The 114,126-nt window shown below is 51.2% G+C and carries 114 protein-coding genes (2 of these 114 only partly in view); 82 read left to right on the top strand and 32 right to left on the bottom strand.

The window, feature by feature from the left end; translation table 11 throughout:
* From ABC502_RS03040 to ABC502_RS02965, 16 genes are all read left to right on the top strand, one after another.
* A protein-coding gene (locus ABC502_RS03040) for an OsmC family protein (protein WP_330086778.1) crosses the window boundary here: on the top strand, window positions 1-131 show its 3' end. It extends 298 nt beyond the left edge of the window; 131 of the gene's 429 nt are visible here — the last part of the coding sequence; its start codon lies off the left edge, out of view; it ends in the stop codon at window positions 129-131.
* A gap of 56 nt (window positions 132-187) precedes the next feature.
* Window positions 188-994 carry an adenosylmethionine decarboxylase gene (gene speD, locus ABC502_RS03035; protein ID WP_345914847.1) on the top strand — a complete coding sequence of 269 codons (807 nt, stop codon included), beginning with the start codon at window positions 188-190 and terminating at the stop codon, window positions 992-994.
* 189 nt (window positions 995-1,183) lie between these two features.
* Window positions 1,184-1,528 (top strand): hypothetical protein, encoded by a 345-nt coding sequence (locus ABC502_RS03030; RefSeq protein WP_345914846.1) that lies wholly within the window; start codon window positions 1,184-1,186, stop codon window positions 1,526-1,528.
* A gap of 35 nt (window positions 1,529-1,563) precedes the next feature.
* Window positions 1,564-8,661: an FG-GAP-like repeat-containing protein gene (locus ABC502_RS03025; RefSeq protein ID WP_345914845.1), complete on the top strand. Its 7,098-nt coding sequence runs from the start codon at window positions 1,564-1,566 to the stop codon at window positions 8,659-8,661.
* Between the two features lie 61 nt (window positions 8,662-8,722).
* Window positions 8,723-9,040: a hypothetical protein gene (locus ABC502_RS03020; RefSeq protein WP_345914844.1), complete on the top strand. Its 318-nt coding sequence runs from the start codon at window positions 8,723-8,725 to the stop codon at window positions 9,038-9,040.
* Window positions 9,041-9,101: 61 nt separating this feature from the next.
* Window positions 9,102-10,028, top strand: a complete 927-nt coding sequence (locus ABC502_RS03015) for an RHS repeat-associated core domain-containing protein (protein ID WP_345914843.1) — start codon at window positions 9,102-9,104, stop codon at window positions 10,026-10,028.
* A 15-nt stretch (window positions 10,029-10,043) separates the two neighbouring features.
* Entirely contained in the window at window positions 10,044-10,466 is a 423-nt protein-coding gene (locus tag ABC502_RS03010; protein WP_345914842.1) for a hypothetical protein, read from the top strand.
* On the top strand, window positions 10,456-10,848 hold the full coding sequence (locus ABC502_RS03005; RefSeq protein ID WP_345914841.1) for a hypothetical protein: 393 nt from the start codon (window positions 10,456-10,458) through the stop codon (window positions 10,846-10,848). Before ABC502_RS03010 ends, ABC502_RS03005 begins: the two co-directional genes overlap by 11 nt.
* Window positions 10,845-11,306 carry a hypothetical protein gene (locus tag ABC502_RS03000; protein ID WP_345914840.1) on the top strand — a complete coding sequence of 154 codons (462 nt, stop codon included), beginning with the start codon at window positions 10,845-10,847 and terminating at the stop codon, window positions 11,304-11,306. The genes ABC502_RS03005 and ABC502_RS03000 overlap by 4 nt, the downstream gene beginning before the upstream one ends.
* 129 nt (window positions 11,307-11,435) lie before the next feature.
* Window positions 11,436-12,506 carry an RHS repeat-associated core domain-containing protein gene (locus ABC502_RS02995; RefSeq protein ID WP_345914839.1) on the top strand — a complete coding sequence of 357 codons (1,071 nt, stop codon included), beginning with the start codon at window positions 11,436-11,438 and terminating at the stop codon, window positions 12,504-12,506.
* Window positions 12,496-12,885 carry a hypothetical protein gene (locus ABC502_RS02990; RefSeq protein ID WP_345914838.1) on the top strand — a complete coding sequence of 130 codons (390 nt, stop codon included), beginning with the start codon at window positions 12,496-12,498 and terminating at the stop codon, window positions 12,883-12,885. Before ABC502_RS02995 ends, ABC502_RS02990 begins: the two co-directional genes overlap by 11 nt.
* Window positions 12,882-13,331 carry a hypothetical protein gene (locus ABC502_RS02985; RefSeq protein WP_345914837.1) on the top strand — a complete coding sequence of 150 codons (450 nt, stop codon included), beginning with the start codon at window positions 12,882-12,884 and terminating at the stop codon, window positions 13,329-13,331. The genes ABC502_RS02990 and ABC502_RS02985 overlap by 4 nt, the downstream gene beginning before the upstream one ends.
* 48 nt (window positions 13,332-13,379) lie before the next feature.
* Window positions 13,380-13,877, top strand: coding sequence for a hypothetical protein (locus ABC502_RS02980; RefSeq protein ID WP_345914836.1), 498 nt, complete (start codon window positions 13,380-13,382; stop codon window positions 13,875-13,877).
* 62 nt (window positions 13,878-13,939) lie between these two features.
* Entirely contained in the window at window positions 13,940-14,251 is a 312-nt protein-coding gene (locus ABC502_RS02975; RefSeq protein ID WP_345914835.1) for a hypothetical protein, read from the top strand.
* A gap of 31 nt (window positions 14,252-14,282) precedes the next feature.
* On the top strand, window positions 14,283-14,657 hold the full coding sequence (locus ABC502_RS02970) for a hypothetical protein (protein WP_345914834.1): 375 nt from the start codon (window positions 14,283-14,285) through the stop codon (window positions 14,655-14,657).
* 611 nt (window positions 14,658-15,268) lie between these two features.
* Window positions 15,269-15,604, top strand: a complete 336-nt coding sequence (locus ABC502_RS02965; RefSeq protein WP_345914833.1) for a hypothetical protein — start codon at window positions 15,269-15,271, stop codon at window positions 15,602-15,604.
* Window positions 15,605-15,621: 17 nt separating this feature from the next.
* Here the strand turns inward: ABC502_RS02965 and ABC502_RS02960 are convergent, their stop codons facing one another.
* Both ABC502_RS02960 and ABC502_RS02955 read right to left on the bottom strand, forming a co-directional pair.
* Window positions 15,622-16,518: a phosphoribulokinase gene (locus tag ABC502_RS02960; RefSeq protein WP_305944086.1), complete on the bottom strand. Its 897-nt coding sequence runs from the start codon at window positions 16,516-16,518 to the stop codon at window positions 15,622-15,624.
* A 70-nt stretch (window positions 16,519-16,588) separates the two neighbouring features.
* Window positions 16,589-17,518 carry an ion transporter gene (locus ABC502_RS02955; RefSeq protein WP_345914832.1) on the bottom strand — a complete coding sequence of 310 codons (930 nt, stop codon included), beginning with the start codon at window positions 17,516-17,518 and terminating at the stop codon, window positions 16,589-16,591.
* A gap of 37 nt (window positions 17,519-17,555) precedes the next feature.
* On the opposite strand from ABC502_RS02955, the gene ABC502_RS02950 reads away from it, so the two are divergent.
* The gene (locus ABC502_RS02950; RefSeq protein WP_330086781.1) at window positions 17,556-17,951 is read left to right on the top strand and encodes an MAPEG family protein; all 396 of its coding nucleotides are present in this window, start codon (window positions 17,556-17,558) and stop codon (window positions 17,949-17,951) included.
* A gap of 35 nt (window positions 17,952-17,986) precedes the next feature.
* Here the strand turns inward: ABC502_RS02950 and ABC502_RS02945 are convergent, their stop codons facing one another.
* The 3 genes from ABC502_RS02945 to ABC502_RS02935 form a co-directional block, all read right to left on the bottom strand.
* Entirely contained in the window at window positions 17,987-19,783 is a 1,797-nt protein-coding gene (locus tag ABC502_RS02945) for an ExeM/NucH family extracellular endonuclease (RefSeq protein WP_345914831.1), read from the bottom strand.
* A 66-nt stretch (window positions 19,784-19,849) separates the two neighbouring features.
* Window positions 19,850-21,145 (bottom strand): phosphoribosylamine--glycine ligase, encoded by a 1,296-nt coding sequence (purD, locus tag ABC502_RS02940; protein WP_345914830.1) that lies wholly within the window; start codon window positions 21,143-21,145, stop codon window positions 19,850-19,852.
* 12 nt (window positions 21,146-21,157) lie between these two features.
* Window positions 21,158-21,985, bottom strand: coding sequence for a methyltransferase domain-containing protein (locus tag ABC502_RS02935; RefSeq protein ID WP_345914829.1), 828 nt, complete (start codon window positions 21,983-21,985; stop codon window positions 21,158-21,160).
* Between the two features lie 271 nt (window positions 21,986-22,256).
* On the opposite strand from ABC502_RS02935, the gene trmJ reads away from it, so the two are divergent.
* The 18 genes from trmJ to ABC502_RS02845 all read left to right on the top strand — a co-directional run bounded on the left by trmJ (window position 22,257) and on the right by ABC502_RS02845 (window position 42,812).
* Window positions 22,257-22,997: a tRNA (cytosine(32)/uridine(32)-2'-O)-methyltransferase TrmJ gene (gene trmJ / locus ABC502_RS02930; protein WP_345914828.1), complete on the top strand. Its 741-nt coding sequence runs from the start codon at window positions 22,257-22,259 to the stop codon at window positions 22,995-22,997.
* 115 nt (window positions 22,998-23,112) lie between these two features.
* Window positions 23,113-23,595, top strand: a complete 483-nt coding sequence (gene iscR / locus ABC502_RS02925) for a Fe-S cluster assembly transcriptional regulator IscR (RefSeq protein ID WP_330086786.1) — start codon at window positions 23,113-23,115, stop codon at window positions 23,593-23,595.
* A 21-nt stretch (window positions 23,596-23,616) separates the two neighbouring features.
* The gene (locus ABC502_RS02920) at window positions 23,617-24,831 is read left to right on the top strand and encodes an IscS subfamily cysteine desulfurase (protein ID WP_345914827.1); all 1,215 of its coding nucleotides are present in this window, start codon (window positions 23,617-23,619) and stop codon (window positions 24,829-24,831) included.
* Window positions 24,832-24,974: 143 nt separating this feature from the next.
* Window positions 24,975-26,105, top strand: a complete 1,131-nt coding sequence (locus ABC502_RS02915) for a porin (RefSeq protein WP_345914826.1) — start codon at window positions 24,975-24,977, stop codon at window positions 26,103-26,105.
* A 10-nt stretch (window positions 26,106-26,115) separates the two neighbouring features.
* Window positions 26,116-26,538 (top strand): phosphate ABC transporter substrate-binding protein, encoded by a 423-nt coding sequence (locus ABC502_RS02910; protein ID WP_330086789.1) that lies wholly within the window; start codon window positions 26,116-26,118, stop codon window positions 26,536-26,538.
* Window positions 26,539-26,556: 18 nt separating this feature from the next.
* A complete protein-coding gene (locus ABC502_RS02905) occupies window positions 26,557-27,645 on the top strand; it encodes a porin (RefSeq protein ID WP_330086790.1) in 1,089 nt (362 codons plus the stop codon).
* 12 nt (window positions 27,646-27,657) lie between these two features.
* Complete coding sequence (locus ABC502_RS02900) at window positions 27,658-28,071, top strand: phosphate ABC transporter substrate-binding protein (protein WP_330086791.1); 414 nt, start codon at window positions 27,658-27,660, stop codon at window positions 28,069-28,071.
* Between the two features lie 151 nt (window positions 28,072-28,222).
* Window positions 28,223-28,654 (top strand): nucleoside-diphosphate kinase, encoded by a 432-nt coding sequence (gene ndk, locus ABC502_RS02895; protein WP_330086792.1) that lies wholly within the window; start codon window positions 28,223-28,225, stop codon window positions 28,652-28,654.
* A gap of 94 nt (window positions 28,655-28,748) precedes the next feature.
* Window positions 28,749-29,876, top strand: a complete 1,128-nt coding sequence (locus tag ABC502_RS02890) for a bifunctional tRNA (adenosine(37)-C2)-methyltransferase TrmG/ribosomal RNA large subunit methyltransferase RlmN (RefSeq protein WP_345914825.1) — start codon at window positions 28,749-28,751, stop codon at window positions 29,874-29,876.
* Window positions 29,877-29,899: 23 nt separating this feature from the next.
* Window positions 29,900-31,639, top strand: coding sequence for a type IV pilus biogenesis/stability protein PilW (gene pilW / locus ABC502_RS02885; protein ID WP_345914824.1), 1,740 nt, complete (start codon window positions 29,900-29,902; stop codon window positions 31,637-31,639).
* Window positions 31,629-32,513 carry a RodZ domain-containing protein gene (locus ABC502_RS02880; RefSeq protein ID WP_345914823.1) on the top strand — a complete coding sequence of 295 codons (885 nt, stop codon included), beginning with the start codon at window positions 31,629-31,631 and terminating at the stop codon, window positions 32,511-32,513. The genes pilW and ABC502_RS02880 overlap by 11 nt, the downstream gene beginning before the upstream one ends.
* 3 nt (window positions 32,514-32,516) lie before the next feature.
* Complete coding sequence (ispG, locus tag ABC502_RS02875) at window positions 32,517-33,632, top strand: flavodoxin-dependent (E)-4-hydroxy-3-methylbut-2-enyl-diphosphate synthase (RefSeq protein WP_330086796.1); 1,116 nt, start codon at window positions 32,517-32,519, stop codon at window positions 33,630-33,632.
* A gap of 81 nt (window positions 33,633-33,713) precedes the next feature.
* Window positions 33,714-34,985, top strand: a complete 1,272-nt coding sequence (gene hisS / locus ABC502_RS02870) for a histidine--tRNA ligase (protein WP_330086797.1) — start codon at window positions 33,714-33,716, stop codon at window positions 34,983-34,985.
* Between the two features lie 21 nt (window positions 34,986-35,006).
* Window positions 35,007-35,648, top strand: coding sequence for a tetratricopeptide repeat protein (locus ABC502_RS02865; RefSeq protein ID WP_330086798.1), 642 nt, complete (start codon window positions 35,007-35,009; stop codon window positions 35,646-35,648).
* 11 nt (window positions 35,649-35,659) lie between these two features.
* Window positions 35,660-36,838, top strand: coding sequence for an outer membrane protein assembly factor BamB (bamB, locus tag ABC502_RS02860; RefSeq protein ID WP_330086799.1), 1,179 nt, complete (start codon window positions 35,660-35,662; stop codon window positions 36,836-36,838).
* Between the two features lie 79 nt (window positions 36,839-36,917).
* A complete protein-coding gene (der, locus tag ABC502_RS02855; RefSeq protein WP_345914821.1) occupies window positions 36,918-38,387 on the top strand; it encodes a ribosome biogenesis GTPase Der in 1,470 nt (489 codons plus the stop codon).
* 147 nt (window positions 38,388-38,534) lie between these two features.
* Window positions 38,535-39,677, top strand: coding sequence for an efflux RND transporter periplasmic adaptor subunit (locus tag ABC502_RS02850; protein WP_330086801.1), 1,143 nt, complete (start codon window positions 38,535-38,537; stop codon window positions 39,675-39,677).
* A gap of 3 nt (window positions 39,678-39,680) precedes the next feature.
* Window positions 39,681-42,812: an efflux RND transporter permease subunit gene (locus ABC502_RS02845; protein WP_345914820.1), complete on the top strand. Its 3,132-nt coding sequence runs from the start codon at window positions 39,681-39,683 to the stop codon at window positions 42,810-42,812.
* A gap of 3 nt (window positions 42,813-42,815) precedes the next feature.
* On the opposite strand, the gene xseA is transcribed toward ABC502_RS02845, so the two are convergent.
* Window positions 42,816-44,150: an exodeoxyribonuclease VII large subunit gene (xseA, locus tag ABC502_RS02840; protein WP_345914819.1), complete on the bottom strand. Its 1,335-nt coding sequence runs from the start codon at window positions 44,148-44,150 to the stop codon at window positions 42,816-42,818.
* Window positions 44,151-44,287: 137 nt separating this feature from the next.
* Here xseA and guaB point away from each other — a divergent pair, with 137 nt between their 5' ends.
* From guaB to ABC502_RS02810, 6 genes are all read left to right on the top strand, one after another.
* Window positions 44,288-45,757: an IMP dehydrogenase gene (guaB, locus tag ABC502_RS02835; RefSeq protein ID WP_345914817.1), complete on the top strand. Its 1,470-nt coding sequence runs from the start codon at window positions 44,288-44,290 to the stop codon at window positions 45,755-45,757.
* Window positions 45,758-45,829: 72 nt separating this feature from the next.
* The gene (guaA, locus tag ABC502_RS02830; RefSeq protein ID WP_330086805.1) at window positions 45,830-47,407 is read left to right on the top strand and encodes a glutamine-hydrolyzing GMP synthase; all 1,578 of its coding nucleotides are present in this window, start codon (window positions 45,830-45,832) and stop codon (window positions 47,405-47,407) included.
* A 298-nt stretch (window positions 47,408-47,705) separates the two neighbouring features.
* Window positions 47,706-48,089, top strand: coding sequence for a cytochrome c oxidase assembly factor Coa1 family protein (locus ABC502_RS02825; RefSeq protein ID WP_330086806.1), 384 nt, complete (start codon window positions 47,706-47,708; stop codon window positions 48,087-48,089).
* Between the two features lie 129 nt (window positions 48,090-48,218).
* Window positions 48,219-48,665 carry a hypothetical protein gene (locus ABC502_RS02820; protein ID WP_345915130.1) on the top strand — a complete coding sequence of 149 codons (447 nt, stop codon included), beginning with the start codon at window positions 48,219-48,221 and terminating at the stop codon, window positions 48,663-48,665.
* Between the two features lie 92 nt (window positions 48,666-48,757).
* A complete protein-coding gene (locus ABC502_RS02815) occupies window positions 48,758-49,027 on the top strand; it encodes a hypothetical protein (protein ID WP_345914815.1) in 270 nt (89 codons plus the stop codon).
* Between the two features lie 124 nt (window positions 49,028-49,151).
* The gene (locus tag ABC502_RS02810) at window positions 49,152-49,370 is read left to right on the top strand and encodes a VF530 family protein (protein ID WP_330086808.1); all 219 of its coding nucleotides are present in this window, start codon (window positions 49,152-49,154) and stop codon (window positions 49,368-49,370) included.
* A gap of 17 nt (window positions 49,371-49,387) precedes the next feature.
* Here the strand turns inward: ABC502_RS02810 and ABC502_RS02805 are convergent, their stop codons facing one another.
* Window positions 49,388-49,894: a DUF3087 family protein gene (locus ABC502_RS02805; protein ID WP_330086809.1), complete on the bottom strand. Its 507-nt coding sequence runs from the start codon at window positions 49,892-49,894 to the stop codon at window positions 49,388-49,390.
* A gap of 62 nt (window positions 49,895-49,956) precedes the next feature.
* Complete coding sequence (locus tag ABC502_RS02800) at window positions 49,957-51,981, bottom strand: S9 family peptidase (RefSeq protein ID WP_345914814.1); 2,025 nt, start codon at window positions 51,979-51,981, stop codon at window positions 49,957-49,959.
* 144 nt (window positions 51,982-52,125) lie between these two features.
* Between ABC502_RS02800 and ABC502_RS02795 the strand changes: the two genes are divergently transcribed.
* The 5 genes from ABC502_RS02795 to ABC502_RS02775 all read left to right on the top strand — a co-directional run bounded on the left by ABC502_RS02795 (window position 52,126) and on the right by ABC502_RS02775 (window position 55,815).
* Entirely contained in the window at window positions 52,126-52,572 is a 447-nt protein-coding gene (locus ABC502_RS02795) for a DUF2784 domain-containing protein (protein ID WP_345914813.1), read from the top strand.
* 86 nt (window positions 52,573-52,658) lie between these two features.
* On the top strand, window positions 52,659-53,450 hold the full coding sequence (locus ABC502_RS02790) for a helix-turn-helix domain-containing protein (protein ID WP_345914812.1): 792 nt from the start codon (window positions 52,659-52,661) through the stop codon (window positions 53,448-53,450).
* Window positions 53,451-53,498: 48 nt separating this feature from the next.
* Window positions 53,499-53,960, top strand: coding sequence for a carboxymuconolactone decarboxylase family protein (locus ABC502_RS02785; RefSeq protein ID WP_345914811.1), 462 nt, complete (start codon window positions 53,499-53,501; stop codon window positions 53,958-53,960).
* Window positions 53,961-54,127: 167 nt separating this feature from the next.
* Window positions 54,128-55,057 (top strand): ABC transporter ATP-binding protein, encoded by a 930-nt coding sequence (locus tag ABC502_RS02780; protein WP_330086814.1) that lies wholly within the window; start codon window positions 54,128-54,130, stop codon window positions 55,055-55,057.
* The gene (locus tag ABC502_RS02775) at window positions 55,054-55,815 is read left to right on the top strand and encodes an ABC transporter permease (protein WP_345914810.1); all 762 of its coding nucleotides are present in this window, start codon (window positions 55,054-55,056) and stop codon (window positions 55,813-55,815) included. Before ABC502_RS02780 ends, ABC502_RS02775 begins: the two co-directional genes overlap by 4 nt.
* A gap of 73 nt (window positions 55,816-55,888) precedes the next feature.
* Here the strand turns inward: ABC502_RS02775 and ABC502_RS02770 are convergent, their stop codons facing one another.
* Entirely contained in the window at window positions 55,889-56,563 is a 675-nt protein-coding gene (locus tag ABC502_RS02770) for an NAD(P)H-dependent oxidoreductase (RefSeq protein WP_345914809.1), read from the bottom strand.
* A 141-nt stretch (window positions 56,564-56,704) separates the two neighbouring features.
* On the opposite strand from ABC502_RS02770, the gene ABC502_RS02765 reads away from it, so the two are divergent.
* Window positions 56,705-57,556: a LysR family transcriptional regulator gene (locus ABC502_RS02765; RefSeq protein WP_345914808.1), complete on the top strand. Its 852-nt coding sequence runs from the start codon at window positions 56,705-56,707 to the stop codon at window positions 57,554-57,556.
* 32 nt (window positions 57,557-57,588) lie between these two features.
* Here ABC502_RS02765 and ABC502_RS02760 read toward each other — a convergent pair whose 3' ends face one another.
* From ABC502_RS02760 to ABC502_RS02745, 4 genes are all read right to left on the bottom strand, one after another.
* On the bottom strand, window positions 57,589-57,942 hold the full coding sequence (locus ABC502_RS02760) for a DUF1428 domain-containing protein (RefSeq protein WP_330129634.1): 354 nt from the start codon (window positions 57,940-57,942) through the stop codon (window positions 57,589-57,591).
* Window positions 57,939-58,313: a YciI family protein gene (locus ABC502_RS02755; RefSeq protein ID WP_345914807.1), complete on the bottom strand. Its 375-nt coding sequence runs from the start codon at window positions 58,311-58,313 to the stop codon at window positions 57,939-57,941. The genes ABC502_RS02760 and ABC502_RS02755 overlap by 4 nt, the downstream gene beginning before the upstream one ends.
* Before the next feature lies 1 nt (window position 58,314).
* A complete protein-coding gene (locus tag ABC502_RS02750) occupies window positions 58,315-59,136 on the bottom strand; it encodes a YciI family protein (RefSeq protein WP_345914806.1) in 822 nt (273 codons plus the stop codon).
* An 82-nt stretch (window positions 59,137-59,218) separates the two neighbouring features.
* Window positions 59,219-60,451: an RNA polymerase sigma factor gene (locus ABC502_RS02745; protein WP_345915129.1), complete on the bottom strand. Its 1,233-nt coding sequence runs from the start codon at window positions 60,449-60,451 to the stop codon at window positions 59,219-59,221.
* 94 nt (window positions 60,452-60,545) lie between these two features.
* Between ABC502_RS02745 and ABC502_RS02740 the strand changes: the two genes are divergently transcribed.
* Complete coding sequence (locus tag ABC502_RS02740; RefSeq protein WP_345914805.1) at window positions 60,546-61,010, top strand: YaiI/YqxD family protein; 465 nt, start codon at window positions 60,546-60,548, stop codon at window positions 61,008-61,010.
* On the opposite strand, the gene ABC502_RS02735 is transcribed toward ABC502_RS02740, so the two are convergent.
* Window positions 61,005-61,223 (bottom strand): hypothetical protein, encoded by a 219-nt coding sequence (locus ABC502_RS02735; RefSeq protein ID WP_345914804.1) that lies wholly within the window; start codon window positions 61,221-61,223, stop codon window positions 61,005-61,007. The genes ABC502_RS02740 and ABC502_RS02735 overlap by 6 nt on opposite strands.
* A 195-nt stretch (window positions 61,224-61,418) precedes the next feature.
* Between ABC502_RS02735 and tadA the strand changes: the two genes are divergently transcribed.
* Window positions 61,419-61,931: a tRNA adenosine(34) deaminase TadA gene (tadA, locus tag ABC502_RS02730; RefSeq protein WP_345914803.1), complete on the top strand. Its 513-nt coding sequence runs from the start codon at window positions 61,419-61,421 to the stop codon at window positions 61,929-61,931.
* Here the strand turns inward: tadA and ABC502_RS02725 are convergent.
* Window positions 61,898-62,074: a hypothetical protein gene (locus ABC502_RS02725; RefSeq protein ID WP_330086822.1), complete on the bottom strand. Its 177-nt coding sequence runs from the start codon at window positions 62,072-62,074 to the stop codon at window positions 61,898-61,900. The two genes, tadA and ABC502_RS02725, sit on opposite strands and share 34 nt — an antisense overlap.
* Window positions 62,075-62,511: 437 nt before the next feature.
* On the opposite strand from ABC502_RS02725, the gene ABC502_RS02720 reads away from it, so the two are divergent.
* The gene (locus ABC502_RS02720; protein ID WP_330086823.1) at window positions 62,512-62,769 is read left to right on the top strand and encodes a hypothetical protein; all 258 of its coding nucleotides are present in this window, start codon (window positions 62,512-62,514) and stop codon (window positions 62,767-62,769) included.
* Window positions 62,770-62,995: 226 nt separating this feature from the next.
* Here ABC502_RS02720 and ABC502_RS02715 read toward each other — a convergent pair whose 3' ends face one another.
* The 4 genes from ABC502_RS02715 to ABC502_RS02700 form a co-directional block, all read right to left on the bottom strand.
* Window positions 62,996-63,430 carry a hypothetical protein gene (locus ABC502_RS02715; RefSeq protein WP_345914802.1) on the bottom strand — a complete coding sequence of 145 codons (435 nt, stop codon included), beginning with the start codon at window positions 63,428-63,430 and terminating at the stop codon, window positions 62,996-62,998.
* 517 nt (window positions 63,431-63,947) lie between these two features.
* Complete coding sequence (locus ABC502_RS02710) at window positions 63,948-64,715, bottom strand: DUF1883 domain-containing protein (protein ID WP_345914801.1); 768 nt, start codon at window positions 64,713-64,715, stop codon at window positions 63,948-63,950.
* A gap of 95 nt (window positions 64,716-64,810) precedes the next feature.
* The gene (locus tag ABC502_RS02705; protein ID WP_345914800.1) at window positions 64,811-65,125 is read right to left on the bottom strand and encodes a HigA family addiction module antitoxin; all 315 of its coding nucleotides are present in this window, start codon (window positions 65,123-65,125) and stop codon (window positions 64,811-64,813) included.
* A 14-nt stretch (window positions 65,126-65,139) separates the two neighbouring features.
* A complete protein-coding gene (locus ABC502_RS02700; RefSeq protein WP_345914799.1) occupies window positions 65,140-65,421 on the bottom strand; it encodes a type II toxin-antitoxin system RelE/ParE family toxin in 282 nt (93 codons plus the stop codon).
* A gap of 448 nt (window positions 65,422-65,869) precedes the next feature.
* Here ABC502_RS02700 and purL point away from each other — a divergent pair, with 448 nt between their 5' ends.
* The 3 genes from purL to ABC502_RS02685 all read left to right on the top strand — a co-directional run bounded on the left by purL (window position 65,870) and on the right by ABC502_RS02685 (window position 72,304).
* Window positions 65,870-69,763, top strand: coding sequence for a phosphoribosylformylglycinamidine synthase (gene purL, locus ABC502_RS02695; protein WP_345914798.1), 3,894 nt, complete (start codon window positions 65,870-65,872; stop codon window positions 69,761-69,763).
* A 58-nt stretch (window positions 69,764-69,821) separates the two neighbouring features.
* Window positions 69,822-70,178 carry a hypothetical protein gene (locus tag ABC502_RS02690; protein ID WP_345914797.1) on the top strand — a complete coding sequence of 119 codons (357 nt, stop codon included), beginning with the start codon at window positions 69,822-69,824 and terminating at the stop codon, window positions 70,176-70,178.
* 203 nt (window positions 70,179-70,381) lie between these two features.
* Complete coding sequence (locus ABC502_RS02685; protein WP_345914796.1) at window positions 70,382-72,304, top strand: Cache 3/Cache 2 fusion domain-containing protein; 1,923 nt, start codon at window positions 70,382-70,384, stop codon at window positions 72,302-72,304.
* Between the two features lie 93 nt (window positions 72,305-72,397).
* On the opposite strand, the gene ABC502_RS02680 is transcribed toward ABC502_RS02685, so the two are convergent.
* From ABC502_RS02680 to ABC502_RS02655, 6 genes are all read right to left on the bottom strand, one after another.
* Window positions 72,398-73,618 carry a lytic polysaccharide monooxygenase gene (locus tag ABC502_RS02680; protein WP_345914795.1) on the bottom strand — a complete coding sequence of 407 codons (1,221 nt, stop codon included), beginning with the start codon at window positions 73,616-73,618 and terminating at the stop codon, window positions 72,398-72,400.
* A gap of 60 nt (window positions 73,619-73,678) precedes the next feature.
* Window positions 73,679-76,357: a glycosyl hydrolase family 18 protein gene (locus tag ABC502_RS02675; protein WP_345914794.1), complete on the bottom strand. Its 2,679-nt coding sequence runs from the start codon at window positions 76,355-76,357 to the stop codon at window positions 73,679-73,681.
* A 65-nt stretch (window positions 76,358-76,422) separates the two neighbouring features.
* A complete protein-coding gene (locus tag ABC502_RS02670; protein WP_345914793.1) occupies window positions 76,423-78,567 on the bottom strand; it encodes a glycosyl hydrolase family 18 protein in 2,145 nt (714 codons plus the stop codon).
* Window positions 78,568-78,838: 271 nt separating this feature from the next.
* Window positions 78,839-80,458: a DUF3300 domain-containing protein gene (locus ABC502_RS02665; RefSeq protein ID WP_345914792.1), complete on the bottom strand. Its 1,620-nt coding sequence runs from the start codon at window positions 80,456-80,458 to the stop codon at window positions 78,839-78,841.
* A 151-nt stretch (window positions 80,459-80,609) separates the two neighbouring features.
* Complete coding sequence (locus ABC502_RS02660) at window positions 80,610-82,316, bottom strand: lysophospholipid acyltransferase family protein (RefSeq protein ID WP_345914791.1); 1,707 nt, start codon at window positions 82,314-82,316, stop codon at window positions 80,610-80,612.
* Window positions 82,317-82,401: 85 nt separating this feature from the next.
* The gene (locus ABC502_RS02655) at window positions 82,402-83,202 is read right to left on the bottom strand and encodes a UDP-2,3-diacylglucosamine diphosphatase (protein ID WP_330088001.1); all 801 of its coding nucleotides are present in this window, start codon (window positions 83,200-83,202) and stop codon (window positions 82,402-82,404) included.
* A 99-nt stretch (window positions 83,203-83,301) separates the two neighbouring features.
* Between ABC502_RS02655 and ABC502_RS02650 the strand changes: the two genes are divergently transcribed.
* Window positions 83,302-84,222, top strand: coding sequence for a glyoxylate/hydroxypyruvate reductase A (locus ABC502_RS02650; RefSeq protein WP_330088000.1), 921 nt, complete (start codon window positions 83,302-83,304; stop codon window positions 84,220-84,222).
* A gap of 314 nt (window positions 84,223-84,536) precedes the next feature.
* On the opposite strand, the gene smrA is transcribed toward ABC502_RS02650, so the two are convergent.
* Together smrA and ABC502_RS02640 are read right to left on the bottom strand one after the other, a co-directional pair.
* Window positions 84,537-85,118, bottom strand: a complete 582-nt coding sequence (gene smrA / locus ABC502_RS02645; protein ID WP_345914790.1) for a DNA endonuclease SmrA — start codon at window positions 85,116-85,118, stop codon at window positions 84,537-84,539.
* Between the two features lie 59 nt (window positions 85,119-85,177).
* Window positions 85,178-85,513, bottom strand: a complete 336-nt coding sequence (locus ABC502_RS02640) for a hypothetical protein (RefSeq protein ID WP_330087998.1) — start codon at window positions 85,511-85,513, stop codon at window positions 85,178-85,180.
* 195 nt (window positions 85,514-85,708) lie between these two features.
* Between ABC502_RS02640 and ABC502_RS02635 the strand changes: the two genes are divergently transcribed.
* The 3 genes from ABC502_RS02635 to ABC502_RS02625 all read left to right on the top strand — a co-directional run bounded on the left by ABC502_RS02635 (window position 85,709) and on the right by ABC502_RS02625 (window position 87,001).
* Window positions 85,709-86,092, top strand: a complete 384-nt coding sequence (locus ABC502_RS02635; RefSeq protein ID WP_330087997.1) for a hypothetical protein — start codon at window positions 85,709-85,711, stop codon at window positions 86,090-86,092.
* 117 nt (window positions 86,093-86,209) lie between these two features.
* Complete coding sequence (locus tag ABC502_RS02630; protein WP_330087996.1) at window positions 86,210-86,581, top strand: response regulator; 372 nt, start codon at window positions 86,210-86,212, stop codon at window positions 86,579-86,581.
* 126 nt (window positions 86,582-86,707) lie between these two features.
* Window positions 86,708-87,001 (top strand): metalloregulator ArsR/SmtB family transcription factor, encoded by a 294-nt coding sequence (locus ABC502_RS02625; RefSeq protein WP_330087995.1) that lies wholly within the window; start codon window positions 86,708-86,710, stop codon window positions 86,999-87,001.
* A 73-nt stretch (window positions 87,002-87,074) separates the two neighbouring features.
* Here ABC502_RS02625 and rpsT read toward each other — a convergent pair whose 3' ends face one another.
* Entirely contained in the window at window positions 87,075-87,344 is a 270-nt protein-coding gene (rpsT, locus tag ABC502_RS02620) for a 30S ribosomal protein S20 (RefSeq protein WP_091344958.1), read from the bottom strand.
* A gap of 211 nt (window positions 87,345-87,555) precedes the next feature.
* Here rpsT and murJ point away from each other — a divergent pair, with 211 nt between their 5' ends.
* The 24 genes from murJ (at window position 87,556) to ABC502_RS02500 (ending at window position 109,697) form a co-directional block, all read left to right on the top strand.
* Window positions 87,556-89,124: a murein biosynthesis integral membrane protein MurJ gene (gene murJ, locus ABC502_RS02615; RefSeq protein WP_345914789.1), complete on the top strand. Its 1,569-nt coding sequence runs from the start codon at window positions 87,556-87,558 to the stop codon at window positions 89,122-89,124.
* Between the two features lie 74 nt (window positions 89,125-89,198).
* Complete coding sequence (ribF, locus tag ABC502_RS02610; protein ID WP_330087993.1) at window positions 89,199-90,152, top strand: bifunctional riboflavin kinase/FAD synthetase; 954 nt, start codon at window positions 89,199-89,201, stop codon at window positions 90,150-90,152.
* A 20-nt stretch (window positions 90,153-90,172) separates the two neighbouring features.
* Window positions 90,173-93,004, top strand: coding sequence for an isoleucine--tRNA ligase (gene ileS / locus ABC502_RS02605; protein WP_345914788.1), 2,832 nt, complete (start codon window positions 90,173-90,175; stop codon window positions 93,002-93,004).
* Entirely contained in the window at window positions 93,001-93,510 is a 510-nt protein-coding gene (lspA, locus tag ABC502_RS02600; RefSeq protein ID WP_345915128.1) for a signal peptidase II, read from the top strand. The genes ileS and lspA overlap by 4 nt, the downstream gene beginning before the upstream one ends.
* Window positions 93,488-93,940 carry an FKBP-type peptidyl-prolyl cis-trans isomerase gene (gene fkpB / locus ABC502_RS02595; RefSeq protein WP_330087991.1) on the top strand — a complete coding sequence of 151 codons (453 nt, stop codon included), beginning with the start codon at window positions 93,488-93,490 and terminating at the stop codon, window positions 93,938-93,940. The genes lspA and fkpB overlap by 23 nt, the downstream gene beginning before the upstream one ends.
* Entirely contained in the window at window positions 93,940-94,869 is a 930-nt protein-coding gene (gene ispH, locus ABC502_RS02590; protein ID WP_330087990.1) for a 4-hydroxy-3-methylbut-2-enyl diphosphate reductase, read from the top strand. Before fkpB ends, ispH begins: the two co-directional genes overlap by 1 nt.
* 191 nt (window positions 94,870-95,060) lie before the next feature.
* Window positions 95,061-95,468, top strand: coding sequence for a type IV pilin protein (locus ABC502_RS02585; protein ID WP_345914787.1), 408 nt, complete (start codon window positions 95,061-95,063; stop codon window positions 95,466-95,468).
* On the top strand, window positions 95,443-95,907 hold the full coding sequence (locus tag ABC502_RS02580; RefSeq protein ID WP_330088014.1) for a GspH/FimT family pseudopilin: 465 nt from the start codon (window positions 95,443-95,445) through the stop codon (window positions 95,905-95,907). Before ABC502_RS02585 ends, ABC502_RS02580 begins: the two co-directional genes overlap by 26 nt.
* Window positions 95,908-95,915: 8 nt before the next feature.
* Entirely contained in the window at window positions 95,916-96,374 is a 459-nt protein-coding gene (locus ABC502_RS02575) for a prepilin-type cleavage/methylation domain-containing protein (protein ID WP_330087988.1), read from the top strand.
* The gene (locus tag ABC502_RS02570; protein WP_330087987.1) at window positions 96,371-96,919 is read left to right on the top strand and encodes a prepilin-type N-terminal cleavage/methylation domain-containing protein; all 549 of its coding nucleotides are present in this window, start codon (window positions 96,371-96,373) and stop codon (window positions 96,917-96,919) included. Before ABC502_RS02575 ends, ABC502_RS02570 begins: the two co-directional genes overlap by 4 nt.
* Before the next feature lie 11 nt (window positions 96,920-96,930).
* Window positions 96,931-98,676 carry a hypothetical protein gene (locus ABC502_RS02565; RefSeq protein ID WP_345914786.1) on the top strand — a complete coding sequence of 582 codons (1,746 nt, stop codon included), beginning with the start codon at window positions 96,931-96,933 and terminating at the stop codon, window positions 98,674-98,676.
* A 50-nt stretch (window positions 98,677-98,726) separates the two neighbouring features.
* Window positions 98,727-99,770, top strand: coding sequence for a histidine kinase (locus tag ABC502_RS02560; RefSeq protein WP_330087985.1), 1,044 nt, complete (start codon window positions 98,727-98,729; stop codon window positions 99,768-99,770).
* Window positions 99,767-100,477 (top strand): LytTR family DNA-binding domain-containing protein, encoded by a 711-nt coding sequence (locus ABC502_RS02555; protein ID WP_330087984.1) that lies wholly within the window; start codon window positions 99,767-99,769, stop codon window positions 100,475-100,477. The genes ABC502_RS02560 and ABC502_RS02555 overlap by 4 nt, the downstream gene beginning before the upstream one ends.
* A gap of 99 nt (window positions 100,478-100,576) precedes the next feature.
* Window positions 100,577-101,149, top strand: coding sequence for a GspH/FimT family pseudopilin (locus ABC502_RS02550; protein WP_330087983.1), 573 nt, complete (start codon window positions 100,577-100,579; stop codon window positions 101,147-101,149).
* A gap of 10 nt (window positions 101,150-101,159) precedes the next feature.
* Entirely contained in the window at window positions 101,160-101,570 is a 411-nt protein-coding gene (gene pilV, locus ABC502_RS02545) for a type IV pilus modification protein PilV (protein WP_330087982.1), read from the top strand.
* Window positions 101,567-102,487 (top strand): prepilin-type N-terminal cleavage/methylation domain-containing protein, encoded by a 921-nt coding sequence (locus ABC502_RS02540; RefSeq protein ID WP_345914785.1) that lies wholly within the window; start codon window positions 101,567-101,569, stop codon window positions 102,485-102,487. Before pilV ends, ABC502_RS02540 begins: the two co-directional genes overlap by 4 nt.
* A 4-nt stretch (window positions 102,488-102,491) precedes the next feature.
* Window positions 102,492-103,004: a PilX N-terminal domain-containing pilus assembly protein gene (locus ABC502_RS02535; protein ID WP_330087980.1), complete on the top strand. Its 513-nt coding sequence runs from the start codon at window positions 102,492-102,494 to the stop codon at window positions 103,002-103,004.
* Window positions 103,005-103,022: 18 nt separating this feature from the next.
* Window positions 103,023-106,157 (top strand): PilC/PilY family type IV pilus protein, encoded by a 3,135-nt coding sequence (locus ABC502_RS02530; RefSeq protein WP_345914784.1) that lies wholly within the window; start codon window positions 103,023-103,025, stop codon window positions 106,155-106,157.
* Complete coding sequence (locus ABC502_RS02525; RefSeq protein WP_330087978.1) at window positions 106,136-106,579, top strand: type IV pilin protein; 444 nt, start codon at window positions 106,136-106,138, stop codon at window positions 106,577-106,579. The genes ABC502_RS02530 and ABC502_RS02525 overlap by 22 nt, the downstream gene beginning before the upstream one ends.
* Window positions 106,580-106,659: 80 nt before the next feature.
* On the top strand, window positions 106,660-107,121 hold the full coding sequence (locus tag ABC502_RS02520) for a hypothetical protein (RefSeq protein WP_345914783.1): 462 nt from the start codon (window positions 106,660-106,662) through the stop codon (window positions 107,119-107,121).
* Entirely contained in the window at window positions 107,118-108,083 is a 966-nt protein-coding gene (locus ABC502_RS02515) for a PilW family protein (RefSeq protein ID WP_330087976.1), read from the top strand. Before ABC502_RS02520 ends, ABC502_RS02515 begins: the two co-directional genes overlap by 4 nt.
* A 3-nt stretch (window positions 108,084-108,086) precedes the next feature.
* Window positions 108,087-108,449: a hypothetical protein gene (locus ABC502_RS02510; protein WP_330087975.1), complete on the top strand. Its 363-nt coding sequence runs from the start codon at window positions 108,087-108,089 to the stop codon at window positions 108,447-108,449.
* Entirely contained in the window at window positions 108,442-109,293 is an 852-nt protein-coding gene (locus ABC502_RS02505) for a hypothetical protein (protein ID WP_345914782.1), read from the top strand. Before ABC502_RS02510 ends, ABC502_RS02505 begins: the two co-directional genes overlap by 8 nt.
* A complete protein-coding gene (locus tag ABC502_RS02500; protein ID WP_345914781.1) occupies window positions 109,293-109,697 on the top strand; it encodes a type IV pilin protein in 405 nt (134 codons plus the stop codon). Before ABC502_RS02505 ends, ABC502_RS02500 begins: the two co-directional genes overlap by 1 nt.
* Before the next feature lie 5 nt (window positions 109,698-109,702).
* On the opposite strand, the gene ABC502_RS02495 is transcribed toward ABC502_RS02500, so the two are convergent.
* The gene (locus ABC502_RS02495) at window positions 109,703-110,200 is read right to left on the bottom strand and encodes a GspH/FimT family pseudopilin (protein ID WP_330087972.1); all 498 of its coding nucleotides are present in this window, start codon (window positions 110,198-110,200) and stop codon (window positions 109,703-109,705) included.
* A 92-nt stretch (window positions 110,201-110,292) separates the two neighbouring features.
* Window positions 110,293-111,123 carry an ammonia-dependent NAD(+) synthetase gene (gene nadE, locus ABC502_RS02490; protein WP_330087971.1) on the bottom strand — a complete coding sequence of 277 codons (831 nt, stop codon included), beginning with the start codon at window positions 111,121-111,123 and terminating at the stop codon, window positions 110,293-110,295.
* 91 nt (window positions 111,124-111,214) lie between these two features.
* Here nadE and glnB point away from each other — a divergent pair, with 91 nt between their 5' ends.
* Window positions 111,215-111,553: a nitrogen regulatory protein P-II gene (gene glnB / locus ABC502_RS02485; RefSeq protein ID WP_330087970.1), complete on the top strand. Its 339-nt coding sequence runs from the start codon at window positions 111,215-111,217 to the stop codon at window positions 111,551-111,553.
* 2 nt (window positions 111,554-111,555) lie between these two features.
* Here the strand turns inward: glnB and ABC502_RS02480 are convergent, their stop codons facing one another.
* On the bottom strand, window positions 111,556-113,070 hold the full coding sequence (locus ABC502_RS02480; RefSeq protein WP_345914780.1) for a deoxyribodipyrimidine photo-lyase: 1,515 nt from the start codon (window positions 113,068-113,070) through the stop codon (window positions 111,556-111,558).
* On the bottom strand, window positions 113,067-114,126 hold the 3' portion of the coding sequence (locus ABC502_RS02475) for a cryptochrome/photolyase family protein (protein WP_345914779.1). 473 nt of this gene lie beyond the right edge of the window; only the last 1,060 of its 1,533 coding nucleotides appear in the window; the start codon falls outside the window, past its right edge — the gene reads right to left on this strand; its stop codon occupies window positions 113,067-113,069. The genes ABC502_RS02480 and ABC502_RS02475 overlap by 4 nt, the downstream gene beginning before the upstream one ends.

The raw sequence follows: 114,126 nt of genomic DNA, 5'->3' as shown, positions 1-114,126 counted from the left end.
AGCAGGTGGCCAGGGCGGTAGAGCTATCCGCCGATAAGTACTGTTCGGTGTCGCTGATGCTGGCTAAAAGTGTCCAGGTCTCGCACTCCTACAGTGTAAAAGCCGCGGAAGGGTTGGCCAGCGCCGACTAACTTCCTGTCATCAAACAACTGGTGCCGCAGAGCAACAGGAGTGGAGAGCACACTAAGTGATCAATCCGTTTGAGAAAATAAAGCTGCATGGCTTTAATAATTTGACCAAAAGCTTAAGCTTTAGCATCTACGATATCTGTTACGCCAAAACGGAACAGCACCGCCAAGAGTACATTGAGTACATCGACGAGCAGTACAATGCCGACCGTTTAACCGATATTCTGTGTGAAGTAGTAGATATCATCGGCGCCAATGTACTGAACATTGCCCGCCAGGATTACGATCCGCAAGGTGCCAGTGTGACTATACTGGTAAGTGAAGAGCCAGTGCTGGAAAACCCGGATAACTCGGAGAACCCGGGCCCCTTGCCGGAGACCGTGGTGGCGCACCTGGATAAAAGCCATATTTGTGTGCATACCTACCCGGAAGTGCATCCACACGATGGTATTTGCACCTTTCGTGCCGATATCGAGGTATCGACCTGTGGCATTATTTCGCCATTAAAAGCGCTGAACTTCCTGATCCACAGCTTTGAATCCGACGTGGTCACCATCGACTACCGGGTGCGTGGCTTTACCCGTGATGTCAGTGGTACCAAGCACTACATCGATCACCCGATCAGCTCCATCCAGAACTTTATGGATGAGGAAACCAAAAATGCGTTTCAAATGATTGATGTGAATGTGTACCAGGAAAACCTGTTCCACACCAAGATGATGCTAAAACAAGGTGACTTAGACAACTATCTGTTTGGTGTCGGCACCGATTCGATGAACAAAGAGCAGGTGAAAGAAATCAGCAGCAAGGTGTTTAAAGAAATCCGCGAAATCTTCTATGGCCGTAATTTGCCGGATGTGAAGTAAGCTTGGCCATCAGTCCAATAAAAAACCGCTCAGCTGAGCGGTTTTTTATTGGACTAGTTTTGATGAAAAGGTAGCTATCAAAGCTATTGCTAACAGCTTTCATTTGGGTTGTTTACATTTATTTATTTTTGTTGTTTTTTTTCTTGGCATGATTTATAAAAGCCACCTTTGTTAAATATGGAGGTGGATATGAAACGGCTTTTCGTCACAATGATGCTGGTGTTTTTTTCTGCGTTAGCAAATGCGGAGTGTTCTGCTTTGCAGTGTGCAGGTGTCACCAATACCTTTCTACAATCACTAAAAACTACGGCAACCGATGTACAGCTTGGTTTTCCTGCAGGCGTCAATGCAGCGCTTGACTGTGAACTTTATGCTGGTCGTTATGCAAAAATGGCGGCGAATTCCATGCTATTTAAAAGTCAGCATGCCATTGTGTTAACAGCTATCGCATCCAATACCCCACTAATGATTCGTTTTGAACCCAGTGAAACCTATTGCATTGTTTCTGAAGTAGAAATACTGGTCGTCGAATAACTTATCCTGATTTATTTTTGGAAGGGACTCTAGGCATGGCTTCGTTCTGCGCTCGCGTATTATTTATCTGCTCTTTGGCTTTCTTCGCTATGCTGCGCCCCCTTTGGGCTGGTACCGTCTGGGTAGACTGGAGTGGTGACTATTATGTAGAGGTACCTGCAACAATCATCAGCCATGCCGATGAGCTTTCACCTGTTTTGCGGGCACGGGAAGATTATCCGTATTTGCGCATTATCAAAGATGGTGATCACTTTAGGGTAGAGCGGTTAACCCGAGCTCAGTTCGAAGCACTGAGAGCCATGTTGACAGAAGTTGGTAAGCGCTACCGTGGTGATTTCAGTGGGGATGGGCAGCCTGATCTCTTGCTACAAACCCGTGATGGCCTAGAGTTGTTGGTGTCCCATCTGCAAAGCCGTGGTATATCGCCACAAGCGCGCTCGTACAGCATCGGCAGTACTGTGAGCGAGCAGATGCAATTTCAGGATATCAATCAAAATGGCCGCCTTGATTTGGTCGATATGGCTGCAGGTACTGTCCGTTATGCTCAAGCCGAAGGTTTTTCCGTTGCATACCAACAAGGGGATTATGTAGGTAGCTTGGCCGGTGAGCATCAGGTTACGCCGTCAGGCGAGTTTTCTTACAATGTTCCGCTGACTTTGGCACCATCAACAGGTCAGTTCCAACCACAACTATCACTGAATTACAGTTCCGGAGCACCAAACGGGCATCTTGGGGTCGGTTGGGCAATCGGTGGCCTGCGCAGCATCGCGCGCTGTGAACAGAACTTAGAGCTCAATGGCACCATCACGCGGGTGGATTTCTCGGCCAATGATCGTTTCTGTCTGGATGGTCAGCAACTGATTGCGCGCAATGGCCAGACCTATGGTGCCAATAATACCGAATATCGCACTGTGCAGAGCTCTTTTGAGCGTATTGTATCAAAAACAGGCAGTGGCGTTACCGGTCCCGTCAGTTTTGAAGTAAGCGATACTCAGGGCAATACCTATTTCTTTGGCCGCCATGGCAGCGATAATGATGCTTTGGTATTAGCCAATAACAGCCGGGCTTTTGTCTGGGCTTTGAAACGGGTGCAGGATGCCTCCGGCAATTTTTACACCTTTCATTATCAACAGGTAGCAAACAGCCTGGAGTTTTATCTAACCCATGTGCGTTATACCGGCAATGGTGGGATAAACCCGGGCAATGAAGTGCGGTTTATCTATGAAGCAACACGCCCGGATAAATTGCTGAGTTATGTTGCCGGCCAGGCCATTACCACCACTCAGCGGTTACAACGGGTTGAGTCCAGAGCCAACGGCAATCTGTTGCGTCGTTACAACCTTAGCTATCATAATGCAGCTGTACTAGGGGCAAATGCTCCATCTCGGCTGCAAAGTATCACGGCCTGCGATGCAAACAACCTATGCTTAAGCCCTACCCAGTTTGCATGGAATCAGCGAAATTTTAATGACTTTACTGACGAAACCAGTGGCACTATTTCACGTAATAGTCGCTACAAAGGCCACCAGATGTGGGATTTTAATGGTGATGGCTTGCTCGATATTGCCTATGTTCGCAACAACAGAGGGAGTTCCTACGACCATTTGTATTTGATAGAAAACACTGGTACCGATATTGTTGAGCGGTGGCAATTGAATCACGCTGCTCATAAATCTTTCCGCAATACCTGGAAAATTGTCGATATGGACAAAGATGGCCAGGATGAAATTATCTATCGGCATACCGATGGTTATTGGTATCAAATTCGTTACAATGGCACTGGGTTTACCAACAGCCGGATTGCTGGCTTGCCTCAAACCAGCGGTGATGCCTACACCCATGTGGTGGATATGGATGGCGATGGCTTGCCTGAGTTGCTTCATACAGTCAATAACCGTTTGTCTGTTCAGCGGGGCACCAAAACTGGCTTTGCCAGTGCAGCAGAAACGGTGCAGGTCAATCTAAACAGCCCAGGTCCCAATTATACCGTTAGTTTGGTGCCTTTCGATCGTGAAGACAACACTATGCCTGCGACTGACTTTACCGGTAACGGCAAAGCCGACTTTATTATGCAGGTTCGGCAAACCTATGTGGACCCCAATCCGCCTATACGTCCCTGCCATCTACCACCATGCGATGAGCAACAGATGAGAAGCTTGAGTGCAAGCATTCCAAGCATGCGCAGTGATGTTCTCTTGCCGGCCTCTGAAGATGGCTTGTATCCGGTGCATCATTTTGTTGAGGATGCAGAGGAAAAACCAGAGCTGAGTGAAACAAAAGCTGGGCTGCAACGCATGGATTTTGCTGCCCAAAGCAACTCTTACAGCTCAGTGTTTTGGAAAATACTGGTGGCAGCCAACCGAACAACTCTGAATGAATACGTAACTATAGGGAACAGAAGAGATATTGATCAGGTGCAACCAGCCGATGTTAATGGTGATGGCTTGGCTGATATCCTGTACCGCCGTAGCTCCGATAAAATGTGGTTTTTACGGCTCAATAACGGCAATGGTTTTGAGGCTGCTATCCCGATAGCCGTAATTGATCAAGAGCAGTTGAAACTGGTGGATATTTATGGCGATGGCCGCTTGCAGGTCCTTGATAAAAAGTTAGTCAGGACTTCTGGTAGACCACCGTTCAATTTTAGATTTGATTTCCAGTTGCTGGAAATGGTCGGTCAGCAGTTTGTTCGGCGCGATTTCTTTTCGGATGGCATGAATGAGGATTACTGGAGTTCTCACCTGATTGATATGAATGGTAATGGTGCGGTGGACTTTCTCCGTTTCAGCGGCCGTTATGAAATCAAATACCGCACTGATACCGGGCGGGATCGCATTGTGCAAGTGGTGGATGGTTACAACGAGCGCACAACGGTTAATTACTCGACGTTGGCTGTACCAGGGGTGCATGAGCGTCGCAGTGATGGCCCTTCCAAAAACTGGGGGAATGGTCATTTAGTTCGTGATATCAAAGGGGCAGTGCCTGTGGTGCGTACTGTGCAAACGTCACAGGACCGGCTGACCTACGCATACACTGGCGGCAAGATGCAGGTTGGTCGCGGCATGCTGGGCTTTGAGCAAGTTCAAATCACCAGCTTAGCCGCTGGTCAGCGCACCACCATGACTTACCGGCAGGATGGCGACTATCGGGGCAATGTCAGCAATGTTCGGGTAGAGATCCGTAACCCTTCGGCTGGTGGTACGACCCCGATTGACCCTTGCTTGATCAACCCGGGTTTTTGTAATCCGGATCCATGCTTTGACCATCGGATTTGCCAGCAGCCGTATAAGTCCGCGTGGCAAGCGCAGACCGATGGTTTTAGTACGTCATCCGTATCAACTTCCAACAGCAATTGGCGCTTAAAAAGCGACACCACCACCAGCTATGCTCTGCGCGCCAACAGTTTGTTCAGTACCAACAGTAATAAAACCCAAACGCGCTTTGCCTACCCAACCAGCTCCACAACACGGTTATACAATACCGATACCGCTTCGGGTGGGGTGATCTCTACCCAAACACAACAAATCACCAGCATCGATTTGTTTGGTCAGCCTCTGACTCAAATTGACAAGCTGGAGGATGCCTACAGCACTATCACCAGCACCACCACTAATGGGTATACCCTGGAAGGCCAGCACTTTGGTGGCCGTCTTACCAGCAAAATAGTGCGTAAAGAGCGGCGTCATCATTATGGCAATCAGACGCAACCAGCTGCTATCACGTTGCAAAACAGTTTTGGTTACGATAGCCGTGGGCGCTTAACCTCAATGATCTCCGACAGTGGCATTAGCACCACTTATGTACTCAATGCTTTTGGTTTAATCACCCGGGAAACCGTATCAGCCACTGGTATGGCATCCAGGGTCGCAAATCGCGGCTATGATGGTGCTGGCCGTTATCTGCTGTGGGAAGAAAATGCTCTTGGGCAAAGAACTACTTACGATTACACCAATCGTGGTTTGCTTAATTACACCCAGTACGCCAATGGTCAGCGTGTTTACAATGATTACAATGGCCTGGGGCGTTTAATCCGTACCACCACGACACCCGCCAATAATACCAGCAAAACCGGCTCCGCCGTGCTGGTGAGCAGTCAAAGCCAATACTGGTGTACTGCCAATACCAGTCATTGTCCGGCCACAGCGTCGTATTTCACCGAGTACCTGGCACCAGGTACCGCCACCCGCAGGGTGTATGCGGATTTACTGGGGCGCGAAGTACGCAGCAGCACCCGTGGCTTTAATGGCAGCTGGGTGTACAGCGATACCTTCTACGACGCCAAAGGCCGGGTCGAGCGGGAGACCATTCCTTATTATGCCGGCAGCAGCAATCCGGCGGCGACTCTCTACAGCTACGATGAGCAGGGCCGGGTGCTCGATGTTACCCGGCCAGATGGCTCGCTTTGGCAGACTGAGTACAATGGCCTGACCACGGTCAGCATAGCGCCGGGCAATCGGCGTACCACTGAAGTGCACAACAGTGCCGGCGACTTGGTGCAGGTGATTGATGCGGTTGGTAGCCAGGCCTGGTACTACTACGATGCCAATGGCAAGAGCACCATACTGGCAGGCCCAAGTGGCAAGAACCTGGTGGTACGTTACGACAAATGGGGCAACAAAACCCGCATTACCGATCCGGATGCTGGCGTTACCAACTATGTCTACAATGGCTTTCATGAACTGATCCGGCAGCAGGATGCCAAAGGCCAGCTGGTGGAGTACAGTTACGATCTGCTGGGCCGGCAAAGCCGGATGCTGCGTAAAACGCCAGCCGGTGCCATCGAACACGATGTCGAAACTCGTTACGATACTGGGGCTTATGCCATAGGCCAAGTCAGCTCGGTCGAGGATAAAAAGACCAACTACCGCATCAGCTACGCCTACGATACCTTTGCCCGCAAACGGCAGGAGACTATCCGCTTTGACGATGGGGCGACTTACACCCAGCAGTGGAGTTACGACAGCCTGGGTCGGCTGCGCACCGAAACTGACGCCACCGGCGGTGGTCTGGTGTACAACTACAACAGCCACCACTGGCTGACCAGTATCGATGATAAAGACATACGTTCCGGCGGCTCAGCGCGCCGCTACTGGCAAGCTACGGCTGCGGATGCGCTGGGCAATATCACTCAGGATCGGCTGGGTGACCGCATCAACCGCACCCGGCAGTACGATGCCAACACCGGCTTGCTTACCCGCATTCAAACCACTGCCAGCGGCCAGCCGCAATTGCAAAACTGGCATTACCGCTGGGATGAGCTGGGCAACCTGGAATGGCGGCGGGATGATACGCTGGGGAATAAGGAAGATTTCACTTACGACACCTTAAACCGGGTACGCACCAGCCGTATTACCAGCCCGAAAGGCAATACCAATGTCACCATCGCTTACAATGCGCTGGGCAATATCACCTCCAAAACCGGGGTGGGTACCTATCACTACGAGAGTGCCCGGCCGCATGCGGTGACCCGGGTAACGGGTGCCCGGCCGAACAGCTACCAGTACGATGCCAATGGCAATATGGTGCGGGATAACGAGCGCCAGCTAAGCTACAACAGCTGGAACAAACCAACCCGCATCAGCAAAGGCAGCTATCAGGTTGATTTCAGCTACGATCCGTTCGGCAATCATTACAAGCGGGTCGAGTTTGGTGGTGCCAATGGCAACTTTATTCCGATTATGATGAGCAGCATCACCACCTTTATTCCGCAAATCAAGGAAACGCGGTATATCGGCAATGTCGAGCTGATCCGAATGGGCAGCGACACCTGGTTGCAGCGCCGTTATGTCGGTGGGGTAGCGGTGGTGAGCAAGCTGGCCACTCAGACGGCAGCGCAATCAGTGATTCGTTATATGCTGGGGGACCACCTGGGCTCTACCCATGTGGTTGCCAATGCCAATGGCGTTGCCGAGCAGGTGATGAGCTTTGATGTGTTTGGTGCCCGGCGTGATACCGAAAGCTGGGGCCTGCGCCATGCCGAGGCAAGTTCTGGCTTGCTAACCAGTGCTTTGACCTTACGGGGCTACACCGGCCACGAGCAAATCGATGATGTCGGCCTGGTGCATATGGGCGGGCGGGTGTACGATCCGATTTTGGGGCGTTTCCTGCAGGCCGATCCATTTATCCAGCAACCCAACAATATTCAGAACTTTAACCGCTATAGTTATGTGCTGAATAATCCGCTCAATGCGACCGATCCCTCGGGGTATTTTTTCCAGATGCTGGTGATTTGGGCGGTGAACTATGTGGCGGCGGCTACATTAACAGGTGCTGCCTTCACCGCCTTTACCATGGCAATGACCGCCTATCAGTATTATGGTTATGCCCAGATGGCGGTGGGAGCGATGCGTGCCATTGATGGCGGTGGTACGGCGATGGCGAACTTTGCCGGGGGGATGGCGAAGGGGTATGCTAAGGGATTGGCTTTCCATTCGGTCATGGGCGATCCGCAAGAGCTGGGTGAGGCGCATGCGGCAAGAAGATCCGGTGGAAATGGTGATTCTCCTGGTGAGGTGAATAATGGCCAGGGAACAACCAGTACGGATGGGCATGGTGTTGTCTCTGGGAATAGTAGTGTAGGAGCTGATCGTAGCACAGGGGCGAACCAGAATGCTGTTTTGCTGGATTCTCCTGACTTTAAGTATGCTGGTGGTGCGGATGGCGGGCTTAATCAGGGGCGATACGTCTTTACCGGGCAACTGCCACAGCAGAGTAATTTTTGGTTAAACTTTACGGCTGGATTAGCAGATAACTTTACCTGGGGTTTATCAGAGGGTTTTACATCCGCAAATAGTGGTGTTAATAAAGATTCCTTGCCCTATAAGCTTGCTGCTATTGCTGGATTAAGGGGGGCTGGTAAGCAAGCCACTAAAACGGCTCTTAAAACGAGTAAACGCTCGCATTATGTGAATGCACAGCTGCCAACTGAAGGGAAAGTAAGATATATCCCTCCTAAAAATTGGCATCCAGATAATCCTTTACCCCGAGGTCCAAGAGGTGGATATATGGATAAGTTTGGTAATGAATGGACAAAGGGCCCTTCTAGAACTCGTGGCCAGGCATTTGAGTGGGATGTGCAGCGACCAAATGGACGTCATTGGAATATATCGCTTGATGGTAAAGTTACTCATTAAGAAAGTTAAACATTGTTGACGTTATAGTTCCGAGTTGCATAAGCGGGATTTGGAGACTTAGATGGTATTGCTAAGAGCATTTGTAGTAGCGGTAAATGAAAAGCAAGCAAACGAGTTAGCTCGTGAGTACATTTCCCTATTATATGAGATTTGCAATTTTAAGGTGCGAGTAGTTCAACCATATTGGAAGGTTAATGGGCAGTATGAAATACTGCTTGAGTGCGATGAAGGTAGTGATAAGTTAAATGTAATCGACCGATTTTTGAGTTTTAATATTTCTGGAGATATTTCTGTTTCAGATAGCGAGTTAATTATCAATGATCCTGAGGGAGATTTTTTCTTGAAGGGTGCTACTTGGGTTCATTTGGAGACTTTCTGATTGGTTCAGAACTAACGCAAGTAATGTAATTCCTGTTCTTTAACAATCTGTACTTACCGCCTTGAGCCGTTGGTTAAAGGCGGTATCTATCCGAATGGGCAGCGACACCTGGTTGCAGCGCCGTTATGTTGGTGGGGTCGCGGTGGTGAGCAAGCTGGCCACTCAGACGGCAGCGCAATCAGTGATTCGTTATATGCTGGGGGACCACCTGGGCTCTACCCATGTGGTTGCCAATGCCAATGGCGTTGCCGAGCAGGTGATGAGCTTTGATGTGTTTGGTGCCCGGCGTGATACCGAAAGCTGGGGCCTGCGCCATGCCGAGGCAAGTTCTGGCTTGCTAACCAGTGCTTTGACCTTACGGGGCTACACCGGCCACGAGCAAATCGATGATGTCGGCCTGGTGCATATGGGCGGGCGGGTGTACGATCCGATTTTGGGGCGTTTCCTGCAGGCCGATCCATTTATCCAGCAACCCAACAATATTCAGAACTTTAACCGCTATAGTTATGTGCTGAATAATCCGCTCAATGCGACCGATCCCTCGGGGTATTTTTTCCAGATGCTGGTGATTTGGGCAGCGAACTACGTGGCCGCAGCGACTGCCGCCACGGCCTTTGGTACGGCGCTCGGCATGGCGCTGACCGCTTATCAGTATTATGGTTATGCCCAGATGGCGGTGGGGGCCATCCGGGCCATAGAAGGCGGTGGCACGGCGATGGCGAACTTTGCCGGGGGGATGGCGAAGGGGTACGCGAAGGGACTGGCGTTTAATGCCGCGATGGGCGGGTTAATGAAACTGGGGCAAGGCCAGGCCGCAGCGGATAGCCCGAATGCGCCGCAGCCGGTGAATGATGAACAGGGAACTACGAGTTCCGATGGGCACGGAAGCAGTTCTCGAAGAAATTCTGATGGCTTGGATGGCAAAGGACCACATAAGGTAACTGCTGTTACTCAAGGCAAGTCATTGGCCGAATTACAGGAAGGTTAGCAGTATGTAGCTACTTTGTTTGGTAATAATGAATATAATACGAACAGTGTAGTTAAAGCTGAGAATGATTTTCTGGAGGCAATTCGCAAACACCCACAAGTCAATGAACTGACTTCTTCAGAGCTTGGTTATTTGCAGATGAGGCAGGAATATTTGCATTCGCAAGCTGTTGTAGCACAGTACCAATATAACGCATTAAAGTATGGTTCGCTGATCACTGGATTTACCGTATATGAATCCTTATCTAGAGCGGAGTTGGTTTATGGGTTAGGAAAAGATGGGCTGACTGTAAAAAATGTTTCCGCGGTAGCGGTTGAAGCACACAGTGAAATTTTATTAAAAGGTTCGAATAAGAATCCTGTTATAAGAGCCGTAAATGGTTTTGTTTCTGAGGTATTTAATAGAATGCCATGGGGTAAACAGTCAGATGACAAATAGCAATAATAAACTTGATGATGCGTTAATTGATCATAGTCTTAAGATTTGGATATTTATTTTGTTTGTAGTTGTGCCCCTAGGATTAGTCGGTGATCGTATTACGTCCGGTTATTATTTGTTTTTGCTCATGCCAATTGTTATAGGGTTGGTATATTACTGTGTGGTGTTTAATCGTTCTGATGGCTCATACTTATCCAAATGGTATTGGAAGTGCTCATTTATATTAGAGGGTTTTGTGCTGAGCGTGGCTTGTTTTGCACAATGGGCAGTGGATAGTAAGACAAACGAATCTTTACTATGGTTTGTCGCATTTGCTGGGTTTGCGATAATCAATATTGCAGCTGATTATGGGTATCGAACTTTAAATGAGCTTGAAGAATGAAATCATTATTTATATCCAGTCTGATTGTAAGTTTACTAGCTGCAGTAGCGCCTAAGCTGCATGCGGCAACAAAAGAATCATCAGTATTTGGCGAATTTGGAAGTGCGATTAGGGCTCTGACGCTATATCTTCGCTTTTCTAAAAAGATTAATGATCTATGCGATATGAATTTAAGCACTGGTAAAGACGATATTGATAACTTACTACAAGAAAAAATAGGTGTCTCATTGATTCATGTGAAGAATGTGTTTGGCGCTTCCGGTCAAGCCCACACAGAGTTTCATGCGAATCACTTGATTGAAGGGATAGAAAATTATATTGGATGTGATGAAGAGGAGCTTAGCGCTCTGCAACGGCATTTAATGCTAACTATCTACCAACCTAATTTTGAAAAGATTATGCGAATTGAAGATGCTGAGCGACTCAAAACTTTTATTAATGACTACCTCAAGCATTAATGGCAGTCCTCACCAACATAAAGCTGCGCCGTTTGTTATTGCCAATGGCGTGAAAGAGCAGGTAATGAGCTTTGATGTGTTTGGTGCAAGGCGCGCGGAAAGCTGGAGCTTGCGCTATGCTAGGGGCTGTTGACCAGTGTATTAACCCTTAGGGACCTCACCGGCCACGAGCAAATCGACGATGTCGGGCTCATCCATATGGGCGGGCGGGTGTACGATCCGATTTTGGGCCGCTTTCTGCAAGCCGATCCATTTATCCAGCAACCCAACAATATTCAGAACTTTAACCGCTACAGTTATGTGCTGAATAATCCGCTGAATGCGACTGATCCGTCGGGGTATTTTTTCCAGCTGCTGGTGATTTGGGCGGTTAACTACATAGCGGCGGCTACGTTAACAGGTGCTGCCTTCACCGCCTTTACCATGGCAATGACCGCCTATCAGTACTATGGCTATGCTCAGATGGCGGTGGGGGCGATGCGGGCCATTGATGGCGGTGGCACGGCGATGGCGAACTTTGCCGGGGGGATGGCGAAGGGGTACGCGAAGGGACTGGCGTTTAATGCCGCGATGGGCGGGTTAATGAAACTGGGGCAAGGCCAGGCCGCAGCGGATAGCCCGAATGCGCCGCAGCCGGTGAATGGTGAGCAGGGGACTGCGAGTTCGGATGGGCATGAAAGAAACTCTGCTGATTTGGACGGCAAAGGGCCGAATAAGGTAACTGCTGTTACGCAAGGAAAATCATTAAAAGAATTACAGCATGGGCTGCAAGTGGTGAACGATCTTTTAGGTAATGATGACTATGATGCAAATAGTGTGGTAAAGGCTGCTAATGATTTTTTGCAAGCGATTCGTAGGCATCCTCATGCAAATGAGCTGACATCTTTAGAACTTGAGTTATTACGCACAAGGGCGGATTTCTGGCACTCGCAAGCTGCTACGGCACGATATAGTTACAATGCTATAAAATATGGTTCATTAGTGACTGGTTTTACGGTTTATGAGTCTTTATCAAGAGCGGAGTTGGCTTATGGGACTTATCAAGATGGTATTACGGCTAAAAATGTTACTGGCGGCATTGTGGAAGCTATGTATTCCGCTATTAGTCGCGGAGCAAAGCATCCTGTTGTTAATGCTATCGGGGCTGGGGTCTCAGAAGTAATCAACCGCATGCCTTGGGAAAAGAAAAATGACAAGTAATCAGCATATAACTGACGCAGTTTATTTGCATAATGCACTATTCGCCATATTTGCTTTATTAGTGTTATCGCCTCTATGGTTTGTACGGGAGTACCTTGCAGCTGGAGTGTATTTTTACTTAGCCATACCTCTATCGGTAGGTGCACTCTACTACAGTATTGTGTTCTACTTTCTTAGAAGTAGCTATTTATCCAAGTGGTATTGGAAATTTTTATTTTTGTTTGAGGGGGGAGCGATGGGTGTGGCTTGTTTTACAAAGTGGGCAGTGGATAGCAAGGTAAATGAATCCTTACTGTGGCTTATTGCGTTTGCTGTGTTAGCTATCGTTAATGTTTCAGCGGACTACGGTTTCCGTACGTTGGAAGATGTTAATCAATGAAGTTAATTTATATTTTCACTATATTGCTAGCCAACATGATATCAGTCCAGGCACTAGCATCGGATGATATATCCGATCACAGTAAGTTTGCTAGAGCAATAGGAACTTTTTCACTGACTTATCGGCTCATTGAGCAGGTAAATGTTGCATGTGATATGCAACTACATACAGGTGAAAAAGAAATTGAGGAGCGCTTACAGCAGAGTTTTGGTTTGTCATTGCAGCAGGCAGAAACACTCTTTGCACCTTCTGCTCATTCGGATGTCATGGCTAGACAGTTAATAGCAAAATTATTAGGTAGTAAGGATATCTGTAATCATGCTGAGTTGATTTTATGGCATCACGCAATGCTTGAGAAGTTAAATAAACACCATGAGCTTATTTTGGAAATAAAAGATTTTGAAATGATTAGAAGGTTTATTGATCATAATAACGAAAGTTATTAGTGGTGAGTATACTTAAGTAATAAGCTGTAGTAAATCAGTAAAAGTTCTGTGACGAAATTCGCGAAATTTTCTACGGTCGAAATCGTCTACTGTTGGCATCAATTGAAATGGGTGTATTCCCTTTCATTTGTCTGTCCTCATTTCGTTTGTAATATGATTGTCATTGATGTAAATTTGTTCCTATTTTCTGGCTGCAATAAGAAAGTGAGAGTTTTAATGAAAAGATTAACCTTAGCCTTAGCAATGCTTTTCGTATCAAGTGATGTCCTTGCTCAACCAGTCATGGCTTGTGGCGAGGTAGAGCGACTGCGAGTTTGGGCGAGTGGTAGTGATGAATATGGGATCTGGGTAGAATATAAATCTAATCCACAGCCATGTCCTGGAGGCTTTTTTCTGCCACATGCCGCTACAAATAAAGACTTTGTGTATAGTTTAATTCTCTCTGCTAAGGCAGCGGGAGATAAAATATGTATACAAACATACCCTGAACGGCCAGCATGGAAAATTGGTAGTCGTTGTAGGATAAACTATGCAACGCACCAATAAGTCATAAAGGCACATTAAATAGTTTATCTGGCTTAGGTGATTCAAGCTTTAAGGGGTTTACGTTGAAGTTATTTATATTTAGTGTGTTTTTGTGTTTTGCTTCGGTTGATGCATTTGCAAGAGTTAATTGTCCTGCAGCTACCGTTAGTATGATTCAGGTGGAAAGTAATTTTGTGCTATACCAGCAACATGGTGGGCCATGGCGCCGACTGGGTGTTTTGGATGATGTTGGCACAAAAGAAAGGCTGTCTGTTTTATTGGCGGCACAAATGAGCGGTAAGAAAGTTTTTGTTTCTTATAAAAATACTCAATATGATTGTTCTGTAACAAATACAACTGAGTCGGCTTATATTGTACGGATTTATGCTGATTGACTTTAAATTTTATAGGCATCAATGGTTCTTTATGAATGCATCAGAATTAAATAGATTGGTTGCTGGTTTACTGCTTATGACGAGCTGCTCTGTGACAGCTGGTACCATAGTTTGTGAAGGTGAAGTCGAAGTGTTGGGATATCATGCAACTGATAAGATGATGATCAAGCTAAGCAGTATGAATGTGCCTGTTCACTTTTGTAGTCCAGACAGAGAGTGGTCTGTTTCTGGCACCTCTTATAAGACGGGGCCAAAAACCTGTCAGACACTGTATAGTACTTTTTTAGCAGCAAAAATTTCGGGCAAGACAATTTATAATGTGTGGTTTGATGGTGATGAGGTTCCAACAAGTTGTGATGCTTGGGATAGTTGGGCAAATACAAACATCCGGCACTTTAAGTTGTAAAGTAAAACCCCTGCAGTGAACACTAATGCGTTTCATTTTGGTGGTATGTAGCAATTAAAGTTTACATGCGCCAGAATGTCTGGGCAGTGGTAAGCTGGCAGAAATGATTGTGGGTTTCATTCCTCCTTTTCGGCGCTGGTCAAAGCAATATTTTTGCTTGGATAGAACGGAGTTGTTGTTGATCAGCACGTTGCCATCAACCTTGTGACCTAACGCCAGAAGCTCAGAGTGAGTATATATCGATGAGAAAAGCACTGATTGCTGTTTTGCTGTTTTGCTGTCTTGTTGCAGTTTTGCCGTAACTGCATCGAATATCTGGTGCAGTGGCAAAATACAGGGTGTCTATGTGCAGAGTAATGGGGATATAGTGATACAAGGCAGTTGGCGAAATGATTGGACTCGTATCTGCAATCTGCACGATGCGGAGAATCCAATCAGCACCGTGACTTGCTCGTTATGGGCATCCTATGCAGCCACAGCACGAAAGGATAACTTGAATGTCAGATTGATGTATTCAGGTGTCAATACGAGTTGTGCTGAGTTACCAACCTATCAGAATGCCCCTTACCCTTCCTATTTAATGTTGGCACCGGAGTAAGAAAGGTAAAGTTATGAAGAAAACGCTCTATGTATTGGCTCTAATGCTATGGTCACTGCCAGCGCTGGCAGGTGAGCAAACAGGTACTGTGAATCATTTGTTAGTGCGGGCCAGCGATGGTCTGGTTTATTTTTATCTTGAAGGCAGTGCAAAAACCAACAGCCCGGCCTGTGCCAGGAATGACTATTGGATGATCCGAGATGAAAATTCCGAGGTTGGAAAAAAACAGTACGCCATGCTATTGGCTGCTCAGGCATCCGGCAAGCGGGTCAAGGTGGTGGGACTGAATACTTGCCAGCGCTGGGGCGATGGTGAAGATGTGAACTTTATCCAACTACTGAATAATTAAAGCGGCTGCTCCCTGTGTTAACGTCCCAACCAATCCAACTGCCCTCGGGTGTTGGCACGTTTTTTCATCAGATTTTCAATCAGCGGCGTTAAGATGAGCTCCATCGCCAGGCCCATTTTGCCACCTGGCACCACCAGCGTATTGACCCGCGACATAAAAGAGCCGTGGATCATCTGCAGGTAGTAGGGAAAATCCACATGCTTGATGCCGCGAAAACGAACCACTACAAAGCTTTCATCCAATGAAGGGATGTCTTTGGCGCTAAAAGGGTTGGAAGTATCCACCGTCGGCACCCGCTGGAAGTTGATGTGGGTGCGGGAGAATTGCGGCGTTATAAAGTTAATGTAATCATCCATGCTGCGCACTATGCTCGACATCACCGCTTCACGACTGTGACCACGGTCATGGGTATCGCGGATGATTTTCTGGATCCACTCCAGGTTTACTATGGGCACCATGCCAATCAGCAAGTCGACATGCTGGGCCACGTTGTGCTGGTCGGTGACGACACCGCCATGCAGGCCTTCGTAAAACAGCAAATCGGTATTGGGGCGTAGCTCCTGCCAGGGGGTAAAAGTACCAGGCAACTGGTTGTATGGCACTGCCTCTTCAAAGGTATGCAGGTATTTGCGGTAGCGGCCACTGCCATTGCTGCCGTAGCTGGCAAAAAAGTCTTCCAGCGCGCCAAAATCGTTGGCTTCCGGCCCAAAGTAGCTGATGTGCTTGCCTTGTTCCATCGCTTTACGCACCGCCAAATCCATTTCGGGACGGCTGTAGCGGTGAAAACAATCGCCTTCAATAAAGGCCGCATCAACGCCCAGGGTGCGGAAAATATGCTGAAAGGCATTGCTGGTGGTGCTGGTACCTGCACCCGAGGAGCCGGTAATGGCAATGATTGGATTTTTATCGGACACTACAAGCCCACCCTATGGTATTGGATCCATACCTTATAAGACCTGTCGCTTTCAGGCAAGTTGCTTTCATTTAATCCCTATCCGCCGCATGCATCGCCTGATAACGCTTTTCCATCAATTGCTGCATAATACGGGCTTCGGTGTGGCTGACACCCAGCTCCGAGCGCAGCTTTTCCAGCATGGGCGCTGCATCAGGTAGCAAAACACCATCTTGGTAAGCTTGATCCAATGCCAGTTGGTAAAACTGGCGACGACGTGATAGCTGCTCGGAAAAACCAGAGGCCAGAATACCGGCCGGCAAGGCTACCATGCCAATACCAACAATGGTAATTAAGCCGCCAAAGAGTTTACCTAACTCTGTCACCGGTGTGACATCACCATAGCCCACCGTGGTTAGCGTCACCAGGGCCCACCACATGGCTTGGGGGATGGAGCTAAAATGTTCGGGCTGGATGTCTTTTTCCAGCGAGTACATGGCACAGGCTGCCACCAGCATAATGATAAAGAGCACTGCAAAAGCGGCAAAGAGTGAAAAACGCTCTTCTTTAAACACATTCATTAATAATTGCATGGCGCGTGAGTAGCGGGTGAGTTTGAACACCCGTAGCAAGCGGAATACCCGCAGGTAGCGTAAGTCGAGCTGGATAAAGAAGCCAAGGTAAAATGGCAGTATGGCCAGCAAGTCGATGATGGCCATTGGTGAGCCGATGTAACGCCAGCGCTTTTGCCAGTTGCTGCCGGCTTGCTGCTGGTACTCCGGCGCATCGACAATGCTCCAGATCCGGGTGCCGTATTCCAGCGTAAAGACTGTGATGGAAAAAAGCTCGAAGTAAAAAAAGTAAGCATGGTAGGCTTGATCCAGGCTTTCGATGGATTGCAGGATCAGCGCAATAATGTTTAAACCAATCAGCAGGATCAGCGCAATATCCACCCACAGGTAGCGCTTGTCGTGTTCAGTGGATGGTTCCAGCCATTTGGCCATCGTGGCACGTGCCAGCATGTTTAAGTCCTTGTTTTTCAAATGCGGGAGTCAAGCTATGTCCAGTTTATTGCTCACCTTATTTATCGTGATGCTGCTGCCTTACCTGGCTAAAGCGCCTTTGGTGTTGGCGATGAATCGTGAGCCTGAGGGCTACGATAACCATAATCCGCGCCAGCAGCAAGCCAGGCTGACTGGCTTTGGTCAGCGCGCCAATGCGGCGCATTACAATAGTTTTGAAGCTTTGGTGATCTATGGTTGTGCTGTTCTGGCAGTCGGTTTAAGTGGCCAGACGGGGGCCTGGGTGCTTGGCCTTGGGTGGCTTTTTGTGCTGAGCCGGTTACTGTATTTAGTGTGTTACTGGTACGATTTTTCCAGCATGCGCTCACTGGTATGGCTGCTTGGCATGGTTGCTGCTTTTACGATGGCTGGCCTGGCTGTCTGGGGAGGTTAGCCTGCCGGGATAAGGTTATCCCAGCAGGCTCAGGCCTACTTGTTAAAACGAACCGTGATGATGATGGGATCATGATCCGATGAGCGATATGGATCGGGTGCATACAAGCTTTGCTGTTGCGCCTGGCTCTTGTATTGCAGGCTGTATTCAAACAATACAGGTTCATCAGCGTTAATCGCCCAGTGTGTCACTGTAGGTTCCAGGCTGGCAAAAGCCTGGCTGGCAAGGGCGTGATCGAGCGAGCCACTTTTGCCGCGAAAGACAAAGGAGTAGGACGGCTGATCCGCTTTGGCATCCAGATACTGCCAGCCCTGTTGCTCCAGCAGGCGAACCGGGTCTTCCATCCGGTAGGCATTGAGATCTCCCATCAATAACTGGTAGGGGGTCTCCACCCCGGTCGGCTGTTGTTGCAGCCAGTTGTGCAAAGCGCTTGCTGCTTCCAGTCGGGCAGCATTCCAGCATGCCTGGCCATCGCCTTGATCGCGCATCAGGTCAAATTGTGGGTGCTCCTGCCGTGGACAGCCGCCTTTGGATTTAAAATGGTTGACACTGACGGTCAGCACTTGCCTAGAGCTCAGATCCATAAAGCTTTGGGCGACGGGTGCCCGGTGCAGTTGATGAAAGGGAGCTTGTGGCTGGGTTGCCGCAGTACCGGCTTGCTGCACCGCATCGGGCCGGTAAATCAAGCCGACCTTAATGACATCGTTGCCGGGTTGCTGTGCGGTTTCCACCATCGCATAAGGCCGCTCGGTCGCGGCATTTAACGCCGATACCAAGGTAGCAATGGCGCTGCCTGCCCCATAGCCGTTATTTTCCAGTTCAATCAAGCCAATGATGTCAGCATCCATTGCCAGGATGGCAGCCGTCAGCTTCGCCGTTTGGCGTTCAAACTCTGCCTGGCTGCTGGCACCACGCCGGGTCGGAAAGGGCGGATCCTGATCGGCTCCGGTAAAGAAGTTCAAGACATTGAAGCTGGCGACTCTCAGTTCATTTGCTTGCCGTGCTGCTGGTGGTTCGGGTCGGAGGTTTTGTGGCTGCCAATCAGGTTGGCGGGTAGGAACCAGCCGGTAGCCGCGTTGATCCTGAAACAGCACGCCCTCTACCTGAGTGAGCGTATCACCCAGCCGCAAGCTTTGTGCAGCATGCAAGCCCGTTGGCGGGTAAGGCAGTGGCTCTGGATTTTGTTGCAGGCTACCGTCGTCCAGCACCAAAGTTCGTCTATCTTGCAAAACTGCGTGAGCCTGGGCTGCGTCACCGGGCATGTGGATCTGGGTGGGGCTCCATAAGCGCTTGTCGGCCAGGGTCAGCTCGCCATGACGCCCTAGCCCAAAAGTACTGTTTACCACCAATGGTTGCTCGAAGGATAGCCACATGCCTTCCAGTGACTCCCAGCTCAGATGCTCAGGCAAAGGTAAGGTCACAGCCAAAGGAGTGGTCTGGCTTTGACCACAGCTTTGAAATTGCACATCAATCAGGCTGGTTAACTGCTCTACTTCAGCTACCCGTCCTTGCACCGCCAGTAATTGGCCAGGCTTCAGTTCGGCTAGGCGGCCATCATCGGGCAAAAAAATTGCTTGCGAGCTTACCTGCAGCGCAGGCTCGCCTGGTTGTTGCAGCAGCCAACCTGCCCGGGCTGAGCTAGGGTAAATGTAAGCAGTTAACACCCCCTGAGTCAGCAGGGTTTGGCCAAGTTTAGGGCTGTGTTCAGCTGTACCCTGAATGGCTGTTATCGGTGTCACCGAGCTGTCGCAAGAAAGCGGTTGCTGCTGTTGACAACCATTGAGCGTGAAGCCGGCAGCTAAAATGCAGAAAAAATACCCGATCTTGTGCATAACAAGTCCTGTCTTCCTGGCTAGAAAAAAACCGCCAAAGCGGGTTTGAGTTGTTGGTGGTAGATGCTATTTGTTACCAGCGGATTCGCGATTGACTGCACGGTAGCCAATGTCTTTGCGGCAGAACATGTCCTGCCAACTGATTTGCTGCACCAGTTGATAAGCTGCTTGCTGGGCTGTAGTGACATTTTCACCCAAAGCGGTAGCGCACAGCACCCGGCCACCATTGGTCACAACCTTGCCATCTTTGAGTTCGGTACCTGCATGGAACACCTTGGCTTTGGCTGAATCCGCTCCCTCAAGGCCGTGAATTTCTGCACCCTTGGCATAGTTGTCCGGGTAACCACCAGCGGCTAACACCACGCCAACAGCTGCATCGGAACTAAATTGAATGTCGTTTTGTGCCAGCTTGCCTTCTACTGCGGCCTGACAAAGAGCGACCAGATCAGATTCAAGCCGCATCATGATGGGCTGGGTTTCTGGATCACCAAAGCGGCAATTGAACTCCAGAACTTTGGCTGTGCCATCTGCTGCTATCATCAGGCCTGCATACAAAAAGCCAGTGAATACATTGCCTTCTGCTGCCATACCGCGCACTGTTGGTTCAATCACTTGCTGCATTACCCAATCATGTACTGCGGCTGTGACCACTGGGGCAGGGGAATAGGCACCCATGCCCCCAGTATTAGGCCCTTGGTCGCCTTCATCTCTGGCTTTGTGATCCTGCGATGAGGCAAAGGGCAGCGCATGGCTACCATCCACCATCACAATAAAAGAGGCTTCTTCACCGGTCAGAAACTCTTCGACCACCACCCGGCTGCCAGCATCACCAAACTTGTTACCAGCCAGCATATCATCGATGGCGGCAAAAGCTTCTGTCTCGGTTTGGGCTATAATGACGCCTTTACCAGCCGCTAAGCCATCAGCTTTAATTACGATAGGGGTGCCCAGTTGTTGCACATAGGCTTTGGCTGGGGCTATTTCGGTGAAAGTCTGGTAGGCAGCGGTTGGGATCTGGTGGCGGGCCAGAAAGTCTTTGGCAAAGGCTTTGGAGCTTTCCAGTTGCGCTGCTGCCTGCGTTGGGCCAAAGATGGCCAGACCGTCAGCACGAAACGCATCGACAATGCCTTTGGCCAGTGGGGCTTCTGGCCCAACAATGGTCAGTGCAACCTGTTGTTCTTTGGCAAAAGCCAGTAAAGCGGGTACATCATCCGCTGCAATGGCGACATTGTGCAGGTTTGGCTCGAGCGCAGTCCCTGCATTGCCAGGGGCTACAAAAACCTTTGTGACCAGAGGGGATTGGGCCGCTTTCCAGGCCAGTGCATGTTCGCGGCCACCGCCGCCGACTACCAATACGTTCATTCAATTGTCCGATTATTGCTGTTGAGGTTTACGAAATTTCAAAGTCATTCGGTCGCTTTCACCGATGGCCAGATAGCGATCTCTGTCTTGTTCGCCAAGACGCAGGCTTGGTGGCAGGGTCCAGACGCCGCGAGGGTGATCCGCTGTATCCTTTGGGTTGGCATTGATTTCACTGCTGGCTTCAAACACAAAGCCGGCTTGCTCGGCCAGCTCAATGGCCAGGCTTTGCGGGAAATAACCACTTCGCGTCCAGTCACTATCAAGCTGAGCTTCGGGTAAACGGTGTTCAACCACACCCAGGACTCCACCTGGTTTTAATGCCCGGTAAAAATGGTTGAAGGCAATGCGCATGGCATCGTCACCGCCTTGCATGTACCAGTTGTGCAGGTTGCGAAAGGTGAGTACCACATCGGCACTGCCATCCGGGGCAATCTGCACGTTATCACTGGCGGCAAATTCACTTAGCTCTACCTTGCTGTAAATGGGATGAGCAGCCATTTTTTGCTGAAAGCTGGCCAGCGTACGTTGGGCATACTCGGAACTGCTGTTGGCCGGAAAGTGAGCCGCGTACAATGTGCCCCGCTCGTGTAGCAGCGGGGCCAGGATTTCGGTGTACCAGCCGGCGCCGGGTGAGATTTCAACGACAGTACTGTCTGGCTGCACTTCGAAAAAAGCCAGGGTACTGACTGGATTGCGGTATTGATCGCGCAGGGTGTTGGCTGGGGTTCGGCTTGGGTGATCGACTGCTGCCTGGATAGCTGTTTCAGAAGCTGATAATGAGATGCTGAGCAGCAGGGCCAGTAAAGCCCAGCAGATAGATTTTTTTTGAGTAGGAGTCATGAGGTATCCTTTCAAGTCTTGTTGCGTTGTTGTTTACCCGGTGCGCCCATACCCCAATGGGCCGGACACCACGCACACCGCCTTGGGCCGTTAGTGTAGCAAAGGCCGGCAAAAAAAGCAGCGATTAACAGCGCTTTCAGCAACTGTTAAAATAGCAGCCCGGACTTCCATTGCTCTATCACTCGTAGCCACAGTGACCACCTGCTGGCGTAGATGCTGTCGTAGCGGAGACAGGCTGTGGTAGAATGCGCCTTGGCAAAAAAGGTATCTTATGCTCGAACACATTAAAATTGTACTGGTGGGAACCACCCATAGTGGCAACATTGGCTCTGTAGCCAGGGCGATGAAAACCATGGGCCTGAGCCGGCTTTGTTTGGTGCAGCCAAAAGCTGAACTGGATGGCCATGCGTATGCGCTGTCAGCCGGCGCCAGCGAGCTGTTAAGCCAGGCGGAGCAGTTTGATGCTTTAGGGCCAGCTGTGGCCGATTGTGGTTTAGTCGTAGGAGCCAGTGCTCGCTCCCGAACGTTGTCCTGGCCAATGCTGGAACCAAGGGCCTGTGCTGAGTTGGCGGTGAAAGAAGCTGCCACCCATTCGGTGGCTCTGGTATTTGGCCGGGAAAGCAGTGGCTTAAGCAATGATGAGTTGCAGTTGTGCAATTACCACGTCTGCATTCCGGCTAATCCTGAGTACAGCTCACTGAACCTGGCGATGGCTGTCCAGATTGTTGCTTACGAAGTGCGGGTTGCGGCTCTGGCTGCGCAAAGTCAGGTGGAAGCAAGTGATGATACGGCTTACCCCAGCTCAAGCCAAATGGAAAACTTTTATCAGCATCTGCAGCAAACATTGGATCAAACGGGATTTATTATTCGGCAACACCCAGGTCTGGTAATGACGAAGTTGCGACGCTTGTTCAATCGTGCCAGGCCGGAAGAGGCCGAGTACAATATTTTGCGGGGTATTTTGACCTCGGTACAAAAGCGCATTGGGAACACCGACCAGAACCAGCGTTAATGCTGTAGGAATACCTGACTAAGCTACTGGGTCTTATACTTGACTAAAATAGTCGGGAATGTACAATGTCAGCTATCAACGCAGAGGGTGATGGCATAGCCATTCGGGGGTTAGCATGAGATTGACATCAAAGGGACGCTACGCAGTAACTGCCATGCTTGATGTGGCTTTGCATCATAGCGGTGGGCCTGTGTCCTTGGCCGATATTTCTGAGCGGCAGGGCATTTCGCTGTCCTATCTGGAGCAGCTGTTTGCCCGTTTGCGCAAGCGTGGTCTAGTCAGCAGTGTGCGCGGGCCCGGAGGTGGTTACCAACTGGGACGTGAGGCTGCTAGCATTGCGGTGGCTGAAGTGATTAGTGCGGTTGATGAATCCATTGATGCGACTCGTTGCCAGGGAAAATCGGATTGCCAGAGCGGTGTGCGTTGCCTGACACACAGTTTGTGGAGTGATCTCAGTCAGCGTATTGAAGATTTTCTGGCCAGCATTTCGCTGGCCGAGCTGGTTGAGCAAAGTGATGTGCAAGGAGTGGCGCAACGCCAGGATAAGCCTGGTAAAGCATCCTCGGTAAACAGTATTGAAGTAAGTTGCCAGCTGTAGGCAGCCTAACCGGAGCCAACGATGAAGCTACCCATTTATTTGGATTATGCGGCAACAACCCCTGTTGATAAGCGGGTGGCTGACAAAATGATGCAGTATTTGACCATGGATGGCCAGTATGGCAATCCGGCATCACGTTCACACCGTTTTGGCTGGCAAGCAGAAGAAGCGGTTGAACTGGCCCGCAGTCAGGTTGCTGAGTTGGTCAATGCCGATCCGCGGGAAATTGTCTGGACTTCGGGTGCTACTGAATCCAATAACCTGGCTATTAAAGGGATCGCTGGTTTCTACCATAAGAAAGGCAAGCACTTAATTACCGTGAAAACCGAGCATAAAGCCGTGCTGGACACCATGCAAGCCTTGGAGCGGCAAGGTTACGAGGTCACTTATCTGGATGTGGCTGCGAACGGTATGCTGGATCTTGCGGCGCTGCAAGCGGCGATCCGGCCCGACACCATCTTGATCAGCGTGATGTTCGTGAACAATGAGATTGGTGTGATTCAGGATATTCCGGCTATCGGTGAGCTGTGCCGGGAAAAAGGCATCGTGTTCCATGTGGATGCCGCACAGGCTGCTGGTAAAGTGGCTATTGATTTGCAGCTGTTAAAAGTGGACCTGATGTCGTTTTCTGCCCATAAAGTGTATGGTCCGAAGGGGGTGGGAGCTCTGTACGTTCGGCGCAAGCCACGTATCTGGTTAGAAGCGCAAACCCATGGTGGTGGTCATGAGCGGGGCATGCGCTCTGGTACTCTGGCGACCCATCAACTGGTGGGTATGGGCGAAGCTTTTCGTATTGCCAAAGCAGAAATGGCGGCAGAGCGTCAGCGCTGTGATGCCTTGTGTCAGCAGTTGTTGCATGGTTTGAAAGATATTGAGCAGGTATTTTTAAATGGCGATGATGCTCCTCGTGTGCCGGGGATCAGCAACATCAGCTTTAACTATGTAGAAGGCGAGTCGTTGATTATGGCGTTAAAAGACATCGCCGTCTCATCAGGTTCGGCCTGTACTTCGGCCAGTCTGGAGCCTTCGTATGTGCTCAGGGCGCTTGGCCTGAGTGATGCACTGGCTCATAGCTCCATACGTTTTAGCATTGGCCGTTTTACTACCGAGGCAGATATCGCGCATACCGTTAAGGTTGTCAAAGAAGCCACAACCCGGCTAAGAGCAATGTCCCCACTCTGGGATATGTACCAAGATGGCCGCGATGTAAACTCAGTGGAGTGGCTTACTCAATAAGCACTTACTTAATTCCCTAAAAATGAGCCAGAGCATTGATTTGCTCTGGCTTTTTTGTTGCGTGGTCACTGGCATTTTCTCTGCGTTCAACTAGGCTAAAAAAGTTCCCCGTAAAAACCATTATTTTTTTCGGAGAGGAATCCATGAGAAAATCTTTGCTCGTAATCAGTGCTTTATCCCTTACCGTCAGCATGACCTGCCTGGCTGATATCCAAATCAATGGCTTTGCCTCCATCAAAGCGGGTACGTCCACTGGTAGTGACAAAACCCTGTATGGCTATACCGATACGATTGATTTTAAAAATGAAAGCTTATTTGCTATTCAGGTCCGCTCCGATCTGGGTGACAAGCTATCCGTCACCGCTCAGGTGATGGGACGTGGTAGTAATGATTTTGATGCCCGCTTTGAGTGGGCTTTTTTAACCTATGAGTTGACCGAAAGTATGCGGATTAATGCTGGCCGGTTGCGTACCCCTTTTTACCGGTATTCCGACTTTATGGATGTAGGGTTTGCCTACGATTGGCTGCGTGTACCTCAAGGCGTCTATGGTCTGGGCTTTAATAATCTTGAAGGGCTGTCGCTCTATCATACGGCGCATCTGGGGGAGTTTGATTCCACCTTGCAACTGTTGCTTGGCTCCTACAGTGGCGATATCAGTCTGGCTGGTAACCCAGCGAGTGCGGATATCAAAAACATTGCCGGTGTGACCTGGGAGCTGGAGCGAGGCTGGTGGTCGGTGCGCACTGCCTACTTAAGCGGGAAAGTCAGCATCGATGCCCCGGCACTTGCACCACTATTTACTGGGTTAACACAAGCCGGTTTACCTGGCCTGGTTGCTGCACTTGATTTTAATGACGATCAAAGTGAGTTTATTGGTCTCGGGATTACTCTGGATCAGGGCGATTGGGTACTGATTTCTGAGTACAATCGAATCAATGTTAAAAACTCTTTCTTTGCCAAGCGTGAAAATTACTACCTGTCATTGGGCTATCGCTTTGACAGCATCACCCCCTTTGTCTCCTTTGAGCGGGAAGATCACCGCAGCAAATCAGCAATATACCAGCCATATACCACTGTACTGCCGCCGCAATTATTACAACCCTTGATTGCCGTGGTGGAAAGTCAGTCGGTAGATACTAAAACCTGGAATCTTGGCTTGCGCTACGATTTCCATCCGGCAGCAGCATTGAAAGCACAGTACAGCAACGAAAAAAATACCCTCACCGACAACCGCAATGACGCTTTTGCTGTTGGTGTCGACATTGTGTTTTAAGGAGCGGACTATGAACTTTAGATGCATTTCTATAATGGTCGCCAGTCTGGCGCTTAGCGCATCAGTGCTGGCTGAGTCACTGGCTATTGTTGTTCACCCGGCAAATGCTACCGATTTAACCACAGAGGATGTATCAAGGCTTTATCTGGGGCGGGCCAGAACCTTCCCGAACGGTGAGTCGGCGGTGCCCATTAATCTGGCAGAAGGCATGTTGGCAAGGGAAAGTTTTGACCAACGTGCTTTAAGCCGCAGCTCTGCACAGCTCAAGGCTTATTGGTCAAAGCTGGTGTTTACCGGTAAAGGCACACCGCCACAAGAAGTGGATTCACACGAAGAGGTGCTGAAACTGGTGGCCACCAATCCCAGCATCATCGGCTATGTCCCTGCATCAGCAGCGGATGAACGGGTTCGTATTGCGATTCAACTTGATTAGTTGGCACAGGAGAGCACCATGAAGAAAACACTAATAGCCACTGCAACCGGGTTACTGCTGTTACAGCCGGTCGCTTATGCCAATGTTGATGTGTCTGGTTACGCTTCCGTGATTGGAGGACGGGTTTTAAGCGGAACTGGTGTGGAAAGTGAGGGCATTCCCCCTTCTTTTCTAGCGAATTATCCCTTGGTTGGTGTGTACGAGAAAGATTGGAGCTTTAAGCCCGACACCCGCTTTGGTTTGCAGTTCAGAGCGAATCTAACCGACGGTTTATCGGCTACTGCTCAGGTGGTTGCCAGGGGGGCCGATGACTTTGATGCCCGCTTTGAATGGGCTTATTTATCCTATGATTTGAATGATCACTGGACACTGCAAGCCGGTAAAAAACGCTTACCTTTGTATTATTACTCGGATTTTTTTGATGTGGGCTATGCCTATTTATGGATCCGACCGCCGGCTGATAATTACACCTGGCAAATTTTTAACTACACCGGCGTGAACGCCATGTTTAACTATTTTGTCGGTGATTGGGACATTAGCGGCAATATTTATACTGGCCGGGAGGATGATAGCCAGAATAAATTACTATCAGAATACTTTCCGCCAAGGCAACCTACCCGTGAGATCTGGAAAAACATAGTAGGTGGGGTGTTGAACCTGAATAGAGACTGGCTGGATATCCGCCTTACGTACATGACCTATATTAATGAACGTTACCGTACCATTGATGGCGTGGTTGAACGGGTGACCTGGGGAGATTCCTTAACAAGGCGCGGAAAATTTGCCGGGGTCTCAGTGAATATGGATTTTGGCAGCTGGATTTTTTTATCTGAGCTGAACCGGCTCGATCTGGATGGAGGGAAGTTTGACACCTATATGGTTTCTGCGGGGTATCGTATCAATCAGTTTACCCCGTACATTTCGTACGCCGATTTTGACAGTGCAAACGAAAAGCACAATACCACCAGCTTAGGGCTGCGCTGGGATTTTCACTCCAATGCCGCTTTTAAATTCCAATACGATGATGTCAAAGATAAAAGTGAACCATTCTGGGAGGTGGCAGGTGACAGCAAATCCATTACTTTTGGTGTGGATCTGGTCTTCTAAGGGGAGAATACTATGACATTATTAAAAGCGGTATGTGGCGCATTGATGCTGTTCTCGGGTGCCTTGTTTGCAGACATTGCGGTAATAGTGCATCCATCCAATAACGCCAGTGTTGATCAGGCTGAGTTGAATCGGCTGTTTCTGGGGCGGGGCAGCACCTTCAGTGATGGCAGTCGGGCCACGCCGATGAATTTGGCAGAAGGTTTACCAGCACGGGATAGTTTTGATACCAAGGTATTAAATCGCTCATCGGCTCAGTTAAAAGCCTACTGGTCCCGCTTGGTGTTTACCGGTAAAGGAACCCCTCCTGCTGAGCATCCTACTGCCGCAGCGATGAAAGCTGCAGTAGCTGCCGATCCATCGGCTATCGGTTATATTGCCGCTGCTGATGTGGATGATAGTGTAAAAGTGGTTGCTACTTTCTGAGTTGCATTCACGACATAACAAAGCTTCCAACACCGGAAGCTTTTTTTATGTCAGCAGAAAAGTTTTTTCTACGGAAAATAGGTTTTCTCTGCTGAATCACGTATAATTTCGCGCCTTTAAAATTTAACCCATTTACTCAAGGAGTCCTTTCATGGCCTTAGAACGTACTTTCTCTATTGTAAAGCCGGATGCTGTTGCTAAAAATCTGATCGGTGCTATTTACCAGCGCTTTGAAGCAGCAGGATTACGTATTGTGGCATCGAAAATGCTACACTTGAGCAAAGAGCAGGCAGAAGGTTTCTATGCCGAGCACAAAGAGCGTCCTTTCTTTGGCGCCCTGGTTGCATTTATGACCTCAGGCCCAGTGATGGTGCAAGTATTGGAAGGTGAAGATGCGGTGCGTAAAAACCGTGAAATCATGGGTGCAACCAATCCGAAAGATGCTTTAGCTGGAACTTTGCGTGCTGACTACGCCGATAGCATCGACGAAAATGCGGTTCATGGCTCAGATGCTGCCGAGTCTGCTGCTCGTGAAATCGCTTATTTCTTCACCGATGCAGAAGTCTGCTCACGTACCCGTTAATCGGTTAAAGCAGTACTGAATCAAGGGGGCCTGGCCCCCTTGTTGCGTCTTTGGTGAACACAGTAAACGCCATGGTTAGACAGGAATTGATAGCATGACAACATCCATTGCAAAAACAAATTTGCTGAATTTAACCCGCGAGCAAATGAAGTCGTTTTTTGCTGATTTGGGCGAAAAACCATTTCGTGCCGATCAGGTGATGAAATGGATCTATCATTACTGTGTCGATGATTTCGACAAAATGAGCAATGTGAACAAGGTGCTGCGGGAGAAATTAAAGCAGTGTGCTGAAATCCGTGCTCCGGAAGTAGCCAGTCGTCAGGACAGCAACGATGGAACCATTAAGTTTGTGATGCGGCTGGATGGTGGTCAGGAAGTCGAAACCGTTTGGATCCCGGAAAAGGATCGCCGTACGCTTTGTGTCTCCTCCCAGGTTGGTTGTGCGCTGGACTGCTCATTTTGCTCAACGGCTCAACAAGGCTTTAATCGTAACCTGACTGTGGCTGAAATCATTGGCCAGGTGTGGCGGGTTGGCCAGTTGATTGGCAGCTATGGTGATACCGGAGAAAAGCCGGTGACCAATGTGGTGATGATGGGCATGGGGGAGCCGTTGCTCAATATGAACAATGTAATCCCGGCGATGGAGCTGATGATGGAGGACTATGGCTTTGGTCTGTCCAAACGCCGTGTCACGCTGAGTACTTCAGGCGTTGTGCCTGCCTTGGATGCCATGCTGGGGAAAATTGATGTGGCTCTGGCTATCTCACTGCACGCCCCCAATAATCAGCTGCGTAACGAGTTGGTACCGGTCAATAAGAAATACCCGATGGAAGATTTTCTGGCCTCATCCCGGCGTTATGTAGAGTGGTCCAAGGCCAATGATAAAGTCACGGTAGAATATGTGATGCTGGAAGGCATTAACGACAGCATGGAGCAGGCCCATGAGTTGGCTCATGCGTTGCGGGATACACCGGCTAAGATCAATCTGATTCCCTTTAATCCTTACCCAGGCTCTCCTTATGCACGATCGAGCAATTCACGCATTGATCGTTTTAATAAAGTCTTGCAACAACATGGTTTTACCGTCATGGTACGTAAAACCAGAGGCGATGATATTGATGCCGCTTGTGGGCAGTTGGTCGGTGATGTAGTTGATCGCACCAAGCGCCTGTTGAAAAAACAAATGAAAGGGCAATCAATTTCCGTCAGAATGACATCGTAAGGGCTTTGCTCAGGGTAAAAGTTATGCAGAAACTGTCGGTTAGCATGTTCGTTGTGAGTGCATTGGTATTATCAGCTTGTGTATCTGAGAGTACTTATGTCGGCTCAGAGCGACCCGTGCAGCAACGACAGGTTGATAACACCGAAGCCGCACGAACCCGAATGTCGCTGGGCCTTAATTACTTGCAGCGCGGAGAAAATGCCCAGGCAATCTTCAATCTGGAGCGTGCCAGGATCCTGGCGCCTAACCTGCCTGAAGTTTACAATGCGCTTGCTTACTACTATCAAAGCGTAAATGAGGCAGAACAAGCAGAGGCTGCTTACAAACAGGCTTTGGCACGTGATGCCGATAACCCGGATACCTACAACAATTACGGTGCTTTTTTGTGCCAACAAGAAAAGTACGATGAGGCGGAAGTACTCTTGCTAACGGCCATTCGTCGGCCGGGTTATATACGCGTTTCGGAAAGTTATGAAAATCTGGCGTTATGTCAGTTGCAGCAAAATAATTTCAGTCGTGCGCAACACTATCTGGAGTCTGCTGTACTCCACAGTAGTAACCGCATCAGTAGCTTGCTAAACCTGGCCGCGCTCGATTACGCCATGGGAAGGCATCAACGCGCCCGTCAGCATCTTACCCGCATTCAGCGTCTTGGTCATGTTTCGGCCGATACGGCGTTATTGAGTTTTCTACTGGCCGATAAAGAATTGGACAGTGAAACACAAAAGAATGCCCGTGAGCTGTTGTTGCAGGTTTATCCGGATAGCCGGGCTGCCCGTTTACTTCGCGAGGGGCGGGTACAGGATACTGAGTTTGAACAGCTCCGTGAGCGATACAAGACCTACCTGCTGTCATCGGTAGAAATACCTGCTGCTGTGGTTGCAGAAGCGCCGGTGTCGCAGCCTCAGATCCGTATTGTACGGCGTGAGCAAACGGCAACTCAGGCTACAGAGGGGGCATCGTCAGTGTCTCTGTCACCGCAAGCCGCTGCGTCTTCTGTTGCTGTCACAAGCAACGAAACCAGTCTGATTGCTGATTCTTTATCGTCATTTTCGGGCACTCAGCCAAGGGTTACAGAACCATCGGTGTCCAGGCTGCAACCTGAGCCGCAACCCGATGTGCTATCGGAGATGTCTTCCATGCAGCATTCGATAGCTGAAACCGCAGCCTTTGAGCTCACAAGTTTAACCCGATCGTTGCAGCTGTTTGAGCCATCAGAAGCTCTGAGTGATGCCACGATACCAGCAAAAGAAAACGAGAGTGCGCCAGCCATTAATGGGCATGACCCAGTCAATGAACTCCTTGCCAGGTCTGCTGTCCATGACTCGGAGCCAAAAGATCTCCACAGTCTGCCAACAGCACAGCGGGACGACGACCAAGCGATGCCAGAGCACTCATCTGACGAAGTGGCGTATCATTTAGTGCAACAAGGTGAGTCGCTGTTTGCTATTTCCATGCAGTATAATATTCGGCTGGAAAAGCTGCAGTTATGGAACCAACTGTCGCCGGCAGCTACCATTCGAACTGGTCAGAAAATTTGGCTGGCAGAACCTGCGCCAGCGCCGGTGACGGAGGTTGTTGCTGTGGAGCGGCCGGATTTTCATGTGGTAGAGCGCGGAGATACACTTTTTAGTATCTCAATGCATTACAATGTGCGCCTTGCCCAGTTATTGCATTGGAATAATTTGACTAAGGAAAGTCGGGTTTACGTAGGACAACACATCTATTTGATAAACCCGGCTGATCTCAACCATGACAACTGAAAGCACCTCAACAGAAGTACAACAGGTCCGGGCAGGTGAGTTATTACGCCTGGCTCGTGAGCGCAAGCAATGGTCAGTGAAAGAAGCTGCCAGTCAGCTGAACCTTAAACTGTCGCTGATCGAAAGCATGGAGAGGGATCAATACGACGCCAATCTGCTGCCAACCTTTATTCGGGGCTACTTACGCTCTTACGCCAGGCTACTGAAGATTTCCGAGCAGGATGTGTTAAGTGCGTACGAGCGTCATCATGGTGGGCAACAAGCCGAAACCAGAGCTATGCACAGCTTTTCAAACCGTACCGAAAAAGAGGCGACTGAAAATCGTTTTATGCTGCTCACTTATCTGGTGGGAGCTGTGCTGATTGGGCTGCTGTTGCTTTGGTGGTGGCAAACTCATTGGCTGAGTGATGAGGTAACAGCCAACACGTCATCCGTCAGCACAGCAGCGCAACTTTCAGAGTTAACATTCAGTGAAGCCGATACCGGGCCTGAGCAGGGAGAATATCAGGAGTCCATGCTTGACACCGGGCCTGAGGATGATGAAGTCTTTGCTCCTGAAAGTAGCTCTGAAGTGCCGGCAGAGGCGAGTATGATGGCCACGCAGCCGGTCGCTGAGACTGTGCTGTCGAGCAATCAGTTAACGATGCGTTTTGCCGATGATTGCTGGATTGATGTGGTGGATGATAATGGCTCCAGAGTAGCCTTTGGTACCAAGCGGGCAGGTTATCTGATGCAGGTACAAGGCAAAGCGCCTTTTACTGTGACTTTAGGGAACCCTACCGTGGTTGAGATAGAGCTCGATCATGAGCCTGTTGATTTGTCCGGTTTTGCCAGTGGCCGGGTTGCGAAATTTTCCGTTCCGATACAAGAATAAATTATGTTTGCAGAAAATCCGATTAAGCGTCGTAAAAGTACCCAAATTCATGTTGGTTCTGTTGCTGTGGGGGGAGATGCTCCTATTGCTGTTCAGTCGATGACCAATACCAAAACCACCGATGTGGCCGCAACTGTAGCGCAGATTAATGCGATTGCGGCTGCCGGGGCTGATATTGTCCGGGTGTCTGTACCGACGATGGAAGCCGCAGAAGCATTTCGATTGATTAAACAGCAATCCCCCATCCCGTTGATTGCGGATATTCATTTTGATTACCGCATTGCGTTGAAGGTAGCAGAGTACGGTGTGGATTGTCTGCGGATTAATCCAGGCAATATTGGCCGGGAAGATCGGATCCGGGCTGTGGTAGATTGTGCCAGAGATCACAATATTCCTATTCGTATTGGTGTTAATGGCGGCTCTTTGGAAGCGGATATTCAGCAAAAATACGGTGAGCCTACTGCTGCGGCTTTGGTGGAATCAGCCATGCGCCATGTTGATATCCTGGACCGGTTGAACTTTGAACAGTTTAAGGTCAGTGTCAAAGCATCGGATGTGTTTCTGGCTGTCGGTGCCTACCGCTTGCTGGCCCAGCAGATAAAACAGCCCCTGCATTTGGGAATCACTGAAGCTGGTGGTGCCCGTGCCGGAGCCGTGAAATCAGCAATTGGTCTTGGTATGCTGTTGTCTGAGGGCATCGGTGACACCTTGCGTGTGTCGTTAGCCGCCGATCCGGTGGAAGAAGTAAAAGTAGGTTTTGATATTTTAAAATCATTGCGGATCCGCTCACGGGGCATTAATTTCATTGCCTGTCCCAGTTGTTCACGGCAGGAATTCGATGTGATCAAAACCATGAATGAGCTGGAGCAACGGCTGGAAGATGTGGTAGAGCCGTTGACGGTGTCTGTCATTGGTTGTGTGGTCAATGGCCCGGGAGAAGCCCTGGTATCCGATCTGGCCGTAGCCGGTGCCAATCGAATGAGTGGCTTTTACATCAATGGTGAGCGGCAGAAGCTGCGATTGCACAATGCACATATCGCAGAGCAATTGGAACAGCAGGTGCGGGATTATTTGTTGCGAAAGCAGCAGCAGATCGCGGTCACGCAGTTGGAACAGTGAGAAAGCTTCGGGAAAGCTTGGTGTTTGCTGCTGAAGCTCCTATAATCGCCTCTATTTTTTAGTCAATCCGAGTGGAAGATTGTGTCGAAACAAGTACAAGCCATTCGTGGCATGAATGATTGTCTGCCGCAAGATAGTGGACTATGGCAGTATCTGGAGCAATTGCTACGCCAGACTGTGACCAGTTATGGGTATCAGGAAATCCGTTTTCCTATCGTCGAAATGACGGAGCTGTTTAAACGCTCCATCGGTGAAGTGACCGATATTGTCGAAAAAGAAATGTATACCTTTAGCGACCGAAATGGCGATAGTCTGACGTTACGGCCTGAAGGGACTGCTTGTTGTGTTCGGGCTGGTAACGAGCATGGACTGCTGTATAACCAAGAACAGCGTCTTTGGTACATGGGCCCGATGTTTCGGCATGAGCGGCCACAAAAAGGCCGTTACCGGCAGTTTCATCAGTTTGGTCTGGAGTCTTTTGGTGTAGCAACGGCAGATATGGATGCGGAAGTGATCCTGCTCAGCGCCAGACTTTGGCAGCAGCTTGGCTTAACGCAGCATGTGCGCTTGCAGCTCAATACACTGGGTAGCCCGGAAGCACGGCAACGTTATCGGACAGCACTGGTGGATTATTTATCCGGACATCTGGAATTGCTGGATGAGGACAGTAAGCGTCGTCTGCACAGCAATCCATTGCGCATTCTGGATAGTAAAAATCCTGCACTTGCAGAGCTGTTGGCGGCAGCTCCAAAGCTGGCTGACTATCTGGATTCGGAGTCGGTCGAACATTTTGCTGAAGTACAACAACGATTGACTGCGGCTGGTGTGCGTTATGAGCTGAATCCACGACTGGTGCGGGGGCTGGATTATTACAACAAAACTGTGTTTGAATGGGTAACGGATAGTCTAGGAGCACAAGGCACTGTCTGTGCTGGTGGGCGCTACGATGGCCTGGTTGAGCAGTTAGGAGGGAAATCCTGTCCTGCCGTCGGGTTTGCTCTGGGTATTGAACGACTGGTATTGTTGCTGCAAACACTGGATTTGGCGCCAGTCGCACCAGCGCAAGCCGACTGGTATTTGATGGCAACCGATCCGGCTACGGAACTTGCTATGGTTCCGATTGCCGAACAGCTACGCACCGCTTTTCCACAGCGACGCATTATGCAGCATTGTGGTGGTGGAGCCATGAAAAAACAATTTAAGAAAGCAGATAAATCAGGGGCTGAGCTGGCTTTAGTGCTTGGCAGTGATGAGCTGGCTTCAAACAGCATTACCCTTAAGTGGCTGCGGCAAGAGCGGCCACAGCAACGTATTGCGCTAACCGAGCTGGTTGGCTTTTTGCAAACGATTTAGCGAAAGAATAACGGAGCAGTTATGGACGTTTACAGCAGTGAAGAACAACAGGTTGAAGCTATCAAGCGATTTTGGAAAGAGTACGGCATGACCATTGTAGCTGGTACCATCCTGGGCTTGGGCGGGCTTTATGGCTTTCGCTATTATCAAGGACAGCAATTGAGTCAGGCGGAGCAGGCGTCGGCAGGCTTTGAGCAATTGTTGGTCGCACAAGAGCAGCAAACGGAAGCCTGGTATGATGATGCAGAGCGTTACATTAGCAACCATGAAAAGACGGCCTATGCTACTTTTGCTGCAATGTTGAAGGCCCGTGATGCTGTGCTGTCGGGAGATTACAGTCTTGCCGAGCAACAACTGGCCTGGGTGATCACGCAGACCGGAGACCCGGTTATTGATGCTATTGCCAGGCTGCGTTTAGCGCGGGTTCATCTGCAGCAACAGCAATACAGCCAGGCACTGGCTCAGTTACAAACGGCCATGCCAGAGAGCTTCCAACTGCAACAGCAAGAGTTAAAGGGAGATATCTTCCTGGCTCAGGGCGATGCGTCAGCCGCAAAGCAAGCCTACCAGTTGGCGAAAAGTACGGTTGGTGCTGAAGCCAACCAACTGCTGAAAATCAAGCTGGATGAATTGGCTCATATCCAAGTCGAGGGCATGCTGTGAATTGTATTTCGATGCGGACTCTTTGTGTCCTGACCGTGCTGTTGACATTGGTTGCAGGTTGTTCATCCAAAAAAGAAAAGTTGGTTTTGCCGGCTGTCACCAACCAGTTTCAACCTGTGCTGCTGTGGGATCATACTGCAGCAGATGGTGTACAGCATTTTGATTCGAGTTTGCGGCCGCTGATATTGGATGGCAAGTTGTTCGCGGCAAGCCGGACCGGTGTGATCACAGCGTTTGAACTGGAAACCGGTAACCGAGTATGGACTTACGATACCCGTAGCGACAGCGTGATTGGGTTTTGGCGCTTACTGGCATACCGTTCGAAAGACACCGCTCGGGTATCCGGAGGCTTGTCACACGGCTTTGGCCATCTGTTGTTTGGTACCGAAAACGGGGAAGTTATTGCCCTTGATCCGGCAACAGGAGAGCGGCGCTGGTTAAGTAAAGTGCCTGGTGAAGTGCTGGCTGCCCCTGCGGCCGGAGATGGCATGATTGTGGTCAACACAGGCTCCGGAACGATCGTCGCACTGAATCCGGCCGACGGCTCCCGTCGTTGGGCGTACGAGCAAGAGTTGCCGGCTCTAACCATTCGTGGTGTTGCCGAGCCGGTGATCGTGCCAGGTGGGGTGGTGTTTGGTTCTGGCGCAGGCAAAGTGGGTGTGTTGATTTCTGAGCATGGTTTACCAGCCTGGGAAGAAGTGGTGGCAACCCCGCAAGGCGCCACTGATCTGGCCCGCCTGGTAGATGTGGATGCCAGACCCATTGTTGTGGGCAACACCATTTATGCCATTGCATACAACGGCGAACTGTTGGCGATGGAACTTAACTCAGGGCGCACTCTGTGGAAACGTGACTATGCCAGCTTCCGCAATATGGCACTGGCTGATACGGTGTTGTATATCGTAGACTCTGTTGGCCGTGTCTATGCAGTGGATCGCCGTAATGGCCAGGAGCTGTGGTCACAGAATGCACTGGAGCGTCATTTCCTGACTGCACCAACCATTTTTGGCGATTATCTGGTGTTTGGTGACAGCAAAGGTTACTTGCACTGGTTGGATCGGCGCACTGGCGATATGGTAGCGCGCCATCAATTCCATCGTTCAGGTTTTTATGTGGCACCTGTAACCAACGGGAATTATTTGGTGCTGCAAAGTCGCAATGGCGAGCTGGTGGTATTGCAGCAACCCTAAAGCAGTACCAAACCGAATGTTATGCGTTAAGCTATAACAGGCTCTAGTGAGCCTGTTATTTTTATTTTGAGGTGAGCTCATGTTACCGGTCGTCGCTCTGGTTGGTCGTGCCAATGTTGGTAAATCAACCTTATTCAATCGTTTAACCCGTACGCGGGATGCGCTGGTCGCTGACTTTCCTGGTCTGACCCGTGATCGGAAATACGGCTCTGTCGAGTTCGAAGAATTGTCCTTTATCGTGGTGGACACCGGCGGTATCGATGGCGATGCCGAAGGCATCGAAGTGGAAATGGCTGATCAATCGCTGCGGGCGATTGACGAGGCTGATGTGGTGCTTTTTATGCTGGATGCAAGAGCTGGCCTTACTGCCGGGGATATTGGCATTGCGGATTATTTGCGTAAAGCACAAAAACAGGTATTTCTGGTTGCTAATAAAACCGATGGTCTGGATGCCGACAGTGCCATTGCTGAGTTTTACAGCCTGGGCCTGGGCCAGGTCTGGCCGATTGCAGCAGCCCATGGTCGTGGTTTATCGGTGCTATTAAACGAAGCGTTACGCCCACTGCTTGAGTTGCCTGAAGCGCCTGAGCAGGATGAAACTGAACTGGCCGATCCAGTGTCAGACGATGAGCAGTTGGCGGCTGAAGCCGAGGCGTTGGAAGACAAGCCAATCAAGCTGGCCATTATTGGTCGGCCTAATGTTGGTAAATCCACCCTGACCAACCGGATCCTGGGCGAGGAGCGGGTGGTGGTGTTCGACATGCCAGGTACCACCCGTGACTCCATCTATATTCCGATGCAGCGCAACGAGCGTGATTATATTTTGATTGATACGGCCGGGGTGCGGCGGCGCGGTAAGATTGACGATAAAGTCGAAAAGTTTTCGGTGATTAAAACATTGCAGGCCATTGAAGAGGCCAATGTGGTACTGCTGGTACTGGATGCCCGTCAGGGTATTGCGGATCAAGATCTTAGTTTGCTGGGCTTTGCACTTAATGCCGGGCGCTCGCTAGTAATTGCGGTGAATAAATGGGATGGCTTAAACGAAGGCGTTAAGGATGAAGTGAAGCGTGAGCTGGATCGCCGGCTTGGTTTTATTGATTTTGCCCGTTTGCATTTTATCTCAGCCTTGCATGGTTCGGGGGTGGGTAACCTGTTTGAGTCGGTAGAAGAAGCCTACCAATCGGCCACCAAGCGGATCAATACCTCCATTTTGACCCAGATTATGAAAATGGCGCAGGATGATCACCAGCCGCCTCTGGTGAATGGCCGCCGTGTCAAGCTCAAGTATGCCCATGCCGGAGGGTATAACCCACCGATCGTAGTGATCCATGGCAATCAGGTCAGTGCCTTGCCAGATTCCTACAAACGTTATCTGATGAACTACTACCGCAAAGCTTTGCAAATCATGGGTACGCCTATTCGCATAGAGTTCCGTGAAGGCGATAATCCTTTTGCGACAGAGAAAAAGCGGGTCAGTATGACGCCGAATCAGCAATACAAACGGGATCGGTTGCTCAAAGCCCGGCAGAAGCTGAAAAAAAGCTAGCATTTTTTCCCACCAGACTTTGTTGCAACTCAGGCAGTTGCAACAAAGTGTTTCAGTCTACATAAAAGTTAACACTTCTTAATTATCCCCACCCGGCTGCATCTGCTACTTTAAAGGGTAATTTTTGCTCGAATAAAGGAAGCTATGATGAGCGCTTGGTTGAAAGCTGCCATTGCGGTGGGTGTGTTGTTGCTTGGCATTTTTGTGGTCGTGGCTATTGTCAGTACGGCTCCAAAGTCTCTTGAAGCCGATACCAGCAGGGCGCAAGCACCTTTGGTGCATACTCAGACTTTGCAACCCCGGGCACATCGCTTTGAAGTTCGGGTCTTTGGCGAAGTGCAACCCAAAGAAAAAACCCGTTTAACCCCCGAAGTCTCTGGTCGCGTTATTCGCATTCACCCCAATTTTGTTGCTGGTGGCGTCATAGCCAAAGGGGAAGTCATGGCGCAACTGGATGCTGCCGATTACCAGGCTGCCATGCTGTCAGCAGAGGCTGCTGTGGCAGCCGCCCATGCGGCACTGGAGCAGGAAAAAGCCCTGGCGCGGGTAGCTGAACAGGAGCTGCGCCATCTATCGCCTGGAGAGGTTTCAGCCCTGGGGCTGCGCAAGCCACAGTTGCATAGCGCGGAAGCGGGAGTGAAATCAGCGCTGGCAGCGTTACAAAAAGCCCAGCGTGACTTGGAGCGGACTCAAATTGTTGCTCCTTACGATGCATTGGTGATTAATCGCAGTGTTGGTTTGGGGCAGGTTGTGTCGGCAGCCACGGCTCTGGGTGAAATTTACAGTGTGGAACAGGCTGAAATCCACGTGCCTATTGCTGGCTTTGACACACGTTTTTTACCTCAGCCGGTGGCAGGTATACCTGCCCAGGTGCAGTTTGATGGTCATTATCGTCAGGCAGAGGTGGTGCGTGATTTGGGGGTGATCCATGGTCAAACCAGGATGGGCCATCTGGTGGTAGAAGTGGAAAATCCGTACAGCCTGAATCTTGATCAGCCGATGCTGCGCTTTGGCCAGTACGTTGAGGTCATACTAGCTGGTCGCACGCAGCAGGATGTGTTTGAAGTGCCGCAGGATGCGGTGCAAAACCAACATGTTTGGCTGCTGAACGAAGACAGTACCTTGCGGCGTCAACCCATCCAAGTCGTGCGGCAGGAAGGCAAAAGTGTGCTGATTGAGCAAGGCCTGCAAGCCGGTGACAAGCTGGTGTTGCTGGCTCCCAGTTTTCCTCAGCCAGGCATGCAGGTGCGCACTGAAAGCGATGGCAGCGAACTGGCGAAGGTGGAGTAAGGCATGGACCACATCGATCCGAAAAGAGGCATTATTTCCTGGTTCGCCAACAATCCGGTAGCTGCCAATCTGATGATGGTGTTTATTCTGGTGATGGGTTTTGTCACCTACAACAGCATTCAACGGCAGATGTTTCCGCAAGTGGAAGTGAACTATGTTCATATTAACACCACTTTTCGCGGTGCAGCACCACAGGAAATTGAAGAAGGGATCCTGATTAAGATTGAAGAAGCCTTGCAGGATATTGAAGGCATTAAACGCGTGCGCAGCTTTGCCTGGCGTGGTGGTGGCCGTCTAAGTATTGAGCTGGAGGTCGGTGAAGATATCAGCAGTCGTTTGGATCAAATCAAGCTGCGGGTCGACTCCATCGGCACTTTCCCGGCTGGTATGGAGCCCTTAACGATTTATCAGCTCGAGTGGCGTCAGCAGGCGGTTGAGTTGGTATTGACCGGCAGTGAGGACTCGCTGGAGTTAAAAGCCATGGGTCGGGAGATCCAAAACGAACTGTTATTGCTGGAACAAATCAACTTTGTCAACTTTAACACCATGCCAGCCTGGGAAGTGGCAGTGGAAATCGCGCCGGAAACACTGCAACGCTATAACCTCAGTTTGCAGGATGTGAGCCGCGCCATTCGTAACTACTCCGATAATTTGTCGGCCGGTATGATCCGCAGTGAATCCGGCATGATCACTATCCGCTCGGAGCAACGCGCTTACCGGGCAGATGAGTTTGCCCGTATTCCGGTTATTCTGGGCCCTCAGGGAGAGCGGGTCTTGCTCGGCGATATTGCCAGCATTCATGATGGCTTTGAAGAGCGGGTTAACTACATGCGCAGCAATGGCCGTAATGCGGCCTTTTTACAGGTAGAAGCATCCAGCACCCAATCCTTACCGGATGTTGCCCGCAGTGTGCATCAATATCTGGCCTATAAAAATGAGCAGTTGCCGGATGGTTATCAGTTGGATGCGCTGGTCGATATGACCTATTACCTGAATGGCCGCCTGAATATGATGTGGAGCAATCTGTTGCAAGGCTCGGTGTTGGTGTTTTTGATGCTGATGCTGTTCTTGCGGGTAAAAGTGGCGTTCTGGGTGATGCTGGGCCTACCCATTGCTTTCTTAGGCGCCATTTGGATGATGCCATTTGCTGGCGTTACCATCAACATCGTTACCTTGTTTGCCTTTATCATGGTGCTGGGGATCGTGGTGGATGATGCTATTGTGATAGGGGAGAGCGCCTATCACGAAACAGAGCAAAAGGGCCACAGTGTCGATAATATTGTGCGTGGTGCCCGGCGGGTTGCCACACCGGCCACCTTCGGTGTCTTGACCACCATAGCGGTGTTTGCTCCCTTTATGTTTGCCCAGGGCATGGAGTCGAACGAGTTTCGAAATATCTCCATTGTGGTGGTGCTTTGTCTGATTTTCAGTCTGATTGAGTCCAAACTGATTTTACCGGCGCATTTGGCGCACAGTAAAATCAAACCTTTGGCTAAAGAACACTGGCGCAGCCGTTTCCAGCAAAACTTCCAGCAGTTTATTGAGCAGCGTTACCAGCCATTTTTACAGCGCTGCATCAATCAACGCTATGCAACGCTGGCAGCCTTTTTGGTCTTATTGATGGCCAGCATTGCCTTGATGGCTTCTAATCATCTGCGGGTGGTGATGATGCCACCGGTGCCACACGATTACCCAACCATTAGTTTTGAGATGCATCAAAATGCCTCTGAGCAGCAAACGCTGGAAAGCCTGCTGGCGATTGAAGCCATGATTTACCAGCAGGAAGAGCGGGTACGGGATGAAACCGGTCAGCCATTAATCAGTGATGTGTTTGCCTTTTTAAACAGTCAAACCAGTGGCCAGGTAGTGGTGACGCTGGTGGCTGAAGATGATCGGCCATTCAACGCCTTCACCTTATCCAGACGCTGGCGTGAAGCTATGCCGGAATTGCCCGGTGTCCGTTTGATCCGGGTGCAGGATGATGTGATGAGTATGGGCGGGCAAAATAATCTGGAGTATCGTTTGTTTGGCCGTGATATTGATCAACTGAACCAGGCAGGCCTTGCCCTGATTGCTGATCTGGCCAAAATTCCCGGTGTGTTTGATTTAAGTTCTACTATTGACTCTGCCGGCAAAGAATTGAATTTACAGCTAAAACCGGTAGCGTACCAGTTGGGGTTAACACCGGCCGATGTAGCCAGCCAGGTAGGTTCCGGCTTTTATGGCCTGGAAGCACAGCGGATGATCCGTGATGGTGACGAAGTACGGGTGATGGTGCGTTACCCACGTTTGCAACGTGAGCAAATCGGCGCGCTGGATTACAGCAAGGTTCGGTTGCCATCCGGAGAGTTCGTACTCTTGGGTGATGTCGCCGAGCTGGTGGAAGCGCCAGGCATTTCCCGTATTAATCGGGAAAATGGTTTCCGTACTGTGCGGGTATCCGCCAATGTCGATCAGGCTCAGGTCACCACCTCTGAAGTAGTGCGGCTGGTTCGCGCTGAAGTGATGCCGGAACTGCTGGAGCGTTTCCCTGGGGTGCGTACCGAGCTGGGTGGTCAGATTGAAGAGCAGCAACGTCAGCGTGATCAGATGTTCCTGTACATGATTGCTGGCTTACTGATGGTCTATATCCTGCTGGCCATTCCGCTGAAAAGCTACAGTCAGCCATTGATTGTGATGTCAGTGATCCCGTTCGGCATGATAGGTGCTGTACTGGCGCACTTTGTGCTGGGTATGGATCTGTCGCTGTTTTCTTTCTTTGGCATGATTGCGGCTGCCGGGGTGGTGATCAACGACAGCCTGGTACTCACTGATTACGTCAACCAGTCGCGACGGGAAGGCTTATCGGTGGCCGACTCGGTGATGCGGGCTGGTAAAATGCGTTTTCGGGCTATTTTACTGACCTCCCTGACCACCTTCTTTGGTCTGGTACCGATTATGTTTGAAACCAGCCTGCAGGCACAGTTTGTCATTCCGATGGCGGTGTCCTTAAGCTTTGCGGTGCTCTTTGCTACCTTAATCACCCTGGTGCTGGTACCTTGCCTGTACTTAATTCTGGAAGATGTGAAACGCCCCTTCAGGGCACTAAAGCGACGCTTGTTTGGGACTCCTGCGGTCGGCGCAGCAGGTCAGTAACGGTTAGCGTTCGATAGCAGTCACTTCTGCGACAAAAGCTCCCTGGGCCAGTTTGGTGCGAACCAACTGGCCTTTTTTTAACTGGTTGCTATCGGTCAGCACTTTATTTTGTTCATCAAAACTGATGCTGTAGCCCCGTGCCAGAGTAGCCAATGGACTGACGGTATCCAGCCGGGCAAGGAGCAATTGCCAGCGTTGCTGATGTTGCTGCAGTTGTTGCTGCATGGCCCGGTGCAATAACCGCTGCTGCTGGTTCAGTTGTTGCTGATGCTGCTGCAGCTTTTTGGCCGGTGACAGTGCACTGAGCTGACGGCTCAGGCTGGCCTGTTGCTGCTTGAATTGCTGCAAGCGCTGCTGCAACCGGCGCAGCAGTTGGCTACTAAGCTCGTCCAGCCGCTGTTGTTGCTGTTGCAGTTGCCGCGAAGGGTGTCTGGCCTGCAGTCGCTGGGTCAGTTGTGCTACTTTGGGCGCAAAGCGCTGCAGCTGCTGGCGCTGCGCCTGCAGCAAAGCCCGCTGCAGCCGCTGCACCCGCTCCAGCAGATGCAGCTGATCGCTGGAAACCAGCTCGGCGGCAGCCGATGGCGTGGCGGCGCGGATATCGGCGACAAAATCACTGATGGTGACATCAATCTCATGGCCAACGGCGCTGACAATAGGCACCGGGCTTTTTGCAATCAGCCGGGCCAGTTGTTCGTCGTTAAAACACCAAAGATCTTCCAGCGAACCGCCACCACGGCCAATAATAATGGCATCCACCTCGTTGCGCTGATAGGCCAGGCTAAGCGCCTGACAGAGCTGAGCGACCGCGCTGCTGCCCTGCACCAGGCTGGGGTAAACAATGATCTGCATGCCTGGCGCCCGGCGTTTGAGCACCGTCAGAATATCGCGGATGGCCGCACCGGTCGGAGAGGTCACGACGCCTAAGCGCTGAATCATGGCCGGCAACGGCCGCTTGCGTTCACTGGCCAGCAGGCCCTCGGCCAGTAAGCGTGCTTTGACTTGTTCAAACTGCAATTGCAGGGCACCACTGCCGGCATCTTCCAGCAGCTCGGCCAGCAACTGGTACTCACCGCGGGGCTCGTACACACTGATGCGGGCCTTGATCAGTACCTGCTGGCCATTTTGCGGTTTGATGCTGGCCATGCGATTGCTTTGGCGAAACATCGCCACTTTGACCTGGGCACCGCTATCTTTTAATGAAAAATACCAGTGACCAGAGGCTGCAGCGACAAAGTTAGACACTTCTCCTTGCAGCCAGATGCGCTGAAATTGTTGCTCCAGCACCATGCGGACTTCGCTGTTTAAGCGGGATACGGTGTAAATGTCTTTGTTTTGCATGCTGATATCAGAAGTTTCCCGGCAGAAGTGGCTTACTCTACCACAAAAGTAAAAAATCGTTTGTTCCGAAGGCGAAAAAGCGCTAAAATTGCGCCGCAACATTCCTTTGGTTTTTCCCAAGAAGCGAGATTGTTGCGATGCTCAGGATCATGAAAGAAGCCCTTACCTTTGACGACGTGTTACTGGTTCCGGCGCACTCCACCGTACTACCCCATACTGCCGATTTACGCACTCAGCTGACCGACAGCATTCATCTGAATATTCCGATGGTGTCCGCTTCGATGGATACCGTGACCGAAGCCCGTTTGGCCATTGCACTGGCGCAAGAAGGCGGCCTTGGTTTTATCCACAAAAACATGACCATTGAAGAGCAGGCGTCGCACGTTCGCCGGGTAAAAAAATACGAAAGTGGTGTAGTGTCGGATCCGGTCACGGTATCGCCGCAAATGACAGTCCGTGAAGTGCAGGCGCTGGCGCAGCAACACGGTTTTTCAGGTTTCCCGGTGGTGGATGCCAACCACAATCTGGTCGGTATTGTCACCGGCCGTGATATGAGCTTTGAAGCCAGTGCCGGCACCAAAGTTTCTGAACTGATGACACCGAAAGATCGCCTGGTGACAGTGAACGAAAATGCTTCCCGCGAAGAAGCCTTTAAGTTAATGCACCAGCACCGCATTGAAAAAGTGCTGGTGGTAGACGATGCCTTTAAATTAAAAGGCCTAATCACGGTGCGGGATTACTACAAAGCCGCCAGCAAGCCAAATGCCTGTAAAGACGAATTGGGCCGGTTGCGGGTGGGTGCTGCGGTTGGCGTGGGGGCCGGCACCGACGAGCGTATCGCCGCTTTAGTCGAAGCTGGCGTCGATATTCTGCTGATTGATACCTCCCATGGCCACTCGCAGGGGGTGATTGACCGGGTGAAACAAACTCGTGCCCAGTACCCGAACCTGCAAATTGTTGCGGGCAACGTCGCGACTACTGAAGGCGCCAAAGCGCTGGCGGAAGCCGGTGCCAATGCCGTCAAAGTAGGCATCGGTCCTGGCTCGATTTGTACCACCCGTATTGTGACCGGCTGTGGTGTACCACAAATCACGGCGATTGCCGATGCGGTCGAAGGGGTGAAAGGCACCAAGGTAAAAATCATTGCCGATGGCGGTATCCGTTTTTCAGGCGATGTCGCTAAAGCCCTGGTGGCTGGTGCCCATTGCGTGATGGTGGGCTCCATGTTTGCCGGTACCGAAGAGTCGCCGGGCGAAGTGGAGCTGTATCAGGGCCGTTATTACAAATCCTACCGTGGCATGGGCTCTCTGGGCGCTATGGCACAGCGGCATGGTTCGTCCGACCGTTATTTCCAGGGCAGCGACAATGCCGAAAAGCTGGTGCCGGAAGGCATTGAAGGCCGGGTGGCGTACAAAGGCCCGATCGAGAACATCATTCACCAGCAAATGGGTGGTCTGCGCTCGGCCATGGGCCTGACCGGCAGTGAGTCCATTGAGGTGCTGCGTACCAAGCCACAATTTGTCAAAGTGACCTCTGCCGGTATGGGCGAGTCGCACGTGCACGATGTGCAAATTACCAAGGAAGCGCCGAATTACCGCATGGGGTAAAGGCTGCGTTTCACAGCGGCTGGCACTTGCCAGCCGTTTGCTTTCACAACGATTGGATTTAAAAAGGTCACTATGAGCAAAAACATTCATCTGCACCGCATTCTGATCCTGGATTTCGGATCTCAGTACACCCAGCTGATTGCCCGTCGCATCCGCGAGATTGGGGTTTACTGTGAACTCTGGGCCTGGGACGTTACCGAGGAGCAAATCCGCGACTTCAACCCAACCGGTATCATTTTATCCGGTGGCCCGGAGAGTGTGGCTGCTGCTGATTCGCCGCGGGCACCACAGTATGTATTCGAGGCAGGCGTGCCTGTGCTTGGCATCTGCTACGGCATGCAAACCATGGCCGAGCAACTGGGCGGTAAAGTATCCTGCTCCGATATGCGTGAGTTTGGCTATGCTCAGGTGGAAGTGATTGCTAAAAACCGCTTATTTGCCAACATCGAAGATCACATCAGTGCCAGCAATACCGCATTGGTGGATGTCTGGATGAGCCATGGCGATAAAGTTATCGAGATCCCACCAGGTTTTGAAACCGTGGCCCGCACCGATACCTGCCCGCATGCTGGTATGGTCGATGAAGCGCGTCAGTTTTACGGCGTGCAGTTCCACCCGGAAGTGACTCACACCCGTCAGGGCCTGCGGATGCTGGAGCATTTCGTGGTCGATATCTGCTGCTGCGAAAAACTCTGGACCCCTGCATCCATTATCGAAGATGCCATCCTGCGCATTCGTGAGCAGGTTGGCGAGGACGAAGTGATTCTGGGTTTATCCGGTGGTGTCGACAGCTCGGTCACCGCCATGTTGCTGCATCGTGCTATCGGCGCACAACTGACCTGCGTTTTTGTCGATAACGGCTTGCTGCGCTTAAACGAAGCCAAGCAGGTGATGGATATGTTTGGCAACCACTTTGGTCTGAACATCGTCCATGTCAGCGCTGAAGATCGCTTCCTGGATGCGCTGGCCGGCCAGAACGATCCGGAGCAAAAGCGCAAAACCATTGGCCGGGTCTTTGTCGATGTGTTCGACGAAGAGTCGCAGAAACTGAAAAATGCCCGCTGGCTGGCGCAAGGCACCATCTATCCGGATGTAATTGAGTCGGCAGGTTCGGCCACCGGCAAAGCCCATGTGATTAAATCGCACCACAATGTTGGCGGCCTGCCAGAGCATATGAAAATGGGCCTGGTCGAGCCACTACGCGAGCTGTTTAAAGACGAAGTGCGCAAAATCGGTTTAGAGCTGGGTTTGCCGTACGACATGCTGTACCGCCACCCGTTCCCGGGGCCAGGCCTTGGTGTGCGGGTGCTTGGCGAAGTGAAAAAAGAGTACTGCGACTTGCTGCGCCGCGCCGATGCCATTTTTATCGAAGAGCTGCATAAAGCGGACCTGTACCACAAAGTCAGCCAGGCCTTTGCCGTATTCCTGCCGGTGCGCTCGGTCGGGGTAATGGGCGATGCCCGCAAGTACGACTGGGTGATTTCACTGCGTGCGGTCGAAACCATCGACTTTATGACCGCCCATTGGGCGCACCTGCCATACGATATGCTGGGCAAGGTGTCTAACCGCATCATCAATGAAATCGACGGCATCTCCCGCGTAGTCTACGACATCAGCGGCAAGCCACCGGCGACCATTGAATGGGAATAAGCCTTAGTAGCTAATACCTCAAACCCCGGTACGGATACCGGGGTTTTTTTATCTGTACAGCATAAGATGGTTTAATAAAGGTAAATTTAGAGAGTAAAAGTTACAGCTTGTTCATACGTAAAAAGTCAGTTAAATTGGTTACTTAGCAATGAATTGCTCGGTGTGTAAATTATCTCGTTTTTGAAAGTAATGCGCCTGAGTGAGTTTTAACTGCAAAGGTGTTTGTATTGTCAGCGAGTTTCGCTGAGCGATTTAATCATTGCACACTGTTTTTGCAAAGGGATGTACGTTTAATACTATGAAGAAAACATTTCTGTGGGTTGGGCTTGGCCTGGCAGGTGGTATGGCTTTGCTGGCTTTTATAGGTGCAGTGATCCTGTTCGTGATGAATATGTTGAAAGGCGACGCATACGAGCTTTCGCTCAAGTCGGTGTCTGCCCATCCGCAAGTCATTGCTGTATTCGGGGAGCCGGTCAGCCCCAGCTGGTTTGTACTAGGCAGTGTGAATATCAGCGGCCCGGACGGTTCGGCCTCACTGGAATATAACATAAGAGGGCCTGAATCCTCTGGCACAGTGTATGCCTATGCCACCAGAGCTGCGGGTGAATGGTACCTTGATAGAGTCATTGTTCTGGAAGCATCGTCTGGTGAGCGAATTAATGTCTTAGAAGGCGACAAATAGATGCCCCTGAATTGGAGCTTAGGTCCTGGTAGAGCTGGTTTGCCAATGGGCGTACTATCAGGGTGGTGAAACCCGTGACTCTGGATAATAAAGCACGCTGACTTAGCAGCGATGTATAAAAGGAACTTAATCTTGAAAGCAACAAACTATTGGCTGCTTATGGCGGCTGCAGGCTCATTTTTGGCTGCACTTGCGCATCTGGGGTGTATTGTATTTGGTGGTGACTGGTACCGATTTTTCGGTGCCGGCGAGCAAATGGCACTTATGGCAGAGGCCGGCCATTGGCAACCCGCGGTAGTTACCTCCGGTATTGTGTTGGTATTACTGATTTGGAGCGCTTATGCGCTTTCCGGAGCTGGCGTCATTCGTCGTTTACCGCTGCTGCGCACTGGTTTGCTGTTGATAGGTGCTGTACTGCTGATGCGAGGCCTTGGTTTTGTAGTGCTGATGCCACAGTTTCCTGACAATAGCCTGATGTTTTGGCTGGTTAGTTCGGGCATCTGTTTAGTCCTTGCTGCTGGTTATTTGGTGGGGTTAAAGCTGCAATGGCCCACACTGAAAGTGCATCAGGCATAGCACTATGTTTTGGTCTGTATCAGCATTCATGTATGTGCCAAGTATCGACTTAAGTTATTGTAATTTTGGATGTTTTAATATGGAGGTCTTGGGTGCTTAGCCGTGAACAAGCGGAGGTTGCTGCTGAGGCACTGCTGAAGAGTAAGCGTCAGCAGTTGGCACGTAAACAGGCCAACCTGCAAAAGTGGCGACTGCGTCGCCATAGAATGGTTGCAAGTTTTATCGGTTTTATCATGGGCACTATACTGGGTGATTACTTTGCCGGGGATCCTTATCCCTGGAACTTGATTGGGCTGGCAATAGGTTTGGTGTTCGCACTGCTAGGGCAGCATTTCGGCCGGCCAGAGGATAAGCCGCGTTAGTTTGCTTTCCTGGCGAAGATCCCGGTTAATGCGCTATTGCTGATGCACGCACTCAATGGTCGATGGCAGCTCAGGCTCCCTTGCTGTACCATGCAGCCAGTTTTTGCAATCGAGGACACAGGGTATGAATACAACACAAGCCAATAATCCACTGCATGGACTTACTTTAGAAAGCATCTTAGTACGGCTGGTTGAGCATTACGGCTGGGAACAGTTGGCAAGCTATGTACGGATCAACTGCTTTAAGCAAGATCCATCGGTAAAGTCCAGCCTGAAATTCTTACGTAAGACACCTTGGGCCAGAGCTGAAGTAGAGCAACTGTATCTGAAAACCTTTCAGTGATTACAAGGCCTACCAGCTCAAAATTTATCCAGCATCTGCCGCTGATAATGCGAGGGCTCAATCTGCAGGCCCGCTTCTGCTATTTGTTGTTGCAGCGCATTGTCGGTCTGATTCAGCTCCGATAATACCAGCGTATTATCATCCAACTGCCAAATCAGCCGAGAGCCAGCGTAACTGAAAGCCAGTATGGTCAAGGCTGTAGGATCAAGCTGGTCTGCCGCTCTGCTAATGTGTTTTAGCTTGCGTTGGATTAGATTCAGTTCGTGTTTCAGATCCCAGATGTAGGCGACTTCAAAAAAGTAAGGGTGGCTCTTTAGCTGCTTTAACGCAGCTCCAACCACCAGGCAGCCAATCAGCACACCAGTGGCATTGAGCCAGAAGTTGCCAGCACCAGGCTCTGAAAAGAGCTGAATTAGCAAGGTCGAGCTGCCCAGGCTAATGCCCGCCAGTGCCAGAATACTGGCTAGCATAATACGGTGCAGACGGCTGCGGTAGCGCTCTTTATTGATGGTTTTTAGTTGCATGGTTTTTAGCCCTGTCTCTGTAAAAAAGGCGGCACCAGGCCGCCTTCATTACTTATATCGCATTAACGCGGGCCTGGCTCGGCAAAACGCGTCATCCAGTCTTTGACCTGATTGTACCAGTAAATGGAATTGTTTGGCTTTAAGATCCAGTGGTTTTCATCCGGGAAGTAGATCATCCGCGACTCGACACCACGGCTTTGCAGGGTACGGAACAACTCAAAGCCCTGACCCACCGGCACACGATAGTCAAGCTGACCGTGGATCACCAGGGTGGGGGTGTTGAAGTTACCGGCAAAGTAGTGCGGTGAAATGGACTTGTAAATCTCCGGGTTGTCCCAGTAATGGCCAAAGCGGGTGGAGTGCACGGCAAAGTCCGCCGACATCTGCGAGTACATATTGTAGACCGCAGCATGGATCAGCAGCGCATTAAACGGATGCTCCTGGCCCAGAATAATGGAGCTTAAGTAACCGCCGTAGCTGGCGCCACCGGCCACCATGCGCTCGTTGTCGATCCAGTCTTTTTCTTTGAACCAGTCAGCAGCGCGCAGTACATCGTACAGTGGGGCTGTTTTCCAATCCGGGTTGATGCTGTCGGCAAAGTCCTGGCCAAAGCCGCTGGAGCCGTGGAAGTTAGGCCAGGCGGTGACATAGCCCCAGGAAGAGAACGTCTGGGCATTCCAGCGGTAATGGAAACCATCGGTAATGGCGTTGTGCGGACCACCGTGGATCAGCAAAAACAGCGGGTATTTTTTGCTGCGGTCAAAACCAGGCGGGTAATGCACCCACATTTGAATGTCCTGACCGTTGTGGCCCTGGTAAGTGACGGACTCATAGGTACCCATATCGACATCGGCCAGCACCTCATCGTTAAAGCTGTCCAGTCGGGTCAGGTTGCCGTTGCGTGGGTTGATCCGCACCAGACGTGCCGGGTACAGGAAGCTTTCGTTGGTGGCCACCAAGGTGCCATTGCTGGCTATGGCCGGACGACCAAAGTTGGTAGCTGCCGTGACAGCGCGGACATTACCATTACGGGCATTGATGTGGTAAATCCGTGAGGTACCGGCATCATCAATGGCGGCATAGAAACCACGGCTGTCATGAGTCCAGCTGAAGTTGGACACCGAGCGATCCCAGTTGGTGGTAATTTCGCGCTCATTGCGACGGGCCAGATCCAGCAACACCAGGTTGGCCGTATCGGCATAAAAACCGTGAATGCGCTGGCGGGTAAAGGCCAGGGTTTTGCCATCCGGGCTAAACTGCGGGTTGGCATCCGGTGCTTCGTTGCCAGCGGTCAGGTTTTCGGCTTCGCTGCCGCCAATCCGGGCCAGGAAAATATCGATTTTGGCATCGACCTGGTTGTCCCAGCCGTTGGCGTTAAAGGCGATGTAACGCTCGGATGGGTCAATGTCGTAGCTGCCCGATCCCTGGCTGGAGCGTGGTAACTCAAGTCCCAGTGGTTGGGTGATGGCTTCTACTTCGCCACCGGCTGCCGGGATCCGAAACACATGGGCCTGACGGCGCTCATCCAGCCAGTGGTCAAAATGCGAGTAAGGCAGCGCATTCCACTGACGGGCCGAGGTTTTATTGTCTTTATCGGCTTTAAGCTGAGCGCTTATTTCATCCCAGCTCTGCTCCGGAAAGATACGGCTGATGAAATACAGATGCTGGCCAACCCATTTGATGCCATAAACACCAGTGGGTACTTCGGTCAGGCGCTGGGCCTCACCCGGACGGTTCATTGGCAGCAGGTAAATCTGGCCGGCATCGTCTTTATGGCGTTGGCTGATAAAGGCCAGGGTACTGCCATCCGGTGAAAAGGTGGCTTCGCTGACGCGCATGCCTTCGGCAGTAATGGGCCGTTTGCTGGAGCCATCAGCAGCAAACCACCACAGTTGGGTGCTGCCCTGATCGGCGGGTACATCAAAACTGGTCACTGGGGCAACGATGTGCTCACCCTTGGGTGAAATCACCGGGGCGCCAATTCGCTTCAGCTCCCAGATAAGCTCGGCACTGAGTAGTTTTTGCTCAGCTAACACTGCCGACAGCGGCAGCAACCAGCACAGCAGCAGGATACCTAGTTTTCTCACAGGTTTGTCTCCTTGGTTGATCTTGGTATAGGTATTATTTTGCATCGCCAAGTATACTAGCACAGACACTGTGCTTAGCCGACACTGGTCGCAGCTGTGTTGGCTTCGAGCGAATTTTAGTGCTGTTGTGATACACTTTATCCGATGAACCCCTGGTATGAACGGGTGCCAGCCCCGGCCTTGCTGGCAGATATTGTCCTGGTGGTGCACGGTTTGATCGTGCTCTTTGTGCTGGGCGGCTTGCTGCTGACTTTGATCGGCGGTTGGCGTGACTGGCACTGGGTGCGCAATAGTACTTTCCGCCTGACGCAACTGGCGGTGGTGACCGTAGTGCTGGTGCAAAGCCTGCGCGGCCGTTATTGCCCGCTGACCTACTGGGAGGTTGATCTGCGCCGGGCAGCCGGACAGGATGGTTTTGATGTTTCCTTCATCGAGTACTGGGTCTCCAACCTGATTTACTACGATGCACCCGCCTGGGTCTTTACTCTGGGCTACACGCTGTTTTTCTTGTTGCTGCTGCTCAGCTGGTACTGGCTGCCGCCCCGTATTTTGCAGCGTTGGAAAAGCTTGCAATTGGGTAACAAGCCGTAACAACTGTGTCTTGTCTGCCTGTGCTAAGATTTTTCGTCAGCGTTGTTTGAAAGCACCTCGCTGCTTTATTCACCCGGGAGCGCGCAATGTCCTTTCATCCATTTGGATTCAGTCAGGCACAACAAGCCCAGCTTGGCTGGCGCAGCTGGTTGCCAGCAATTCCTCTTCGTCCCTGGCTGGAGTGTTATTACCTGTTGCGCCCCCAAAGCGGGCCACAATTGCACCGCATGTATCCGGATGGCGGGACAACACTGACTCTGCCGCTGCAGCAGGGCAGCATTCAGGTTTGTTCATTGAGCTATCATACACCACAGAGCCGTCCAGCCTGGCAGCCCGGTGAGTGTTTAGGGATCCGCTTCACCCCCGGTGGTTTTTACGCTTTATTTGGCTTTTCCATGCAGGAGCTTGGGCAGCAAAGCAGTGCCTGGCTCACCAAGGAACCAGTCTTTGCCACTTTGTGTGCCCAACTGGCAGAAAGTACTCCTCATTATGCGTCGGCACTGGATCACTTTTTCTTACAACAATTGCAGCGCCGGGCACCGCAGAGTGGTGCTGTGCAACTATGGCGGCAGGCCGGCTTGCAAGCGCAGCAGGATATCCGCAGCTTGCTGCAACAACAAGGGGTAGGGCGCCGCACGCTGGAGCGCCAGTTTCAACTGCAAGTTGGTGTATCACCCGGCCAGTTTTACCAATGGCAGCGGCTAAAGCGAGCACGTTATCTCCTCAGGAGCTGCCCAGAGCAGAACCTAACCGATATCGCCGTTGGTCTGGGCTATTACGATCAGGCCCATTTCGTCCATCAGTTTCGCCAGTACAGCGGGCAGAGCCCGGGCCAGTACCGACAGCGTAAGTTGTCGCAATTATACAAGGCTGGCTAAGTCAGGCGGGGTAAGCTGCAGCGGTATGACAACAGAGGAGAAAATACTATGTCAGCATCTGCAAGCCGGTTATCAACCGCACAACTGTATCAACTGCAACCACAGCTGATGAAAAGCCTGCTGGCGCTGGGTGAAGCGGCGGCCCAGGCGCTGGAAGCCCCCCTGGTGCATCTGGTTAAGCTGAGGGTGTCCCAGCTCAATGGCTGTGCTTTTTGCATGCAGCTGCATGCAGCAGAAGCCAGAAAGGAAGGTGAAGCCCAGTTGCGTCTGGACTTGCTGGCTGCCTGGCGTGAAACAGAGTTATTCAGCATGCGGGAACAAGCCGCGTTAAGCTGGGCAGAGAGTCTTACCTTGCTGGCTGCTACAAAGGAAGTTTCAGAAGCTGTCTATCAACAGACCAGCCAGCAGTTTTCTGCCGAAGAGCTGGCCAGTCTGACGGCGCTGACGATAGAGATAAATGGCTGGAACCGCATCGCCGTTAGTTTTTACGCCAGGATCCCACCGCGATAACAGCGCTATGCAGTTCCGATCAGCGTCTTAAGTAGTAAAAAGCGCTTGACCTCAATCTAACTTGAGGTTTTACAGTGCGATGCTGAGCCATTCGCCACCCTTGTCGAATGGCTTAGCGTCCAAACGACTGAGTAAATACCATCCACCATGACGAAAAAGGAAGCAGCGTGAGTCACTACATTGTCGAGGTAGAGAACCTCAATAAGGCCTACAAATCTGGCCATCAAGCACTGAAAGACGTAAATCTGCAGATCAAACAGGGAGAAATCCTGGCTTTACTGGGGCCGAATGGCGCGGGCAAAACCACTTTAATCAGCATTATTTGTGGTTTGGTCAATCCAGGCTCCGGCTCGGTGCGGGTCGCGGGTTTTGATGTGATCAAAGACTACCGGCAAAGCCGGCAACGCATTGGTCTGGTGCCGCAGGAGCTGGTAGTCAGCATGTTTGAAACCGTCTGGAATTCGGTGGTGTTCAGCCGGGGTATGTTCGGCAAAGCCCGCAACGATGCCTATCTGCAATCGGTGCTGCAGTCACTGTCGCTGTGGGAAAAACGCGACAGCAAGGTGATGGAGCTGTCCGGTGGTATGAAGCGGCGTTTATTGATTGCCAAGGCGCTGGCGCACGAGCCCGAGGTGCTGTTTCTGGATGAGCCAACCGCTGGGGTGGATGTGGAGCTGCGGCGCGATATGTGGCGTTTGGTAGAACAGCTGCGCCAGCAGGGGGTGACCATCATTCTAACCACCCACTACATTGAGGAAGCCGAAGAGATAGCCGATCGGATTGGCATTATCAGCCGTGGCGAGGTGCTGCTGGTGGAAGAAAAACAGCAACTGATGACCCGGCTTGGGCAAAAACAGCTGATGCTGCAACTGCAACAGCCGTTGCCGCAAGTACCCGATAGCCTGGCTGCCTACCAGCTGGATTTATCGGAAGATGGCCTGATGCTGACCTACACCTACGATGGGGGCAGCGATCACAACCATGTCACCGAAATGCTCGGCGCCATCGAGCGGGCCCGGTTGGAGCTGAGAGATGTCCACACCAAACAACGCACGCTGGAGCAAATTTTTGTCAGTTTATTGGAGGAAGCGCTATGAATTGGTATGCGGTTAAAGCCATTTATTTATCTGAGCTGGCACGCACCTGGCGTACGCCCTTGCAGAGCATTGCCTCCCCGGTGCTCTCGACATCGCTCTATTTCATTGTGTTTGGCGCGGCCATCGGCTCGGCCATGGTGTCGATTGATGGGATCAGTTACGGCGCTTTTATTATTCCAGGCCTGATTATGCTGACGGTACTGACTGAAAGCACCTCGAACGCTTCGTTTGGTATTTACATGCCCAAATGGTCGGGGTCGATTTATGAAGTGCTGTCAGCGCCGGTATCGGCGGTGGAAATTGTGCTGGGCTATGTCGGAGCAGCGGCCACTAAATCGATGATCTTAGGTGGCATTATTTTGCTGACCGCCCGCTTCTTTGTGGATTACAGCATTATGCACCCAGGCTGGATGCTGCTGTTTTTGCTGCTGACCTGCATTACCTTCAGTTTGCTTGGTTTTATTATTGGCTTGCTGGCCGATGGCTTTGAAAAGCTGCAGGTGGTGCCTTTGATGATCGTAACCCCGCTGGCCTTTTTAGGCGGCACCTTTTATTCCATCAGCATGCTGCCGGAATTCTGGCAGAAAGTGACCTTGTTTAATCCGGTGGTCTATCTGGTCAGTGGTTTTCGCTGGAGTTTTTACGGCGTATCGGATGTGAATGTGGTTGTTAGTTTAAGCATGATTCTGCTGTTTATGCTGAGCTTTTTACTGGTGATTGGCTGGATTTTTAAAACTGGTTACAAAGTGAAGGTGTAAGTCATCCTGTGGCACATGTAAGCTGACAGGCAACACTGTCAGCTTCAACCTAAGGAAAGCTTAGGTCCTTGCTTTATACCATCACCTCAGCAGCAAGCTCTGCTGCCAGTTGTTCAGCCCGTTGCTTGGCATTGGCAACCGATAAGCGGTGTCTGTCATCTCCAAACTCTTGATACTCAGCGGTAATCTCATGGATGGAATCGACCCCCAAATAGTTACTTAGAGTGCGAAGATGAGGGAGCAGGTGGCTGCTGCTTTCTCTGATCCCGCCTTTTTCAAAGCCAAACTCTCCGCTGGAGGTAATCGTGACCAATGTTTTACCGGAAAGCAGGGGGCGTAGCGGGAAGTTTCCCCGGGAAAGATCGAAATCAAAGGTTTTGTTGATCCGGACGATTTGGTCAAACCAGGCTTTTAATTGCGCTGGCATGCCGTAATTGTACATCGGTGTTGCAATGACGATGATGTCTGCCATGCTGACTTCAGCGATCAGTCTGTCGGATAAAGCCAGGATCTCCTGTTGCGCAGGGGTTCTTTTTTCAGCGGGTGTAAATACAGCGCCAATCCAATCCTGGGTAATAAAAGCCGGTGGGTTTACACCAACATCCCGATAAATATACTCATCTGTGGGCCGTTTTTCCTTCCAGCTGTTAATAAACTGAAGCGCGATGTTTTTCGATATGGAGTTATGGTCAGGGTTTGGGTTGGTTGCTGCTCTAACGCTAGCGTCTATATGCAATAGTGTGCTCATGATGAATACCTTTTAGTGGTTAAGAACGAGGACTATTTTGTAATTCCTAACCGGGTGGTACAAACGAGAAAATGGCATGATAAGATGAGTCAAACTCATCTATTTTTCAGCTGAGTCTATTTTTGCTCAGGAGGTGCAACATTGCAGGTATCGTTGCAGGCGCTAAAAGCCTTTGAATCCGCTGCGCGTAGGGGAAGCTTTAAATTAGCGGCTGAAGAACTTTCGCTAACGCCAACAGCTATTTCCCACCATATCAGTAATCTGGAGAGCCGTTTAAATGTGGATTTGTTTTATCGGCAAGCCAGGCGGATAACGCTGACCGAGGCCGGTGCTAAGTTAGCCAAAGCAACCTCGGATGGATTTCGTATGATCGAGAGCGCCCTGGAAGAAATGAGAATGGCCGGGAAAGTCGTGCGGGTTGCTAGCACATCATCTCTGGCTGCTCTGGTACTCATTCCTGCTCAGCACGAGTTTTCACAGAACCATCCAGAGCTCTCTATGGAAATAACCACGGGTGAAGCTCTGGAAAGTCAATCCTACCTCATGCCGGTTCGTCTTGGTGATAGCAGAGCTGTCGCGCCGTCAGACATTATCAGGGCTGAATCATTTGATGTGTTTGGTGCTCACAGCATGAAACCTCCTGTCTGGTCAACAGAGCCGGTGACCATCTTTACCACCAAGTGGAAAAATAGGGCATTACCTGAGCCTCCTTTGGATGCCTGGCTGGCTGCAAATGGATTGGACACCTCAAATATTGTGCTTAAAACATTTGATCAAGAACTCTTTGGCATTCAGCAGGCGATGGCAGGGAATGGCTTTGTTTTTTGTTCCACGACCCTTACCCAGGGGTTATTAAAAGCAGATCTGCTGCAGCAATTTGGCACCCAGCCAGTGGCATCTGATTTATGTTATTACGTACCAAATAAACACAGCTACGACACGAGAAATGCACATGCATTGCTCTGCTGGCTCGACAATGTTCTGAATCAATAATTGACGGGCCAGCTAAAGCTGGCCTGGTCTTATTACTCATCCACCACCATTTGAAAGCCACCGTAAATCAGCCGCTTGCCATCAAAAGGCATCGGGTTGGTGTCTTGTTGCAGCCGTGGGTCGGCCATCACTTTTGGCATGGCACTGTTGCGCACCTCTTTCGATGGCCATAGGATCCAGGAAAAGGCCACTACTTCGTCCTCTTTGCATTGCACGGCTTTGGGGAAGGAGGTGAGTTCACCTTCCGGCACATCATCGCCCCAGCACTCCACCAGTCTCAAAGCGCCGTGCTCTTTAAACACCTGGGCAGCCGCCCGGGCATGTTGAATGTACTGTTCTTTATTGGCTGCAGGGATTGCGGCAGCAAAACCATCTACGTAGTTCATGACAAAGCTCCTTCATCTTTGGGCGGCAGTTGGCGGATGGGCCGGATCTCCACACTGCCAAGTTGTGCCGGCGGGATCTTGCTGGCCAGTTGAATGGCTTCATTCAGATCCCGGGCTTCCAGCAAATAAAAGCCCGCCAGTTGCTCCTTGGTTTCGGCAAAAGGGCCGTCGGTGATCAGGGTTTCACCATCGCGCACCCGCACTGTGGTGGCCTGGCGGGTAGGCTGCAGCGCCTGGCCGGCGATAAAATGGCCGCTTTGGGTCAGCCCTTCCACGCAGCGAATGCATTTTTGGTTTAAGTCATGCCACTCTTGCTCGGTCATGGCTTCAATCTGTTGTTCCTGGTAATACACCAGTGCCAGGTAGTTCATCTTAGTCTCCTTGTTCGCAATTGATGATCCAGCCGATGCCAAAGCGATCGGTCAGCATGCCAAAGCCTTTGGCCCAGAAGGTCGGGCCGAATGGCATCCATATCTGGCCGCTTTGTGCCAGTGCCTGAAACAGCGCTTGTGCTTTTGCTACCGTATCAAATTCAAGCTGAACGGAGATCCCCTGGGGGGCCTGGTACTGGCCAGGGGTCGCATCCGAGCCCATCAGGATGCGTCCGCCGATGTTGAGCCGGGCGTGCATGATGTTGTCTTGCCAGTCGGCAGGCACATCGCCTGCCATCGGGCTGTCTTTAAACGGCAGCAACAGCTCGATTTCACCACCCAGCAGCTCGGCATAGCGCTGCATGGCCTCCCGGCAAGTGCCGGGGAAGGTTAAGTAGCTGGCCATGCTTACTGGCAGGCGCTCCATTTGTGCTGCCATCTGTTGATGCTTGGCCAGGCCGCTGCCAGGCTCAAAATCGCTGAGCTCGAAAAAGCGGCGCACCTCCAGTTGGGCACCTGCGTCTTCTTTTGGCCATTGGCTGGCCCAGGCCCGGGCTTCTTCCAGGCTATTGGCTTTAATAACGGTAAAACCGGCGATCAGCTCCTTGCTTTCGGTAAAGGGGCCGTCGCTTAGCACAACATCCTCTGGCTGGATATGCAGACGACAGCCCTCGCTACTCGGGCGCAGCCCCTGGCCGGAGACAAAGACGCCCGCTTTTAGCAGATGGTTGTTGTAATCGGCCATGGCGCTGAGCACCTCGTTGGAGGGCAGCGCGCCACGCTCGGTGGCGGCATCGGCTTTGCGGATAATGATGTAGTGCATAACAACTCCTGTCAGGCGTTAAGTGGTGGACTTACCCCTAAGTCGTGCCGATACCATCGATTTCGACAGGCGATGCAAAAATTTATTCGTCCGTCAGGGTTTTGAGTTGTTGCTGCAAAAAGCGCCGTTCAGGTTCCTGTTGCACCAGAGCCAGGGCACGCTGATAGGCGCTACGGGCGGCCGCAATGTGGCCAGCCCGGCGGTGCAAGTCGGCTTGAGCGGCATGGTACAGATGGTAATTCTGGATGGCTTTGTGGCTGCTCAGGGCATCGAGTTCGCGCAGACCAGCCTCAGGCCCCTGACACATGGCGATGGCGACCGCCCTGTTTAACGCCACCACCGGAGAGGGCCATTGCTGATACAGCAACTGGTACAGTCCCTGAATTTGTTGCCAGTCGGTGCTGGCAAAGCTTTTTGCCCCGGCATGCACTGCGGCAATGGCTGCCTGCAAGCCATAAATGCCAGCCGGGCCTTGGCGTAAAGCCAGTTGCAACCAGTGCCCCCCTTCGCTGATCAGCTGCTCTAACCAAAGCGAGCGATCCTGCTGCTCCAGCGTGATCAAGTCGCCATGGCTATCTTGCCGCGCATGCTGCCGGGCGTGTTGCAGCAGCATCAGTGCCAACAGGCCATGGACTTCCGGCTCTGGCAACAACTGAGCCAACTGACGGCCGAGCCGGATGGCTTCATCGGCCAGCCGGCTATCGAGCAGCTGATCGCCGCTGCTGCTGGAATAGCCTTCATTGAAAATCAGGTAAATCACCTGCAACACCGATTGCAGCCGGGCTGGCAGCTCTTTGGCTGTTGGAATTTCATACGGGATGGCGGCGGCTTTGATTTTCTGTTTGGCCCGCACAATCCGCTGCGCCAGGGTAGTTGGTTGTTGCAGCAACGCCGCGGCCACTTGCTCGGTGGTCAGGCCGCACAGTTCCCGCAAGGTTAACGCCAGTCTGGCATCGGCAGATAACGCCGGGTGACAGCAGGTGAACATCAGCCGTAATTGGTCGTCCTGGATATCGTTACTTTCCAGCTTGGGCTCTGCTTCATCCAGCAAGGGCTGCTGGGCTGCGGCAAACTGGCGGGCGGTCTGGCGGCGGCGGATCTGGTCGATGCCCTTGCGTCGGCCGGTGGTAATCAGCCAGGCTACAGGGTTATCCGGCCAGCCGTCGGTCGGCCATTGCTGCATGGCGGCATAAAATGCCTCCTGCGTGGCTTCTTCGGCCAGCTCAAATTCGCCGAGCAAGCGAATTAAGGTGGCCAGTACCTGCCGGGCCTGTTGTTGATACAATTGCTCCAGCGATGGGTTTGGCACCTGGATTTCCTGTAGCAAGGGTAATTGAGCTAAAATGCTGCATCAGCCAGTCCGTGCTGTCAAATTAGCCAGCACTGATGTGCCTAAACGAGGAGTAACCATGCAGATTTGGGTCGATGCCGACGCTTGCCCTGCGGTGATTAAAGATATTTTGTACCGGGCGGCGGAGCGCACCAAAATCCAGCTGACGCTGGTGGCCAATCAATCGCTGCGGGTGCCGGCGTCGCCTTATATTCGTTCCTTGCGGGTAGAGCAGGGCTTTGATGTGGCCGACAATGAAATTGTGCGGCGGGTAGCGCCTGGCGATCTGGTGATCACCGGCGATATTCCACTGGCCGCAGAAGTGCTGGCAAAACAGGGGCAGGCGCTGAATCCGCGTGGCGAGTTGTACCGGCAGGACACCATAGCGCAAAAGCTGACCATGCGTGATTTTATGGACACCATGCGCAGCAGCGGCATTCATACCGGTGGGCCGGCCAGTTTAAGTCAAAGCGATCGCAAAGCATTCGCGGCCGAACTGGATACCATTTTAAACCGCTACCAGCGCAGCAAACCGGCGCTATAGCCGGTTGATTTGCTCTTTTAATTGGTAGGATTTGTCGGTGACGATGCTTTCTAACGTACTGACCCGCTCTTTTAAGCGTTTAACTTCATCTTCAAGTGCCTTAAAGTCTTCTTTATTGGCGATGCTTTTCGATCGATGGTTATACCATGAGGCGCCAGCCGAGTAGAGCAGGCCGCCGATTATGGCAATAGCAGCAACTTCAAAAGGTCCCATTCAGTTTTCTCCTTGCAGTGTTTATCTGAAAAATATTTACAAGCAAAAATAACACCAGAATTAAAACCCAATAAAACCAATGCACTGGCAATAAAAGCTGCAGCTGATGGTGGTCGTTCTGACAATATTTTAGTCTGTTTTACCACCTGCTGATGATAAACTAAAGCGTAAAATTACCGCAAAATGTAAACAACGATGACCGACGAAGACTGGATGCGCCATGCCATGCTGCTGGCTGAGCGTGCCGAGCAACAAGGGGAGGTGCCGGTAGGGGCTGTGCTGGTGCAGGATGGCAACATTCTGGGTGAAGGCTGGAATCAGATGATCAGCCGTAACGATCCTTCTGCCCATGCCGAAATGCAGGCCGTCCGTGAGGCGGCGGCTGCTATTGGCAATTATCGGCTGCTTGATACCACCCTGTATGTCACGCTGGAACCCTGCAGCATGTGTGCCGGTATGCTGGTGCATAGCCGTATCAAACGCCTGGTGTTTGGGGCCAGCGATTATAAGACCGGGGCAGCAGGTTCAGTGATGGATTTGGTGCGTCATCCACAGCTCAATCATCAGTTGGAGGTAACTGGCGGTGTGCTGGCAGAGGCGTGCAGCGCCCAGCTATCGGCGTTTTTTCAAAAAAGAAGGCAGGAAAAAAAAGCAGCCCGGCAGCAGGCTGCGGATCAGGCGTCGCAGCAGGCTGGTGAGCCGGATTGAAGGGCATTGCTTTGTGCCTGGAAGTTGCGGCGGCGGCGATGCATCTTTAAGGTTTCAATACTGCGGTTGATGCGACGACGGGTAGAGCTGACGTTTACAATGCGTCGTTTGCGTAGTTGCACTGGTTTTTTACGTTTAATCATAGGGCCTCCTTGGCCTGAAAATTGGGTCTATGTATGTAGTAGTGACTTTACGCTAAAGCTGCGTTGCTGGGTCACTTATTGCTGTATAGACAAGATGGCAGTATAACAAGTTCCGTGCTGGTCAGTGGTTGTTTTTTACTGCTGGCTGCTTGTAAGGCTTGGCGTTTGCCTCACCTTAGGGAGCTGGCCCCGAAGGTTAGCGAATGAATGCCCGGTTACGGCGTTAGTCTATAGTACTCTTGCTGCATCAGGCACGATTCAAAGCGTCCTGCCCATAGCTTTGCCTATTTTATTTTCCACCCGAATTTAGACTGCAGTTTCGCAAAAAATACTGTTTGACACAGTTGGTTAGCGTTTGTATGGTTTGACAGAACCGTAATCTTGCTATAGCAAGTTACATATTCTGTAGATGTGATAATAACAACAAGGAACTACCCATGGAAAATCAAAGTCTGCAAGCAGCTAGTAACCAATTCATCAACAATGATGAAGTTAGTACTGGCGATTGGATGCTGACAATTTTTTTGTTAATGATTCCGATAGTCGGAATCGTTCTGCTTTTTGTGTGGGCTTTTGGTGGTGGTACAAAGCGCAGTAAAGCAAATTTTGCTAAGGCCAGTTTGATTTGGTTAGCTATTATAATTTGTTTTTATCTGATATTGGGCGCGGCAGTCCTGTCATTTATGTTTATGTGATTATCCCAGCTTCAATTCGGGACAGATGAAAACTAAACCCTATCTTTTTCTGGGCCGGCCAGCCTTGTCTTTGGCTGCCTGCGCCCGGTTATGTTTCGCTTTCTGGTAATTCAAGCTGCCGCTCACTTCGCCAGACTCGTATCAGCACCATCTCTGTGGCCTGCCTTAAATTAGGGGCAGATGAATATTAAACCCTATCTTTTCTGGGCCGGCCAGCTGTTTCACTCTATCTCTGGACTTCAAACTTCGCCTGCCTTCGGGCAACGAGCCCTAAGATCCAAAGGCCCACAAGTATCCCACCGCCGAGCGCCGCCGCTGCAAAAGCGCTCACCAAACCTGTGCTAGTTCCCCAGAGCTCGGCCAGCAATAATCCAGCACCCGTGGCAAGCATTCCATAGCCGGCCATATGGAAAAACTGCTCAGGCTTTGAGAAATCAAAAGGATTATGGCTCCAAGCCGGGGCTGACAACTTAAGCTTTGCGCTTCGGAAAGGTAAGAAAACGCAAAGCCCAATACAAACGATAACCGGAAAGAAGAGAAAACCAACAAGAACAACTTCCCAACCGACATCGACCTGTGCAGAGGGGGCTGTTGGAGCAAGGGCTGACGATATACCCGCAAACCCGATAATTGCTGCCCTCACAATAGCCCAATGATTCATGTCGTCCCTCTAACGCTCGCAGCACAGGCCGAAACCAGCGCAGCGGTTGAGGTTCAGGCCACGCAGTGGCCGATTGTGACTGCGCTTGTTATGTGCTTTTTGCAATTTTTTCATGCCCAACGTATATCATTGATACAACTATAATTGGAGCACCAAGAGCTAGTATCCCCAACGATTTAGGATAACCTAAATATAAAAATATTAAGCCGCCTAATAATGCAAGTAACAACCCCAAACAGCAATGCCTGCGTAACTTCGTGGACCAAGTGAATAACCATAAGCATATCAATGCAATTGTTGCAGTGAGAAAAAAAGCGTGCCGCGAAAATCCCTGTAACGCTTCACTCGAACCTGCCTCATTTATGTTAAAAAGCCAAACCAATCCAAAACTGTAAGGCAACAGCAGTAAGCATGAGACTAAAAGTCTGAGTAAGATGCTCATAAATACACCACATAACGCCTTGCTCACCGGAAAATTGTGAGCGCAGCGAGTAATTTTTCCGAGTGCAGCAATTTGTTATGCCCTTGACCTTATAAGCTCGGCAATCTCAGCTGCTATTTCATCAATAGTATGAGTTGCAGTGCTCCTAGCAACTTTGTCAGCTAAAGAAGGACTATAATCAACAACCTGTTGCTTGGTTATGTTATGCCAAATTGGAAGTAGAACCTGTTCACCAGACACCGTTCTTGTAACGATGCCGTCAAGCTCATAATTAGTCCAGCCCTTTGAAATGAATGATGGGGACAAAACCACCAAGCCAACGCGGCTATTGGCTAGACCCCTGTCTATTTTTTGCCTTAGGCTATCGCCGATCCTCAGCGTCATTTCGTCATACCAAACGTTCAATCCTTCCCTTATCAGGGCATTTGCAAGCGGCCTGACAAAATCATCCTTATCCTCAGAGGCGTGCGATATAAATACATCATGTGTCTCGCCACCAGTTTCAGCCGGTGGCGGAATGTTGTCACGTACCAAACTGGGTACTTCAGAAAGTGGGCGCTCTCGAATTTCAGGCAATGCTCCTGGGACAACACGAACGGAAGCATTTGTACTACCACGCAACCCCTGCATATCTATAGCCACATACCAATGCCCGGAGTTTGGAACAGCAATTCTTACGGGCGATTGCCTAGCTAATCCACCATAGTATTTATGCTTTCTTCCGTTTTTGTAGTTGTTAAAATTTGAGCTGTCCATGAGCCGGACGTTTGCTCCACTAGTCAAGGTAACCTCAACCACTTCGCCTCTTTTCAAATTTCCCAGATCATATTTTAGGAAGTTCAATGTCGACTCCTTTCAGGCATAACGCCGCTCAGCACACGCGGTTACGGAATGGAGGCGCAGCCACAATGCAATAACCGTCGCTGTGGCTGGCATGGTTATGCAGCATGTAACGGTTTGATCCGATTCACTTCTTCCTTAACCGACTGAGCCGCCGTCCAAAGATCAACAGATCGCTGCGCATTCAGCCAGAATTCCGGGGAGTTACCAAACAAACGGGCAAGCCGAAGCGCCATTTCAGGGCTGACAGCACGGCGCTCACGCAGTAGTTCATTAACTGATTGGCGAGAGACACCCAGAGATTCAGCCAACCCCGTAACGGTCAGGCCATAGTCCGGCAGAAAATCCTCTCTCAGCATTTCGCCAGGATGAGTCGGCTTGCGCTGCATGCCGACAGTATTAGGAATAGCCATAGTCATCACCTCTCTCAGTGGTAGTCACAGACTTCGACCTCATACGCATCGCCATCTTCAAAACGAAAACAGATGCGCCACTGATCATTTATTGAAATTGCGTGCTGCCCCTGTGTGTTTCCCGATAGTGGGTGAAGACGATTGCCGGGCGGCACTTTCAAATCCTCCAGCTGGATGGCCAGATTCACGTATTCAAGTTTTCTGGCGGCTCTCGGCACAACATCCGCAGGAAATTTCTTTGCCTTGCCCTTGGAGTAAAGCTCTTGGGTTCGTTTGTCAGCGAAGGATTTGATCATGCATCGAAGTGTAATGCGTCACGTGACGCTTGCCAACAAGACTTGGGGATGACTGCATAACAGCTTAATAATTTGGAAAATCCCTTCTTTCCCCGCGGGATTCTCCCTTCTTTCTTTTTCAAATTTCTCCAATCTATCGAACTCATGCTGCCTAATCAACAATTTAATTACACTTAAGAAGGTTTCCATTGGGGAAAGCAGGGATTTTCCATGCAAGTAGCTTGTTTACAGCTATTTTACCTGTCGCTGTCAATGCATACAGTGTTTTTGTGGTGTTTTTCATGTCGCCAAGTCGGCAATAAGCAACGACCATAAAAGAGACTGGCGAAGTCGGCTGCTGTATGGCGTCGGCAAATCCCACCCCAGTTGCCGCTCTATCCCTAGACAGCAAATTTCTTTATAATAGCGCGCTCAAATTCCTCGTCGTTCAACCAACGGAAAAAAGCCTATGTTGATCCTGCGTGGTGCACCTGCACTGTCAGACTTTCGAATCCGCAAACTGATGGACCAATGCCAGCGTCTGGCGCTGCCGGTTACGGACATTTACGCTGAGTTTATGCACTTTGCCGAGCTAAGTGCCGCTTTGACTGCAGAACAGCAGCACACGCTGGAGCAACTGCTGACTTATGGCCCGGCGCTGGCCAGTCATGCCCCGCAGGGTTTGATGCTGTTGGTGACACCACGCCCAGGCACCATTTCGCCCTGGTCGTCCAAAGCGACTGACATTGCTCACAACTGTGGTTTGTCGTCGGTGGTGCGGCTGGAGCGGGGCGTTGCTTACTATGTGCAGTGCAGCGAGACCCTGACCATCAGCCAGCAGGACGCATTAAAAGCCCTGCTGCACGATCGGATGATGGAAGCGGTGTTTGATAGCCTGGAAGCGGCCGAGCAATTGTTCCTGCACGGCGAGCCGGCAGCGCTCAGTTCCGTGGATATTCTGGCCGGTGGCCGCGAAGCCCTGGTCGAGGCCAACAGCAGCATGGGGCTGGCCCTGGCCGACGATGAAATCGATTATCTGGTCAGCAACTTCCAACAGCTGGGCCGCAACCCGAACGACATTGAACTCTACATGTTTGCTCAGGCCAACTCCGAGCATTGCCGGCATAAAATTTTCAATGCCGACTGGACCATCGACGGCCAGCAGCAACCCAAGTCACTGTTCAAGATGATCAAAAACACCTTTGAGCAGACACCGGATTACGTGCTGTCGGCCTACAAAGACAATGCCGCGGTGATGATGGGCTCGGAAGCCGGCCGCTTCTTCCCGGATGCGACCACCCAGGAATACAACTACCATCACGAGCCGATCCACATTCTGATGAAGGTGGAAACCCACAACCACCCAACCGCCATTTCTCCTTACCCAGGCGCTGCTACCGGCTCTGGCGGCGAAATCCGCGACGAAGGTGCGACCGGTGTTGGTGCCAAGCCGAAAGCCGGCCTGGTTGGTTTTTCAGTATCGAACTTGCGTATTCCGGGCTTTGAACAGCCGTGGGAAACCGATTTTGGCAAGCCAAGCCGCATTGTCAATGCGATGGACATTATGCTGGAAGGCCCATTGGGCGGCGCTGCCTTTAACAACGAATTTGGCCGACCGAATCTGGTGGGGTATTTCCGTACTTACGAGCAACAGGTCAACAGCCACAACGGCGTGGAAGTGCGCGGTTACCACAAGCCGATTATGCTGGCCGGTGGTCTTGGCAATATCCGTGAAGACCATGTGCAAAAAGGCGAGATGAAACCAGGCTCCAAGCTGGTGGTGCTGGGTGGCCCGGCGATGAACATCGGTCTGGGCGGCGGGGCTGCTTCTTCGGTGGCGTCCGGTCAGTCGGCGGAAGATTTGGATTTTGCTTCGGTGCAACGGGAAAACCCGGAAATCGAACGCCGTTGTCAGGAAGTGATCGACCGCTGCTGGCAGCTGGGCGATGCCAACCCGATTTGCTTTATCCACGATGTCGGTGCCGGTGGTTTGTCCAACGCCTTCCCGGAGCTGGTCAACGATGGCGGTGTTGGTGGCCGTTTCGAGCTGCGCAAAGTACCGAACGATGAGCCGGGCATGTCGCCGCTGCAAATCTGGTGCAACGAGTCGCAGGAACGCTATGTAATGGCGATCCCGCCAGAGCGCCTGGCGGTGTTTGAAGACATTTGCCGCCGTGAGCGTGCGCCTTACGCAGTAGTGGGGGAAGCCACGGCCGAGCAGCACCTGGTGCTGTCGGATCAGCATTTTGGCAACACGCCAATTGATTTGCCGCTCAATGTCTTACTGGGTAAAGCGCCGAAGATGCACCGCGACGTTGCAAGCAGCCAGACGGCCGGCGAGCCGTTGCAGTTCGATAGCGTGACTGTGGCCGATGCCACCGAGCGGCTGCTGCGCTTACCGACCATTGCTGAGAAAACCTTCCTGATCACCATTGGCGATCGCTCTGTGACCGGTTTAGTGGCGCGCGATCAAATGGTCGGTCCCTGGCAGGTGCCGGTCGCCAACTGTGCGGTCACGGCAGCCTCGTACGACAGCTACCACGGCGAAGCCATGTCGATGGGCGAGCGCACCCCGCTGGCTTTGCTGGATTTTGCCGCCTCTGCCCGGATGGCGGTGGCCGAAGCCATCACCAACATTGCCGCCACCGATATCGGTGAACTGAAACGGATTAAACTCTCCGCCAACTGGATGGCCGCCGCCGGTCACCCGGGCGAAGATGCCGGCCTGTACCAGGCGGTCAAAGCCATCGGTGAAGAGCTGTGTCCGGCGCTTGGCCTGACCATACCAGTGGGGAAAGACTCGATGTCGATGAAAACCCAGTGGCAACAAGATGGCGAGCAAAAAGCCGTTACTTCGCCATTGTCCCTGGTGATCACCGCCTTTGGCCGGGTCGAAGACATTCGCAAAACCGTGACGCCACAGCTGCGCACCGACTGCGGTGACAGCAGCCTGCTGCTGATTGATTTGGGCCAGGGCCAAAACCGCCTGGGTGCCTCCTGTCTGGCTCAGGTGTACCAGCAATTGGGGCAGGAAGTGCCGGATCTGGCGTCGCCAGAGCTGCTGCAACACTTCTTTGATGCGATGCAGCAACTGGTGCGTGAGCAGCAAATTCTGGCTTACCACGACCGCTCCGACGGTGGTTTGTTGCTGACACTGGCCGAAATGGCCTTTGCCGGTAAGGCTGGCTTTGACGTTGATATCGCCGCGCTGGGTCAGAATGACTTGGCGGTGCTGTTTAGTGAAGAGCTGGGCGCTGTGCTGCAAGTCAGCAACGACAAGCTGGCGCATGTGCAGCAAGTATTAGCGGATCATCAGCTGGCGGCCTGTAGCCATCTGCTGGGGAGCGTCAGCAACAGCGATGACATTCTGGTGCGTCGTGGCGATGCCCTGGTGTATCAGCAAAGCCGGACCAAGCTGCGCTGCATCTGGGCCGAAACCACCTATCAGATGCAGGCGATGCGGGACAACCCGGATTGCGCGGAGCAGGAATTCGCTGCCAAAGCCGATCAGGCCGATCCTGGCCTTAATACCCGCCTAACCTTTGATCTGAATGCCGATATTGCCGCACCTTACATTGCCAAAGGCGCTGCGCCTAAAGTCGCGATTCTGCGCGAGCAGGGCGTCAACTCGCATCAGGAAATGGCCGCGGCCTTTAACCGGGCTGGGTTTAGCGCCATCGATGTGCATATGAGCGACATTCTGGCCGGCCGGCGTCAATTGAGCGACTTCGATGGCCTGGTGGCCTGTGGCGGTTTCTCCTACGGCGATGTATTGGGCGCCGGTGAAGGCTGGGCCAAGTCCATTTTGTTCAATGCGCAGGCGCGCGATCAGTTCGCGGCTTTCTTTCAACGTGACAATACCTTCTCGCTTGGGGTGTGCAACGGCTGTCAGATGATGTCGAACCTGAAAAGCCTGATCCCGGGCGCCGAGCTGTGGCCCCACTTTGTGCGCAACAAGTCCGAGCGCTTTGAAGCACGCTTTAGCCTGGTGGAAGTGCAGGAAACGCCATCGCTGTTCTTTAGCGGTATGGCCGGTTCCCGCATGCCGATTGCCGTCTCGCACGGCGAAGGCCATGCCGAATTTGCCAATCAGCAAGCCTTTGCTGCCGCCAACGACAGTGGCACCGTAGCGCTGCGCTATCTGGACAACTTCGGCCGTGTGACTGAGCAGTACCCAGCCAACCCGAATGGCTCGCCGGCCGGTATTACCGCTTTAACCAGCCGTGATGGCCGCGCCACCATTATGATGCCGCACCCGGAGCGGGTATTCCGCACCGTGGCCAACTCCTGGCATCCGGATGACTGGCAGGAAGACAGCCCCTGGATGCGGATGTTCCGCAACGCCCGGGTTTGGTTGGGCTAATGCTGTGATTGAAAACCCGCGCTGGCGCGGGTTTTTGCTATTTGGGGGGAGTCAAACCATGCAACGGATAGGTTGGGTGTTACGCACAGTGCTGCTGTTGCTGCCAGTGCTGTGGCTGCTCAGCAGTTGCAGCGATGCGGTGCTGGAAGTGCCGATAGCCAAGCTGGTGGCAGAGCCCGAACGCTTTCATGGCCATGTGGTGGTGATCACCGGTCAGGTGCGCTCCTTTGATGAGCCCAGGCATTATTGGCTGGAAGACGATGCCCATCGCAGGGTGGGCATTCACCCGGAAACCCTGGTACAGGATTTGGTCGGGCAGCAGGTTCGGGTGAGGGGCCGCTTTACTGCCAGCCCCAAGGAAGGCCGCCGGATCCAGGTGCATCAATTGATCCGGCTGCCTGAGCAGAGTAATTAGAGAAGATTGAATGGAACTAACGGCAAACCAAAAAGACTTATATCCTCAGTGCAAATTGAGTTGGGTGAAAAAATTGCGTTTGATTTATTAACAACTGAGTGCGTTAATGCTTGTTATGCCAAGTTGCTCTGTTGATTGCAGCTTGGGCCTGCGTTTTAAACGCAGACAAAGTACTAGGATAATGTTTAGCATCAGGACTGCCGATGAATTTACAAAAAAAAATCTATTTGATGTTGGGAGGCTTGATTGCGCTGGTCGCCGTGATTGCAGCCGCAGGCATTTTTTTTAACCAGCGCGTTCAGATGCAGGCAACTGCAGAATCGATACGCCAGGATGCAGTTGCGAATGTCACCTCATTATTGTCTGTTACAGACAGCATCATGTCAGAACGTGTGCGCAGCAGTATGCGTTTATTAATGGAACGCGGTGAGTCATTGGGAGACGCCAGTCAGGGCGGGGCTGTTAGTGTGAATGGGCGGATGGTTGCCAAGCTGTTGCTGGGCGAGCAGGGGCAGGCGAACCGTTTCGAGTTGGTCGATGGTGTTACCTCTGTAATGGGAGGTACTGCGACGCTGTTTTCCAGAAGCGGTGATGATTTTGTGCGCGTATCCACCAATGTGATCAATCAAGGCCAGCGAGCCATTGGTACCCTGCTGGATCCTCAGGGGGCAGCCATTCGGGCTAACCGGGAAGGCCGTGCTTTCTATGGACAGGTGGATATCCTTGGAAACCCTTTTTTGACAGGGTATGAACCGATTCGCAATGCTGCGGGTGAAGTGATTGGGATCTGGTATGTGGGGTATTCGGCAGATTTACAGTCCTTGCAGGAGGTGATTCAGCGCACACACATTCTGGAGCAGGGGTTTATTGCTTTGCTTGATGGACAAGGGCGTGTCCGCTTGCATTCCGGTCATATGGATGCGGAGGAAGTTAGCAGTATCCTTAAGGCTCCCGGCCATTGGCATGTAGAAACTTCGACCTTTACACCCTGGGGCTATCAGATTGCCACAGGCATCTCGACCCAAGAGGTCCGGTCAATCGCCCTGGCAAATTCTGTGAAAGCCGTGTTGGTGATCATGGTTGCAGCCTTGCTGATTATGATGGTACTGGGTGCTTTGATTCGGCGTCAGGTGATTGTACCGATCAATCAGACGGTGACTGTGCTCTCAGGGATTACTGAAGGCGAGTCTGATCTGACCCAGCGCTTTAATTCAACAAGCCAGGACGAAATCGGAGCGCTTGGGCGTGGCTTTGACCGTATGCTGACGCGCCTTCAGGAGATGGTTCGCAGTATTCGTCAGTCCATGCACAGTGTGGTTCAGTCGCTGGAATCACTGCATCAGCGAGCTGCTAGTTCTGTATCGGCGGCAGATCAACTGGATAGTGAAACTGAGCTGGTCGCGACCGCTATCAACGAAATGGTGTGTACGGCTGAAGGTGTAGCTGTACATGCTCAACAAGCCGATCAGGCGACCCAGGATGCAAGCCAGCGTGCTGAGGCGGGGAGTTTGTCTTTGGAAAAGCTGAGTCGCAATATTACGGATCAGTCCTCACACAGTCAGAGTTTAATTGGTGTGACTGAAGAGTTACGCTCTGCCAGCGAGGCTATTTTTTCAGTCCTTGAAGTCATACGGAATGTGGCAGAGCAAACCAATCTGCTGGCGCTGAATGCGGCAATTGAAGCTGCCCGTGCCGGAGAACAAGGTCGCGGTTTTGCAGTGGTTGCGGATGAAGTCCGTGGGCTTGCGGGTCGTACACAGCGTTCTACAGATGAAATCCGTGTCATGATCGATCGTCTGGACAAGGGGGTGAGTCAGGCGGTTGAACTTATGCAGGATAATCAGGCGCTGGTCAATACCAATGTTGACCTGGTCGCTGAGGCTGGTGAGTCATTCCGGGCTATTGTCACCAGTTTGAATGGAGTGCAGCAAGTAACGGCCGAGATTGCCAGTTCTGCAACAGAGCAAAGCCAGGTTGCCGGCGATATTAACCAGAACATCGTTCGTATTCGGGATCTGGCCACTCATAACCTGAACACACTTCGTGAGGTCGATGCATCAACTGTTGAGTTTCAGCAGGCATTTGAGCAGATAGAATCCCAGGTGGGCCGCTATCGAATTGATTAAGGGGCCGCTTTACTGCCAGCCCCAAGGAAGGCCGCCGGATCCAGGTGCATCAGTTGATCCGGCTGCCTGAGCAGAGTGACTAAAAAACGCCGCTTAGAAAGCGCAGATCTTGGTCCAGCTTTCGTCCGAGCCCGGTACCGACTGAGTCCACCAGTTGGCACGGTACAGCACCTGCTGGTGTTGTACCAGATCGCCAGACGCTGCATGGCTGGGGTTACCCGCCCAGTCGTTTTGTGGCCAGTTCGGATAGGCCGGAGCCGTGGCCGGATCATGACCCTGGCAGTCATCCGGCACCGGATCGGTTTCACCGGCCCGGATATCCAGATTCACAAAGTAGCTGTTATCCGATAAGTAGAAACGATTGCTGGCTAAATCCGGGCTAAGCTGCACGCTGTTGTTGCTCAGCACCCCAATCTGGATCAGCGAGCCGTGCTGGGCATTAACCTGATTGGCGATATCAAAGGCCCACTGCTGCGGCAACTGCGCGGCATTGATGGTCCAGCTTTGGTCCAGCAATTCCTGACCCTGGCTGTCAAACACCCGCAGCTGGGCGCTGTCGCCTGCCGCCACCGGGATTTGCAAATCAACAAAGGCGCCTTTATCAAACCAGCTTGGCGGTGGATCGACCGGATCGCTGCCGCCACCACCGCCGGTAAAGAGCAGATCCGAGCAGTTGTAAAACCCTTCACCGACCACATCGTTGCGCTGCCAGCGGGTATAGAGAATAGCCGGTCCGCTTCTATCCGCTGGTAATGGCACATCAAACAGGTAATAGCCGGCTTCGGCCGGCGTATTGCCAGTCTCATAAATCAAGTCTAAGTCTTCCCAGTGCAAGGGGCGGGCTGCCGGGTCAATGCCGGGCTTAGTCAGGTAAAACTGCCAAAAACTCGGGTTGTGCGGCGTAGTGGCGCGAAAACGCACCGGCAACACCGGGGTTTGTGCCAGATTGATTTCGGTTTTTTGCCAGTGACTGGAAGCGATGTTCATGCCGGCTTTGCGATCATCATTGGCCGCGCACAGAGTGCCATTTGGAATGGCAGCTCGCACCGCCGCCATATTGTGGTAATCACGGATATTGATGGCAAATTCATGGTGCTGGGTGTACATGTAACCGCCGGATTGCTGAAAAGCGGCGCGACAAGCCAGGTTCGATACACCGGAGCCATCGGCCGGCCACCAGTAACCGCCATCTTCTTTACAGATTTGCTGGCGGGCCTTGGGGTATTCGACGTAACCATGCGCCAGCAAGGCGGGGCTTGCCAGCAAGGTGGCAATGGCCAGCAGTCGTCGGGAATGGGTGATGACATTTTTCATGGAGTTTCTCCTTATGGTTGTAATGCGGGGCCAGGCCCCGCTGTTGGTTTTGTGCAGCACTTAGAGGCTGCAGATCAGGGTCCAGCTACCATCAGAGCCAGGTTGTGAGTTGGTCCACCAGTTGGCCCGGTAGACACTGCCCTGATACGACAGGTGATCACCACCGAGGGCATGGCTTGGATTGCCGGCCCAGTCGGTACGCGGCCATTGTGGCCATGGATAAATAGGGCTAATGCCACCACAGCCTTCACCCGGGCCACCGTTGCCTGGATCGCCATTGCCCGGATCACCTGGCAGTGCCGTTAAGTGCGGCAGCTGCGGGTATTCCTGGCTAAAGGCGTAAGACTTGCCAGCCAGTTCAATGCGCCAGCCGGTTGGCGTTGGCATTGGCAGCTGGTAATTCAGCGTCAGCTCCAGACTTTCTCCGGGAGCCAGAGCCAGATAGCCAGGCAGACTGAACTCGGCCCGATGGAAGGGGTGCTGCAAGCCACCAATGTTGTTGCCACTGGCATTGCGGCCACTGTCGATGACGCTTAAGCCAAAACCACTTTGATCGCTTAAACTATCCGGAATAGCAGTGGGCACCGAAAAGCTGATGGCACTGCCGCCAGGCAGGGTCAGTGTGCTGTGGTTGGTCAGTGTCAGGGTGGGGTTGATCGGGTAGTTCTGATCGCCCAGTTTAAAGTTATCGATGGTAAAGCGCAGATCGATGGCCTGCTCAGACAACGGCAGCTCGGAGCGCAAATGACCATAAGGAGAGGCCGATTGGAAGCTGTGGTAGAAAATCGAGGTCAGGGTATCGCCAAAGAAATACTCGCCGCGATCGCTGTGCCAGCTGTAATCACCGGCCAGTTCCCAGAACATCACGCCACCAATCTGCTGATCAATCACGTATTGCGCTTTGGTGGCAATGCTGAGTTCGTCTTCAATCGATAAGAAGACTTTTTTCTCGTTATTCCACAGCCAGGGCGCCACTGCGACCGGCTCGTAGTGATGCTGGTAGCTGCCAATCAGCTGGTGTGCCGGGTTGGTGGCCGGATCCAGCCCATAATCCTCCAGGTAAGAGCCGACAATGCCTTGCTGCAGGTTGCGTAAATGCCACAAGGGGTTGGAACCGGCCGGGATTTCCTGGCCCTGGGTATCCAGATCGTGCCAGAGGTTATCAATGCCGACGGCGCCATCGCCACAGCGGCTGACGGTGCTGCCACCGGTGCCCGGTGGGCATTGGCTCTGATCGGGTAAGGATGCCGTGCCCCAGAGGCCATGATGACCGCCTTGCACCCGTTGCCAGCCGCGGCTGTAGTAAGGGATGCCAATGTTGATCCGACCCGCCGGCAGGGCGCCACGGTAGTAATGGAAGGCCCAGTCGGTGTTCAGGTAACCCAGTTGTTGGTACTGAGCGGCATTGTAGTAATTCCAGGCCACCAGCTCAGCATCTTCACCGGTATCAAACAAGGCGGCATTGGGACCGACAAACTGATTCCAGGAGCCATGCAGGTCGTAGCTCATCACATTGATAAAATCGAGGTACTTTAAAGCATCAAACACCTCCATACCGCGCAGCAGGTAGGCCGATGACGGTACCGCCATGGTCAGTTGGTAGTGCATGCCATCTTCGACACTGGCTGCATCCAGGTACTGGCGCAGCACCCGCATCAGCTCGACAAAGGAAGCATTTAAGGCACCGCGCAGTGGGTTGGCAATGTGAAAGTCATCCGGATTGCCGGCGTCTGTCATGCTGGTTGGGTACTCGTAGTCGATGTCGAGGCCGTCGAACTGGTACTGACGTAAAAACGCAACCGCCGACTCGGCAAAGGTATGGATCCCGGCATGATTGATGCTGCCGTCCGGGTTGGTGGTCATGCTGTAAAAGCCACCACTGGCAATGCGATCGCCATTGGCATCAAAGTAACCACCGGTTTCGGCCCAGCCACCGACTGCAATCAGGGTTTTGACATGGGGGTGTTCGGCTTTGTAGCGGTTCAGCAGATTGAAATGGCCCTGATAGGGCAGGTTCGGATCCAGCTCGGCGCCCGGCACATCCGGCCAGCTCATACCGGTCGAGCTGTTATTCGGATCGGTGACATCGCCAACTGAGATGCGGTGGTTGCTGTCGACATGGGCAAAAGCGTAGTTAATATGGGTTATCTTTGACCAGGGGATATCGGAGGCCAGATAAGCCGGTTGGTCGTTTTTGCCATGACGCCAGCTGGTAAAATAGCCAATAATGCGCCGTGGGTGATTCGGGCTGATGAGCTCAATGCCGAGCTCGTCATAGATGGTGCAGTAGGGCACTTCCAGCCCTGGGGTTTGGTAAAGACCATCTGGCCGGCAGGGGGTATCGCCTGGATGGGGCTCTACCGGATCCACTGGGTCTACTGGATCAACTGGGTCGACGGGGTCTACCGGGTCTACTGGGTCTACCGGGTCTACTGGGTCTACTGGATCAACGGGGTCCACCGGATCGACCGGGTCAATGGGGTCTACAGGATCAACCGGCTCCGTGCCATCACACTGGCCAAGTGGCGTCCACTCCTGCCAGGGACCGGAATGCTGGGCTGGGCTTTGGCCCTGAGTCCACCAGTTGGCACGGTAGGCCTGTTGCTGTTGTTGTACTTCAGTACCGCTGGCGTAGGCTGTGGCATCCTGCCAGGTTGGCAGTGCGCTGCAGTCGTAGCCCAAAGCGGATGCACTGAGCAATGCCGCCAGGCTGGTTAATGCATATGGAATAGGTTTCATTGTTCGTTCTCATTATTCTGAATGTGATAAAGCCCGCTGAAACGCGGGCTATGGCTTATAGTGAGTTACTGCTCTGAGTGGCCCAGGCCCTGATGCATCGAATTCAGGATGGCGCCGTTATCGGCATCAATTTCCCAGGCGAAAATGCCGCCCAGTTGATGCTGCAGAATGTAACTGCCTTTTTCCCGCACCGAGCGCTTGGTATCCAGGCTGATCAGGGTATTGGTCGCTGGGTTCCAGACATAGCTGGCCTTGGCTTCATCATCCCAGCCGACGGTAAAGCCGTTGATACCAGTGGCTTCAGGCCCACCCATAAAGTTGGCTTCAATGGCTTTGTAATCCATAATGCCGCGCTCCCAGCCACCGGTGATGCCATCGCCGCCGGTGCCGGTAAAGGGGTTGCCAGCTACCACGCCACTGACGTTGGACCAGCCGCGGCCATACATGGCAGCACCGAGCGCGATTTTTTCTACTGGTACCCCACGGTTGAGCAGGTATTGCACGGCTTCATGGGCAGAGAAACCGTCGATCGGTGAGTTGTCGGATGGGTACAAGCCGGTCATATGGCCCAGGGTACCGCTCCAGGCACCGTAGTAGTCGTAGGTCATCAGATTGATGAAATCCATGTACGGGTGCGCATCTTCCCAATCGACTACACTGAGTTTCTGTACACCACCACTCATGGCTGCTGCCAACTCGTATTCACGGCCGGTTTCCAGACTGAGTGCATCCAGCGCTTCACGCAGTTCACGCATCAAAATGGCAAAACCGGCACCGTCTTGCGGGCTACCCAGCTCAGGCAAAGCGCCACCGCCACCCGGGAATTCCCAGTCGATGTCAATGCCATCGAAGAAATCGTAGGTGCGGATAAAGTCGATCATCGACTCGATAAAGACGGCTCTGGCTGCTGGATTGACGCCAATGTCGTACAGCGGATCGGACAGGGTCCAGCCGCCCACTGAAGGCAGAATTTTGACCTCAGGATGGGCCCGTTTTAACCGGTACAACTCGGCAAAAATACCGCGAATGGGTTGATCCCAGCGATCGCCCGGGTAGGATTTTTCCAGCGCAGCAAATTGATCGTGCACCACCACGCTGTAATCAGCTTTACCACGGCACTGGGCATTTAAGGCGGCATAGCCCTCAGGGTTGGCCTGACGCAGCGATTCATTCGGGCCACAGACCGGAATAAAGCCATAGTAAATATGGGTCAGGTTTTCTGCCGGGATATCGGCCACATGGTAATTGCGACCGTAGATGCCCCATTCCACGAAGTAGGCGGCCACTTTTTTGCCGCTGGTGTTCTGGTAGCTGCGGTTGCGCTCCTTCAATGGGTGCGGCCAGTAGGTCATGTCCAGATCGGTCCAGGGATCAAAGTCTGGATTGGTACCGCCACCTCCGCCGCCACCGCCTGAGCCTGCGGAGACGGTCACGGTGGTAGCATCGCTGTCAGTGCAGAGCAGGGCGGTGCTGCTTTGCTGGCAGAGGCTGATTCTGTATTGGTACTGGCCGGTTTGGCCGACATTCACCTGCAGACTGCCACTTTGTGCCTGTTGGCCATTGGGCGTCAGTGCAGCGCTGTGGATCACGGTATCATCCTGCTTTAATTGCCACAGATTGCCGTTATTACCCCACCACATATTCCAGCTGATGGTAAAGCTGGCGTTACCATTGATCATGGATTGATTGCTATCCAGCCAGGCAATCACTGGTTTGGCGGGAGCCGCTGGATTCACGGGTTCAGGTTCGACCGGGTCTACTGGGTCTACTGGGTCAACCGGATCTACCGGATCTACTGGGTCCACAGGGTCTACTGGATCCGAACCGCCACTGCCACTGACCTGAATGGTGGTGATGCCACTGGGTTGACAGTTTTCGGTAGCACCAGTAACCAGACAAAGTTGCACTTGCAACTGGTAGCTACCGGGCTGGGTGAGCGTCAGGTTGGCCTGGCCGCTTTGTGCTTGCTGGCCATTGGGTGTGAGCGCTGCACTATAGACAACGCTGTCATTTTTTAGCAAAGCCCACTTATTGCCGTTGGTTCCCCACCACATATCCCATTGTACAGGGATGGTGACAGCGCCGTTTTGTAGCTCGAACTGGCTTGGCATCCAGCTGATATTTGGGGTGCCAGGTGTGCTGGCAAAGACTGAGTTGCTGACAAAAAGCAAGGAACCGGCCAGACAGAGCTGGCTCAGACGATATTGCATGGTGTCCTCCAATAGAGATTGGTTATTTTTATGACTGCCTTGAAGCAGTTTAGTATCAACATGCTTGAACGAATGTCTGCCTGACGGACGGCTCCCTTGTTGCAAATGACGTTGAGTGGCATGTCCGAACTAACTATTTACCAAATGACAGCGTTGTCAAATGATAAAGTTATGATAAAGGGATAAGTTATTGAAATAGCTCTATAAAAATTTACGAACAACTGACGGGAAAGTTTACAGTGCCAGGCTGTACTGGCACTGTAAATTGAGCTCAATCCAGCTGTCGTTGCCGACGCTCGCTACTACGGCTGCTGCGCTCAGCAGCTTGCGGCCGTGGGCTGGCTGAGCGATCAACCCGGTGCGGCCGTTGTGCTGGGGCTGTGCTGTGAGCCCGATTAGGCGTAGTTGGCTGCGACTGTATCCGGCTTGGTGCACTGGGCTGTGACTGAGCCGGACTCTGGCTGCGAATCGTCTCCGGGCGAGGTGTTCTTTGCTGTGGTTGAGTGCTTTGGCGGATGGGCTCCGGTTGTGGCAGAGTACGTTGTTCTATTTGACGGTGAGGCCGGACAGCAGGGGTGCTTACCTGAGCGGGTTGCTGCAGGGTAGGCTGACGGCTTGGTAGGGCGTTGTTTTGCTGAACCTCACGCGTGCCCCGATATTCTGCAGAGCGCTGCCGCTGTTCACGAGCTGGAGTGGCCGCAGCACTGTCTGTGTTCTGACGGCGCACTTGTCGCTCAGTGAGCTGTTGCTGTCGTTGGTTCAGGTGAGCGGAACGCTCCGTAGTCGTTTGCTGGCGCTGCTGCAGCTGTTCCCTGCGTTGCTGCAGATTGCTGTCATGACGAGGTGATACTGCATCTGCCCGCAGGTTAGTACGCTGTTCAGTACGAGCTGAGCGATTGTACTCCTGGCGTTGCCCCCGCTCTGCTCTTAGAGCACTTCGCTCATGCTGACGGTAACTGGTGTTGTAATCACCACTCGGTTGTGCACGCGGGCGGCGCCACTCGCGGGCCGGACCACGTTCTTCCCGGGTATAGCTTCTGGGGCGAGGGTCGTACTGACGGCTCAGGGCTTCACGACGATAGACCACACCACGGCGATGCACCGGATTGTGTTGCCAGCGCTTGCCATGGTGCACATGCACCACCCGGGTCGGGTAATAGCGTGGTGGATGATAAAAATGATGATGGTTCACGATCACATGGCGATGGTGCCAGTGAAAACCGCTGAAGTAAAAGCGTGGCGTGACCCGGTAATAAGGCCCCCAATAGAAAGCACTGTGGGTATAGTAAGCGCCTGGATAATGCCAGTAGTAAGGCTGATGATGCGGCCACCACCAATCCCCATACACCACCCGGGTGTTGTAATAGGGGACATAGACCACTTCACGCTGACGCGGCTCGATAATGATCACATCCTGCTCACGTTGCACCACAATGTGTTCGACTTCCTCAAAGGCGCCATGGGCGTAGGCGCGTTCACGCAGCTGCTGTATGCTCTGCATCACCCAGGTTTCATCGGTTAAAAAAGCTTCGCCTAATTGCTCCAGCCAATCCAGATCGTCGCTCATGCGCTCCAACAAATCCGGAAATGCCACCAGCGCTTTGACACTGGGATCCCAGGGTTGCTGCTCGACTTGCTGCAAGGCGGTTTCTGCATCCAGTTCCGGATGCTGCGCAACCCAGCGGGCGGCCTGTACCACTTCCAGCGGGTAGGTAGAGGCAATCAGCACATGGCTGAGGATGCTGTCCGGATACAGAGCTATCGGTGCCAGCACCTGATCCAGTTGCGCCTGCTCAAAGGACTCATCCTGAGCGCTGGCTGGCAGACTTAACAGCAAAGCACAAAGTGCCAGCGGTAGCCACCGTTTAAAGGTATGGACTAAGTCAGACATGGGTGTCCTCCTGTACTCGCCATTGCCAGCGGGAATTGACCACGGCAAGCGATCAGTGCAGCGTGAAAGAGTCACGCATTTGACTAATTTATAGACGGTACAAGCTTAACTTAACCTGAATTGGCGCACTCTGCCAGTGAACTGGCCGCCATCACCCCATATAGCGTTGTTTCTTATGGGCTTTAATTTTCGTGATATCGACCAGCACCAGACCATCCATGCAGTCGGAAAAATCCGGATCCAGGCCGAAACTTAAAAAGTAAGCACCACCGGCGTCACAGATCTCGCTGTATTGTTTGTACAGGGTGGGGATGTTGAGTCCCATATTGGCCAGTAAATGCTTCAGTTGACTAAAATCAGCGGCATAATCGTTACCACAAAACTGTTGGCGCAACTCTGGCAGCAGTTGTTCATTCAGTACATAAGGATGGCGCGATACTGCAGGGGACGCCGGGTGTTGAAAATAAAGATTGTAAAAGTACACCATCAGATCGCGCGCGGCCTGCGGGTAGCTGTTGGATAAACTAACGGCACCATAGAGGTAGCGAATATCCGGCCGCTGTTTCAGGTAGGCGCCGATGCCATACCAGAGATAATCCAGGCTGCGCTTGCCCCAGTACTTGGGCTGCACAAAGCTTCGGCCCAGCTCAAGACCTGCTGCCAGATAGGGCTGCATGCCGCTGGAAAAGCGAAACAGGGCGTCGCAGTACAAGCCAGACTGCCCATGCTTGGCAATAACTGCAGCTGTATCGGCAAAACGATAGCTGCCAACGATATCCAGCTCTTTTGGATCCCACAGAATTAAATGCTGATACCAGCTATCGAAGGGATCGATATCGCGCCGCTTGCCACTGCCTTCACCAACAGCCCGAAAAGCCACTTCACGCAAACGACCAATTTCACGCAATATGGGGGAGCTGCCCTGATGCTGATACAAATAGATTTGCTTGTTATCGGCGGTTTCGCCCAATAGCTGGCACGCTTCCACCGCCTTTTTCAACACTTTACGATCTTCTGGCAAGGCAATGCCGCTTTGGGTTTTAAACAGCGGGGCTTTGTCGGTGCCAATCCGATACAAGTGCTTTTTAAATAACTTTGCTCTGGCTTGAGGCTCCAGCGCCAGGCTGGAGAAGCTTTCAAACGGGATCAGTTCACCGATACGAATTTGCAACTGCTTCTGGCGTTGGCGAAACATTTCACGGACCAGCAGCATGGTAGCCAGTGGTTTGTACAACATGGAAGCCAGATAAAACTGCCAGGAATTGCGCCCTTGCAGATGAATCGGCAGTACCGGTGCCTTGGCCTGGGTTGCAAAGCGAAGAAAGCCATGGTGCCAGCGACCATCGCGAATACCATTGGGCTTTAGCCGGGATACCTCACCGGCTGGAAAAATAATCAAGGCGCCTTCTTGCTGCAAATGCTGTGCGATGTTATCCAGCAGCTCACGGCGGGTTTGACCTTGCATGGCATCAACTGGAAATAGTAAGGAGTGCAAGGGAGGCAAGGTCATCAGCATTTGGTTGGCGACAATTTTTACATCGGGTCGGATTTCGCTGATCAGTTTGATCAGTGCCAGCCCATCCAGCGAACCAATCGGATGATTGGCAATGATGACTACCCGACCATCGCTTGGGATCCGCTCCAGCTCTTGCTCACGCACTGTGGTTTGAAACTGAAAATACTCCAGCACTTGCTCGACAAAATCCAGCCCTTGCAGATGGGGATAGGTCTTTGCAAACTGCATGAAATCCTTTTCATGCAGTAGTTGGCGGAGTAGCCAGGTGGTGATTTTTTTCAATCGTGGCTTGTGATCAAGCTGTGGTGCTTGTTGTTGCAGCATCTGCTCAACATTCAACATGGAACTGCTCCCAACCGGTTTGGCTGTCTCAGGCTAACGCAGCGGTATGGCAGTTTGATGGCGATTTTATGACCTTTCTGTGACCTCAGGCGACTTTGGATAAGGTGGTCATATTTGCCTTGACTGGCTTTGGCCAGACGGACAACTGTTGGCAAGTCTCAGCGCAATGATAAAGCGCCAGGCTGCCATCTCTGGTTTCCACCAAAGCCGTACAACTATCAATCCAGTCACCATCGTTGCAGTAGAGAATTCCATCTTGCAGGGTAATTTCCGGGTGATGAATATGGCCGCAGACAATACCATCGTAACCACCGCGCTTGGCACGTTGCACGGCGGCATCCCGGTAGCGGGCTATGGCCTGACGAGCGCCGGGGACTTTGCTTTTAATGTAGGCTGACAAGCTGAAATAGGGCTGGCCTAAGGTGCGGCGAAAGCGTTGATTCCAGCGGTTTAGGAACAGCAATAAATCGTACAGATGATCGCCCAGCCGGCGATGCCAATGCGCCAGTTGCACATGCTTGTCAAATTCATCGCCGTGCAGCAGCAACAAACGCTGACCTGAGTGGGTAATATGCTGGCTGCGTAATTGCACCTGAATGGCGCCGAAGTTCTTACCGGCGTAGAGCCGAAAAGCTTCGTCGTGATTGCCAGGCACATAAATAATCTCAGTGCCTTGCTCTGCCATTTTCAGCAGTTGCCGTACCACCTGGTTTTGCTGAACTTTCCAGAACACCTGGCGCTGCATGGCCCATAAATCGACAATATCCCCCAGCAGGTAGATTTTGTCGACCTGACAATGTTTCAGGAAATTCAGCAGATAGCCTGCCTGACAGTTTTTACAGCCCAAATGAATATCGGATAAAAACAAGGTTCGGCAGTTCAGCATCGGTAGGCACCATGGTATCTTAACGATGTGGTCAGCTTGCCGATGCATTGCGTCAGTCGGGTGACAATGCCCTGAAACTTTTATGACAGTGAGCTTTATATGTCGATAGCTTTGGTGATCCCGGACCGGGATTTGAGCCGTTTGGTTGCAGCCCTTCAGCAACACTTACCTGAGGTCGTCATTGAGCAATGGCCGAACATTAACCAGCCAGAGCAGGTTGAGTTTGCCGTGGTGTGGAAACAACCTGCCGGAAGCTTGCAGCAGTTTCCTGCCTTAAAAGCGATTCAAAGCTATGGGGCGGGTGTGGACTCCATTTTGCGTGATCCACATTTGCCAGCTTTACCGCTAAGTCGTATTGTGGATCCAAAGCTGGCGATGGCAATGATCCGTTATTTGGACGCTGTGCTTCGTAGCTATCAGCTCCGGCTGGATCAATTTGCCCGTCAGCAGCAGCTGGCGCAATGGCGACCGCGGGGACCTCGTCCGATCAACCACATTTGTGTGCTTGGCTTAGGGGAGCTAGGACAGGCGGTTGCTGCTCATTTTGTTGACGAAGGGTTCAGCGTAACTGGCTGGTCCAGAAGCTTAAAGCAATTAGCTGGTGTGCAGTGCTTTGCTGGAACGGATGGTTTTCCGGCAGCTGTTGCCGCTGCGGATCTGGTGATCTGTTTATTGCCACTGACTTCGTTGACCGAAGCCTTGCTGAATGAGCAGCAGTTCGCCCTATTCAAAAAAGGGGCTATTCTGATCAATGTTGCTCGCGGAGCTATTGTCGATGATCGTGCTTTGTTAGCCGCGCTTGACAGTGAACAGTTACAGGCTGCTTGTCTGGATGTATTCAGTCAGGAGCCTTTGCCTGCTGCGCACCCTTTCTGGTCGCACCCTAAAGTCACCGTTACTCCGCATATTTCTGCTGTGACGAATATAGACACTGCCGTCAATCAAATTGTTGAAAATTACCGTCGTAGTCAGGCTGGCACGCCATTGTTGCATCAGGTCGATAGTGACAAAGAGTATTGATTGTGAAAAGCACTGTATAAATACACACTTGTTGTAAATAAACTACAAGTTGTCTACACTAGTTGGCAGCTTAACCAGTTAAGCTAACTTGCTCACAACAATAAAAAATTAAGCGCTGAGGTAATTTTTATGAGTAAAGCGTCCAGTCGTGGTTTTGGCTTTACCGCAATTGTCATAGTTGTTTGCCTGATGGCACTATCAGCATTTTTGACAAAAGCCGAAGCCTGTAGCTTCCTTTTTTGAAGCCAGGAATGGATGGTTAAGGATGATCAAAAAACCCCGATTTTTCGGGGTTTTCCTTTTAATTCAATTGGTTAAACTCGTTTGCTGTGGCGCTCTCTGTTGTCACGCTTTTGCTGTTGGTTCTTTTGCAACAGCACATAGCTGGCGGCATAACCACCATGATGGCGTTGTGCCGTGTGGCAGGCCAGCACTTCCGGGATTTGGCTGAGCCATTTGGCACAATAACTTTTTAAAATGGCTGGATGGGGCTTGCTGTTGCGGCCTATCCCATGATGGATCAGTAACGTCCGAATACCGCGTTGATGGCAATCCTGGATAAAATCGAATAATTGTTTGCGGGCGAGTTGTAAATTTTTCCCCAGTAAGTTCAGAGTAGCATCCAACTGATATTTACCAAGGCGCAGGTTGCGGTAGACACCTTCCTGCACACCATCTTTTTTGTAGGCAATCAAATCGTCCGGTTTAAGCAGATCCACATACTCCATGCTGAGGTAATTGGGATCAAACTCCATGTCTTGCTCTGCAGCTTCACGCCGAGCCAGTTGCGCCAGCGTAGGTTGGAACTCTCCAGCCTCAGGCGCCATTTCATTATGCTGTAAAGGCCGGACATCGGCCATTTCTTTCAGAAAATCATTCAATTCATCTGTCGACACAGCTCAACCTGATCATCCAGTTACTGATAGGCTAATTATACGCTGTTCGGTAGCTGACGTCATGCGGCTGTCGCTGCAGCTGAACTGGCCGGGCTATTCACTGTCGGCGTTGGCTCAGTGGTCACGACCGTTTCAACATCAGGCTCAGCGGCCAAAAGCTGGTTGGTTTTGTGGCGTTGCCAGGCGAACAAACCGAGGTAATAAGCATTGATCAGCAGCACCAGTAAATTTGAGATCACACCTTGTGGGATAGCGATAAATAAGTAGTAAATAAACATCAGCGCACAGCCAATTAAAGTGGCTAACCGGAGCCAGAACACATCTTTAATAAAAAAGGCACCAATGCAGATAGCCAGACCAACCCAGCTAATGACATCGTATACGGCTGCTTCCATTAGTTCCCCCTGAAAAAGCTATGCGAATGGCGCGCATTATCTGAGCAGAATACAATTGCATCAACTGAGTAATTTTGTATGATTCAACTTAGTTTTTCTAATGGTTTGGTTTGAGCTTGGGGGCAAGTGGCATGGCTGGTAATATTTCTAAGGCGAGCTATGCTTAAGGTTGTTTTGTAGTCACTGAGGTGGCGGATGGTACCGAATAAACTCTATGAGTTGTTGCCTTATGTTTATGTGTTTTCTGGTGCCGTGATCATAGCGTTGCTGCCAGGTGTTGCTGTGCTTACCACTTTGTCAGGCATACTGCTGTTGATGACCGGAGGCTTGGTCTGGGTGCTGCGCTCCGAGCACCGTCGGCGTGATTTGGATACTGCGACCGTATCAGCTGGTATGCTTCCTTTTTGGCTGTATGAGCTGCTGCCTTTTCTTTACATCAGTACGGCACTGCTGCTGTTTGCTTGGACCAGCGACCCCTATTTCTATCCTTCAATGGTTATTTTTCTGGTGGTTGGTCACCAGCTATGGTTATTACGTGGCTTGCAACGTCATCATCAAAAGCCACCACGGTTCGCCTGAATATTAAATGCTGCAGGATGGCTTGGCCCTATGGTTTGTTTTTGTTAGTATGTACTGACATGGAGTGGTATTGGGCACGCAGGTTTTTGTGTTCAGGATGGAAAGGAATGCTGGCAAATGACAAAATCAATGTTGCGTGTGTTGATTGTGGATGATGTAGCTGCTGTTCGTAGCTACTTAAAACAAATTTTGTTTGCCGTTGGCGTTTCTGATGTAGTGGAAGCAGCTGATGGTGCTGAAGCCACATCACTGTACCACCAGTTGCAGCCTCAGCTGATCTTTATGGACATACAGCTGCCTGATATTAATGGCAAAGAGCTACTGCGTCAGTTTAAATCCATCAATCAAAGCAGTCAGATTGTGATGATATCGGCATTTTCCAGTGTTGATAATTTACGGGCCAGTATCGCAGCTGGTGCCCATGCTTTCGTGGTAAAGCCATTTTCTGCCAAGCGCATAATGCATCTTGTGCAATCTTATCTAAATTAAAAATTTACACTTATCGTATTTTTTATGCATACTATGGCCTTTTATGTAAAGCGTCGGGCGAATCACTTGTGAATTTTCTGTCGACAGGTGATAATAAGCCGTCTAGACATTTAGGTGTAAAAGAATATGAACCTACAAGAAATGCGTAAAAACTCTGCCAAGGCAGCCAAACTCTTAAAGGCAATCTCCAACGAGCGCCGTTTGCTTATTCTCTGTTATTTGCTGGAAGGGGAAATGTCTGTCGGTGAGATGAATGAGCGCTTAGAGCTTAGCCAATCGGCCTTATCGCAGCATCTCGCTCTGTTACGACGTCATCAGTTGGTCAAAACCCGCAAAGAAGCACAAACCGTATTTTACCGCATTGAAAGCGATGAGGTAAAAGCCGTAATGAAAGTGCTGCACGATCTTTATTGCGCCTGATAACCAGCAGGCGATACAGATTTACAGATACAAAAAAACCGGCTATAAAGCCGGTTTTTTGTGTCTGGCACAATTAAGCAGCAGACAAACCCTTGATATGGGCATTCAGGCGCGACTTATGGCGAGCTGCTTTGTTCTTATGGATCAGACCTTTGTCTGCCATACGATCCAAAACTGGCACCATTTTCTTAAACGCATCCTGAGCAGCGGTGGCATCACTTACCAGCACAGCCGCATAGGTTTTTTTGATAAAAGTACGCATCATTGAACGCTGGCTGGCATTATGCTTACGGCGTTTTTCAGACTGAATTGCGCGCTTCTTAGCAGACTTGATGTTAGCCAAGGTAACACTCCTAAAACTAGATAAACCGGACTCTTTAAAGGCCGCATAATATGCCTACTTTACCAGCGCTTGTCAAATGGTTTATCAGTGCTTCGCTGGGGTTATTGCAACTAAACTGCAGCAGTTACTGAATTTAGTACTGGTATTTGCGGGTAGCTACAGGTGAAAATAGCCGGCAGCGATTATAAACCCCTGAAACAGAGGATAGCCGGTGGCTGAAAAGTTATTAAAATCAGGCATTATTGTTAGCAGCATGACGCTGATTTCCCGTGTGCTGGGTTTGCTGCGCGATGTGGTGATTGCAGCTTTTGTTGGGGCAGGGGCTGCTGCTGATGCCTTTTTCTTTGCCAACCGAATTCCCAACTTTTTACGCCGCTTGTTTGCTGAGGGCGCTTTTGCCCAGGCTTTTGTACCTGTACTCAGTGAAGTTAAAGAAAAGCACGGCGATGATGCGGTGCGGGCACTGATAGCCAAAGCCGCTGGTACTTTGGGCGTTGTGGTGACTCTGGTTACCTTGTTTGGTGTTTTGGCATCGCCTTTGGTAGCTATGTTGTTTGGTATGGGGTGGTTTATTGAGTGGCTGCAAGGTGGGCCGGATGCAGAGCGCTTTGAGTTGGCCAGCCTGATGCTTAAAATAACTTTCCCTTACTTATTCTTTGTCAGCCTGGTGGCCCTTTCCGGTGCCATTCTCAATACCTACAACAAATTTGCCGTTGCCGCTTTTACCCCGGTATTTTTAAATATTGCCATCATTGTTGCTGCGGTTTTTGTTGCCGATCATTTTGATGAACCAGCTCTGGCTTTGGCGTGGGGGGTGTTTTTTGGTGGTTTGTTGCAGTTGTTGTTCCAACTGCCTTTTCTGGCTCGCGCAGGTCTGTTGGTGCGGCCACGTTGGGGCTGGCATGATCCTGGCGTTGTAAAAATACGGACTTTAATGCTCCCTGCAATGTTTGGGGTATCCGTCAGCCAAATCAATCTTTTACTGGATACAGTGATCGCTTCTTTTTTACTGACAGGTGCAGTCAGTTGGCTGTATTACTCCGATCGGTTGCTGGAGTTTCCGCTGGGCTTGTTCGGTATTGCTATTGCAACAGTGATCCTGCCCACTTTATCGCGTATGCATGCCAAAGCCAGCCAGAATGAGTTTCGTGCGACCCTGGACTGGGCAGTGCGCTTTATTGCCCTGTTTGGTTTGCCGGCAATGGCAGCTTTGATGGTTCTTGGCAAACCCATCATTGCTGTGCTCTTTATGCGCGGTGAGTTCAGTGCCTTGGATGTAGACCGGGTGTCGTACAGTTTATTTGCCTACGCCTGTGGTTTATTTAGTTTTATGCTGATCAAAGTCTTGGCTCCGGCTTATTATGCCCGTCAGGATATGAAAACACCGGTGCGTATTGGCATTATTGCGATGGTGTCCAATATGGGACTGAATTTACTATTGGCACCATTTCTTAGTTATGTTGGTCTGGCACTTGCCACGGCACTATCGGCCAGTTTGAATGCTTTCTTACTTTATCGTGGCCTGAAAGCTATAGATGTTTATCGGGTTTCTACCTACAGTGTAGGGTTTCTGTGCCGGGTGTTGCTGGCCAGTCTGGGGATGGCCGCGGTGCTTTGGTGGTGGTTGCCGGAAATGACCTATTGGTATCAGCAAAGTATGGGCTGGCAACTAAGTCAGCTGCTGCTTGGCTGTATGCTTGGTGCTGTCACATACTTTGGCTTGTTGTTTGCGTTTGGTGGCAGGCCAGGTCATATCCGTCGACAACGTCATACAGGATGAAAAGCCTCGCATTAGCAGGTATAATCGCCTGCTGATTGCACTTGGGTGCGGCTTAGAGTGGTGTTAAGGCAGGCATGGAGTTTATTCGCGGTTTACATAACATCAAGGCGGAACATCGTGGCTGTGTGCTGACCATTGGTAATTTTGATGGGGTGCATTTAGGCCATCAGGCCGTGCTGGCTCAATTGATGCAAGTGGCGAGGCAGCGTCAACTGCCATCCTGCGTGATGGTCTTTGAGCCTCAACCACTGGAGTTATTTGCACCCGACCAGGCACCAGCCAGGCTGAGCCGTCTGCGGGAGAAATACCTTGGCCTTGCCAGGCTTGGTATTGACCGGTTGCTCTGCGTTAATTTTAACCGGCGCTTTGCTGATTTGGCGCCTGATTATTTTGTCGAGCAATTGTTGTTGCAACAGTTAGGCGTACAGCATTTGATCGTCGGCGATGATTTTTGTTTTGGAAAGAACCGTGCCGGTAATTACGCACTGTTGCAACAGGAAGCGGCGCGCTTCCAGTTTGGCCTGACCCCAACCGCTAGCCTGAAACAGCAGACGCAACGCATTAGTAGCACAGCCATCCGTCAGGCACTGGCGGTTGACGACTTGTTATTAGCAGAAGCCATGCTGGGACGACCGTTTTCATTAATGGGGAAGGTTCGTCATGGCCGACAGCTGGGGCGGCAGTTGGGTTTCCCTACCGCCAACGTCTGGTTGTATCGAAAAAAGCTGCCGGTGCATGGTGTCTATGCGATAGAGGCCATCACAGATTTCGGGTGCTATCGGGGTGTGGCCAACATAGGTTCACGACCAACAGTATCGGGTAAAACTGAGCAGCTGGAAGCTCACCTTTTTGATTTTAAAGGTGATTTGTACGGTAGCCAAATTGAAGTTTTGTTACGGCAGAAACTGCGTAACGAGCAGAGCTTTGCCAGTGTTGCAGCACTGCAGCAACAAATTCAGCGGGACGCGGAAGCGGCCCGCGCCTATTTTCAGTCGTCAGCCTCTGAGCAGGTTGAAGCCAATCAATAACGATGACGGACGAATAACGGATGAGTGACTACAAGCATACCCTGAACCTGCCTGAAACCGAGTTTGCTATGCGCGGTAATTTGGCGCAGCGTGAGCCAGCCATGCTGGCTGAGTGGCAACGAGATGGGCTCTACCAGCAAATTCGTGCCGCCAAACAGGGCAAGCCACAGTTTATTTTGCACGATGGTCCGCCCTATGCTAACGGCAACATTCATATTGGTCATGCCGTTAATAAAATTCTGAAAGACATGATCATCAAGGCTAAAACCCTGTCGGATTTTGATGCGCCCTATATTCCCGGTTGGGATTGTCATGGCCTGCCAATTGAGTTGGTAGTAGAAAAAAAATACGGCAAACCGGGGGTGAAGCTAAGCGATGCCGAGTTCCGGCAAAAATGCCGCGAGTATGCTGCGTCGCAAATTGAAGCGCAGAAAGTCGACTTTGTCCGCCTGGGCGTGTTGGCCGACTGGGACAATCCCTACCGGACCATGGATTATGATTTTGAAGCCAATATTATCCGGTCACTGAGCAAAATCATCGACAATGGCCATTTGCAGCAAGGCTTTAAACCGGTGCACTGGTGTACCGATTGTGGCTCAGCATTGGCTGAAGCTGAAGTTGAGTATCAGGACAAAACCTCCCCTGCTATTGATGTGCGCTTTAAGCTGGTAGACGAAGCCGTGGTGGATCGCTTTGATCACCCTGAAGATCACCGCGGCCAAGGCCCGGTTTCAGTGGTGATCTGGACCACGACTCCCTGGACCATCCCGGCCAACCGGGCTGTTGCTGTACATGCAGATCTGGATTACAGCCTGATCCAGGTGGAGCAGGGCGAGCATGGCCCGGAGCGCTTAATCGTTGCGACCGATCTGGTGACGGATGTGATGGCGCGCGCTGGCATTGAGCATTACCATGCGCTTGGCTTTTGCAAAGGCAAGCAACTGGAGTTGGTGGCATTAAAGCATCCGCTGTACGATTTTGAAGTGCCGGTGATTTTGGGTGAGCACGTGACCACTGACTCGGGGACCGGTTGTGTCCATACCGCACCAGGCCACGGTCAGGAAGACTTCGTGGTCGGCCAAAAATATGGTTTGGAAGTCGCGAACCCTGTGGGTGCCAATGGCGTCTATTTACCGGATACGCCGCTTTTTGCCGGTCAACATGTCTTTAAAGCCAACGATTCGGTGGTCGAAGCGCTCAAAGAGCGCCAGGCTCTATTGGTACATAAAGCCTACCAGCACAGTTACCCGCATTGCTGGCGCCACAAAACACCGATAATTTTCCGTGCTACTCCGCAGTGGTTTATCAGCATGGAGCAACAAGGCTTACGAGCCACCTCGTTGCAGCAAATTGCCAACACCCAATGGGTACCCGACTGGGGCCAAAGCCGTATTGAGAAAATGGTGGCCGGGCGGCCAGACTGGTGTATTTCGCGTCAGCGTACCTGGGGTGTGCCTATTGCACTCTTTGTTGATAAAGACACCGGGGCCTTGCATCCGAATACCCCAGCACTGATGGAGCAGGTGGCAGAAAAAGTGGAGCAGCAGGGCATTCAGGCCTGGTTCGATTTAGAGCCGGAGGAACTGCTGAGTGCCGAAGATGCCAGCCGCTATGTCAAAGTGAAAGATACATTGGATGTCTGGTTTGACTCGGGCGTGACCCATGCCTGTGTGGTCGATGCCAGAGCCGAGTTTCAGGGCGCAACCCAGGCTGATTTGTACCTGGAAGGTTCCGATCAACACCGGGGCTGGTTTATGTCGTCCTTGATGACCGGCGTTGGTATTAAAAACCATGCGCCATACAAACAAGTGCTGACCCATGGTTTTACCGTCGATGCCCAGGGCCGGAAAATGTCCAAATCGCTTGGCAATGTGGTGTCACCGCAGCAGGTAATGAACAAGCTGGGTGCAGATATCCTACGGCTTTGGGTGGCGACCACCGATTACACCTCGGAAATGACGGTATCGGATGAAATCCTGAACCGGGCGGCCGATAAATACCGCCGGATCCGCAATACCGCCCGTTTCTTACTGGCCAACCTGAATGGGTTTGATCCTGCCACCGATCAGTTGCCGTTTAATGAGCTGGTTGAGCTGGATTTGTGGATGGTAAGCCGGGCGGCTCAGCTACAAGCGGAAATCATTGAGGCTTACGACAATTACCAGTTCCATCAGGTCAGTCAGAAGCTGATGAATTTCTGTACCATTGAACTGGGCAGTTTTTATCTGGATGTGATTAAAGATCGTCAGTACACAGCCAAAGCCGATAGCCAGGCCAGACGCTCCTGCCAAACGGCGATGTACCACATTGTGCAGGCACTGGTACGCTGGATGGCGCCTATTATGAGCTTCACGGCGCAGGAAATCTGGCAGCAACTGCCGGCTCAGCCAGAGCCTTATGTGCTGATGGATGTCTGGTATTCAGGCTTAGCACAAGTCCCTGCCGGTCGTTTTGACGATGCTTTCTGGCAACAACTGTTGTTGGTACGGGATGAAGTGAACCGGGTGCTGGAAAAAGCCCGTAAGCAGGAAAAGATTGGTGCATCGCTGCAAGCAGAAGTGACTTTATTTGCGACTGCTGAATTAGCCGCCCAGTTGCAACAGTTGCAGGATGAGTTGCGCTTCGTGTTAATCACCAGTACCGCTACGGTCAGCAGCGAAGCGGCACCGGCCGAAGCCGAAGCCACAGATATCGCAGGTTTAAAGGTGCTGGTACAGGCCAGCAGTGCAGTGAAATGCGAGCGCTGCTGGCATTATCGTCATGATGTGGGGGCGGATGCCGCGCATCCGACCATTTGCCTGCGTTGTGTTGATAACGTCAGCGGAGCCGGCGAACAGCGGGAGTTTGCCTGATGCGGTTGTTTCAACAAACCGGTTGGGTATTCTGGTGGCTGGCACTGCTGGTGTTGGTGCTGGATCAAGTAACCAAGCAGTGGGTGCACCACAGCATGGCGTTGTACGATTCGATCCAGCTGTTGCCGTTTTTTAATCTGACCTATGTGCGTAACCCCGGGGCAGCTTTTTCGTTTTTAAGCGATGCCGGTGGCTGGCAGCGCTGGTTTTTTACTGTGGTCGCAGTGGTAATTATTGCGGTGCTTAGTGTGTGGCTCAAACGGCTAAGTCCTAAGGCAACTAAATTAAGCATTGGCTTGTGTCTGATTATCGGCGGGGCCATTGGTAATTTGATTGACCGCTTGTGGCATGGTTATGTGATCGACTTTTTTCATCTGTATTATCAGAACTGGCATTACCCAGCCTTTAACATTGCCGACTCGGCCATCGTGATTGGCGCAGCTTTATTAATATGGGACAGTTTCAGCAATCAGGAGCAAGGCCATGACGACGCCAAACCCCGTTAAACAGCCAGTCAGTGCCGACAGTGCGGTGATTTTTCATGTCGATATTAAATTATCTGATGGCAGTGCTGCTGAAAGCACCCGGGTACATAACAAGCCTGCCAGGATACGTATTGGCGATGGCAGTGTTTCGCCTGCTTTTGAGGCGCAGCTGCTGGGAAAAAGTGCCGGTGATAAGCTCACTTTCACGCTGGCACCTGAAGATGCCTATGGCCAACCGAATCCGGATAATATTTATTATCTGGATCGCAGCAAGTTCAACAGTGACAGTCCGGCCGAAGTAGGGATGATTATTGGTTTTACCATGCCGGATGGCTCCGAGCTGCCAGGCCTGATTCGTGAGGTCGCTGGTCAGTCGGTGACGGTCGATTTTAACCATCCGCTGGCAGGGCAAACCCTAACCTTCCAACTGGAAATTCTGGAGGTACAGTAATGGATATTTTACTGGCCAACCCGCGTGGTTTTTGTGCTGGGGTCGATCGTGCCATCAGTATTGTTGAGCGTGCGTTGGAGCTGTATGAGCATCCGATTTATGTCCGTCATGAAGTGGTGCACAACAAGTTTGTGGTCGATGGTTTGCGTCGCAGCGGCGCTGTCTTTGTCGATGAGTTGGACGAAGTGCCGGATGGCCAGATTGTGATTTTCAGTGCCCATGGTGTGTCGCAAGCGGTGCGTCAGCAAGCCAAAGAGCGTGGGTTGAAAGTCTTTGATGCCACTTGTCCACTGGTGACAAAGGTGCATATGGAAGTAACCCGGGCCAGCCGCAAAGGCATTGAGTGCATTCTTATTGGCCATGCCGGCCATCCGGAAGTGGAAGGCACTATGGGTCAGTACGACAATACGGCCGGTGGTATTTACCTGGTGGAGTCGGTCGAGGATGTGCAACAGTTGCAGGTAAAAAATCCGCAGCAGCTGTGCTTTAGTAGCCAAACCACGCTATCGGTAGATGATACCGCTGATGTGATTGAAGCCTTGCGTCAGCGTTTTCCTGACATTGAAGGCCCACGCAAAGACGATATCTGTTACGCCACTCAGAATCGTCAGGATGCGGTACGGGAACTGGCAGGAAAAGCTGAATTGCTGTTGGTGGTTGGTGCTAAAAATAGCAGCAACTCCAATCGCTTGCGTGAGCTGGCTGAGAAAATGGGCGCCAAAGCTTATCTGATTGATACTGCAGATGACATTCAGCAAAGCTGGCTGGATGGGATGGAGCGGGTCGCGGTGACGGCTGGCGCATCTGCCCCTGAGGTATTAGTACAACAAGTGGTAACCAAACTGCAAAGCTGGGGCGGTCGAACGGTGACCGAGCACCCGGGCCGGGAAGAGAATATTGTTTTTGCCATTCCAGCGGAGCTGCGTTAGCTTTTAATTTTCCTCGCTGTAACTGATTCAGTTACAGCGAGTGGAAAATCTTCCATCTCCTAACAACTTATGGTACAAATAGCGAACAACCTGATGAAACCTAACAGGAACTGCCTTATCGGCTTTTTTAAAAGGTAAAAATGACAGCGTTGTCAATTGGCTAATTTAGCAAGTTGTTTTTAAGGATCTGTATGATACTGCAATGGCGCACTACTTGGTCTGTAGCAAAAGAAAGACAAGGTTTTTCATTGTTGGAGTTGATGGTGGTAGTTGCCATTGTAGGTATTTTGGCGGCAATTGCTTATCCATCCTATCTGGATCATGTCAATACTGGCCGTCGTACGGATGCTCAGCGGTTGCTGCTGGAGCAGGTGAATACTCTGGAGCGCGCATACAGCCGTCAGGGCCGCTATCCTGAGCTGCTGACATTGCCCAGTCATCCCCATTACGAACTGACCTATCAAAGCGCCAACCCGACTGAGTACCTGTTGAGTGCTATTCCGCACTATACGGACAGCCGTTGCGGCACTTTAACCATCGATCAGTTTGGTGTTCGCACTGCTGCTACTGGTGATGCCATTTGTTGGAGAGATCAATAGCATGCAACAAGAGCGTGGTTTTAGCTTGATGGAGCTAATGATCGTATTGGCTATTGCTGCCATCTTAGCCGCAGTGGCTTTACCTTCTTTTGATAGCTGGCTGCAGCAAGAACGCCATACCCGTGCTGTCAATCAATTGCAGGCAATTTACCATTTTGCCCGCAGTGAGGCGGTGAAACGGGAGGCAAGTATTGCGGTAACAGCAACAGCAGCACAGGTGTCCGTTATTGCGTTGGAAGATGAACAGGTGCTGCGTCAGTTTGAACTGTCTTCCCGACTCAGTGTGTCGCTGATGGATGTGGAATTGTTGGCTACTGGTCAGGTGCCGGCATCGGCCCGGTGGCAGGTGCGTGATCCGCGGGGTTATGCAACGGATCGTTGCCTGATCATCTTGCCAAGTGGTCAACTCACCGTCCAGGCTTCGAGTTGCGCTACTTAGGAGGCGATATGCAGCACAAATCAGTGCATGCTGGCTTTGGCTTGTTAGAAGCCATGATTGCTATTTTACTGGCGGCCATTGCTTTATTGGGGCTGGCTGCAGCACAGGCCAGAGCTTTGCAATTTGCCAGCAGCAGTTTGTACAGCACTATCGCCGTGATCCAGGCACAAAATGCCGTGGAGCGGATTTGGCCCTCACTCTGTGCACTGCAGCAAGGCAGCCCCTACGATGCCGCCTTTGTCGCCGCGCTTTTACCCCAGCCTGAGCAGGATCCAGAGCTTTATCAGTTGGAGTTACCAGACAGTGGCGCTTTCCATTTCACCACTGCACCGGATACCAGCCATGCAACGTCAGAGTATCTGGTGCGTATCCGCTGGCAAGACCGACGGATGCAGGATGGCCAGGCTAACGAGCTGGAGTTAGTAGCCAGCTTTCCCTGGTTGCGCAATGGTGGAGGTTGTGAATGATGAACTGTGCTATCCGGGGGATGACGCTGGTTGAGCTGATGGTTGCGCTGGTTTTATCCAGCACCTTGATGCTGGGGGTTGGAGGAGCTTACCTGGCAATAAATCAAACGGTGAGGGAAGTGCAAGACCTGGAGAATGCGCAGGAGGTGCTTCGAAGCAGCCAGTTATTACTGGGACGCAGCATTCGCAGTGCCGATGCGATTGCTGTTGTGGCTGCAGAGCTGCAAGTGCAGCGACTAAACCGGCAGGAGACCGACCTGGATTGTCTGGGAGCCCTGCAAACCACCGCCTTTACTGAGACTTATCGCTTTCATGGGGGGGAGCTGCAATGCCAAATCAATGGAGGAGACTGGGTCACTTTATTAACCGGGTTGCAGGCGTTGGATTTTACAGATCTGGGCGGCGATATGCTAAGGGTTCGGGTGGCTCCGGCTGGCTTACCGCCACATTTTCCAAGAGCGGATCTGAATAGCGATGGTGAGCTGTTGCCTTATGTGCGGTTGGATCTGGCGTTGAAAACCCGGATCCTGGTACGGGAAACCTGAAGGACATGCCGATGAACAACAAACAGCAACAGGGCGTGGCGCTGGTCTTTGTATTGATGCTGACGACCGTCGCCGGTCTGGTGGTATTTACCTCCCTGAACAGCTCTGCAACGCAGGAGCGGATGGCCGGTAACTTCCAAAAAAACCTGAATGCAGAGTGGCAGGCGGAGCGGGCAGTATTTGAAAGTTTTAACCGTTTGAATGCTCTGGTACGAGAAAACCCGCAGGCTTCTGAAGCAGAGTTGCTGTCGCTGGCAGGCTTTGACGCTTTGGCTGGCAGTGGCAACCGGCAGTACCGCAGCACTGCCGAGTGGCAGGATGACCGCTTGGCTGTTTCATCCGCAGGGCAGCGTTACAGCGATGCACTGGCGAGTCGGCAGGCCAGCTTACGCTTGCTGACAGCATCTGGTAGCTCAGGCAGTTCCCCTTTCTTATCCGGTGTTATTGGCTGTGATGGTGTTGGGCTTAATGGCAGTGCTGATATCAGCAGTTACAGTTCAACCGGCGAGATGTTATCGGATCCCGTGGTGGTACAGACGGTGCGTGATGGGGCAGATATTGAGCTAACCGGTGCCAGTGAAATCAGTGGTGATGTGTTGTCAACCGGCAATATCCACCTGGGTACTTCAAAGCCGGTTGCTGGCCGTTTGCATGCCAATGGCAATATCAGGATCAGCTCCACGGCACTGATAACCGGGTCCGTTCAGGCTCTGGGGAATGTGATTTTAAGCAACAGTGCTGTGTTGCAGAGTGAACTGCATACCAATGGTGATATCCAGGTCAGCGGTTTTAGTAGCCTGCTGGGGGGCGTTCGCGGCCGTGGTGGCTTGACCGTCACTAATTTGAATATTAACGCAGCGCATGGTGATTTTACCACCATGCAAGCTATTAGCATGGAGCATTGGATTGGGGCAGCACTTAGTAATCAGGTTATTTCAGGTATGGCGGTGACGCCTGCCGCAGCTGGTCGCATTCATCCTGGCCTCTATGTCGAGCCAGTGCAGCCTTTGGAGGTTGATCAGCCGCATTCAGCAGCAGCGGAGGAGCGGTTGTGTGATCCCCTGAGTATCGTATCCCAGGTGCAGCTGTTGGATGAGCTTGTGTCCTCTGCGTTGCCGTCATTATCGATGACGAATGGCCATGATAGCTATCAATTTACCAGCAGCGAAGGCTTTGTTCAGGCAGGCAGCTTTGCGCTGAACCTGCAGCCTCAAATGGTCACCTTTCTGGAGCGTAGCCGTGCCATCTACGCTTTGGAATCCCTACACTTCGGGGCCAGTACCCGTTTACGTATTGATGGCAATATTACCTTGTATGTGCGTGGTGATGTACGTTTTAGTGGTGCATCGGTATTAAATATCACTGAAGGAAGCAGTTTAACCCTGATCGTTGCCGGACAGGTCGATATGGCGGCAGGGTTAAAAATTAAGGATGATGCAGGCCATACGCCGCAAGGCATCAATGCTGATGGTTATCCGGTACTTGCCATCTATTCTGGCTATCAATCTGGCGATAGTACTGACTATGGTGTGCGCTTTCATGGTGGCGTGCAAGATGCTTATGCGGCTATTTATGCGCCGGAGGCGCATGTGGAAGTAGGTGCGGCTTTGAGGCTTAGAGGCGCTTTTGTTGGTAAAACGATCCAACTAAGCGGGGATGGGCACCTGATCTTTGATCAGGCATTGGCACAGACTGAACCCGGCGGTGGCAGCTCTGAACCGATACCACCGCGCTTTGTGTTTGAGGGCTGGTTTTAACGCATCGACAGCGCTATAGTCAGAAGCAACTTTTTTGCTAGTGTGTTTCGATGAACCAAGCTGACTCTTTCTCCCATCCGCTATTGTTGCCGGCTTTTTGTCAAAACCGCGGTGTGCTGGCTGTGATGGTGTTATCACAAGCTGTGGCTATTTTGCTGGCCTTTGCGCCCGGGGCTCAGGGCGATGTCTGGCTTCGGCTTGGTGTGATCAGCTTATTTGTACACTGGACAACCTTACTTAGTATCACGCTGTTGTGCTATCTAAGGCCCAGGCTGGTGCGCTTTTCACCCCAGTTGCAAGGCGCTGTTGTTTTACTGACCCTGCTACTTTTTACATTGCTGATTAGTCTGTTGGCATGGATGTTTCTTGCCAACTTTGGTTGGCGTCCTCCTACTGGTGTTGCGTACTTTTTCTGGTCCAATTTGTTTGTGGCCATGATAGTTGGCTTGCTGGTGATACAGTTTTGTCTGCTGCATTTAGAGCGAAGTGTCCGTATCGCTGCTCAGTCCAGAGCGGAACTGGATGCTTTGCAAGCCAGGATCCGGCCACACTTTCTCTTTAACAGTTTAAATACCGCAGCCGAATTGATCCATCAGGATCCAAGCGCTGCTGAGCAGGCGCTGCTGGACTTATCGGCATTGTTTCGGGCCGCGATGCAAGCCGGAGGACAGGCATCACTGCGGGATGAAATCGCATTAGCACGGCAGTATTTGTCGTTGGAACAGTGGCGCCTGGGTGCACGCCTGCGGGTCGATTGGCAGTTGGGTGATGCGGTGCCCGAGGTGATGATGCCGGTACTGACGTTGCAGCCGCTATTGGAAAATGCCATTTATCATGGGATTGAACCCGATAAGCATGGTGGCCGCATCTGTATTGAGCTGGTACAAAGCAGACAGGCTGTGACCCTGCTCATTATCAATAGCCTGCCAGATACCAAACGCTCAGCTAAAGGCAATGGCATAGCACTGGATAATATACGCCAACGCCTGGCTCTGTTGTACCAGGACAGGGCACAACTGCATTGCAGCAGCAATGATGGGCATTTTCGGGTGAAGTTGGTATTGCCTTACTCTGAGCCGGAGACTCGGCCATGAAAGTGTTACTGGTTGATGATGAGCCCCTGGCCCGTTCACGTTTAAGGCGGTTATTGCTGGCTTATCCGGAATGGCAGGTGATTGCCGAAGCACAGCATGGGGCAGAGGCGCTGCAGCTGTGTCAGCAACACCAGCCTGATCTGGTGCTGCTGGATATTGAAATGCCTCAGTTAAATGGTCTGGAGGTGGCCAGGACCTTGTCGGAGTTGAGTATTCCGCCGGCTCTGGTCTTTGTAACAGCGCATCCACAGCATGCGCTGGATGCGCTGCAAGTCGCTGCTGCCGGTTATCTGGTGAAACCTATATCCGCAGAGTCGCTGGGGCAGGTATTGCAACGGCTGGCTAAACCAACCCGAGCTTTGTTGGAAGCGCAAAAAGAAAAGGTGATCCGCTATCAACTGGCTGGCAGCATCCGGCAGGTACCTATATCGGCCGTGCTGTATTTGATAGCCGAAGATAAGTATGTGCGCCTGGTTTCCACTGAAGGGGAAGCTTTGCTCGAACAGAGCCTAAAGCAACTGGAGCAACAATACCCGCAATTGTTGCGGATCCACCGCAAAGCACTGATCAATCGTGAGCATTTTATTGCCTTGCATCAAAGTACTCAGGGGTACCAGGTGGAACTAAGAGGCTGCTGTGAACGGTTGGATGTAAGCCGACGCGAAGTTAGCCGTTTAAAGCAATTGCTGCAGCATCGAACGCTCTGACCGTTTATCGGTAGGTCATGCCGTTTATCTGCTTTGGCTGGTAATTCACTGGCTGCGCATTACTCTTATAGAATCTGAAATTATTATGTTGCACTCTATATGCCTGCTGTTGACCCTGGCAAAGAAACGGGATTTACACTGATAGAACTGATGGTGACTGTTGCTGTGTTAGCCGTAGTGCTTTTAGTGGCTGTTCCCTCTTTTGGTAACCTAATACTGTCAAACCGTCTTAACGCACAGGCAAATCAATTGCTGGCTGCTATCGAATACGCTAAAACGGAGGCGGTTAAAAATAATGCTAACGTTATCTTTTGTCACTCTTCGGATGGAACTAGTTGCAGCACAGCACCTGCTGAGGGGTGGCAAGGCTGGCTTGTTGGTATGGCAGCAGCAAACACTGGTGTAGAAGCAGGTAGTGTATTACGTAGTGGTTGGCTGGAATCCTCTCAACTGGTGATTAGGCCTAGTACAACACTAAATAGCACTGACCATCAAATCTTGGTAACGCCGCAAGGCTTACTGCGAACCAGCGAACGAATACCTTTGACTGCTGCGTTGAGAGTTTGTGCGCCTACAGCAACTGTTAAACCGAATGCTCGCAATCTTCGGATTCGATCTGGCGGTCAATTATCTGTTACTAGTGAACAGCATGAAGACTGTTTAGCATCTTAGGAAAAACATAATGAAATCCATGTCATCAGTGACGCAACAAAAAGGTGTTAGTTTACTCGAGGTCCTAATATCTGTGGTGGTGTTGGGAGTAGGTATTCTGGGGGTGGTAGGTTTGCAGTCTGTCAGTTTGCGCAGTACCAACACAGCTCATGAGCGGGCTATGGCGGTGATTCTGACCGAAACACTTTTTGAGGTAATGCGTTCAACGGGGTCAATAGGCAGAACCAATGCATTTGTGATGGATGACTGTGAGGGCGTTGGTGGTATTCCTGTCACCAAAAGTTGGCAGGACGATGTTAAACAAGTGACTGCTGAGTGTGCTGTTGTGGTTTGGAATGATGGTGTTTATACCGTAACCATCGATTGGACGGATCAGCGTTTAAATGCCAGCTCGATTGTTGTGATGGAGGCTCGTCCATGACAACAGGGGAAAAGAGCCATGGCTTTACCCTGGTTGAATTAATGATTGCGCTGGTGCTTGGCCTGGTATTGTTAGCTGGTGTAATCGGAGTTTTTCTTTCAAACCAGGCAACCAGTAGAGTAAATCACGAGTTAGCAACGCTACAAAGCAGTGCCAGACTGGCGTTTCAAATGATGTCACAAGATATTCGTAGTGCTGGTTTTGCTGGATGTAATAACTCTGGGCGCGTTGTCAGTATTATTACAGGTACACCTGACTGGTCTCAATGGCGTGGCGGGATCGAAGGTTTTGCCGCCGGTGTTCATGGTGATAGTGAGTCTTTACGACTGATGTATGGTGCTGGTGATACTGTCTCCGTCTTAAATCATGTTCCGCCGACATTGACTGTCAATAATAGCTCGGCGCTCAGGGTTGGAGATATTGCCATGTTATGTGACGATACTTTATCCAGTGTGTTTCAGGTGTCTGCCAGATCGGATACCTCGATCAACCATGCTGCAGCTGCCCCTCTGAATTGTGCAACAGATTTAGGTTTTGAGTTCCCTTTTGTATGTTCAAGCGCAAGACCCAGGATTTTCCCGGGGGGCTCTATGCTGATGCGTTTTGAATCCGTGCTTTGGCTGGTTGCACCAAGTACTGATAATCCGGATATTAACTCGTTGTATCGTGAAGTAGTGGTTGGAGGAAGTTTAGTTCGCGAAGAAGTACTCTTTGGTGTAGCTAATGTAAGCTTTGCCTACCAGGAGGGGGATTTACCCTTTGGACCCGTCGCGTTTTCGCCAGCTTTAAATATGGGTAATGTAGTGGGTGTTCAGGTTGAGCTGCTGATGGATCCAAGCGCCTTTGTTGCGGCTGATGTGCCAATAGATATGCGAACAATTCGATTTTTTGCCTCAATTCGGAACAGGTTAAGGTAGCGTGATGAGACAAATAAGCCGACAGTCCGGTGCTGTATTGGTTGTGGCATTGTTGTTATTGCTAGCCATCACTTTGGTATCTGTTGCCAGTATGCAGCGCTCGGTGTTGCAGGAACGGATGACAGCAAACATGTATGAGCGCCAGTTGGCTGTACAGCAGGTTGAAGCAGCTTTACGGTTTGCTGAAGATTGGATAGCTGATCAACTCCCCGATCCAAGGGGAAGTATTGCAGCAAACCTCTGGTTCTATGATCTACCTGAGCTTAATGCAATTGACCGCTGGCATGATCCCGTTACGCAATGGCGAACTGCCCCAACAATTAATGTGGATATGTCCGGTACTGCAGAATACTTTATTGAGTATCTGGGAGAGTGGCCATCTCCAGTTAATCCTGATTGCGCCAGTGCAACCACCATTGAGCCGGATTGTTTGTCGCCAACCTTTAGAATCACTGCCCGAAACATTGTTACACCTGGTACTCCAGAAGTGCTGATGCAAACTATCTGGCGTTTGTAAGGTTAAAGAGGATTTTTTATGTTGAATGCCCATGTAATGCCTTCAAAAACAGGGCTCCTGTTTAGCTTAAGCGTGCTGTTTGGAGTGATGACTGCTCATGCTTCCACTGAGCTTGTTATTCCTTCGGTTCCTTTACAAACCGGAAGTGATGTACCATCCAATATCTTATTTATGCTGGACGATTCGGGATCGATGGTCTGGTCGTATATGCCAGATAGTATTAACGCTCTGTGTGGTAATACAACATCCGTTGAGCAAAGAGCTCTAGGGCGCTCTCCCGATGTCAACAGTTCTTACTTTAACCCGGATTTGACATACCGGGCACCATTAAAAGCGGATGGTAGCTCAATGCCTGATGCTAGTTTTACTGCCGCCTGGATCAATGGTTATGCACAAACCGGCACTGTCAATCTTAGCACAAACTACAGAGCAACCTGGCATTATCAGAATGGTGGTGCACGTCAATATTGTGGTGAAGCCGGTGAGGCAGATTATTATTTATTTGATTCAGATCTTTGCGACGACAGAAATAATTACGCTTGCTATAAACGTTATATTGTTGCTGAGCAAGGTACTGATATCCAGCAAAACTTTGCCAATTGGTATTCGTATTACCGAAACCGTATGATGGCATCTAAGGCTGGTATTGGTCGGGCTTTTCAGACATTGCCGCAAACCATGCGTGTGGGTTATGGCCAGCTCAATAAAAGTCCCCGGGTGGTGCGTGGAGTCAGGGCGTTTGAAGGGGCTGGCAAAAATCAATTTTACAATTGGCTTTACGGGCAACCGGATACCACCTCCGGGACTCCTTTGAGGCATACCTTAGTTGCTGCAGGGAATTATTTTAGTACCGATGAACCTTATCTGGCTGATCCACTCAATGCGGGGAGTGGTTTGGTTTCTTGCAGGCAAAACTTTACTGTGTTGATGACTGATGGTTTTTATAATGATAGCTATTCAGGAGTTGGTGATACAGATGGGGATGGTCACAGCAATACACTAGCTGACATCGCCTACCATTATTGGAAAACTGATTTACGGCCGGCTTTACCAAACAATGTGCCTAGTAGCTCTCTGAATCCGGCCAATTGGCAACATATGGTGACCTATGGTGTAGGGCTTGGGGTAGCTGGCACACTTGACCCTGACGTAGCAAAAGACTGGCCTATTAATGACAGTCGTTGGCCCCAACCTAATTCCAATCCACGGAAAATTGATGATTTATTGCACGCTGGAGTGAATAGCCGCGGGGGATTTTTCAGTGCTCAGGACCCTGACACTTTCAGCAAGGAATTGACTAATACGCTTAGAAGCATTGTAAATAGGACTGCTTCTGCATCAAACTTAGCTGCTACGACTACATCATTGCAAGAAGATAACAGTGTGTTTCAGGCTTCATTTAATACATCTTCCTGGAGCGGTGCTTTAGTCAGTCGGGATGCGGATACTTTGAATGTACAGTGGTCGGCTAATTTTCCGCCCTGGACTGCTCGAAATATTCAGTCAAGCCGGGGAGATGGAGCAAATCCAGTTCAGTTTGACTTCACATGGGATAATTTGGTTTCAGAAGAGAAAAGTGTTTTAGGGAATCAAGTAATCGTCGATTATATCCGGGGATTGCAGGCACAAGAAAAAACGGATACTAACCCGACAGGTACCCTACGGGAGCGCACTTCATTGTTGGGTGACATAGCACATTCTTCTCCGGTCTTTGTGGGTGAGTCACCAAACCGTAACTTGCAACGCAATAACTGGGATGGGGCCTCCAGTTATCAGGCATTTTTGAATGCAACAAAATCCCGTGCGCCGAGGTTATACGTGGGTGCTAATGATGGCATGTTGCATAGCTTCATTGCAGATCCTGCCAATGCCGCCGCCGGTCAAGAAACTTTTGCTTACATTCCACAAGCAATGCTGGCTCCTGGCTCGCAACTAAAGAACTTTGCAAATATTGATTATGAACACCGCTTTTTTGTGGATGGTTCACCTACAGTAGCTGATGTCTACATTGGTGGTTCTTGGCGCACCGTTTTGGTAAGCACTCTTGGTCGAGGTGGTAATTGGGTCTTTGCCTTGGATGTGACCAATCCGGCTAATGTGAAAGTGCTTTGGGATATCCAAGTGCCTGAACTTGGCATCATGCCACATAAGCCAGTTATTACCCGCTTAAACAATGACCGTTGGTCTGTAGTGATGGGCTATGGATACAACAACAGTGCAGCAAAATCTGGCTTGTTGGTCATTGACTTAGAAGAAGGTGCTGACGCCCCTATTATCAAACTGGAAACCTCAGGCAGTGGCACTGCTGGTTTGGGTCAGATAGAGGGGTGGGATCATAACAAAAATGGCAATACCGATTGGTTTTTTGCCGGTGATCTCCAGGGAAATGTCTGGAAGTTCGATTTAAGTTCAAGCTCGAGTGTCGCTTGGAGTGTAGCGTATGCGGGGGAGCCTTTGTTTGTAGCCCGAGATGCATCTACTAATCGTCAGCCAATCACCGGTGGTATTACCTTACAAAGCCATCCAGACACAGCAGGGTTGTGGGTGTTTTTTGGAACGGGCAAATTTATCGAAAGTGGTGATAGTGTGAATGATGATATTCAAAGTTGGTATGGCATTAAAGATGGGATGCCAATTACAAGTAGAAGTCAGTTGGTCAATCGGGTAACAACAAACATTACTTATGTAAATCCTGATACTGAAGAAAGCCGCGAAGCCCGGAGTGTCCCTATTGCAGCAGACGATGATATGGATGGTAAACGAGGCTGGGTTATGGACTTGCCTGACGCGAGGGAGCGGATCATCTCGAAACCAAGGTTTATCGGTGGTAATTTGGTCATGAACACCATTATTCCGGATTCGGATTTGTGTAATCCGCAAGGGGACGGCTGGATTATGGCAGTTGATCCATTTAAAGGATCCCGCTTGAATTATCATTTCTTTGATCTATCTCGTGATGATGAGTTCAGTGCGTCAGATGCTTTGCCTGATGGTAGTGCTGCAAGTGGAGTAAAGTTTGATGGTATGCCGGGTGAACCTGTTTTTATTGGTGATAAGATGACAGTAGGTGACTCCAGAGTGTCAATTGATGCCAGTCGGGTTAATTTGCAGATTCGCCGAGGGCGGCTATCATGGCGGGAGATGATAAACTAATGAGAACATCAAATGTGACTCAGCAGGGGATCACTTTAATTGAATTGATGATTGTAGTGGTCATTTTTGGGCTTCTTGCGTCTGTTGCCTATCCTTCGTATCAAAATCATGTTTTGCGAAGTCATCGAACTGCGGCAACAGGTTGCTTATTAGAGCTGTCACAGTTTATGGAACGGACCTATACCCAAAATATGCGATACAACCCTGAGGATTTCGTTTTACCACAGCTACAGTGCAGACAGGAAACCAGTGACCGCTTTGAGTACTCCAGTGAGCAAGCACAGCGTACTTATACGCTAACGGCCACAGCGATAGGTGTGCAAATTAATGATACTGCATGCGCTTCGCTTGGCATGAATCAAGCCGGTACTAAGCTGGTTGGAGGCAGAGATGATGTTGTTGCAGTAAAACATTGCTGGTAGTTTTTTTGGTTTTTGTTTGACTTTTATGGTTGATGTTGTAATTTTATAGTTAATTGAAATTAACTTTTGAGCATAAGGATATGCGATTACAACAAGGAATTAGCTTACTGGAAGTCTTGCTGGCAGTGTTACTGCTGAAAGTGTCTGTGTTAGGAGCTTTGGCTGGCCAGCTGCATGCCAGACAAATCGTGACCGAGGCAACACAACGCACTCAGGCTGCCGCTATGGCAATGGATTGGCTTAACCGGATGCAAGCCGCCGGTTATCACACAGCTTCAACTCCCCCTGCTCCCCCTCTTTGTACTGCTGACGAGCCATGCACCTCTACCCAACTGGCTGCCTGGTTGCATCAGCAGTGGCAACAACATTGGTGGCAGGGAGCTTTTGTACTCGCGCATGGTGGCTACTGCATCGGCGATGATGCATCTTCACTGCAACTGACCATTTATTGGCAAGGTCGGCTGTTGCAAAAAACACCTGATAATGAGCTCTGTATTGCTGCCAGCGGACTGTTATCACTGACTGTGCAGGTTGCTTTATGACCAGGTTCAGCCATCAAGAGCGGGGACTGAGCCTGGTAGAGTTAATGATCGCCGCGGCATTGGCGCTGAGTGTACTTTTGGTGTTGCTAGCGACCACCAGCAAGCAAAGTCAAATGAGCAGAGAAACCATGCAGTTGGCCATGCTGCAGCAACAAGGACAACTTACCTTGAACCTGCTGCAGACTGAATTGCAGCAGCTTGGGTTCTGGGCTGGTTTTACTCTGGCAGACATACGTCAATTATCTGCCCCGTTTGGGGTGGTGTCCGGTGAATGCCGACACTTAGCGGACGACAGTGGAAGTTTTCCACAAGCAGGTCTGCTGTTGGTACCGTTGTATGCTGAATATGGCCGTGGAGAAAGTATTAGTTGCCTTGGGCGAGCGGCTTCAAACTCTTCTGTGTTGCAGTTTAAGCGCTTACTGGCCCAGCCGCTAAGCTTTGAGCAACTGAAGAACAATCGATACTATCTGCAGGTACTGGCTTCAGAATTAAAGCTGGTCGATAGTGATAGTGCCACAACCGATCCCGCGGCTGAGTTCTGGCCATACCTTCATCAGTTATTCTACGTGCAATGGCAGGATGATATTCCTGTACTTATGCGCAAGCGCTTGATCCGCAGTGCTGCCGGAATGCCCCGCATCCATACGGATTCAGTGATAGACGGGGTTGAGGTGCTGTACTTTGAGTTTGGCATCGATAGTACTCTGGATGGCCGTGCCAATTACTTTGTACCACTGTCGCACATGCAGGCCGAGCATTGGTACCAGCAGGAGCAGCGTATTGTTGCCATTAGTTATTATGTGGTAGTGCGTAGTCTGGAAGCTGATGTTCGTTATCTGAACGAGCACTGGTATCCGATGGGGCAAAGTGGCTTTCAGGCGCCGGGCGATCATTATCGACGATTACAATTGCAAAGCACCCAGTACCTGCACAATGTTGCTTTGCAGTATCAGGGAGGCTGAGTGATGAAAAAGGCTGAAGGATTTGCATTGATTACGACTTTGTTGTTGGCCAGTGTGCTGGTGATGTTGTCGTTGGCTTTGCTGCAAAGCAGTCTTCTTAGCATGCGGGTGGCAGATAGTGGGCAACAGGGAGTGCAACTACGCCATCAAAGCTGGTTGGAGCATCGGCAGTACAGGAACGAAGTGGCCAGGCAGTTACTCAGCGAAGCAGCGCAGTGTCCAGCCTTGTACGCGGCCTGGGCCGGGAGTGAGTTAACCTGTAGTCGCTACTTACTGGTAACTGCTGCCGAGCAGCAATGGTTCAGTGCCGGCGTAGGGAGTATCGTGGTACAACTTCAGTTGTCGGAGGAAAGCATTGATGATTAAGCTGGAGATAATGCTGTTGCTATTAGCTGGCTTGAATCCAGTATTTGAGCCTTTGAGCTGCTTTCCAGCGCATGATGAACCTACAGACTACCAGGTAACCGCTAGCGGCCAGGTGTACCGTCATAGCCAGGCTGGCAGGCGTCTGCCTGAGAGAACACTTGTTGCCGATCTTAGTGGCGCAGGCTGGCGGTTTACTTCACGACATCGTGTGGTACAAAGCCAGATGAGTTTGACTGCCTATGGCGCTCATCAGGTGTTTGAGCAGCTGTTGCTACTGGCTTACGATCCAGTAAATAGCTCAGAGCAGATGTTGGCACTGCGGATCTTTCCACAGCAATTAACGCCCTGGCAGTTCGAGCAAATACAGTCCTATGTGAGTGAGGCCGAGTTCAGCCGGCCGGAGTATGAGGTAGTAGCGCTGTGGCATCAGCAACAGCAGGCTGCAGGCTGGCGGCGGCCATTGGCCGGGTTGGCAATGCAACTGCCTGAATTGTATGCTGGTGTTCTGTATCTGCCGGTCCTCCATCAGGATACTGCAGAGCATAGCTGCCCAGATGGCCCTGTTGATATCAGTGTGTTAATTCTTCATATGCATTCTGGACACAGTTTGTCGCCTGGGATTGAACTCCAACTGGAGCAAGCAGGGCCTTTACGATGGCAGCTAATAAAAACAGAGCAGCGACTTGCACTTTGGCTGCTGCAAGAAGAGCAGCGTCAGTTGGTGCAGCCAGAGATACTGGAGATCAGCAGTGACTGTCTAAACTGTGTCCAGGCACTGGATCTGGCCGAATGGCCACAGCAGCGGGCAGTTGCTCAGTTTTGGTTGGAAGAGGGAGCTTATTGATGAAAGCCGGCCAGGGAATAACGTTGATCGAGCTGTGTCTGGTGGTGGTGATTATTGCTTTGTTGGCAGCGATTGCTTACCCGTCTTATACGCGCTTGGTGGTAAAAAGCCACCGGGTAGAAGCTACGGAGGCATTGATGACACTGGCAACAAAACAGGAGTTGTATTTCAGTGAGTTTCGTCGATACAGCGACTCTTTGGAGGAGCTTGGAGTGCAGCGTCCACAGACCAACTCTGGCCGTTATCAGCTGAGTTTACAGTTACAAAATGAAGGTATGGGCTATCTTTTGCTGGCTGAGGCTATCGGCTTGCAGAGCCAGGATACGGAGTGCCGGGCGTTTAGTCTGAATCAGATTGGGCAACGAAATACCGCAGTTCCATATACCGATAGTTGTTGGCGCTAAAGGGGTTAAGTGCCATCAGGGCAGGGTTCATCCTGATACTGCAACCGGCTTCGACCCGCCTGATTGATGGTCAGGGTGTAATGCCAGTTCATACCTGCTTCCGGGCAATAGCGAAAGCTGCCATTTTCCAGTGGGCCCAAACTTCCATCACGCCGAAAGCTGAGTTGGGTGCGGTGGTAACTGAGGTGATGCGCAGGGTGGACTTTTGGCAATTCCTTGACCGGCTGCCAGCTGTTGTGCTGCCACTGACTAATTTGCAATGGTTGTTGCGACCAATTGCTATCGCATTCGGTGCCCACTCCGGGGCAAACTCTGACACTGGTGGCTTGTCCACTCGCTAGCATCCGGGCATAAGTAAGCTGCTGACTCAGTTGCTTCATGTAAGACTGAGCGCGTTGTTTACTGATAAAGTTTTGCCAGGAAGGAAGTCCGACAGTGCTGAAAGTAATAATCACCAACAGCACTGTCATCATTTCTATCAGAGTCCAGCCGTTGCGTTTCATTTCACCATCTTAAATTCATCACAATCACTAAATTATGATAACTTAAGTGGCTCTTGTCAATTTTTTGTGATTTTAAAAGGGGTGATTGAACCTCAGTCGTAAACGGTCGGTATGGGTTGCCGTTTGTGTTGAGTTTTCAGATAAATACTAACCAGACGTTGTTGAACCTGAAGCGAGACAGGCTTTCCTTCCAAAAAGTCATCAATGTCATCGTAACTGAGCCCAAGCGCAGCTTCATCGGCTTTTTGTGGTTGCAGGCACTCCAGATCTGCAGTAGGTACTTTTTGTACCAGCTGTGCTGGCGCTCCCAGCCATGCCGCTATAGCCCTGACCTGACGTTTGCTTAAGCCAAACAAAGGCGCTAAATCACAAGCGCCATCCCCCCATTTGGTGTAAAAACCAGTAATATTCTCGGCCGAGTGATCGGTCCCGAGTACCAGCCCTCCCAACAAGCCTGCAACATGGTACTGAATAACCATACGGGTTCGTGCTTTGACATTGCCTTTGCTAAAATCAACCTTGTGGGCATCTTCTACCCTGATCCCTGTGGCAGCCAAGGCACTGGACGTCGCCTGATGAATGGCATCCGCACCCGGTTGTACATTGATGTTCAATGACTGGTTTGGCTGGATAAAGTCGATGGCCAGCTGCGCTTCAGCTTCATCAGCCTGGCTGGCATACGGTAGGCGTACCGCGAGAAAGCGATACTGGGTTGCACCCTGCTCATTTAATTCATTGATGGCTAGTTGTGCCAGCCGGCCACAGGTGGTGGAGTCGACCCCACCACTAATACCAAGCACTAAACTCGTCAAGCCGGACTGCTGCAACTGGCGTTTAATAAAATCTACCCGGCGGCGAACCTCTGTGGCGGGGTCGATAGAAGCTTGTACACGCATTTCTGCAATAATTTGTTCTGGAGTCATCGTCGTTTCCTGCTAAGAGGCTTTGGGCAATACCCAATAGGTTACAGATAATGCTATCATAGAGTTAGTCTCTGTTCAGGTGGTTGTGTACATGAAAAAAATCGAAGCGATTATCAAACCTTTTAAACTGGATGATGTGCGGGAAGCTTTGGCAGAAATTAACATCACTGGTATGACGGTTACCGAGGTTAAAGGCTTTGGCCGGCAAAAAGGCCATACGGAGTTGTATCGTGGTGCTGAATACATGGTGGATTTTTTGCCAAAAGTGAAACTGGAAATCGTGGTGTCGGATGACCAGGTGGAGCGTTGTATTGAAGCCATCACCAAAACAGCGCATACCGGCCGGATTGGTGATGGTAAGATCTTCGTGCTGGATGTCGGTCGGGTGATTCGGATCCGCACCGGCGAGGAAGATGAAGAAGCCATTTAAGGTTAAAGATCTTCAAAGCCCGGTAGTCCTATTTGCCGGGTGCTCACTTTGGTTGTCACGTGCCTGTGGGGCCTGCGGCGGCTGGCATGTTTTTCAATGACTTGTTGCTTCCGCACCTGCCAATCGATGGGATCCAGCTTTTCTTTCCACTGCAGCAAGGCTTGACGGGCACTCTTTATCGCTGCGTCAGGATCAACAATGGGGGCCGGATAGTTGTATGACACCAAAGATGCAAAACGCTGGCGCACAGAGCAAGGCATCAGCCAGGGAGTATGGATCCAACTGGTTGGCACGGTTGCCAGCTCTGGTACCCAATAACGGATATAGCTTCCGCTAGGATCCCGCTCTTTACTCTGCTTCACCGGGTTGTACATCCGGTTGACGTTGATACCGGTCACACCGCATTGCATTTGTATCTGTGGATAATGAATACCCGGTTCGTAATCAATAAAACACTTTGCCAGATGCAGTGCAATTGGGCGCCATGGCAGTCCAAGGTAATAACTGGCAAAAGATGCCAACATGGCTCTGCCTCTGAAATGCAGCCAACCAGTCGCCAGTAAGGCGCGCATGCAGGCATCAATCAATGGGTAACCGGTATGGCCGGTACACCAACTTGAATAGCGGTGCGGCTCAAAGCTATCTTCCCGAAAACCAATAAAACCAGAATGCATTGGGAGAAACTCTATGGCAGGCTCCGTTTCAAACTTTTGAATAAAATGGCAATGCCACCGCAACCTGGATAAAAACGCGGATAAATTGGCTCGATTTGCCGCTGAATGCTGTAATTTCAGCTGTGTGTCCTGAAACAGTTGACGCAAACTGAGTTCGCCATAGGCCAGAAAAGGACTTAAACGTGAGCTGTGCTCTGCCGACGCAGCTGGCTTACCTATGCTGCGCAAATAATGCTGGTGCCGGTTGCGGAAAAAAGAATCGTAGGTGGTTGTCAGTGAGGCATCAAAGCGTTGAATGCAGGCGCCGATATCACGGCTACGTGTTAGTTCTGGTAATGGCTTGGGATCGGGCTCATGCAACAAAGGCAGTCGGGCCGGACGAGGGACCAAAGGTTCTTTGAGCCAGGTGTCTGTCTCCCGTTGCCAATGATTTCTGTTGACAGAGCCCCTAAGTACCGCAAACTGCCGATACTGCCGCCATGGGATCGATTGACGTTTCAAAGCGCGCGCAACAGCAAGGTCGCGTTGATAGGTCCAGAGGTTGCCTGTTTCCTCATGGCTATGCACCTGGCAAATTTGAAACTTTTGGCATAGCGCAAGCAAAACGTGACTGGCAGGTCCTACTTCAATGATTAACGGTTGCCCTAATTTTGTTAACTCTTGGTCCAGGCGCTGCAGGCTGGCTTTGATAAAATGCCACTGTCTGAGCGAGGTGTCTGGTTGCTGCCAATAGTCAGGCTCTATGATGTAGACTGGCAGCACAGCTCCTTGCCTGGCTGCCTCATAAAGTGGTGCATGATCATCAATGCGAAGATCACGCTTAAACCAAACCAGTTGCCTCATAATTTTTCCAGGCTATTGAGTATAAGGTCGGCGTGTTGGCGGATAGCTTGTTGTTCTTGCTCTGGCTTTTTATGCCACTGCTGGTAAGCCAGCTGCAAGCGGGCATTGCCACCTAATTGCTCACTATTGCGATCCAGAAATCCCCAATACAAAGCATTGAACGGACAAGCACCTTCGCCATAGATTTTCTTTACATCGTATGGGCAGTGCTGGCAGTAATTGCTCATCCGCTGAATGTACTTGCCACTGGCGGCATAGGGTTTGGAAGCAAGCACTGCATCATCAGCAAACAACGCCATGCCCAGGGTGTTAGGCAGTTCAACCCACTCAAAGGCGTCAGCATAAACGGCCAGGTACCAATCGGTGACCTCATCCGGGTTTAAAGCAGTCAAGAGCGCAAAGTTGCCTGTCACCATCAAACGATGAATATGGTGGGAATACGCATAATCGATGGTGCTTTGAATCGCCTGTTGCATGCAGCGCATTTGCGTCTTTGCAGTCCAGTAAAAGGCTGGCAGTGGCCGCTGTGCTGCCAGGGTGTTCCGTGTTTTGTATTCCGGCATCAGTAACCAGTACAAGCCGCGCACAAACTCCCGCCAGCCGATCAACTGACGGATAAAACCTTCCGCGGCATTGAGTGGTACCTTGCCATCCTTGTAGGCTTGTTCGACTTTCAGGCACATCCAGCGTACATCCAGCAAGCCTATGTTGAGGTACATAGAGCAGATGCTGTGAAACAAGAAAGGCTGGTCCAGCAGCATCGCATCCTGATAATCACCAAATTGAGCCAACTGCTGCTCAACAAAATGCAAAAATGCCTGCCGGGCCTGTTTGCCCGTGACGGCTAAGCGGAAAGTAGTCGCATCGCCCATATTATCCGTGAAATGCTGCTCTACCAGCATCATCACATCCCGGGTTATGGCATCAGGCTCAAACTGAAGCGGGGGGATCTGGGCCAGATCGGGTGGGCAGGCTTTGCGATTGGCTTTATCGTAATTCCACTTGCCACCTTCGGGCTGGTTTTTGTCATTCATTAACAAGCGGCTGTAGCGGCGC

The sequence above is a fragment of the Alkalimonas sp. NCh-2 genome (assembly GCF_039631345.1).
GTDB lineage: Bacteria > Pseudomonadota > Gammaproteobacteria > Enterobacterales > Alteromonadaceae > Alkalimonas > Alkalimonas mucilaginosa.
The sequence above is the reverse complement of the archived record's forward strand: the minus strand, read 5'-3'. Positions and strand labels throughout refer to the sequence as shown.

Excerpts from the sequence above, each read along its gene's own strand:
- der (WP_345914821.1), top strand. The coding sequence starts at position 36,918 with ATGTTACCGGTCGTCGCTCTGGTTGGTCGTGCCAATGTTGGTAAATCA.
- ABC502_RS03005 (WP_345914841.1), top strand. The coding sequence starts at position 10,456 with ATGACAAATAGCAATAATAAACTTGATGATGCGTTAATTGATCATAGT.
- purD (WP_345914830.1), bottom strand. The coding sequence starts at position 21,145 with ATGAACGTATTGGTAGTCGGCGGCGGTGGCCGCGAACATGCACTGGCC.
- ABC502_RS02565 (WP_345914786.1), top strand. The coding sequence starts at position 96,931 with ATGAACAACAAACAGCAACAGGGCGTGGCGCTGGTCTTTGTATTGATG.
- ABC502_RS02540 (WP_345914785.1), top strand. The coding sequence starts at position 101,567 with ATGACAACAGGGGAAAAGAGCCATGGCTTTACCCTGGTTGAATTAATG.
- ABC502_RS02985 (WP_345914837.1), top strand. The coding sequence starts at position 12,882 with ATGAAGTTAATTTATATTTTCACTATATTGCTAGCCAACATGATATCA.
- ABC502_RS02675 (WP_345914794.1), bottom strand. The coding sequence starts at position 76,357 with ATGAAACCTATTCCATATGCATTAACCAGCCTGGCGGCATTGCTCAGT.
- ABC502_RS02535 (WP_330087980.1), top strand. The coding sequence starts at position 102,492 with ATGAGACAAATAAGCCGACAGTCCGGTGCTGTATTGGTTGTGGCATTG.
- ABC502_RS03025 (WP_345914845.1), top strand. The coding sequence starts at position 1,564 with ATGGCTTCGTTCTGCGCTCGCGTATTATTTATCTGCTCTTTGGCTTTC.
- ABC502_RS02640 (WP_330087998.1), bottom strand. The coding sequence starts at position 85,513 with ATGGAAGCAGCCGTATACGATGTCATTAGCTGGGTTGGTCTGGCTATC.
- trmJ (WP_345914828.1), top strand. The coding sequence starts at position 22,257 with ATGCTCGAACACATTAAAATTGTACTGGTGGGAACCACCCATAGTGGC.
- ABC502_RS02520 (WP_345914783.1), top strand. The coding sequence starts at position 106,660 with ATGCGATTACAACAAGGAATTAGCTTACTGGAAGTCTTGCTGGCAGTG.
- pilV (WP_330087982.1), top strand. The coding sequence starts at position 101,160 with ATGAAATCCATGTCATCAGTGACGCAACAAAAAGGTGTTAGTTTACTC.
- guaA (WP_330086805.1), top strand. The coding sequence starts at position 45,830 with ATGAGCAAAAACATTCATCTGCACCGCATTCTGATCCTGGATTTCGGA.
- ABC502_RS02790 (WP_345914812.1), top strand. The coding sequence starts at position 52,659 with ATGTCCTTTCATCCATTTGGATTCAGTCAGGCACAACAAGCCCAGCTT.
- ABC502_RS02945 (WP_345914831.1), bottom strand. The coding sequence starts at position 19,783 with ATGCACAAGATCGGGTATTTTTTCTGCATTTTAGCTGCCGGCTTCACG.
- ABC502_RS02880 (WP_345914823.1), top strand. The coding sequence starts at position 31,629 with ATGACAACTGAAAGCACCTCAACAGAAGTACAACAGGTCCGGGCAGGT.
- ABC502_RS02625 (WP_330087995.1), top strand. The coding sequence starts at position 86,708 with ATGAACCTACAAGAAATGCGTAAAAACTCTGCCAAGGCAGCCAAACTC.
- ileS (WP_345914788.1), top strand. The coding sequence starts at position 90,173 with ATGAGTGACTACAAGCATACCCTGAACCTGCCTGAAACCGAGTTTGCT.
- ABC502_RS02580 (WP_330088014.1), top strand. The coding sequence starts at position 95,443 with ATGCCATTTGTTGGAGAGATCAATAGCATGCAACAAGAGCGTGGTTTT.
- ABC502_RS02585 (WP_345914787.1), top strand. The coding sequence starts at position 95,061 with ATGATACTGCAATGGCGCACTACTTGGTCTGTAGCAAAAGAAAGACAA.
- xseA (WP_345914819.1), bottom strand. The coding sequence starts at position 44,150 with ATGCAAAACAAAGACATTTACACCGTATCCCGCTTAAACAGCGAAGTC.
- ABC502_RS02530 (WP_345914784.1), top strand. The coding sequence starts at position 103,023 with ATGTTGAATGCCCATGTAATGCCTTCAAAAACAGGGCTCCTGTTTAGC.
- ABC502_RS02660 (WP_345914791.1), bottom strand. The coding sequence starts at position 82,316 with ATGTTGAATGTTGAGCAGATGCTGCAACAACAAGCACCACAGCTTGAT.
- glnB (WP_330087970.1), top strand. The coding sequence starts at position 111,215 with ATGAAAAAAATCGAAGCGATTATCAAACCTTTTAAACTGGATGATGTG.
- pilW (WP_345914824.1), top strand. The coding sequence starts at position 29,900 with ATGCAGAAACTGTCGGTTAGCATGTTCGTTGTGAGTGCATTGGTATTA.
- ABC502_RS02720 (WP_330086823.1), top strand. The coding sequence starts at position 62,512 with ATGGAAAATCAAAGTCTGCAAGCAGCTAGTAACCAATTCATCAACAAT.
- ABC502_RS02955 (WP_345914832.1), bottom strand. The coding sequence starts at position 17,518 with ATGCTGGCACGTGCCACGATGGCCAAATGGCTGGAACCATCCACTGAA.
- ABC502_RS02890 (WP_345914825.1), top strand. The coding sequence starts at position 28,749 with ATGACAACATCCATTGCAAAAACAAATTTGCTGAATTTAACCCGCGAG.
- ABC502_RS02755 (WP_345914807.1), bottom strand. The coding sequence starts at position 58,313 with ATGAACTACCTGGCACTGGTGTATTACCAGGAACAACAGATTGAAGCC.
- ABC502_RS02665 (WP_345914792.1), bottom strand. The coding sequence starts at position 80,458 with ATGTCTGACTTAGTCCATACCTTTAAACGGTGGCTACCGCTGGCACTT.
- ABC502_RS02680 (WP_345914795.1), bottom strand. The coding sequence starts at position 73,618 with ATGAAAAATGTCATCACCCATTCCCGACGACTGCTGGCCATTGCCACC.
- guaB (WP_345914817.1), top strand. The coding sequence starts at position 44,288 with ATGCTCAGGATCATGAAAGAAGCCCTTACCTTTGACGACGTGTTACTG.
- ABC502_RS02785 (WP_345914811.1), top strand. The coding sequence starts at position 53,499 with ATGTCAGCATCTGCAAGCCGGTTATCAACCGCACAACTGTATCAACTG.
- iscR (WP_330086786.1), top strand. The coding sequence starts at position 23,113 with ATGAGATTGACATCAAAGGGACGCTACGCAGTAACTGCCATGCTTGAT.
- ABC502_RS02700 (WP_345914799.1), bottom strand. The coding sequence starts at position 65,421 with ATGATCAAATCCTTCGCTGACAAACGAACCCAAGAGCTTTACTCCAAG.
- ABC502_RS02950 (WP_330086781.1), top strand. The coding sequence starts at position 17,556 with ATGTCCAGTTTATTGCTCACCTTATTTATCGTGATGCTGCTGCCTTAC.
- ABC502_RS02845 (WP_345914820.1), top strand. The coding sequence starts at position 39,681 with ATGGACCACATCGATCCGAAAAGAGGCATTATTTCCTGGTTCGCCAAC.
- ABC502_RS02935 (WP_345914829.1), bottom strand. The coding sequence starts at position 21,985 with ATGACTCCTACTCAAAAAAAATCTATCTGCTGGGCTTTACTGGCCCTG.
- ABC502_RS02905 (WP_330086790.1), top strand. The coding sequence starts at position 26,557 with ATGAAGAAAACACTAATAGCCACTGCAACCGGGTTACTGCTGTTACAG.
- ABC502_RS02810 (WP_330086808.1), top strand. The coding sequence starts at position 49,152 with ATGAATACAACACAAGCCAATAATCCACTGCATGGACTTACTTTAGAA.
- ABC502_RS02775 (WP_345914810.1), top strand. The coding sequence starts at position 55,054 with ATGAATTGGTATGCGGTTAAAGCCATTTATTTATCTGAGCTGGCACGC.
- ABC502_RS02735 (WP_345914804.1), bottom strand. The coding sequence starts at position 61,223 with ATGGGACCTTTTGAAGTTGCTGCTATTGCCATAATCGGCGGCCTGCTC.
- ABC502_RS02760 (WP_330129634.1), bottom strand. The coding sequence starts at position 57,942 with ATGAACTACGTAGATGGTTTTGCTGCCGCAATCCCTGCAGCCAATAAA.
- ABC502_RS02795 (WP_345914813.1), top strand. The coding sequence starts at position 52,126 with ATGAACCCCTGGTATGAACGGGTGCCAGCCCCGGCCTTGCTGGCAGAT.
- ABC502_RS02515 (WP_330087976.1), top strand. The coding sequence starts at position 107,118 with ATGACCAGGTTCAGCCATCAAGAGCGGGGACTGAGCCTGGTAGAGTTA.
- ABC502_RS02650 (WP_330088000.1), top strand. The coding sequence starts at position 83,302 with ATGTCGATAGCTTTGGTGATCCCGGACCGGGATTTGAGCCGTTTGGTT.
- ispG (WP_330086796.1), top strand. The coding sequence starts at position 32,517 with ATGTTTGCAGAAAATCCGATTAAGCGTCGTAAAAGTACCCAAATTCAT.
- ABC502_RS02510 (WP_330087975.1), top strand. The coding sequence starts at position 108,087 with ATGAAAAAGGCTGAAGGATTTGCATTGATTACGACTTTGTTGTTGGCC.
- ABC502_RS02915 (WP_345914826.1), top strand. The coding sequence starts at position 24,975 with ATGAGAAAATCTTTGCTCGTAATCAGTGCTTTATCCCTTACCGTCAGC.
- ispH (WP_330087990.1), top strand. The coding sequence starts at position 93,940 with ATGGATATTTTACTGGCCAACCCGCGTGGTTTTTGTGCTGGGGTCGAT.
- ABC502_RS02740 (WP_345914805.1), top strand. The coding sequence starts at position 60,546 with ATGCAGATTTGGGTCGATGCCGACGCTTGCCCTGCGGTGATTAAAGAT.
- ABC502_RS02525 (WP_330087978.1), top strand. The coding sequence starts at position 106,136 with ATGGCGGGAGATGATAAACTAATGAGAACATCAAATGTGACTCAGCAG.
- ABC502_RS02970 (WP_345914834.1), top strand. The coding sequence starts at position 14,283 with ATGAATGCATCAGAATTAAATAGATTGGTTGCTGGTTTACTGCTTATG.
- ABC502_RS02560 (WP_330087985.1), top strand. The coding sequence starts at position 98,727 with ATGAACCAAGCTGACTCTTTCTCCCATCCGCTATTGTTGCCGGCTTTT.
- ABC502_RS02635 (WP_330087997.1), top strand. The coding sequence starts at position 85,709 with ATGGTACCGAATAAACTCTATGAGTTGTTGCCTTATGTTTATGTGTTT.
- ABC502_RS02655 (WP_330088001.1), bottom strand. The coding sequence starts at position 83,202 with ATGCTGAACTGCCGAACCTTGTTTTTATCCGATATTCATTTGGGCTGT.
- ABC502_RS02685 (WP_345914796.1), top strand. The coding sequence starts at position 70,382 with ATGAATTTACAAAAAAAAATCTATTTGATGTTGGGAGGCTTGATTGCG.
- nadE (WP_330087971.1), bottom strand. The coding sequence starts at position 111,123 with ATGACTCCAGAACAAATTATTGCAGAAATGCGTGTACAAGCTTCTATC.
- ABC502_RS02575 (WP_330087988.1), top strand. The coding sequence starts at position 95,916 with ATGCAGCACAAATCAGTGCATGCTGGCTTTGGCTTGTTAGAAGCCATG.
- tadA (WP_345914803.1), top strand. The coding sequence starts at position 61,419 with ATGACCGACGAAGACTGGATGCGCCATGCCATGCTGCTGGCTGAGCGT.
- ABC502_RS02690 (WP_345914797.1), top strand. The coding sequence starts at position 69,822 with ATGCAACGGATAGGTTGGGTGTTACGCACAGTGCTGCTGTTGCTGCCA.
- ABC502_RS02550 (WP_330087983.1), top strand. The coding sequence starts at position 100,577 with ATGCCTGCTGTTGACCCTGGCAAAGAAACGGGATTTACACTGATAGAA.
- ABC502_RS02705 (WP_345914800.1), bottom strand. The coding sequence starts at position 65,125 with ATGGCTATTCCTAATACTGTCGGCATGCAGCGCAAGCCGACTCATCCT.
- purL (WP_345914798.1), top strand. The coding sequence starts at position 65,870 with ATGTTGATCCTGCGTGGTGCACCTGCACTGTCAGACTTTCGAATCCGC.
- ABC502_RS02670 (WP_345914793.1), bottom strand. The coding sequence starts at position 78,567 with ATGCAATATCGTCTGAGCCAGCTCTGTCTGGCCGGTTCCTTGCTTTTT.
- ABC502_RS03000 (WP_345914840.1), top strand. The coding sequence starts at position 10,845 with ATGAAATCATTATTTATATCCAGTCTGATTGTAAGTTTACTAGCTGCA.
- ribF (WP_330087993.1), top strand. The coding sequence starts at position 89,199 with ATGGAGTTTATTCGCGGTTTACATAACATCAAGGCGGAACATCGTGGC.
- fkpB (WP_330087991.1), top strand. The coding sequence starts at position 93,488 with ATGACGACGCCAAACCCCGTTAAACAGCCAGTCAGTGCCGACAGTGCG.
- ABC502_RS02990 (WP_345914838.1), top strand. The coding sequence starts at position 12,496 with ATGACAAGTAATCAGCATATAACTGACGCAGTTTATTTGCATAATGCA.
- ABC502_RS02555 (WP_330087984.1), top strand. The coding sequence starts at position 99,767 with ATGAAAGTGTTACTGGTTGATGATGAGCCCCTGGCCCGTTCACGTTTA.
- ABC502_RS02505 (WP_345914782.1), top strand. The coding sequence starts at position 108,442 with ATGATTAAGCTGGAGATAATGCTGTTGCTATTAGCTGGCTTGAATCCA.
- ABC502_RS02715 (WP_345914802.1), bottom strand. The coding sequence starts at position 63,430 with ATGAATCATTGGGCTATTGTGAGGGCAGCAATTATCGGGTTTGCGGGT.
- ABC502_RS02770 (WP_345914809.1), bottom strand. The coding sequence starts at position 56,563 with ATGAGCACACTATTGCATATAGACGCTAGCGTTAGAGCAGCAACCAAC.
- ABC502_RS02570 (WP_330087987.1), top strand. The coding sequence starts at position 96,371 with ATGATGAACTGTGCTATCCGGGGGATGACGCTGGTTGAGCTGATGGTT.
- ABC502_RS03020 (WP_345914844.1), top strand. The coding sequence starts at position 8,723 with ATGGTATTGCTAAGAGCATTTGTAGTAGCGGTAAATGAAAAGCAAGCA.
- ABC502_RS02910 (WP_330086789.1), top strand. The coding sequence starts at position 26,116 with ATGAACTTTAGATGCATTTCTATAATGGTCGCCAGTCTGGCGCTTAGC.
- ABC502_RS02900 (WP_330086791.1), top strand. The coding sequence starts at position 27,658 with ATGACATTATTAAAAGCGGTATGTGGCGCATTGATGCTGTTCTCGGGT.
- ABC502_RS02825 (WP_330086806.1), top strand. The coding sequence starts at position 47,706 with ATGAAGAAAACATTTCTGTGGGTTGGGCTTGGCCTGGCAGGTGGTATG.
- ABC502_RS03030 (WP_345914846.1), top strand. The coding sequence starts at position 1,184 with ATGAAACGGCTTTTCGTCACAATGATGCTGGTGTTTTTTTCTGCGTTA.
- ABC502_RS02630 (WP_330087996.1), top strand. The coding sequence starts at position 86,210 with ATGACAAAATCAATGTTGCGTGTGTTGATTGTGGATGATGTAGCTGCT.
- ABC502_RS02480 (WP_345914780.1), bottom strand. The coding sequence starts at position 113,070 with ATGAGGCAACTGGTTTGGTTTAAGCGTGATCTTCGCATTGATGATCAT.
- ABC502_RS02920 (WP_345914827.1), top strand. The coding sequence starts at position 23,617 with ATGAAGCTACCCATTTATTTGGATTATGCGGCAACAACCCCTGTTGAT.
- ABC502_RS02805 (WP_330086809.1), bottom strand. The coding sequence starts at position 49,894 with ATGCAACTAAAAACCATCAATAAAGAGCGCTACCGCAGCCGTCTGCAC.
- ABC502_RS02965 (WP_345914833.1), top strand. The coding sequence starts at position 15,269 with ATGAAGAAAACGCTCTATGTATTGGCTCTAATGCTATGGTCACTGCCA.
- bamB (WP_330086799.1), top strand. The coding sequence starts at position 35,660 with ATGCGGACTCTTTGTGTCCTGACCGTGCTGTTGACATTGGTTGCAGGT.
- ABC502_RS02750 (WP_345914806.1), bottom strand. The coding sequence starts at position 59,136 with ATGCACTACATCATTATCCGCAAAGCCGATGCCGCCACCGAGCGTGGC.
- ABC502_RS02495 (WP_330087972.1), bottom strand. The coding sequence starts at position 110,200 with ATGAAACGCAACGGCTGGACTCTGATAGAAATGATGACAGTGCTGTTG.
- ABC502_RS02850 (WP_330086801.1), top strand. The coding sequence starts at position 38,535 with ATGAGCGCTTGGTTGAAAGCTGCCATTGCGGTGGGTGTGTTGTTGCTT.
- ABC502_RS02500 (WP_345914781.1), top strand. The coding sequence starts at position 109,293 with ATGAAAGCCGGCCAGGGAATAACGTTGATCGAGCTGTGTCTGGTGGTG.
- ABC502_RS02725 (WP_330086822.1), bottom strand. The coding sequence starts at position 62,074 with ATGATTAAACGTAAAAAACCAGTGCAACTACGCAAACGACGCATTGTA.
- ABC502_RS02865 (WP_330086798.1), top strand. The coding sequence starts at position 35,007 with ATGGACGTTTACAGCAGTGAAGAACAACAGGTTGAAGCTATCAAGCGA.
- ndk (WP_330086792.1), top strand. The coding sequence starts at position 28,223 with ATGGCCTTAGAACGTACTTTCTCTATTGTAAAGCCGGATGCTGTTGCT.